At 67.4% G+C, this 81,209-nt stretch carries 70 protein-coding genes and 2 tRNA genes; 40 read left to right on the top strand and 32 right to left on the bottom strand.

What is annotated here, in order from left to right:
- Positions 1-103: 103 nt before the first annotated feature.
- The 6 genes from HMPREF3113_RS00930 (at position 104) to HMPREF3113_RS00905 (ending at position 7,672) form a co-directional block, all read left to right on the top strand.
- Entirely contained in the window at positions 104-1,582 is a 1,479-nt protein-coding gene (locus HMPREF3113_RS00930) for a bifunctional ADP-dependent NAD(P)H-hydrate dehydratase/NAD(P)H-hydrate epimerase (protein ID WP_070470212.1), read from the top strand.
- A 2-nt stretch (positions 1,583-1,584) separates the two neighbouring features.
- Complete coding sequence (tsaE, locus tag HMPREF3113_RS00925) at positions 1,585-2,067, top strand: tRNA (adenosine(37)-N6)-threonylcarbamoyltransferase complex ATPase subunit type 1 TsaE (protein WP_070470209.1); 483 nt, start codon at positions 1,585-1,587, stop codon at positions 2,065-2,067.
- Positions 2,068-2,155: 88 nt separating this feature from the next.
- Positions 2,156-3,766: an N-acetylmuramoyl-L-alanine amidase gene (locus HMPREF3113_RS00920; protein ID WP_102788042.1), complete on the top strand. Its 1,611-nt coding sequence runs from the start codon at positions 2,156-2,158 to the stop codon at positions 3,764-3,766.
- A gap of 105 nt (positions 3,767-3,871) precedes the next feature.
- On the top strand, positions 3,872-5,755 hold the full coding sequence (gene mutL / locus HMPREF3113_RS00915) for a DNA mismatch repair endonuclease MutL (protein WP_070470204.1): 1,884 nt from the start codon (positions 3,872-3,874) through the stop codon (positions 5,753-5,755).
- A gap of 10 nt (positions 5,756-5,765) precedes the next feature.
- A complete protein-coding gene (locus tag HMPREF3113_RS00910) occupies positions 5,766-6,707 on the top strand; it encodes a DUF1684 domain-containing protein (protein ID WP_070470202.1) in 942 nt (313 codons plus the stop codon).
- Positions 6,708-6,709: 2 nt separating this feature from the next.
- Positions 6,710-7,672, top strand: a complete 963-nt coding sequence (locus HMPREF3113_RS00905) for a TraB/GumN family protein (protein WP_070470200.1) — start codon at positions 6,710-6,712, stop codon at positions 7,670-7,672.
- A gap of 120 nt (positions 7,673-7,792) precedes the next feature.
- Here the strand turns inward: HMPREF3113_RS00905 and phaR are convergent, their stop codons facing one another.
- From phaR to gluQRS, 3 genes are all read right to left on the bottom strand, one after another.
- The gene (gene phaR / locus HMPREF3113_RS00900) at positions 7,793-8,332 is read right to left on the bottom strand and encodes a polyhydroxyalkanoate synthesis repressor PhaR (RefSeq protein WP_070470221.1); all 540 of its coding nucleotides are present in this window, start codon (positions 8,330-8,332) and stop codon (positions 7,793-7,795) included.
- Between the two features lie 121 nt (positions 8,333-8,453).
- Positions 8,454-9,194 (bottom strand): acetoacetyl-CoA reductase, encoded by a 741-nt coding sequence (phbB, locus tag HMPREF3113_RS00895; protein WP_070470196.1) that lies wholly within the window; start codon positions 9,192-9,194, stop codon positions 8,454-8,456.
- 53 nt (positions 9,195-9,247) lie between these two features.
- A complete protein-coding gene (gene gluQRS, locus HMPREF3113_RS00890) occupies positions 9,248-10,153 on the bottom strand; it encodes a tRNA glutamyl-Q(34) synthetase GluQRS (protein ID WP_070470193.1) in 906 nt (301 codons plus the stop codon).
- A 93-nt stretch (positions 10,154-10,246) separates the two neighbouring features.
- Between gluQRS and htpX the strand changes: the two genes are divergently transcribed.
- Positions 10,247-11,119, top strand: a complete 873-nt coding sequence (gene htpX, locus HMPREF3113_RS00885; RefSeq protein WP_070470190.1) for a protease HtpX — start codon at positions 10,247-10,249, stop codon at positions 11,117-11,119.
- A 113-nt stretch (positions 11,120-11,232) separates the two neighbouring features.
- On the opposite strand, the gene HMPREF3113_RS00880 is transcribed toward htpX, so the two are convergent.
- Positions 11,233-12,060, bottom strand: a complete 828-nt coding sequence (locus tag HMPREF3113_RS00880) for an inositol monophosphatase family protein (protein WP_019182815.1) — start codon at positions 12,058-12,060, stop codon at positions 11,233-11,235.
- Positions 12,061-12,179: 119 nt separating this feature from the next.
- Between HMPREF3113_RS00880 and HMPREF3113_RS00875 the strand changes: the two genes are divergently transcribed.
- The 3 genes from HMPREF3113_RS00875 to HMPREF3113_RS00865 are packed head-to-tail and all read left to right on the top strand — an operon-like array spanning position 12,180 to position 16,061.
- Complete coding sequence (locus tag HMPREF3113_RS00875) at positions 12,180-12,953, top strand: RNA methyltransferase (protein WP_070470187.1); 774 nt, start codon at positions 12,180-12,182, stop codon at positions 12,951-12,953.
- Positions 12,954-13,005: 52 nt separating this feature from the next.
- Positions 13,006-13,938: a phosphate/phosphite/phosphonate ABC transporter substrate-binding protein gene (locus tag HMPREF3113_RS00870; RefSeq protein ID WP_139146270.1), complete on the top strand. Its 933-nt coding sequence runs from the start codon at positions 13,006-13,008 to the stop codon at positions 13,936-13,938.
- Positions 13,935-16,061: a putative bifunctional diguanylate cyclase/phosphodiesterase gene (locus HMPREF3113_RS00865; RefSeq protein WP_070425552.1), complete on the top strand. Its 2,127-nt coding sequence runs from the start codon at positions 13,935-13,937 to the stop codon at positions 16,059-16,061. The genes HMPREF3113_RS00870 and HMPREF3113_RS00865 overlap by 4 nt, the downstream gene beginning before the upstream one ends.
- Here the strand turns inward: HMPREF3113_RS00865 and epmB are convergent, their stop codons facing one another.
- On the bottom strand, positions 16,062-17,066 hold the full coding sequence (epmB, locus tag HMPREF3113_RS00860) for an EF-P beta-lysylation protein EpmB (RefSeq protein ID WP_019182819.1): 1,005 nt from the start codon (positions 17,064-17,066) through the stop codon (positions 16,062-16,064).
- Between the two features lie 126 nt (positions 17,067-17,192).
- Here epmB and efp point away from each other — a divergent pair, with 126 nt between their 5' ends.
- The 5 genes from efp to HMPREF3113_RS00835 all read left to right on the top strand — a co-directional run bounded on the left by efp (position 17,193) and on the right by HMPREF3113_RS00835 (position 21,492).
- On the top strand, positions 17,193-17,762 hold the full coding sequence (efp, locus tag HMPREF3113_RS00855) for an elongation factor P (RefSeq protein ID WP_019182820.1): 570 nt from the start codon (positions 17,193-17,195) through the stop codon (positions 17,760-17,762).
- Between the two features lie 236 nt (positions 17,763-17,998).
- Complete coding sequence (locus HMPREF3113_RS00850) at positions 17,999-19,342, top strand: TRZ/ATZ family hydrolase (protein ID WP_070470184.1); 1,344 nt, start codon at positions 17,999-18,001, stop codon at positions 19,340-19,342.
- Between the two features lie 16 nt (positions 19,343-19,358).
- Positions 19,359-20,090 carry a bifunctional 2-polyprenyl-6-hydroxyphenol methylase/3-demethylubiquinol 3-O-methyltransferase UbiG gene (ubiG, locus tag HMPREF3113_RS00845; protein WP_070470181.1) on the top strand — a complete coding sequence of 244 codons (732 nt, stop codon included), beginning with the start codon at positions 19,359-19,361 and terminating at the stop codon, positions 20,088-20,090.
- Positions 20,083-20,766: a phosphoglycolate phosphatase gene (locus tag HMPREF3113_RS00840; protein ID WP_070470178.1), complete on the top strand. Its 684-nt coding sequence runs from the start codon at positions 20,083-20,085 to the stop codon at positions 20,764-20,766. Before ubiG ends, HMPREF3113_RS00840 begins: the two co-directional genes overlap by 8 nt.
- An 18-nt stretch (positions 20,767-20,784) precedes the next feature.
- On the top strand, positions 20,785-21,492 hold the full coding sequence (locus tag HMPREF3113_RS00835; RefSeq protein ID WP_070470176.1) for a squalene/phytoene synthase family protein: 708 nt from the start codon (positions 20,785-20,787) through the stop codon (positions 21,490-21,492).
- A 77-nt stretch (positions 21,493-21,569) separates the two neighbouring features.
- Here the strand turns inward: HMPREF3113_RS00835 and HMPREF3113_RS00830 are convergent, their stop codons facing one another.
- Genes HMPREF3113_RS00830 through yidD form a run of 3 tightly spaced genes read right to left on the bottom strand, consistent with a single transcriptional unit; the run spans position 21,570 to position 24,016 of the window.
- A complete protein-coding gene (locus tag HMPREF3113_RS00830) occupies positions 21,570-22,412 on the bottom strand; it encodes a M23 family metallopeptidase (RefSeq protein WP_070470173.1) in 843 nt (280 codons plus the stop codon).
- Positions 22,412-23,758, bottom strand: coding sequence for a dihydroorotase (locus tag HMPREF3113_RS00825; RefSeq protein ID WP_046273205.1), 1,347 nt, complete (start codon positions 23,756-23,758; stop codon positions 22,412-22,414). Before HMPREF3113_RS00825 ends, HMPREF3113_RS00830 begins: the two co-directional genes overlap by 1 nt.
- Positions 23,759-24,016, bottom strand: a complete 258-nt coding sequence (yidD, locus tag HMPREF3113_RS00820; RefSeq protein ID WP_019182827.1) for a membrane protein insertion efficiency factor YidD — start codon at positions 24,014-24,016, stop codon at positions 23,759-23,761.
- A gap of 272 nt (positions 24,017-24,288) precedes the next feature.
- Here yidD and dksA point away from each other — a divergent pair, with 272 nt between their 5' ends.
- Positions 24,289-25,560, top strand: a complete 1,272-nt coding sequence (gene dksA / locus HMPREF3113_RS00815; RefSeq protein WP_070470170.1) for an RNA polymerase-binding protein DksA — start codon at positions 24,289-24,291, stop codon at positions 25,558-25,560.
- Positions 25,561-25,626: 66 nt separating this feature from the next.
- Here the strand turns inward: dksA and HMPREF3113_RS00810 are convergent, their stop codons facing one another.
- The 3 genes from HMPREF3113_RS00810 to cysS form a co-directional block, all read right to left on the bottom strand.
- The gene (locus tag HMPREF3113_RS00810) at positions 25,627-26,880 is read right to left on the bottom strand and encodes an MFS transporter (RefSeq protein WP_070470167.1); all 1,254 of its coding nucleotides are present in this window, start codon (positions 26,878-26,880) and stop codon (positions 25,627-25,629) included.
- Complete coding sequence (locus HMPREF3113_RS00805; protein ID WP_070470164.1) at positions 26,877-27,317, bottom strand: SufE family protein; 441 nt, start codon at positions 27,315-27,317, stop codon at positions 26,877-26,879. The genes HMPREF3113_RS00810 and HMPREF3113_RS00805 overlap by 4 nt, the downstream gene beginning before the upstream one ends.
- 149 nt (positions 27,318-27,466) lie before the next feature.
- A complete protein-coding gene (cysS, locus tag HMPREF3113_RS00800) occupies positions 27,467-28,834 on the bottom strand; it encodes a cysteine--tRNA ligase (RefSeq protein ID WP_070470161.1) in 1,368 nt (455 codons plus the stop codon).
- Between the two features lie 255 nt (positions 28,835-29,089).
- On the opposite strand from cysS, the gene HMPREF3113_RS00795 reads away from it, so the two are divergent.
- The 11 genes from HMPREF3113_RS00795 to HMPREF3113_RS00745 all read left to right on the top strand — a co-directional run bounded on the left by HMPREF3113_RS00795 (position 29,090) and on the right by HMPREF3113_RS00745 (position 40,795).
- Positions 29,090-29,662, top strand: a complete 573-nt coding sequence (locus tag HMPREF3113_RS00795) for a hypothetical protein (RefSeq protein WP_070425542.1) — start codon at positions 29,090-29,092, stop codon at positions 29,660-29,662.
- Positions 29,663-30,022: 360 nt separating this feature from the next.
- Positions 30,023-31,033: an N-acetylornithine carbamoyltransferase gene (locus HMPREF3113_RS00790; RefSeq protein ID WP_019182833.1), complete on the top strand. Its 1,011-nt coding sequence runs from the start codon at positions 30,023-30,025 to the stop codon at positions 31,031-31,033.
- Positions 31,034-31,164: 131 nt separating this feature from the next.
- Positions 31,165-32,358: an argininosuccinate synthase gene (locus HMPREF3113_RS00785; RefSeq protein WP_019182834.1), complete on the top strand. Its 1,194-nt coding sequence runs from the start codon at positions 31,165-31,167 to the stop codon at positions 32,356-32,358.
- A 154-nt stretch (positions 32,359-32,512) separates the two neighbouring features.
- Positions 32,513-33,601, top strand: coding sequence for an acetylornithine deacetylase (locus tag HMPREF3113_RS00780; protein WP_070470158.1), 1,089 nt, complete (start codon positions 32,513-32,515; stop codon positions 33,599-33,601).
- A gap of 73 nt (positions 33,602-33,674) precedes the next feature.
- Positions 33,675-35,000, top strand: coding sequence for an acetylglutamate kinase (locus tag HMPREF3113_RS00775; RefSeq protein WP_070470155.1), 1,326 nt, complete (start codon positions 33,675-33,677; stop codon positions 34,998-35,000).
- Between the two features lie 5 nt (positions 35,001-35,005).
- A complete protein-coding gene (locus HMPREF3113_RS00770; protein WP_019182837.1) occupies positions 35,006-35,605 on the top strand; it encodes a GNAT family N-acetyltransferase in 600 nt (199 codons plus the stop codon).
- Positions 35,602-36,555, top strand: a complete 954-nt coding sequence (gene argC / locus HMPREF3113_RS00765; protein WP_019182838.1) for an N-acetyl-gamma-glutamyl-phosphate reductase — start codon at positions 35,602-35,604, stop codon at positions 36,553-36,555. Before HMPREF3113_RS00770 ends, argC begins: the two co-directional genes overlap by 4 nt.
- A gap of 74 nt (positions 36,556-36,629) precedes the next feature.
- Positions 36,630-37,925, top strand: coding sequence for an argininosuccinate lyase (gene argH / locus HMPREF3113_RS00760; protein ID WP_070470152.1), 1,296 nt, complete (start codon positions 36,630-36,632; stop codon positions 37,923-37,925).
- Positions 37,926-37,994: 69 nt separating this feature from the next.
- Positions 37,995-38,255, top strand: coding sequence for a YciI family protein (locus HMPREF3113_RS00755; protein WP_019182840.1), 261 nt, complete (start codon positions 37,995-37,997; stop codon positions 38,253-38,255).
- A 13-nt stretch (positions 38,256-38,268) separates the two neighbouring features.
- On the top strand, positions 38,269-39,417 hold the full coding sequence (gene proB, locus HMPREF3113_RS00750) for a glutamate 5-kinase (RefSeq protein WP_070470151.1): 1,149 nt from the start codon (positions 38,269-38,271) through the stop codon (positions 39,415-39,417).
- Positions 39,418-39,532: 115 nt separating this feature from the next.
- Complete coding sequence (locus HMPREF3113_RS00745) at positions 39,533-40,795, top strand: glutamate-5-semialdehyde dehydrogenase (RefSeq protein WP_070470147.1); 1,263 nt, start codon at positions 39,533-39,535, stop codon at positions 40,793-40,795.
- Between the two features lie 96 nt (positions 40,796-40,891).
- Here the strand turns inward: HMPREF3113_RS00745 and pgaD are convergent, their stop codons facing one another.
- From pgaD to HMPREF3113_RS00720, 5 genes are all read right to left on the bottom strand, one after another.
- Positions 40,892-41,377, bottom strand: a complete 486-nt coding sequence (gene pgaD, locus HMPREF3113_RS00740; protein WP_019182843.1) for a poly-beta-1,6-N-acetyl-D-glucosamine biosynthesis protein PgaD — start codon at positions 41,375-41,377, stop codon at positions 40,892-40,894.
- Entirely contained in the window at positions 41,374-42,621 is a 1,248-nt protein-coding gene (pgaC, locus tag HMPREF3113_RS00735; RefSeq protein WP_019182844.1) for a poly-beta-1,6-N-acetyl-D-glucosamine synthase, read from the bottom strand. Before pgaC ends, pgaD begins: the two co-directional genes overlap by 4 nt.
- Positions 42,622-42,628: 7 nt before the next feature.
- Positions 42,629-44,524 carry a poly-beta-1,6-N-acetyl-D-glucosamine N-deacetylase PgaB gene (gene pgaB / locus HMPREF3113_RS00730; RefSeq protein ID WP_070470145.1) on the bottom strand — a complete coding sequence of 632 codons (1,896 nt, stop codon included), beginning with the start codon at positions 44,522-44,524 and terminating at the stop codon, positions 42,629-42,631.
- A gap of 10 nt (positions 44,525-44,534) precedes the next feature.
- Positions 44,535-46,568, bottom strand: a complete 2,034-nt coding sequence (gene pgaA, locus HMPREF3113_RS00725) for a poly-beta-1,6 N-acetyl-D-glucosamine export porin PgaA (protein WP_070470143.1) — start codon at positions 46,566-46,568, stop codon at positions 44,535-44,537.
- Positions 46,569-46,913: 345 nt separating this feature from the next.
- The gene (locus HMPREF3113_RS00720; RefSeq protein WP_070470219.1) at positions 46,914-48,125 is read right to left on the bottom strand and encodes a CynX/NimT family MFS transporter; all 1,212 of its coding nucleotides are present in this window, start codon (positions 48,123-48,125) and stop codon (positions 46,914-46,916) included.
- Between the two features lie 474 nt (positions 48,126-48,599).
- Between HMPREF3113_RS00720 and HMPREF3113_RS00715 the strand changes: the two genes are divergently transcribed.
- Genes HMPREF3113_RS00715 through HMPREF3113_RS00690 form a run of 7 tightly spaced genes read left to right on the top strand, consistent with a single transcriptional unit; the run spans position 48,600 to position 61,506 of the window.
- Positions 48,600-50,348 (top strand): ShlB/FhaC/HecB family hemolysin secretion/activation protein, encoded by a 1,749-nt coding sequence (locus tag HMPREF3113_RS00715; RefSeq protein ID WP_254665219.1) that lies wholly within the window; start codon positions 48,600-48,602, stop codon positions 50,346-50,348.
- Positions 50,349-50,403: 55 nt separating this feature from the next.
- Positions 50,404-59,259, top strand: coding sequence for a two-partner secretion domain-containing protein (locus HMPREF3113_RS18515; protein ID WP_070470140.1), 8,856 nt, complete (start codon positions 50,404-50,406; stop codon positions 59,257-59,259).
- The gene (locus HMPREF3113_RS00705) at positions 59,256-59,663 is read left to right on the top strand and encodes a hypothetical protein (RefSeq protein WP_019182850.1); all 408 of its coding nucleotides are present in this window, start codon (positions 59,256-59,258) and stop codon (positions 59,661-59,663) included. Before HMPREF3113_RS18515 ends, HMPREF3113_RS00705 begins: the two co-directional genes overlap by 4 nt.
- A 14-nt stretch (positions 59,664-59,677) precedes the next feature.
- Entirely contained in the window at positions 59,678-60,115 is a 438-nt protein-coding gene (locus tag HMPREF3113_RS00700; RefSeq protein WP_070470138.1) for a hypothetical protein, read from the top strand.
- Positions 60,108-60,539 carry a hypothetical protein gene (locus HMPREF3113_RS18510; RefSeq protein WP_139146268.1) on the top strand — a complete coding sequence of 144 codons (432 nt, stop codon included), beginning with the start codon at positions 60,108-60,110 and terminating at the stop codon, positions 60,537-60,539. Before HMPREF3113_RS00700 ends, HMPREF3113_RS18510 begins: the two co-directional genes overlap by 8 nt.
- 60 nt (positions 60,540-60,599) lie before the next feature.
- Entirely contained in the window at positions 60,600-61,118 is a 519-nt protein-coding gene (locus HMPREF3113_RS18505; RefSeq protein ID WP_139146267.1) for a hypothetical protein, read from the top strand.
- The gene (locus HMPREF3113_RS00690; protein WP_070470133.1) at positions 61,111-61,506 is read left to right on the top strand and encodes a hypothetical protein; all 396 of its coding nucleotides are present in this window, start codon (positions 61,111-61,113) and stop codon (positions 61,504-61,506) included. The genes HMPREF3113_RS18505 and HMPREF3113_RS00690 overlap by 8 nt, the downstream gene beginning before the upstream one ends.
- 30 nt (positions 61,507-61,536) lie before the next feature.
- Here the strand turns inward: HMPREF3113_RS00690 and HMPREF3113_RS00685 are convergent.
- The 5 genes from HMPREF3113_RS00685 to HMPREF3113_RS00665 all read right to left on the bottom strand — a co-directional run bounded on the left by HMPREF3113_RS00685 (position 61,537) and on the right by HMPREF3113_RS00665 (position 64,781).
- Positions 61,537-61,613: transfer RNA gene (locus HMPREF3113_RS00685), tRNA-Pro, on the bottom strand.
- A gap of 139 nt (positions 61,614-61,752) precedes the next feature.
- Positions 61,753-61,829 (bottom strand) — tRNA-Pro (locus tag HMPREF3113_RS00680).
- Between the two features lie 48 nt (positions 61,830-61,877).
- A complete protein-coding gene (gene cydX / locus HMPREF3113_RS00675; protein WP_019182852.1) occupies positions 61,878-61,991 on the bottom strand; it encodes a cytochrome bd-I oxidase subunit CydX in 114 nt (37 codons plus the stop codon).
- 30 nt (positions 61,992-62,021) lie between these two features.
- Positions 62,022-63,176 carry a cytochrome d ubiquinol oxidase subunit II gene (cydB, locus tag HMPREF3113_RS00670; RefSeq protein ID WP_019182853.1) on the bottom strand — a complete coding sequence of 385 codons (1,155 nt, stop codon included), beginning with the start codon at positions 63,174-63,176 and terminating at the stop codon, positions 62,022-62,024.
- Between the two features lie 15 nt (positions 63,177-63,191).
- Positions 63,192-64,781: a cytochrome ubiquinol oxidase subunit I gene (locus tag HMPREF3113_RS00665; RefSeq protein ID WP_019182854.1), complete on the bottom strand. Its 1,590-nt coding sequence runs from the start codon at positions 64,779-64,781 to the stop codon at positions 63,192-63,194.
- A gap of 227 nt (positions 64,782-65,008) precedes the next feature.
- On the opposite strand from HMPREF3113_RS00665, the gene cydD reads away from it, so the two are divergent.
- The 3 genes from cydD to HMPREF3113_RS00650 all read left to right on the top strand — a co-directional run bounded on the left by cydD (position 65,009) and on the right by HMPREF3113_RS00650 (position 69,848).
- Positions 65,009-66,739, top strand: a complete 1,731-nt coding sequence (cydD, locus tag HMPREF3113_RS00660; RefSeq protein ID WP_070470130.1) for a thiol reductant ABC exporter subunit CydD — start codon at positions 65,009-65,011, stop codon at positions 66,737-66,739.
- A complete protein-coding gene (cydC, locus tag HMPREF3113_RS00655; protein ID WP_070470127.1) occupies positions 66,736-68,406 on the top strand; it encodes a thiol reductant ABC exporter subunit CydC in 1,671 nt (556 codons plus the stop codon). The genes cydD and cydC overlap by 4 nt, the downstream gene beginning before the upstream one ends.
- 107 nt (positions 68,407-68,513) lie before the next feature.
- Positions 68,514-69,848, top strand: a complete 1,335-nt coding sequence (locus HMPREF3113_RS00650) for a S41 family peptidase (RefSeq protein ID WP_070470124.1) — start codon at positions 68,514-68,516, stop codon at positions 69,846-69,848.
- 31 nt (positions 69,849-69,879) lie between these two features.
- On the opposite strand, the gene HMPREF3113_RS00645 is transcribed toward HMPREF3113_RS00650, so the two are convergent.
- The 11 genes from HMPREF3113_RS00645 to ccmA all read right to left on the bottom strand — a co-directional run bounded on the left by HMPREF3113_RS00645 (position 69,880) and on the right by ccmA (position 78,258).
- Positions 69,880-70,164, bottom strand: a complete 285-nt coding sequence (locus HMPREF3113_RS00645; protein WP_046273308.1) for a DUF1294 domain-containing protein — start codon at positions 70,162-70,164, stop codon at positions 69,880-69,882.
- Between the two features lie 50 nt (positions 70,165-70,214).
- Positions 70,215-71,327, bottom strand: coding sequence for a homoserine O-acetyltransferase MetX (locus HMPREF3113_RS00640; protein WP_070470121.1), 1,113 nt, complete (start codon positions 71,325-71,327; stop codon positions 70,215-70,217).
- 73 nt (positions 71,328-71,400) lie between these two features.
- Complete coding sequence (locus HMPREF3113_RS00635; protein WP_070470215.1) at positions 71,401-72,429, bottom strand: tetratricopeptide repeat protein; 1,029 nt, start codon at positions 72,427-72,429, stop codon at positions 71,401-71,403.
- Entirely contained in the window at positions 72,423-72,809 is a 387-nt protein-coding gene (locus HMPREF3113_RS00630; RefSeq protein ID WP_046273306.1) for a cytochrome c-type biogenesis protein, read from the bottom strand. Before HMPREF3113_RS00630 ends, HMPREF3113_RS00635 begins: the two co-directional genes overlap by 7 nt.
- Positions 72,810-72,873: 64 nt before the next feature.
- Positions 72,874-73,485 carry a DsbE family thiol:disulfide interchange protein gene (locus HMPREF3113_RS00625; RefSeq protein WP_070425522.1) on the bottom strand — a complete coding sequence of 204 codons (612 nt, stop codon included), beginning with the start codon at positions 73,483-73,485 and terminating at the stop codon, positions 72,874-72,876.
- 9 nt (positions 73,486-73,494) lie between these two features.
- Complete coding sequence (locus tag HMPREF3113_RS00620; RefSeq protein ID WP_070470118.1) at positions 73,495-75,408, bottom strand: heme lyase CcmF/NrfE family subunit; 1,914 nt, start codon at positions 75,406-75,408, stop codon at positions 73,495-73,497.
- Positions 75,409-75,870 carry a cytochrome c maturation protein CcmE gene (gene ccmE, locus HMPREF3113_RS00615; protein ID WP_019182864.1) on the bottom strand — a complete coding sequence of 154 codons (462 nt, stop codon included), beginning with the start codon at positions 75,868-75,870 and terminating at the stop codon, positions 75,409-75,411.
- On the bottom strand, positions 75,867-76,052 hold the full coding sequence (gene ccmD, locus HMPREF3113_RS00610) for a heme exporter protein CcmD (protein ID WP_019182865.1): 186 nt from the start codon (positions 76,050-76,052) through the stop codon (positions 75,867-75,869). The genes ccmE and ccmD overlap by 4 nt, the downstream gene beginning before the upstream one ends.
- Positions 76,049-76,813 (bottom strand): heme ABC transporter permease CcmC, encoded by a 765-nt coding sequence (gene ccmC, locus HMPREF3113_RS00605; RefSeq protein WP_019182866.1) that lies wholly within the window; start codon positions 76,811-76,813, stop codon positions 76,049-76,051. Before ccmC ends, ccmD begins: the two co-directional genes overlap by 4 nt.
- Positions 76,814-76,936: 123 nt before the next feature.
- Positions 76,937-77,632, bottom strand: coding sequence for a heme exporter protein CcmB (ccmB, locus tag HMPREF3113_RS00600; protein ID WP_019182867.1), 696 nt, complete (start codon positions 77,630-77,632; stop codon positions 76,937-76,939).
- Positions 77,629-78,258 carry a heme ABC exporter ATP-binding protein CcmA gene (ccmA, locus tag HMPREF3113_RS00595; protein ID WP_070425518.1) on the bottom strand — a complete coding sequence of 210 codons (630 nt, stop codon included), beginning with the start codon at positions 78,256-78,258 and terminating at the stop codon, positions 77,629-77,631. Before ccmA ends, ccmB begins: the two co-directional genes overlap by 4 nt.
- A gap of 102 nt (positions 78,259-78,360) precedes the next feature.
- Here ccmA and HMPREF3113_RS00590 point away from each other — a divergent pair, with 102 nt between their 5' ends.
- The 3 genes from HMPREF3113_RS00590 (at position 78,361) to HMPREF3113_RS00580 (ending at position 80,951) form a co-directional block, all read left to right on the top strand.
- On the top strand, positions 78,361-79,509 hold the full coding sequence (locus tag HMPREF3113_RS00590) for a pyridoxal phosphate-dependent aminotransferase (protein ID WP_070425517.1): 1,149 nt from the start codon (positions 78,361-78,363) through the stop codon (positions 79,507-79,509).
- Entirely contained in the window at positions 79,509-80,333 is an 825-nt protein-coding gene (locus HMPREF3113_RS00585) for an amidohydrolase (protein WP_070470115.1), read from the top strand. The genes HMPREF3113_RS00590 and HMPREF3113_RS00585 overlap by 1 nt, the downstream gene beginning before the upstream one ends.
- Positions 80,334-80,516: 183 nt before the next feature.
- On the top strand, positions 80,517-80,951 hold the full coding sequence (locus tag HMPREF3113_RS00580) for a hypothetical protein (RefSeq protein ID WP_019182871.1): 435 nt from the start codon (positions 80,517-80,519) through the stop codon (positions 80,949-80,951).
- Positions 80,952-81,209 lie beyond the last annotated feature (258 nt).

Genomic DNA, 81,209 nt, shown 5'->3' with positions numbered 1-81,209 from the left:
GGAGGGGGACGGGGAGGGGGACGGCGGACATGGCCTGGGCGGAAACGGAGCCTGGGAAGGGCGCGGCAAGGCTGCGCCTGGGCGACAAGTATAGAATCCCGGCATGCCCGAGCTTGCTGAACTGTTCGATATCGCCGCCGCGCGCCGCCTGGATGCGCAGGCCAGCGCCCTGCTGGGCGATGGGGGAGCCTCGCTGATGCAACAGGCCGGCTTGGCCGCCTGGCACTGCCTGCTGGAGCGCTGGCCACAGGCGCAGCGCATCGGCGTGGTGGTGGGGGCCGGCAACAACGGCGGCGATGGCTATGTGCTGGCCGGTCTGGCCCGTGCAGCCGGCCGCCAGGTGACGGTGCTGCGGCTGGCGACCGATGCCCCGGCCACGACGTTGTCGCAGCAGGCCGAGCAGGCGTTCATCGCCGCCGGCGGTGCGGTAGCGCATTTCGATGGCGGCCTGCCGCCGGTGGACCTGCTCGTGGACGCGCTGTTCGGCATCGGCCTTAACCGCGCGCCAGCCGGTGGGGCGGCCGATCTGATCAACGCGATCACTGCCTCGGGCCTGCCGGTACTGTCGCTGGACGTGCCCAGCGGCGTGGATGCGCAGACCGGTAACGTGCCGGGCGTCGCCATCCGCGCCACGGTCACGCTGCAGTTCATCGTGCGCCACCAGGGGCTGTATACCGGCGCGGCGCTGGAGCATGTCGGCGGGCGTCGGCTGGCCGCGCTGGAACTGCCTGCCGACGGCGACCAGGGCGTGCAGCACAGCGCCGAGTGCTGGCAGCAACCACGCCTGCGCGCACAATTGCCGGCCCGCCGCGCCAACACCCACAAGGGCGAATCCGGCCACGTGCTGTGCGTGGGCGGCAATCTCGGCAGCGGCGGCGCGGTGATGCTGGCCAGTGAATCGGCATTGCGCGCGGGCGCAGGGCTGGTGAGCGTAGCGACCCAGGCAGCGCATGTCGCACCACTGCTGGCCCGCCTGCCCGAAGCGATGGTGCATGGCGTGCAGGACGCGCAGGAGCTGCAGGCCCTGCTGCCACGCGCCGGGGTGATCGCGATCGGGCCGGGCCTGGGCCAGGACGACTGGGCACGCGAACTGTGGCGGCAGGTGCTGGCCAGCGGGAAGCCGCTGGTGATCGATGCCGATGCCCTGAACCTGTTGGCCAAGGCACCGCAGCCGCCCGGTGATGCGATCCTGACCCCGCACCCGGGCGAGGCCGCGCGCCTGCTCGGGTTGAGCGCGGCGCAGGTGCAGGCGGACCGCTTCACTGCCGCCAAAGCGCTGGCCGACCGGTTCCACGCGGTGGTGGTGCTCAAGGGCGCCGGCAGCGTGGTCGCCGCGCCCGACTCGGTGCCGCGGGTGATCGCCGCCGGCAACCCCGGCATGGCCGTGGGTGGCATGGGCGACCTGCTCACCGGCATCATTGCCGCCCTGCGCGTGCAGGGCCTGGGCGCGTTCGATGCGGCCAGTACCGGCGCATTGCTGCACAGCCTGGCCGGCGATGCCGCCGCCAGTGACGGCCAGCGGGGCCTGCTTCCCACCGATCTGCTGGCTCCGCTGCGCCGGCTGGTCAATCCGGACGTTTGAACATGATCGAGTTTTTCCTCGCGCAGACCCAGGACACCGACCTGCTCGGGCAATGGCTGGCCGCGACCCGTCCGCCGCAGGCGGTGATGCAGCTGCAGGGCGACCTGGGGGCTGGCAAGTCGACCCTGGCCCGCGCCCTGCTGCGCGCGCTGGGCGTGCAGGGCGCGATCCGCAGCCCGACCTACACCCTGGTGGAACGCTACCCGCTGGCCGACGGGCACGAAGCCTGGCATCTGGACCTGTACCGGATCGGCAATGCGCAGGAGCTGGATTTCCTGGGGCTGGACGAGGGCAGCGCCTCGCTGTGGCTGGTCGAATGGCCCGAGCGCGGCGCCGGTGCGCTGCCGCCGACCGATCTGGACGTCGCACTGGAGATCCATGGCCAGGGGCGGCGCGCCCGGCTCACGGCGACCAGTCCTGCCGGTCGCGAATGGCTCGAACGGCTCCCCCAAGGGGGTGACTTGCAGGCCCTTTCTGTCGGCTGACACTAGGAACCACCGGCAGGTTACGGATTATTAAGGGAAAAGGAGTTGCATTTCATTCAGCGCGGTGATTGAATCCAGACCCATGCCAATGGGGAAATCACTCACCGCCATCTGCACTGCCGTCGGACTCTGTCTGGCGAGCGCGCTGTCGTGGGCGGGCGAAGTCCGCCAGGTGGCCGTGGAGACCGGTGCGACCGGTACCCGTGCGGAGATTTCGCTGGCCGGCAGCGGGGGTTACAAGACCCTGTCCCTGGCCGGTCCGAACCGCCTGGTGGTCGATTTCCCGGACTCGAGCGCGATCCGCAACCTCAAACTGCCGGCGCCCAAGGGTGTGGTCACGGCGGTCCGAACCGGGCAGCCGGTGCCGGGCACGTTCCGCGTGGTGTTCGACCTGGCCGAATCGGTCGCGCCGTTCCGCCCGCAGATGATCAAGCAGGGGGATCAATCGCGGCTGGTGATCGAGTGGCCGGGCGATGCGCCAACGTCCACCCGCGTGGCCAGCGCGCCGACACCGACACCTGCTGCTGCGTCTTCGCCGACGCCTGCGCCACCGGCTTCCACGCCGGCCGCAGCCACTCCGACGCCCGCGCAGGCCGCTGCCCAATCCGCACAGGCGCGCAGCGATGCCGCGCGCGCCACCGCCTTGCTGACCGCCTCGGTGCGCCAGCAGGCCAGCGCCACCGTCGCCACCTCGGCACCGGCGCCGGGCCCGGCGGCGACCACCGCCACCACCGTCAACGTGGCCGCTGCCGGCACCGCCAATGCCGCCAGCAACAGCGCTTCACCGGCCGCCATCCTCGCCGGTCAGTCGACCACGGCCGTGGTCGCCAGTGCGCCGGTGCCCACCCCGGCGCCGACGCCCACCCCGGTGACGCCGCAGGAGAACCCGCGTCCAGCGATGCCCAGCGACGCCTCGCGGGTGAAGATGCGTGCCGGCATGCGCCCGCTGGTGATCGCGATCGACCCGGGCCACGGCGGCCAGGATCCCGGCGCGGTCGGCCCGACCGGCAAGCGCGAAAAAGACATCACCCTGGCAGTGGCGCGTGAACTGGCCCGCCAGGTCAACGCAACGCCCGGCCTGAAGGCTTATCTGACCCGCGACAGCGACGTGTTCATCCCGCTGCCGATGCGCGCGCAGAAGGCGCGCGCCGCCAAGGCCGACATGTTCATCTCGATCCACGCCGATGCCGCCGAGAACCGCGCGGCCACCGGTTCGTCGGTCTACGTGCTCTCGACCAAGGGCGCGTCCTCGCAGCGTGCGCGCTGGCTGGCCGACAAGGAAAACGCCGCCGATCTGGTCGGTGGCGTGCGCCTGCAGCAGACCGAAGGCACCCTGGCCAACGTGCTGCTGGATCTGGCCCAGAGCGGTTACATGAAGGCCTCCGAAGACGCCGCCGGGCATGTGCTGGGCGGCCTGAAGCGGATCGGCAAGAACCACAAGCCCAACATCGAACGGGCTAACTTCGCGGTGCTGCGCACCTCGGACATGCCGGCGATGCTGGTCGAAACCGCGTTCATCTCCAACCCGGATGAAGAGCGCCGCCTGATCGATCCGGCCTACCAGCGCCAGATCGCCGGGGCCGTGCTCGATGGCGTGCATACCTTCTTCAGCCGCCAGCCGCCGCCGGGCACCCTGTACGCTGCGCGCGCCCAGGCCGAGATCGACGCCGCCGGTACCGTGGCGGGCGGCAGCAAGTAAGCCCGCCACGGTACCGCCCGGCGCACGCTATCATCACGGGATGACGTCTGTTTCCCGAATCCCCCTCGCCGCTGCGCCTCTCACCTCCGTCAGCTGGAGGTGCGCATGAGCATCCGCCAGCTTCCCGAGATCCTGATCAACCAGATCGCCGCTGGCGAAGTGGTCGAGCGGCCCGCGTCCGTGGTCAAGGAACTGGTCGAGAACGCGCTGGACGCCGGCGCCACGCGGGTTGATATCGACCTGGAAGAGGGCGGCGTGCGGCTGATCCGCATCCGCGATGACGGCGGTGGCATTGCACCGGAAGAGCTGCCGCTGGCGGTGTCGCGCCATGCGACCAGCAAGATCGCCAGCCTGGATGATCTGGAGTCGGTGGCCACGCTCGGCTTCCGCGGCGAAGCGTTGCCGTCGATCGCCTCGGTCAGCCGCTTCACCCTGAGCTCGCGCCGTGCCATCGACGAGCACGGCTCGGCGTTGCAGATCGAAGGCGGCCGGCTTGGCGAGGTGACCCCGCGCGCGCATGCGCCGGGCACCACGGTGGAAGTGCGCGAGCTGTTCTACAACGTGCCGGCCCGCCGCAAGTTCCTGCGCGCCGAGCGCACCGAGCTGGGCCATATCGAAGAGTGGCTGCGCTCGCTCGCGCTGGCGCGGCCGGATGTCGAGCTGCGCGTGTCGCACAACGGCAAACCTTCGCGCCGCTACAAGCCCGGCGATCTGTACTCGGACGCGCGCCTGGGCGAGACGCTGGGCGAAGACTTCGCCAACCAGGCGCTGCGCGTGGACCACAGCGGTGCCGGCCTGCGCCTGCACGGCTGGATCGCGCAGCCCCATTACTCGCGGGCCAGCACCGATCAGCAGTACCTGTACGTCAACGGCCGCTCGGTGCGTGACCGCAGCGTCGCCCACGCGGTGAAGATGGCCTACGGCGACGTGCTGTTCCATGGTCGCCAGCCGGCGTATGTGCTGTTCCTGGAGCTGGACCCGACCCGTGTCGACGTCAACGTGCATCCGGCCAAGCATGAAGTGCGCTTCCGCGATTCGCGCCTGATCCACGATTTTGTGTACCGCACGCTCAAGGAAGCGCTGGCGGAAACGCGCGCCGGCATGACCGCTGCCGGCACGCAGGTGCACGCCACGGAGAGTGCCGCGACCGCGGCGCCGGCCTACGGTCTGCCTTCGTCAGGCAATGGGGGCTATGCACTCGCCGGCAGTGCAGCCGGTGGTGGCGGTGGGGGTGGCATGGGCGGCGACTGGCGCCCGCAGCAATCGCCACTGGGCCTGCGCGTGGCCGATGCCCCTTCCGCCTATGCGGCGCTGTATGGCGCGCCCGGTGGCACCGCCGCCGGCGGCAGCCTGCCGCCGATGCCAACCGAAAGTGGTTTGCCGGTCACGGCGGCCGACAGTGGCGTACCCCCGCTGGGCTATGCGATCGCGCAGCTGCATGGCATCTACATTCTCGCCGAGAATGCCGAAGGCCTGATCGTGGTGGACATGCATGCCGCGCACGAACGCATCGGCTATGAGCGCCTGAAAACCGCACACGACGGCATGGGCCTGCATGCGCAGCCGCTGCTGGTGCCGATCACCCTGGCGGTCGGCGAGCGCGACGCCGACACCGCCGAACGCGAAGCGGAGACCTTGACCTCGCTGGGCTTTGAAATCACCCGCGCCGGCCCCGGCTCGCTGCACGTGCGCAGCATTCCCGCCCTGCTGGCCAATGCCGAGCCGGAGGCGCTGCTGCGCGATGTGCTGACCGACCTGCGCGAGCATGGCCAGAGCCGGCGCATCGCCAGCGCCCGCGACGAACTGCTGTCGACCATGGCCTGCCATGGCGCGGTGCGCGCGAACCGGCGCCTGACCGTGCCGGAAATGAACGGCCTGCTGCGCGACATGGAAATCACCGAACGCTCGGGTCAGTGCAATCACGGCCGGCCGACCTGGGCCCGTTTTTCGCTGGCGGAAATCGACCGCTGGTTCCTGCGCGGACGTTGAGAGGGCGGTCATGGGCAAGCACTGGGGAGTGTGGGCCGCCGCGCTGCTGCTGGCAGTGAGCGTGGCGGGGTGTGGCGAGAAAGCGCTGGATGCCCCTGCGAAGGTGGCGATCGATCCAGCCTTCGAGGCCGAACAGCAGCAGTGGCGCCAACAGCGCTACGAGGAACTGCATGCCGCCGACGGCTGGACCAGCCTGGTCGGCCTGCATTGGCTGGAATACAAAGCGCATTACATCGGTCGCGGCCCGGGCAGCGGCATCCGCCTGGCCGTCGGCCCGGACAAGCTGGGCATGGTCGCGCGCGAGGGTGACATCGTCTGGTTCACGCCCGAGCGTGGGGTGGCGATGCAGGTGGATGGCAAGCCGGTTACTGGCCGCATCCGCTTCTTCAGCGATCGCGATCCGACCCCGACCATCGTCGCCTTCGACGACGGCAAGGGCCGGCTCAGCCTGATCCATCGCGGCGAGCGGTTCGCGCTGCGGGTCAAGCATGCCGACGCGCCTTCGCGGACGAACTTCACCGGCTTGACGTACTGGCCGGGCGGCGCGTCGTGGCGCGTCACGGCGCGCTTCGTGCCGCACCCGGCCGGCAAGACGCTGCCGATCGTGGACATCACCGGCCTGACCACGAACATGCCCAATGCGGGCGCCCTGGAGTTCGAGCGCGACGGCCGCACCTGGCGGCTGGAAGCCATCGGCGAGCCGGGCCGCGCGCTGTTCGTGATCTTTGGTGACCGTACCAGTGGTCACGGCAGTTATCCGGCCGGCCGTTATCTGGATCTGCCTGCGCCGGATGACCAGGGCCGCGTGGTGATCGATTTCAACCAGGCCTACAACCCACCGTGCGCGTTCACGCCGTTCGCCACGTGTCCGCTGACGCCCCCTGAAAACCGCCTCGACCTGCGCGTGGACGCCGGTGAGCAGGCATACCACGCCCCCGAAGGAGAGGCTTGACCATGTCGATGTTGTCGCGTCTGTTGTCCCCGTTGCTGATTGCTGCGGGTCTGTTGGCCGGCACGGTCAGCGCCGACGCGCGCCCGGTCGCGCCGCGTGCACCCGCAACCGCCAAGACCAGCCCGCCGGTTCCACTGCTGTGGAAGGTCACCGGTCCGGGCGACAGCCGCGTGTACCTGCTGGGCTCGTTCCATCTGCTGCAGCCCACGGACTACCCGCTGTCGGCGGATGTCGACCAGGCCTTCGCCGCCTCGCAGCGGGTGGTGTTCGAACTCTCGCCGCAGGACATGGAGTCGCCCGAACTGGCGCAGAAGATGGTGCAGGCGGCGATGCGCACCGATGGCTCGGAGCTGAAGCGCGACCTCGATGCGGCCACCTGGACCCGGCTTCAGGCCTATGCGCAGGAAAACAAGCTGCCGCTGGCCCAGTTGCAGGGCATGAAACCGTGGTTCGTCGGCCTGACCATCACCCTGAGCCAGTTCACCAAGATGGGCCTGGACCCGGCGCTGGGGCTGGACCGGCATTTCATGACGCGGGCTGCCAGCGCGGGCAAGGCGACTGCCGGGCTGGAGGATATCGACACGCAGATCGCGGTGCTGTCGGGCATGTCGGCCAAGGAACAGCAGCAGATGGTGGCCGAAGCGCTGGAGCAGGCCGGCAAGGGCGACGAGATGGGGCGCAAGCTGCATGACGCCTGGCGCCGCGGCGACGACAAGCTGCTGTGGACCTCGATGGCCACCGAAATGCGCGGCCAGTACCCGCAGCTTTACAAGCGCATCAACACCGACCGCAACGATGCCTGGGTGCCCAAGCTGCAGCAGCATCTGCAGGCCGGGCAGGGCGGCACGATGGTGGTGGTGGGCACGTTGCACCTGCTCGGCAACGACGGTGTGGTCGAAAAGCTGCGCGCCAAGGGCTACAAGGTGGAGCGCGTCTGCACCGGCTGCGCCAAGCCCAAGCGCTGATGCGCGCGGCTGGACGGCGATAGGGCCGACCGCACGGGTCGATGACGTCGCCGGACCTTGGAACGAGAAAAGGCGCGGCCCGAGGGCAGCGCCTTTTTCTTTATTGCGCCGAGCGTGGGCTCAGCGGCGGGTCTTGCCTGCGCCCGGTGGCGGCGTTTCCGGCTTCTTGCCGGTACCCGTGCCCGTGCCGGTACCCGTCCCGGTGCCACCCGGGCGGCCGCCGAAGCCGGCGCCCATGTTGCGCTGGAAGTCCTGCCACATCTCCATGTTGCGCTCGGTCAGCTGGTTCATCATCGCCCAGGGGGTCTGGCCGAGCAGATTGCCCATCTGCTGGCGGAACTGCTGCTGCTGGTCCAGGAAGACCTGCATGCTGCGCTCCAGATAGTTGCCCATGAAGCCCTGCAGCGAGTCGCCATAGAAGCGGATCAGCTGGCTGAGCAGCTGGGTGGACAGCATCGGTTCGCCGTCCTGCTCCTGGTCGGCGATGATCTGCAGCAGCACCGAGCGGGTCAGGTCATCGCCGCTCTTGGCGTCACGCACCTCGAAGTCCTCACCGTCCAGGATCAGCTGGCGCACATCCTCTATGGTGATGTAGCTGGAGATTTCCGTGTCGTAGAGCCGGCGGTTCGGGTACTTCTTGATAATGCGGGTCGCAGCCATGAAGCAGTCACTCATCACAGTAGGCGCGCAGCATGGCGCAGTGCAGCAGCCTATGCAACCGCCATAGGTAGCAAGGGGCCGCATTTATGTTGCGCAACATGGAGTGCAGCATTTTCGGCGCTTACCACCCCATGTGGTGGCCGCCGTTGATGTCCAGGTTGGAGCCGGTGATCCAGGACGCTTCCTCGTTGACCAGGAAGGCCACTGCGTAGGCGATCTCTTCCGGCTTGCCGAGGCGGCCGGTAGGAATGTCGGCGATGATCTTGGCGCGCACTTCGTCCGGCACGGCCATCACCATGTCCGTTGCCACGTAGCCCGGAGAGATGGTGTTCACGGTGATCCCGAAACCCGCGTTCTCACGGGCCAGGGAAATGGTGAAACCGTGCATGCCGGCCTTGGCCGCCGCGTAGTTGGCCTGGCCGTACTGGCCCTTCAGGCCGTTGATCGAGCTGATCTGGATGACCCGGCCCCAGCCGCGGCGGCGCATCCCCTCGATTACCGGGCGGGTGACGTTGAACACCGAGTTGAGGTTGGTGTTGATGACATCGTGCCACTGGTCTGCACGCATGCGATGGAACGTGGTGTCGCGGGTGATGCCGGCGTTGTTGATCAGGATCTCGACCGGGCCCAGCGCCGCTTCGACGGCCTGCACCATGCTTTCGGCCGTGTCCGGCTTGGATACATCGCCCGGAAAGATCGCCACATCGCAGCCGCGGGCCAGCATCTTCTCGCGCCAGGCCTTGGCCTTGGCTTCGTCACGGTAGTTGGTGGCGACCCGATGGCCCTGGTCGGCCAGGCGTTGGCAGATAGCAGTACCGATACCGCCGGTACCACCGGTGACCAGTGCGACGCGAGATGTCATGAGCAGCTACTCCGAAAGGCAGGGCCAACAAGGGGGAACAGGATTCTGCAACATCAGCGGGCAAAAGGGGCAGCCCCGTCAGCCGGTTGCCGCATGGGGATGTCGCCCGGTGGCAATCGCACCGGATCGAAGCAGGCCGCCGCCTGGTGCAGCCAACCTGAAACGTCCTCGACACCCGCGCCGATCGCCGGGTCCTGGCCGAGCTGCGCCCAGGCCCGGCGCAGGGCCGGCAGCGGGTCGGCAGGGTCGATCGGCAGAGCGGCCTCGGACTTGGAGAGCTTGCGCCCATCGGGACCCAGCAGCAGCGGCAGATGCAGGTAGCGCGCGGTCGGCAATCCCAGCGCCTGCTGCAACAGGATCTGGCGTGGAGTGGAATCGAGCAGGTCCGCGCCCCGGACCACGTCGGTCACGTGCTGCGCGCCATCGTCGACCACCACCGCCAGCTGATACGCCCAGTAACCGTCGGCCCGGCGCAGCACGAAGTCGCCGACCTCGGCGTGTACGTCCTGCACGATCCGGCCCTGCAGGCCGTCCTCGAACCCCACCACGCTGCCCGGCGGTACCCGCAGCCTCACCGCCGGCTGCGCACGCGCGGCGCGGGCCACGCAGTGGTGATGGATGCCGCCCTGCGTGGCCAGCTCGCTGCGGCTGCAATGGCAGGCGAACGCCTTGCCCTCGCGCAGCAGCCGGTCCAGCGCCGCCTGGTACAGCGCGCCGCGCTGGCTCTGATGAACGATCGGCCCGTCACTGCACAGCCCGAAGGCGGCCAGCGCGGCCAGTTGGCCGTTCACCGCACCGGGCACCGTTCGAGGAGGATCGACATCCTCCACCCGCACCAGCCAGCGGCCGCCGGCATGGCGCGCGAGCAGCCAGCTGCCCAGCGCCGCCAGCAATGAGCCGGGGTGCAGCGGGCCGGTGGGCGAGGGCGCGAAGCGCCCGCAATAGGAGGAATCGGACATGGACTATGAATCGTCGGTCAGTTTGCGACTTGAATTCAAGCTGAAGTCCCCGCAGATTTGCAGTCATCAACCTCCAACGAGCGTCCTTTTCCCATGTTCAGTCGCATTGCTCTCTTCCTGCTGACCAACTTTGCGGTGCTTATCCTGGCCGGCATCGTGATGTCGGTGCTGGGTGTCAATCCCAACCAGATGAGCGGTCTGCTGGTCTTTGCCGCCATCTTCGGCTTCGGCGGCTCGTTCATTTCCCTGCTGCTCTCCAAGTTCATGGCCAAGCGCTCCACCGGCGCGGTGGTGATCACCGAGCCGCGCAACCAGACCGAACGCTGGCTGCTGGCCACCGTCGAGCGGCAGGCCCGTGAAGCCGGCATCGGCATGCCCGAAGTGGCCGTGTACGAAGGGCCGGAAATCAATGCCTTCGCCACCGGCGCCAACCGCAACAAGGCGCTGGTCGCGGTTTCCACCGGCCTGCTGCACAACATGAGCGAAGACGAAGCCGAAGCGGTGCTCGGCCATGAAATCGCCCACGTCGCCAACGGCGACATGGTCACCATGGCCCTGCTGCAGGGCGTGCTCAATACCTTCGTGATCGTCCTGGCCCGCATCGTCGGTGGCTTCATCGACAGCGCCCTGTCCGGCAACCGCGAAGGCGGCGGCCGCGGCTTTGCCTACTACATCATCGTGTTCGTCCTGGAAATGGTGTTCGGCCTGTTCGCCACCATGATCTCCATGTGGTTCTCCCGTCACCGCGAGTTCCGCGCCGACGCCGGTGGCGCGCACCTGGCCGGCCGCCAGAAGATGATCGCCGCCCTGGAGCGCCTCAAGGTCAACCACGGCCAGAGCACCCTGCCGACCCAGATCGCCGCCTTCGGCATCGCTGGCGGCGCCGCCAGGAAGCTGTTCATGAGCCACCCCCCGCTGGACGAGCGCATCGCCGCCCTGCGCGCTGCCAACAACACCGTGGTGTGATCCGCACCGCGATGCGCTGACCAGAACGCCCGGCTTTCGCCGGGCGTTTTTGTTCCCACACACAACAACGGCGCCCGAAGGCGCCGTCGTCATGCAGATCACATCCAGCCCGATCAGAACTTCGCGTCGAACTCGGCCGCGTAGCCGGTATTGACCAGCACCTTCTGCAGCGCATCGCTGATCTTCACATTGCCGGCAACGATCTGCTGGGTTTCCGGACCACGGCTGTCCATGCGGGCCGGCGTGGCGCCCTTGAAGTCGCATACGCGGCCACCGGCTTCGCGGACCAGCAGCACACCGGCGGCGATATCCCAGGCCTTCACGCCGGCCTCGAAATACGCATCGGCACGGCCACAGGCCACGTAGGCCAGATCCAGCGCGGCCGAGCCCGTGCGCCGCACGTCTTCGGCCTGCACCAGCAGCGCGTCCACCGCCTTCAGCTGTGCACTCGTGCGCTGGCGCTCACGCGGCGCAAAACCGGTATGGATCATCGCGCCGCCCAGATCCTTGCGCTCGGCAATACGGATACGGCGGTCATTGAACACCGCGCCGGCACCCCGGCTGGCGGTGAACAGCTCATTGCGGAGCGGATCGAAGATCACCGCGTCGATCGGCTCACCGTTCTCGACCAGGGCGATGGACACGCAGTAATGGGGGAAGCCGCGCAGGTAGTTGCTGGTGCCGTCCAGCGGATCGATGACCCACATGTAACGGTTGACCGACTGCACGCCACCTTCCTCACCCATGATCCCGTACTCGGGATAGGCGCGCTTGAGTTCCTTGACGATGACCTTTTCCGCATCTGCATCGACTTCACTGGCATAGTCCATGCGGCCCTTCTGCACGACGTTCAACGCCTCGAGCTTGTTGATGTTGCGCAACAGGACGTTGCCGGCGAGGCGGGCGGCCTTGACCATGACGGTGACGGCGGGTTTCTGCATGGCGAAAAGCTCCCGTAAAGGCAGAGTAGGGGTTTGGCGGGGGAAAAGAGCGGTCCCGGCGCAGAGGCCGGTCGCACAGTTTACCATTTGTCGCTGTCCTGCTCGCATTTGGCCCGTTCATGTCCGTAGAAACCGCTCCCGCCCGCATCCGCTTCGTCCTGGTCGGCACCCAGCACCCCGGAAACATGGGGGCGGCCGCACGGGCCATGAAAACCATGGGGCTGGGCCGCCTGGTCCTGGTCGCGCCCGAGAAACCGCTGGATGAGGAGGCCTTCCGCCGCTCGGCCGGCGCCGAAGATGTCCTGGGCGATGCCCCGGTGGTGGCGACCCTGGCCGAAGCCGTGGCCGACTGCCGCTTCGTGCTGGGCTGCACCGCCCGCTCGCGCCGGGTCCAGCTGGAAGAACTGCTGCCGGCCGTGGCCGCCCAGCGCGTGCTGGCCAAGGCCGCCGAACCGGCCGAGGTGGCCTTCGTGTTCGGCCGCGAGCGCACCGGCCTGACCAACGAAGAGCTGCAGCTGTGCCATGCCGCCGTCCATATCCCGTCCAACCCTGAGTTCAGCTCCTTGAACCTGGCGGCCGCCGTCCAGGTCCTGGCCTACGAAGTGCGCATGGCGATCCTGGGCGCGGCCGATGCGCCGGTCGCCGCGCCGGTCGAGCCCGGCTTCGGCGAAGCCCCGGCCAGCCATGCGCAGGTCGAAGGCCTGTTCGGCCAGCTTGGCGACACCCTGGATGAGATCGACTTCCACAAGGGCCGTGCGCCTGAATCGGCGATGCGCAAGCTGCGCCGCCTGTTCCTGCGCACCGAACTGAGTGAACAGGAAGTGCGCCTGCTGCGCGGCATCCTGTCCGACGCACAGCGCATGGCGCGATTGGCGACCAACAAGCCTCTGTAAGCTGACGCAGTTCTCATTTTTTCGGGTAGTCTGTCTCGATTCCTTGGGGGGAGTGATGGGCTTGTCGGGACTGCGAAGGCTGCTGCAGAGCGTACTGCTGTGTCTGGCCATCGCCGCGATGACCGGTCCGGCGTTTGCCGGACCCGCCCATGTCCTGGTGCTGGGACGGATCAGCGACGACCCCAGGTCACACTATGCGCAGCTGCAGCCCCTGCTTGATTACGTGATTCCGCGCCTGCACGACGTCGGCATCACCGAAGGCCGGATCCTGATGGCGCGCGATACCCAGCAGATGGGCAGCTACCTGCGCCGCGGCCGCGTGGACTGGGTGACCGAGACCTCCGGCACCGCCGTCGCATTGGGGCTGCGCAGCGGTGCCAGGCCCTTGCTGCTGACCGAACGCAGCGGCGTGCGCGAGTACCACACCGTGTTCTTCGTGCGCCGCGACAGCCCCATCCAGACGCTGGAAGCATTGCGCGGGCACACCCTGGCCCTGCAGAACACGGCCTCCACCAGCGCCTACCTGGTGCCGGTGATGACCCTGTTGCAGCACGGCGAGACACCGGAGATTCTCTCCTCGCTGGGCGATGTCGCCGCCCCGGACACCGTCGGTTACGTCTTCGCGCGCTCGGAGGCGAACATCGCCACCTTCGTGCACAAGGGCCTGGTGGATGCCGGTGCGGTGAGCAGCGTGGACTGGTCTGATGGCAAGCGCATTCCGGCCAACTTCCTGCGTGATTTCCGGGTCATCCATCGCACCGAACCGTATCCGCGTGCGGTGGAAATGGTGCGCGAAGGGCTGGATCCGAAGGTGCGCGACCGGCTGCAGCAGGTGCTGCTGGATGCCGCATCCGATCCCCAGGCGCAGCCGGCATTGAAGACATTTTTTGGTACTTCCGGGTTCCACCGGGTGGATGCGCAGATGCAGCACCGGCTGGATGAATTGAAACAAGGCTTGACGCGCGTGCGGATGGAAGTGGAATGAGTCGCTTGGGTTCGGGAATGCAGGCCCGCTTCGTGCTGGCGATGGGCGGCGCGATGCTGGTCGTGGTGGCGATCGTGGCCGTGGTGCTGGGGCGCCAGGCGACGATGCAGGACGAGGTGCAGCATCTCAGCGGCACGGTCATCCATGACCTGTTCGACCGCAGTGTGCGCAGCCGCGGTGAAGCACTGGCCCGCGAGTTGTCCGATGCGCTGGCCAACCCGCTGTACTACAACGACCTGGAGCAGGTCGGGGCGCTGGTGCGCAATACCTCGCGGCAGCAGGTGGTGCGCTATGTGCTGGTGTTCGACGAGAACGGCAGGCTGATCCACGACGGCACGGTGGACGTGCTGGAGTTCGGCCAGCCGATGACCGACCCGCTCGCCGCCGGTGCCGCCGGCGCGCGCGAGCTGGTGGTCCAGCAGTCGCCCAAGGTGCTCGACAACGCGATGCCGATCATGATCGGCAACCAGCGGATCGGCGGGGTGCGCGTGGGCATGGCGCTGGACGATGTGCAGGCCATGGAGCAGCAGGCCAACCAGACCCTGGGCGACCGCCTGCAGCAGGTCGGCAAGCGCCACCTGGGCTGGCTGCTGCTGATGCTCGGGCTGCTGGTCGGGATTGGTGCGGTGGTGATCATCTACGTGCAGCGCACCCTGGTGACGCCGATCCGCTGGCTGGCCGGGGCGGCGCGCCAGATCGAGGCCGGTGACTACACCCTGCAGATGCCGGAGATCCGGCGCCAGGATGAAGTCGGTGAGCTGATGCGTGCATTCGGTCGGATGAGCCAGGCGATCGCCCGGCACGACCGCGAAGTGCGGCACATGGCCTATACCGATGCCCTGACCGGGCTGACCAACCGGCTGGCATTCCGCGAGGCGCTGGACCACCGGCTGATGGCCGCGCGGGCCTCCGGCCACCGGCTGGGCCTGCTGTTCGCGGACATGGACGACTTCAAGCGCGTCAACGACACGCTGGGCCACGAGGCCGGCGACGAGGCGCTGCTGCAGTTCGCCCAGCGCATCAGCGCGGCGGTGGCCCAGGCCGGTGGGGACGAGGCGCTGTTGGCGCGCTTTGGCGGCGATGAATTCGTGATCCTGATCGGGGAGGGCGATGTCGCTGCCGGCGCCCGCGAACTGGCCGAGATCCTGGTGCGCGAACTGGGCAAGCCGCTGGTGGTGCAGGGCCGGGAGCTGTTCCTGGGCTCTTCGATCGGCGTGACCCTGTTCCCCGATGACGCTGCCGACGCCACCACGCTGCTCAAGAACGGCGACATCGCGATGTACCAGGCCAAGATGGCCGGCAAGAACTGCTACCGCTACTACAGCCGGGCGATGGACCATGCGGTCGAGCGCCGCGTGCACATGGAGCAGGAGCTGCGCGGTGCCTGGGAACGGGGCGAGCTGCGGCTGGCCTACCAGCCGATCTTCCGCACCCGCGACCGCCGCATGGTCGGCGTGGAAGTGCTGCTGCGCTGGCAGCACCCGACCCTGGGCACGATCCCGCCGTCGGTCTTCATCGAAGTGGCCGAGCAGAGCGGGCTGATCGAAGTGATCGGCCCCAAGGTGCTGCGCGCGGCCTGCACCGAGGCGGTGCAGTGGCCGGTCGGCGGCGACGGGGAAGGGCTGTTCGTTTCGGTCAACGTCTCCCCGCGGCAGTTGCGCGGCGGCGAACTGCCCACGCTGGTCGCCGACTGCCTGCGCGACACCGGCCTGCCGGCCTCGCGGCTGCACCTGGAGCTGACCGAAACGGCGGTGATCGGCGATGAAATGCTGGCCGCCGCCCTGCTGGACAAGCTGCACCGGACCGGTGTGAAGGTGTGGCTGGACGATTTCGGGACCGGTTTCTCCGGCCTGAGCCATCTGCGCCAGGTGCCGGTGGACGGGGTCAAGATCGACAAGAGTTTCGTGGCCGACATGCAGCGCGATGCGGACGACCTGGCCCTGACCACGGCCATCATCGCCATGGCCCACGCCCTGGGGATCACCGTGGTGGCCGAGGGCATCGAGCAGGAAGTGCAGTTCGACCTGCTGGCCCAGCGCGGCTGCGACCTGGCCCAGGGTTACTGGCTCAGCCATCCGGTCAGCGCGACCGATGTGGTGCAGCTGCTCGAATCGGGCAGCTGATCAGACCGGGCGCTTGCTGCTGTCGCCGGAGATCTCGCGGACCAGCTTGGGCACCAGGTAGCCGGACAGGCGCGCGGTGAGCTGCGCATGCAGGTCCTTGGCGGTGTCGTCGGCCACTTCGAAATGGGCCACGCCCTCGACCCGGTCCACCTGGTAGAGGTAATAGGGCAGCACGCCGGCGGCGAAGCTGCGCTCGCTCAGTGCCTGCAGCGCCTGGATCGAATCGTTCACCCCGCGCAACAGCACCGCCTGGTTGAGCAGGGTGGCACCGGCCGCGCGCAGCCGCGCCATCGCGGCATCCACCGACGCATCGAACTCGTTGGCATGGTTGGCATGGATCACGAACGCCACCGGCCACGGCAGCGAGGCGATCCACTGCACCAGTTCGTCATCCACGCGTTCGGGCAGGACCACCGGCAGGCGGCTGTGGATGCGCAGCCGGCGCAGGTGCGGAATCTGCTTCAGCGCCGCGGTCAGCTCGACCAGTTTGTGCGTGGCCAGCGACAGCGGATCGCCCCCGGACAGGATGACCTCATCGATGTCCGGGTCCTGGGCGATCGCGTCCACCGCATCGCGCCAGCCCTCGCGGGCGGCGTTTTCGGTGCCGTAGTCGAAATGGCGGCGGAAGCAGTAGCGGCAGTTGATCGCGCAGCTGCCGGTGGTGACCAGCAGGGCACGGCCGCGGTACTTCTGGATGACCCCGGTGGCCTTCTTGGCCGCACCGTCGCCGACCGCATCCAGGCTGAAGCCGGGCACGACCTTCAGCTCGTCGGTGATCGGCAGGACCTGGCGCAGCAGGGGGTCATGGCGGTCGCCGTGGCGCATCCGGGCCGCGAAGCCCTGCGGTACGCGCACCGCGAACTGGCCGGCCGCCTCATCCGAGACCCCCAGCGCCACCGGATCCAGCCCCAGCTGCCGCAGCAGCTCGCGCGGGTCGCGGATCGCCTCGCGCCACCGTTGCTGCCAGCGGACGGGGGCGGCCAGGGGCGTGGCGGAAAGCTGCATGGAATGGGGGCCTGCGGTTATCATGTGGGTCAGAAATATCGAGTCACCCCACCGGTGTCGGTGGGATTTCCCATTCTATCCGGCTCGCCGCGCCTGCGCGGCGTTTGCCCATTCAGGAGTTTCAACATGGCCACTGTTGGCATGAACGACGTCAAGAACGGGATGAAGATCCTGGTCAACAATGAACCAGCGGTCATCACCGAGACCGAATACGTCAAGCCGGGCAAGGGCCAGGCCTTCACCCGCATGAAGTACCGCTTCATCAAGTCCGGCCGCGTGGTCGAAATGACGATGAAGGCGACCGATGACGTGGAGAAGGCCGACGTCGTGGATACCAACATGGACTTCATGTACAGCGACGGCGAGTTCTGGCACTTCATGGACCCGGAATCCTTCGAGCAGGTCCAGGCCACCAAGGCCGGCATGGGCGGCGCGGAGAAGTGGCTGAAGGGCGAAGAGTCCTGCATCGTCACCCTGTGGAACGGCGAGCCGATCTTCGTCCAGCCGCCGAACTTCGTCGAGCTGAAGATCACCGAGACCGATCCGGGCGTCCGTGGCGACACCTCGGGCGGCGGCGGCAAGCCGGCCACCCTGGAAACCGGCGCGGTGGTCCGCGTGCCGCTGTTCGTCAACCAGGATGAAATCATCAAGGTCGACACCCGTTCGGGCGAATACTCCGCACGCGCAGGCAAGTAATCCGGCAAAGCCGGATTACGGTAGAGCCGACCGTTGGTCGGCTGCGGGACCGGTAGAGCCGACCGTTGGTCGGCTGCAGTACCGACCGGCCACCGCACCGTGTAGAGCCGACCGTTGGTCGGCTGCGGTACCCACCGGCCACCGCACCCGGTAAAGCCGACCAACGGTCGGCTCTACCCCCCAAGCGTCCCGGTCGCCCACGCCTTCGGGTCGTCCGCCCAGCACAGTGAGCACGCATGACCGACACCGCCCGCATTCCCGAAGCCTGTGACCTGTTGATCGAAGCCGGTTACGTGGTCCCGATCGAACCGCATGCGGTGGTGCTGGAAGACCATGCCGTGGCCGTGCGTGGAAGCGAGATCATCGCGATCCTGCCGCGTGCCGAAGCACGCGAGCGCTTTGCGCCGAAGCAGACCGTCTCGCGCCCGGAGGCGGCGCTGATGCCGGGTCTGGTCAACGCACACACCCACAATCCCATGACCCTGCTGCGGGGCGTCGCCGACGACCTGCCGCTGATGGTCTGGCTGCAGCAGCACATCTGGCCGGTGGAAGCGGCGGTGATCGGACCGGAGTTCGTGGCCGACGGCACCACCCTGGCCATCGCCGAGATGCTGCGCGGCGGCACCACCTGCGCCAACGAAAACTACTTCTTCTCCGACGTCCAGGCCGCCGTCTACAAGCAGCACGGGTTCCGTGCGCTGGTCGGCGCGGTGATCATTGATTTCCCGACTGCCTGGGCCAAGACCGACGACGAGTACTTCGCCAAGGCCGGCGAACTGCACGACCAGTGGCGCAACGATCCGCTGATCGGCACCTCGTTCGCGCCGCACGCGCCGTATACCGTCAACGACGCCAATTTCGAGCGCGTGCGCATGCTGTCCGACCAACTGGACATGCAGGTTCACCTGCACACGCATGAAACCGCGCAGGAAATCAGCGACTCGCTCAAGCTGCACGGTCAACGCCCGCTGGCGCGCCTGGACCGGCTGGGCCTGGTCAACGACCGCCTGATCGCCGTGCACATGACCCAGCTGACCGAGGCCGAAATCCACCTGTGCGCCGAGCGCGGCGTGAGCGTGGTGCACTGCCCGGAATCCAACCTCAAGCTGGCCTCCGGCTTCTGCCCGGCCTGCGCGCTGCAGCGTGCTGGCGTGAACCTGGCGATCGGCACCGACGGCTGCGCCAGCAACAACGACCTGGACATGTTCAGCGAGAACCGCACTGCGGCGATCCTGGCCAAGGCCGTCGCCAATGACGCGACGGCGCTGGACGCGGCCACCACGCTGCGTGCGGCCACGCTCGGCGGCGCGCGCGCGCTGGGCTTCGGTGACCGCATCGGCTCGATCGAGGTCGGCAAGCAGGCCGATCTGGTCTGCGTAGATCTGTCCGCACTGGAAACCCAACCGCTGCACCATGTGCTCTCGCAGCTTGTGTATGCCGCCGGCCGCCATCAGGTCAGCGATGTCTGGATCGCCGGCCAGCCCAAGCTGGTCCAGCGCGAACTGGTCGGCATGGACACCGCGGCGATCGTCGCCAACGCGCGCCAGTGGCGCGAGCGTATCCGACACATCCGTGCTTGATGCACCAAGGATCCCCATGAACACCCCCCACGCGTCCACCAATTTCGATCAGGCCGAACTGGACAAGTTCGCCGCCCTCGCCAACCGCTGGTGGGACGTCGACGGCCCGCAGAAGCCGCTGCATGCCCTGAACCCGGTGCGGCTGCAGTACGTCGCCCGGCGCGTGACCCTGCGCGGCGCCCGCGTGCTCGATATCGGCTGCGGTGGCGGCCTGCTCAGCGAAGCGCTGGCCAAGGAAGGCGCGGACGTGACCGCGATCGACCTGGCCCCGGAGCTGGTCAAGGTCGCACGCCTGCACGGGTTGGAGACCGGCGTTACCGTCGACTACCGCGTGCAGGCCGCTGAAGACCTGGCCGCCGAACAGCCGGGCAGCTTCGACGTGGTCACCTGTATGGAAATGCTCGAGCACGTGCCGGACCCGGGCGCGATCATCGCCGCCTGCCACCGCCTGCTCAAGCCCGGCGGCCAGCTGTTCCTCTCCACCGTCAACCGCACCCCGGCCGCGTTCGCCGTGGCGATTGTCGGCGCCGAGTACGTGGCGCGGTTGCTGCCCAAGGGCACGCACCACTACCAGGATTTCATCAAGCCGGCCGAGCTGGGCAAGTGGCTGCGCGAGGCCGATTTCAACCTGCGCGATGTCAGCGGCATGGCCTATGAGCCGTGGCGCAACCGTGCCCGCCTGAGCACGCGCACCGACATCAATTACCTGGCCCACGCGGTCAAGCCGGACGACGCCACAGGTGTCTGAGTCCAGTTTCCCGCCGGCGGTGCTGTTCGATCTGGACGGCACCCTGCTGGACAGCGCACCGGACATGCTGGCCACCGCCAACGCGATGCTGGCCGCCCGCGCGCGCGCGCCGATCACCCTGGACGCACTGCGCCCGGTGGTCTCGAAAGGCTCGCGTGCGATGGTCTCGGTGGCGTTTCCCGAGCTGGACCAGGTCGAACGCGATGCGCTGGTTCCTGAGTTCCTGGAACGCTACGAAGGCCTGATCGGCCAGCACGCCGTGCTGTTCGATGGCATCGCCGGCATGCTCGACGCGCTCGATGCGGCCGGCTGTGTCTGGGGCATCGTCACCAACAAGCCCGAATACCTGGCCCGGCTGATCGTGCCGCAGCTGGGCTGGGAACAGCGCTGCAAGGTGCTGATCGGCGGCGATACCCTGGCCCAGCGCAAGCCGCATCCGCTGCCGCTGCTGATCGCCGCCGAACGCATGGGCATCGCCCCGGGCACCTGTGTCTATGTGGGCGATGACGAGCGCGACATCGTCGCCGCCAACGCCGCCGGCATGGCCTCGGTCGCCGCGTTGTGGGGCTACCGGCTGGACGCCGACGATCCGCTGGCGTGGGGTGCCGACACCCTCGTCGCACTGCCCGAACACCTGCAACATGCCAAGGCGTGGCCGCTTCCGCGCACGCTCTAGCCTTTCAAGGAATACATCGTGAGTACTTCCAGCGCCCTGGACAGTTTCCTGGACAAGTGGCGGACCCGCTGGCCCGAGTGGCAGGTGGCCGAACGCTTCGTTCCCGAGCGCCAGCGCACCCTGGTGGTGGCGTGGTTCTCGCTGCTGCAGGAGTTCGACGACATCCTCAATACCGCCGGCGACCCGATGCCGTCCGATGCCAAGCTGGCGTGGTGGGGTGAGGAGCTGCGCAGCTGGTCCGTGCAGCGCTCGCGCCATCCGCTGGGCCGGGTGCTCGAGCCGGTCCGTGCGCCGTGGGCACAACTGGCCGAGACCCTGCCGGATCTGATCGAGGCGCGAGCTGTGCCGGTCGATCCGGCGCAGGCGCTGCGTTCGCTGCAGGCCTATGCGGCCGCGGTGGCCGCGGTGGAAGCGGTGATGTTCCAGACGCCGGCGCGGGGCGATGTCGCCACCCCGGTGCTGGTGCAGACCCTGGCCCAGCGCCTGCACGAGAGTGGCGTCGCGGCCATTCCGCGTTCGCTGCTGGCCGAGGATGACAGCGCCGCGCCACGCCGGTGGGCGCAGCAGCTGCTGGCGAAGTGGCCGGCCCGGGTCGCAGGCCCGCGCCCGCGCCGTCTGTACGCCGCCCTGGCGCGCGCCCGGCAGAAGACCTGGGCGCAGGACCGCCAGTACCAGGCCACGCCGATGCGTACGCTGTGGCTGGCCTGGTGGGCGGCGCGCGGCTGACTGTTTCTGGTGGGTGCGGACCTTGGTCCGCACGCTCTGTGCGATCGTGCCGACCAGGATCGGCACCTACCACAGCGTTACTTCCTTTCCAGCACCAGCAGCGGATCGATGCGGGTATCGAACCAGTTCATGCCCCAATGCAGGTGCGGCCCGGTCGCGCGGCCGGTCGCGCCCACGGCGGCAATCACCTGACCCTGCTCAACCCGGTCGCCAACCTTCACGTCGATACGCGACAGGTGCAGGAAGTTCGAGCTGATCCCGAAACCGTGATCGAGCAGCAGCGTGCCACCGGTCAGATACAGGTCGGGGCCGGCGAAGGTGACCACGCCCGCCGCCGGTGCCTTCACCGGGGTGCCGGTCGGCACCGCGATGTCCATGCCCGAATGGCCTGAGCCGGGCTGCCCGTTGTAGACGCGCGCATTGCCGAAGCGGCCGCTGATCCGGCCCTGGACCGGCCAGATGAAGGCCTGTGCGAAGTCGGCGCGGTTGTCATCGCGGGCACGCGCGGCGGTGACCTGGGCCTGCTCACGCTTGATCCGCTCGGCGATCGCCGGGGGCGGATTGACCGTTTTCGGCGGCACGCCGTTGACCCGCTCGGTCGGCCAGTCGCGCGGGGTGACCGCAATGCTGACCGTCTCGCTGCCGCCGTCCGGGCGCTTCACCTGCACCTGCAGCGGGCCCTTCTCATCGCGGCCGATGCCGAACACCACGCTGCCGTACCCGCTCACGCGCAGGGTGCGGCCGCCGTACTGCACGACGCTGCCGGCCGGCACCTTGCCGATCACCATCGCGCCCTGCGAGGCACTGGCCGGGAACACCACGCGCGCCTCGGCCTGGGCCATGACGGGCGAGGGCAGCAGACTGCCCATCGCAGCGACGCCGGCGGCCGCCAGGGCCGCACTCAGCAACCGTGCCCGCATCAGCGGTCGAAGCTCATGCGCTGGCCATTCGGCGAGCCCACCAGCTTCTCGCCATCCCATGCCAACTGCCCGTTGACCCAGGTCGAGGCGATGCGCGAGCGGAAGGTGGTGCCCTCGAAGGGCGACCAGCCGCACTTGGAGAGCACGTCTTCACGCTTGACGGTGAAGGGCACGTCCTCGACCAGCACCAGATCGGCGAAGTAGCCCTCGCGCAGGTAACCGCGCTGGCTGACGTCGAACAGCTGCGCCGGGGCATGCGCGAACTTCTGCACGACCTGGGTGATCTCCAGCTTGCCTTCGTGCACCAGCTCCAGCGCGGCCACGAGCGCGTACTGCACCAGCGGCAGCCCGGACGGCGCCTGTGCGTAGGGCTTCTGCTTCTCTTCCCAGGTGTGCGGCGCATGATCGGTGGCGAGCACGTCGATCACGTCATCGGCCACGGCGCGGGTCAGCGCCTCGCGGTCGCTGGCTTCCTTGATCGCCGGGTTGCACTTGATCAGGTTGCCCAGCCGCGCGTAATCGCTGCGGTCAAAGCGCAGGAAATGGATGCAGGTTTCGGCGGTGATCTGCTTGCGGCTGCCATCGGCGCGGATCAGCGGGCCACGTTCGAACAGGGCCAGCTCATCGGCGGTGGAGATGTGCAGCACGTGCAGGCGGGTGCCATGCTTCTTCGCCAGCGACACGGCCAGCTCGGAGGACTTCAGGCAGGCCTCGCGCGAGCGGATGTCCGGGTGCTGCTCGGCACTGAGGGCATCACCGTACTTCTCGGCGTACTCCTTGGCCTTGGCGTCGATCATCGGCGTGTCTTCGCAGTGCGTGATGATCGGCGTGGGCGCATCGCGGAAGATCGCATCGAGCGTTTCCGGGTTGTCGACCAGCATGTTGCCGGTGGAGGCACCCATGAAGACCTTGATGCCCGGCGCCGTCTTGGGGTCCAGCGACTGGATGTGGGCCAGGTTGTCGTTGCTGGCGCCCATGTAGAACCCGTAGTTCGCGCGTGCACGGCCGGCGGCGGCATCGTACTTGGCCTGCAGGATCTCGGCATTGAGCGTGGGCGGGTTGGTGTTGGGCATGTCCATGAAGCTGGTCAGGCCCCCGGCGACGGCCGCGGCCGATTCGGTCGCGATGTCGCCCTTGTGGGTCAGGCCGGGCTCACGGAAATGGACCTGGTCGTCGATCATGCCCGGCAGCAGCCAGCGGCCGGCGGCATCGACCACGGTTTCGCCCGGACGGGCGTCCAGGCCGGGGCCGATCTGCGCGATGCGGCCATCTTCGATGCGCAGGTCGCCCTGGGTGATGGTGCCTTCGTTGACCAGGCGGGCGTTGACGATGAGCGTGGAGGACATTCAGTGTTTTCCTGTGCAGCGGCAGGCGGCGTCGTGCGCGGCGCGCGGCGGCACCTCGTCGATACCGCCGGGATGGAAGGGATGGCAGCGGCCCAGCCGGCGCGCGGCCAGCCAGCTGCCGCGCGCGGGGCCATGGGTGGCGATGGCTTGCATGGCGTATTCAGAACAGCTGGGCATGAAGCGGCAACGCGGCCCCAGCAGCGGGCTGATGAAGCGCTTGTAGAAGCGCAGCAGGGCGATGAGCAGGCGTGAGATCACCCCCCAATCTTATTCCAGTTGGCATGAAGGCCGCATTTGTCGCAGGATGGGGCGTTGGACCCGTCCGCACCCACGCGCGCGACGGGCCGCCCCGGCGGTATCGCCGGGTCAGGTACCGAACTGCGCACGTCGGCCCGCCAGCCAGGTGGACCGGTCGCACGCCTTGCGACTCCGGGGCTGAACGGAGTAGGCGGTGTGGTTGCTGCTGCTGGTCGGGTAGGCTATAAAGGCCCGCTTTCCCGGGCCCCGGGGAATCCAAGGAAGAGCGTTTCGTGGCTGCTAAAAAAACTGCAAAGAAGGCCGTCAAGGCCGCCAAGAAAACCGCCAAGCCTGTTGTAAAGAAGTTGGCGGCCAAGTCCGTTGCCAAGAAGCCGGCCGCCAAGCCGGTGGGCAAGCCTGCATCCAAACAACCGGCTGCCAGGACGGCACCCGTCAAGAAGGCGGCCAGCAAGTCGCCCGCCAAAGCCGTCAAGAAGGCGGTCGCCAAGAAGCCTGCTGCCAAGACGGTGGTGGCCAGGAAGACCGTCGCCAAGAAGGTCGTTGCCAAGAAGTCGACGGTCGCCAAGCCGGTTGCCACGCCCGCCAAGCGCGCGGCGGGCAAGCCAGTGAGCAAGGCGCCCGTCAAGAAAACCGCTGCCAGCAAGACGGCGGCCAAGAAGACCGTGACGCCTGCTGCCGCCAAACCGGCATCCAAGCCGGCACCGGCGAAGAAGACCGCGGTCAAGCAGGCACCGGCCACGCCGGTGAAGGCCAGCAAGACCGCCAGCAAGCCCGTGGCATCCAAGCCGGCCGCCAAGCCGGTTGCAGCACCCGTAGTGAAGTCCGCACCGAAGCCGGCATCGCCGGCCCCGGCCAAGTCTGTCCCGGCCAAGAGCGCGGCCAAACCTGTCACCCCTCCGGCCTCCGCGCCGGCGCCGGTCGCAGCCGCCCCCGCCTCCAAGGCCCCGCAAAACAAGAATCCCGTGCCCGTTTCGAAATCGCCTGCAAAAACCCCCGCCAAGTCCGAGTCCGCCCCCAAGCCCGTGTCCCGCCCGGTCGGCAAGGTCGCCGTTGCCGTGGCAGCGCGTTCGGCCGCCCCGGCCCCGCGCACCAAGGTGAAGGTGGTGGAATACAAGACTGACGAAGCCACCGGTCGTCCGATCCTGCCCGACGGTTACAAGCCGAGCGCGGAAGAGGAATACATGAGCCCGCTGCAGCTGGAGTACTTCCGCCAGCGCCTGCAGCACTGGCGCAATGATCTGGTCGAGGAATCCAAGCAGACCATCGCGAATCTGCAGGAAGAAGTGCGTGACATCGGCGATGAGGCCGAGCGCGCCACCCGCGAGACCGAGAACTCGCTGGAACTGCGTACCCGTGATCGTTACCGCAAGCTGATCGGCAAGATCAACAGCACGCTGAAGCGTCTGGAAGACGGTGACTACGGTTTCTGCGTGGATACCGGCGAAGAGATCGGTCTGGATCGTCTGGAAGCCCGTTTGACCGCTGAGCGCACGATCGATGCGCAGGAGCGTTGGGAGCACCTGCAGAAGCAGCAGGGCGACTGATCGCGCTGTTGGTTGTGCTGTTCTACGAAAAACCCGGCTTCGGCCGGGTTTTTTTTGGCCGTATCCTCAATGCAGATCGCGCAGATTCAACCGCCGCAGCGTCGGATTCTTCCAGGCCGTGATCCCGGCCACGCTCAACACCGCAAAGCCCCCCAGCACCACCGCCGGGACCAGCCCCAGCAGCTTCGCCATCGTGCCCGCATAGAACGCGCCCAACTCATTGGACGAACTGATGAAAATGCCATTGATCGACGACACCCGCCCGCGCATCTCCTCCGGCGTCGCCAACTGCAGAATCGTCGAACGTACCACCACCGAGACACCATCGAAGGCACCGTAGAACAGCAGGATCGCCGCCGACAACCAGAAATTCGACGACAACCCGAACCCGATCACGCACAGCCCGAAACCGGCCACCGCGAACAACAGCACGCGCCCCGCATTGCGCTGCAACGGGCGACGCGCCAGCCACAGGCCCACGCATACCGAACCCAGCGCCGGCGCCGCACGCAGCACGCCCAGGCCTTCCGGGCCGTGGTGGAGGATCTCGTGCAGGAACGCCGGCAGCATCGCCACCACCCCGCCGAGCAGCACCGAGAACATGTCCAGCGCCATCGCCCCGACCATGATCCGGTTGCCCAGCACGAAGCGGCCGCCCTCGGCGATGCTCTTGAAGATCGGCGCCGCCGGGCCCGTATGCACCGGCTCGGAGACACGCAGCGCCGCCAGGCAGCCCAGCGCGATCAGCGACACGCCGACCGCCACGCCGTAGGCCACCCCCTTGCCGCCCCAGGCCACGAGCACGCCGCCCAGCGCGGGGCCGGCCACCATGCCGGCCTGGAACACCACTGCGCCCAGGCCCGCGCCGCGCGCATACTGGGTGCGCTCCAGCACACGGGCGAACAGCGCGTTGTAGATCGGCGAGAGGAACGCGCGGACCATGCCGGTCAGTGCGATCGCCGCGTAGATCGGCCACACCCCGTGGAACGGCAGCCAACCCTGGGCCACCGCGGTCAGCACCAGCGCGGTCATCACCAGCCCGCTGCAGGCGACCATGCCCAGCCGGCGGCGGGGCAGGTGGTCGACCAGGTAGCCGGCAAATGGCGCCACGCAGAAGAATGGCAGTACCTCGGCCAGGCCGATCAGGCCCAGCGAGAACGGATTGCGGGTGACTTCGTAGATATGCCAACCGACCGTCACCGCGACGATCTGGTAGGAGAGCATCGCGAAGATGCGATACGCCAGCACCAGCGAAAAGCCCGGGCGGGCCAGCAGTTGCAGGGCGCTGTCGGGCTCCTGCGGATCGGCGGAGGGCGTCACGACTGCGCTTGCGCGGTGTCGCGGATGAAGGCCAGCATCGCCGCCACGCCGTTGCTGCGGGTCGGCGAGAGGTGACGCGACAGCCCGATGTCCTGGATGTAGCTTGGCTCGGTGGCCAGGATCTCGGCAGCGGAACGGCCCGAGTACACGCGCAGGGCCAGGTAGATCAGCCCGGAGACGATCGCCGAATCACTGATCGCGTGGAAGCGCAGGGCCTCGGCGTTGCCCTCCGGCACGATCCAGACCATGGACTGGCAACCGAGCAGGCGGTGCGCTTCGGTTTTCCATTCTTCCGGGAAGGTGGGCAGCTTGCGGCCCAGGTCGATCAGGTACTGGTAGCGCTCGGACCAGTCACCGAAGAACGCGAATTCCTCGGCGATGGCAGCCTGGGCTTCGGCGGCGGTGGGTTCGAGCGGGAACGGGGAGGTGGGGGTCATGGGGGCTCCGGGTCGGTGTTCGCCGTCCGTGGGTGACCGTGCGTTTGCGGGGGAAGCAGCCTGGCCGTCCGTGGCCGGGCCTGTGTCGTGGCGACGCCCGGCGGACCGGGCAGTGTCTGGCAGCGCCCGACGGTCAGCCGGGCGGCCGTTCAGCGTTTGCGCGACCAGCGCACGCCCTGGGCGGTGTCTTCCAGCACGATGCCTTCGGCGGCCAGCTGGTCACGGATCGCATCGGCGCGGGCGAAGTCACGCGCCTGCTTGGCGGCGGCGCGTTCGTCGATCAGGGCCTGGATGGCCGCATCGTCATCGGTACCGCCTGCAGTACCGAACCATGCGGCGGGATCCTGCTGCAGCAGGCCCAGTGCCAGACCGGCGCCGAGCAGGGCGGATTTCCAGTGCGCCTTGTCGGCGTCGCCGGCCCTGCGTGCCTCGCCGGCGATGCGGGCCAGCTCGGCCAGTGCCTGCGGCGTGTTGAGGTCGTCATCCAGCGCGGCCTCGATCTCGGCCGGAATCACCGCAGCAGCCTCCACGTCGACCAGGTCGCGCAGGGTGCCGTACAGGCGGTCCAGCGTACGCACAGACTGCTCGATCAGCGCGTCGGACCAGTCCAGCGGCTGGCGGTAGTGGGCCGACAGCAGCGCATAGCGCAGCGCCTCGGGGGCATGCTGGCGGACCAGGTCGTGCACGCGCTCGATGTTGCCGATCGACTTGCTCATCTTGGCGCCGCCGAAGTTGAGCATGCCGTTGTGCAGCCAGAACCGGGCGAACGTCTGCCCGCCGTGCGCGCACTCGCTCTGCGCGATCTCGTTTTCATGGTGCGGGAACTGCAGGTCCACGCCGCCGGCATGGATGTCGATGGTCGGCCCCAGATGCGCGGCAGCCATCGCCGAGCACTCGATGTGCCAGCCCGGGCGGCCACGGCCCCACGGCGATGCCCAGCCCGGCAGGTCGTCGCTGGACGGCTTCCACAGCACGAAGTCGCCCGGGTCGCGCTTGTACGGCGCCACGTCGACGCGCGCGCCGGCCAGCATCTCGTCCGGGTCGCGGCGCGAGAGCTTGCCGTAATCGGCGTAGGAGCTCACCGAGAACAGCACGTGCCCCTCGGCGGCATACGCATGCCCGTTGCCGATCAACTGCTCGATCATCGTGATGATGTGCGGGATATGCGCGGTGGCTTCCGGCTCGATGTCCGGCGGGACCACGCCCAGCGCGGCCATGTCCTCGCGGTAGGCGGCGGCGAAGCGGTCGGTGATGGTGCTGATCGGGACCTGCTGCTCGCGCGCGGCCGTGTTGATCTTGTCATCCACGTCGGTGATGTTGCGGGCATAGCGCAGGCCGCCGAAACGGCGCCGGAGCACGTCGGCCAGCACCCCGAACACCACCGGGCCACGGGCGTTGCCGATGTGGACGTAGTTGTAGACGGTGGGGCCGCACACATACAGGGTCGGACAGGTCGGATCGAGCGGGGTGAACGGTTCGAGCTGGCGTGTCAGGTTGTTGTGCAGGCGCAGGGTCATGAGGGTCGGGAGCGGGGGTAAGCGGTCGATTTTAGAACGTGTCGGGGCCTTTGGGGGGATGCGGGGCAGGGCATGCAGGCGTTCGCGTCACCACGGCCGCCGGCTGAAGGCTTCAGCCGATCGGCCCCGTGGAGGCGGCCCCGGGGCCGCGGCTGGGGCCCGACCTATGGGCATACGCGTCACGGAAGGGTAATGTTCAGCCCCTTGTGCCTGGCACTGCCTAAACTATCCCCCTTGTCCTTTTCCTTGTTGCCAATGAAATCCGCTTCGTTGTTGACGCTGGTCTGCCTGCTCGGAAGTGCCGCCTTCGGGGCGTGCGCCCAGGACGGTGAGGTGCGCAACCGGGTGGTGATCGTGGAGAACGTCAAGTTCGACTACGCCCAGGTGCTCAACGTGGAGCCGGTCTTCCAGACCCTGCGCGCCACGCGTACCGAGGAGCACTGCGAGCCGGTCTCCACCCGCACGCTGGCTCCGGTCAACGTCACCGGCGAAGAGCCGCAGGAAGACAAGGGTCGTTTCGGACGTTTCATGGATTCGGTGCGCTCGATCTTCCGCCGCGAAGATGGCAGCACCGATGAGAGTGGCTATTCGGAAACCGTCGTGGTGGAGGCCGCGCCGGCCAATACCGGTCCACTGCTGACCCGGGACTGCAAGATCATTCCGGTGGGCCGTGAGTTCCGCCGCCCGATCGCCTACGACGTGGACTACGTCTACAAGGGCACCAAGTACCGCTCGCGCCTGCCCGAAGACCCGGGCAACCGGCTCAAGATCCGGGTCTCGATCACCCCCTGGGTCGGCAATGAACAGGCCGGCGGCGCCAATCCGTGACCCCTTCCGTCGCCCCATCGGCGACACCTTCAAACTGAATTTCCATTCAGGCCTTGCACCCACCCCGGGTGCATGCAAAGATGGGCGGCCATGAAACTCACCGACTTCCAGCACGACACCAGCGCCGCCCGTATGGCTACGGGCATGACGTCGCGTGCCCGCCGACCGGAACCCCACATTTTCGCTGGGTAACCGGAGCTTCGTGCTGTCTGTTCGGAAAACCCAGCCCCCGCGCTGGGTTTTTTCGTTTCTGCGATCTGAAAAGTTTCATCTGTATGTGTTTTGTTGAGCCCTGACCGCGCCCCGGCGCCCCCAACCCCCGCCGGAAACGGTGGAAAACCAGCCGCAAAGGATCGATCGATGTCCCTGAAGCACTTCCTGAACACCCAGGACTGGAGCCGCACCGACCTGGATGCCCTGCTGACCCAGGCCGCGCTGTTCAAGCGCAACAAGCTGGGCGACGAGCTCAAGGGCAAGTCGATTGCCCTGGTGTTCTTCAACCCCTCCATGCGTACCCGCACCAGCTTCGAGCTGGGCGCGTTCCAGCTGGGCGGCCACGCGATCGTGCTGCAGCCGGGCAAGGATGCCTGGCCGATCGAGTTCAACCTGGGCACGGTGATGGACGGGGATACCGAAGAGCACATCGCCGAAGTGGCCAGGGTGCTGGGCCGCTACGTCGACCTGATCGGCGTGCGCGCGTTCCCGAAGTTCATCGACTGGACCAAGGACCGCGAAGACGAAGTGCTCAAGAGCTTCGCCAAGTACTCGCCGGTGCCGGTGATCAACATGGAAACCATCACCCACCCGTGCCAGGAACTGGCCCATGTGATGGCGCTGCAGGAACACTTCGGCACCCAGGACCTGCGCGGCAAGAAGTACGTGCTGACCTGGACCTACCACCCCAAGCCGCTGAACACCGCCGTGGCCAACTCGGCGCTGACCATCGCCACCCGCATGGGCATGGACGTGACCCTGCTGTGCCCGACCCCGGATTACATCCTGGATGAGCGCTACATGGGCTGGGCCGAGCAGAACGTGGCCGAGAGCGGTGGTTCGCTGCAGGTGAGCCATGACATCGCCAGCGCCTACGCCGGCGCCGATGTCGTCTACGCCAAGAGCTGGGGCGCGCTGCCGTTCTTCGGCAACTGGGAGCCGGAGAAGCCGATCCGCGACCAGTACAAGCACTTCATCGTGGACGAAGCCAAGATGGCGCTGACCAACAACGGCGTGTTCAGCCACTGCCTGCCGCTGCGTCGCAACGTGAAGGCCACCGACGGCGTGATGGACTCGGCGCAGTGCATCGCGATCAACGAGGCTGAAAACCGCCTGCATGTGCAGAAGGCGATCATGTCGGCGCTGGCAGGACGATAAGCAGCACGGCGGCCGTAGAGCCACGCCATGCGTGGCTTCGCGGCGCCCAACGAATAGCAGCCACGCATGGCGTGGCTCTACCGCCTCGAAAAACGCATTCCACATTGCATTCCCACTTGGACCTGACCCCCATGAGCAAGAAAGACATCGTCCTGGCCTTCTCCGGCGGACTCGACACCAGCTTCTGCGTGCCCTACCTGCAGGAGCGCGGCTACAACGTGCATACCGTGTTCGCCGACACCGGCGGCGTGGATGACGAGGAGCGCGATTTCATCGAGAAGCGTGCGGCCGAACTGGGCGTCACCAGCCACGTCACCGTCGACGGCGGTCCGGCCATCTGGAGCGGTTTCGTCAAGCCGTTCGTGTGGGCCGGTGAGGGCTACCAGGGCCAGTACCCGCTGCTGGTCTCGGATCGTTACCTGATCGTGGACGCCGCGCTCAAGCGCGCCGCCGAACTGGGCACCAACATCATCGCCCACGGCTGCACCGGCATGGGCAACGACCAGGTCCGCTTCGACCTGGCCGTGAAGGCACTGGGCGACTACCAGATCGTCGCCCCGATCCGCGAGATCCAGAAAGAACACACCCAGACCCGCGCCTACGAGCAGAAGTACCTGGAAGAGCGCGGTTTCGGCGTGCGGGCCAAGCAGCAGGCCTACACCATCAACGAGAACCTGCTCGGCCTGACCATGTCCGGCGGCGAGATCGACCGTTGGGAAGCCCCGGGCGAGGGTGCCCGCGGCTGGTGCGCACCGCGCAGCGAATGGCCGGAACAGGCCCTGACGGTCACCCTGAAGTTCGTCGAAGGCGAAGCGGTCGAGCTGGACGGCAAGGCGCTGCCGGGTGAGCAGATCCTGGCCAAGCTCAACAAGCTGTTCGCCCCGTACGGCGTGGGCCGTGGCGTGTACACCGGCGACACCGTGATCGGCCTGAAGGGCCGCATCGTGTTCGAAGCGCCGGGCCTGGTTTCGCTGCTGGCCGCGCACCGCGCGCTGGAAGATGCGGTGCTGACCAAGCAGCAGAACCGCTTCAAGCCGGACGTGGCGCGCAAGTGGGTGGAGCTGGTGTACGAAGGCTTCTACCACGACCCGCTCAAGACCGATATCGAGGCCTTCCTGAAGTCCTCCCAGGCCAAGGTCAACGGCGAAGTGGTGCTGGAAACCCGTGGTGGCCGTGTGGACGCCGTTGCGGTGAAGTCGCCGCACCTGCTCAACACCAAGGGCGCCACGTATGCACAGTCGGCCGACTGGGGCGTGGAAGAGGCGGAAGGCTTCATCAAGCTGTTCGGCATGAGCTCCACCCTGTACGCGCAGGTGAACCGCTAAGGCGATGCACCGGGGTGCCGGCCCCTGGCCGGCGCCTCGCAACGGCGATGGATGGTAGTGCCGGCCGCTGGCCGGCGCGTGGCACGGCTGGATCATTGCAGAGCCGGCCAGCGGCTGGCACTACCGATGTTGAACCCTACGGATACTCAGACACATGCTTGAACAGACACTCGATCACCTGCAGCAGCTCGTGTCCTTCGACACGCGCAACCCGCCGCGTGCGATCACCACTGGCGGCATCTTCGATTACCTGCGCGCGAACCTGCCCGGGTTCCACGTGGAGGTGCTCGACCATGGCGACGGTGCGGTCAGCCTGTATGCGGTGCGTGGCACGCCGAAATATCTGTTCAATGTGCACCTGGATACCGTGCCGGACTCGCCGCATTGGACGGCCGACCCGCACGTGATGCGGCGAGCGGACGATCGCGTGATCGGGCTGGGCGTGTGCGACATCAAGGGCGCTGCGGCGGCCCTGGTGGCCGCGGCCAACGCCAGCGATGGCGATGCCGCGTTCCTGTTCTCCAGCGACGAGGAGGCCAACGACCCGCGTTGCATCGCCGCCTTCCTCGCCCGGGGCATTCCGTACGAAGCGGTGCTGGTCGCCGAGCCCACGATGAGCGAAGCGGTGCTCGCGCACCGTGGCATCAGTTCGGTGCTGATGCAGTTCACCGGCCGGGCCGGGCATGCCTCGGGCAAGCAGGGTGCGGCCGCCAGCGCATTGCACCAGGCGATGCGCTGGGGCAACCGCGCGCTGGACCATGTCGAGTCGCTGTCGCACGCGCGCTTTGGCGGGCTGACCGGCCTGCGCTTCAACATCGGGCGCGTGGAAGGCGGCATCAAGGCCAACATGATCGCACCCGCGGCCGAAGTGCGTTTCGGCTTCCGCCCGCTGCCGTCGATGGATATCGATGCGCTGCTGGCCACCTTTGCCGGTTTTGCCGAACCGGAGGCCGCGGTGTTCACCGAGACCTTCCGCGGGCCCAGCTTCCCGGCCGGCGATATTGCCGAAGCAGAAAACCGCCGTCTGGCCGCGCGTGACGTGGCCGATGCCTTGGATATCCCGATCGGCAACGCGGTGGATTTCTGGACCGAGGCCTCGCTGTTTTCGGCCGGCGGTTACACCACGCTGGTGTACGGCCCGGGCGACATCGCCCAGGCCCACACCGCCGATGAGTTCGTGACGCTGGAGCAGCTGCAGCGTTACACCGAGTCCGTGCACCGCATCATCGCGCACGGCGCCTGATCGAATGACGCCGTCGTGGTCCCCCACTGACGGAACTCCCATCGCGGCTGCGGCCGCCTGCGACGATATCGAAATGCCTTCTTCCCAGCCCCACCGCCAGACCCGTCAGACCATCGTGCGCCTGCTCTCGAGCATGGCCAGCGCGAAGGAGATCAGCCAGTACCTCAAGCGTTTCTCGCAGCTGGACGCCAAACGCTTCGCCGTGGTCAAGGTCGGCGGCGCGGTGCTGCGCGATGACCTGGACGCGCTGACCTCCTCGCTGTCGTTCCTGCAGGAAGTCGGCCTGACCCCGATCGTGCTGCATGGTGCCGGCCCGCAGCTGGACGCCGAGCTCTCGGCGGCCGGCATCGAGAAGCAGACCGTGAACGGCCTGCGCGTGACCTCGGCCGAAGGCCTGGCGATCGTGCGTCGGGTGTTCCAGGCCTCCAACCTGCAGCTGGTTGAAGCGCTGCAGCAGAATGGCGCGCGCGCGACTTCGATCACCGGGGGCGTGTTCGAAGCCGAGTACCTGGACCAGGACACCTACGGCCTGGTCGGTGAGGTCAAGAAGGTCAACCTGGCCCCGATCGAGGCCAGCCTGCGCGCCGGCTCGATCCCGGTGATCACCAGCCTGGGCGAGACCCGCTGCGGGCAGATCCTCAACGTCAACGCTGATTTCGCCGCCAACGAGCTGGTGCAGGAACTGCAGCCGTACAAGATCATCTTCCTCACCGGCACCGGCGGCCTGCTGGATGAAGAGGGCAAGGTGATCGACTCGATCAACCTCTCCACCGAGTACGACCAGCTGATGCAGCAGCCGTGGATCCATGGCGGCATGCGGGTCAAGATCGAACAGATCAAGGACCTGCTGGATCGGCTGCCGCTGGAATCCTCGGTCTCCATCACCCGCCCGGCGGACCTGGCCAAGGAACTGTTCACCCACAAGGGCTCGGGCACGCTGGTGCGCAAGGGCGAGAAAGTGCTGCGCGCCACCCGCTGGGACGAACTCGATCTGCCGCGCCTCAAGCAGCTGATCGAATCCAGCTTCGGCCGCACCCTGGTGGCGGATTATTTCCAGAAGACCAAGCTGCTGCGTGCCTACGTCAGCGAGAACTACCGCACCGCGGTGATCCTCACCGATGAAGCGGAAGGGGTCTACCTGGACAAGTTCGCCGTGCTGGATGACGCGCAGGGCGAAGGCCTTGGCCGCGCGGTCTGGAATGTCATGCTGGACGAAACCCCGCAGCTGTTCTGGCGCTCGCGCAACGGCAACCCGATCAATCACTTCTATTACGCCGAATCCGATGGCTGCTACAAGCAGGGCCACTGGAAGGTGTTCTGGTTCGGCGCCGATGGCTTCGACCGCATCAAAGCGTACGTCGAGCATTGCGCCGCACGCACCCCCAGCCTGGAGGGCTGAACCCGATGAATCTTGCCGATTGGACCAAGGTCCCCACGCTGGCCGGCACCCATGCCCGGCTGGAGCCGCTGCAGATGGCGCATATCGATGGCCTGCGCGGCGCACTGGGGGATGGCACCTTGTCCAAGCTCTGGTACACCCAGGTGCCGAGTGCGAAGACCATGACCGCCTATGTCCAGGCCGCGCTGCAGGCGCAGGCCGAGGGCAAGGTGTTGCCGTTCGTGGTCCTCAACGATGCCGATGAAGTGGTCGGCACCACCCGCTACTACGATCTGGACGCCGAGGTGCCGCGCCTGAGCATCGGCTACACCTGGTATGGCGAAGCCGCCCAGCGCACCGGCATCAACACCGAAACCAAACTGATGCTGCTCACCCATGCCTTCGAGCGGCTGGAATGCCTGAGCGTGGTGTTCGAGACCAGCTGGTTCAACGTCACCTCGCGCACCGCGATCGCGCGGCTGGGCGCCAAGCAGGACGGCGTGCTGCGCAACCACAAGCGCCACCCGGACGGCACCCCGCGCGACACCGTCATCTTCTCCATCATCGATGCGGAATGGCAGGGGGTGAAACGCCACCTGCAGCACCGCCTGGACGCACACGCATGAGTACCAAGATCTTCACCGTCGGCATCGTCGGCGCACGTGGCCACACCGGCGCCGAGCTGATCAAGCTGATCGCCGCCCACCCGAGCCTGCAGCTGGGCTTCGTCTCCTCGCGCGAGCTGGCCGGCCAGCGCGTGAGCGATCACCACGGCGACTGGCAGGGTGAGCTGCAGTTCGAAAACCTGGATGCAGATGCCGTCGCTGCAAAGGGCATGGACGCGGTGATCCTGGCGCTGCCCAATGGCCTGGCCGCACCGTTCGTCGCCGCGCTGGATGCGGCCAGGCCGGACACGGTGATCGTCGATCTGTCGGCCGATCACCGCTTCGAGCCGAGCTGGTATTACGGCCTGCCGGAGCTGACCCGGGGCGACTACCTGGGCCAGAAGCACATCAGCAATCCGGGCTGCTACGCCACCGCGATGCAGCTGGCGATCAGCCCGCTGCTGCAGCAGCTGGCCGGCCCGCCGCAGTGTTTTGGTGTGTCCGGCTACTCCGGCGCGGGCACCACGCCCTCGGACAAGAACAATCCGGAACTGCTGCGTGACAACCTCATGCCGTATGCGCTGACCAACCATGTGCACGAGCGCGAAGTCACTGCGCACCTGCGCGTGCCGGTCGAGTTCATGCCGCACGTGGCGCCGCATTTCCGTGGCATCACCATGACGGTGAACCTGTGGCTCAACACGGTAGTCAAGCGCGAGGATGTGATCGCGCTCTACCAGAAGTATTACGCCGATGAGGCGCTGATCGAGGTGCTCGACGAAGCGCCGTGGGTCAGCCAGATCGCCGGCCGGCATGGCGTGCAGATCGGCGGCTTCGACGTGGCCCCGGGCGGCAAGCGCGTGGTGGTGGTGGCGACCCTGGACAACCTGCTCAAGGGCGCGGCCACCCAGGCCATGCAGAACCTCAACCTGGCGCTGGGTCTGGACGAACTGGCCTCGATCCCGCACTGATTCCCACGGCGCTGCGCGGCCCCCTGCGCGCGCCCTGACAACCCGGCGGAGCGACTCCGCCTATGGAGCAAGACATGGCAGACCTTCTGTGGCAGAAGCCCGGCGTGGCGGTAGACGCCAAGATCCAGACCTTCCTGGCCGGCGATGATGTGATCCTGGACCGCGAGTTCTTCCTCTACGACGTGGCGGCCAGCAAGGCGCACGCGCAGGGCCTGGAGAACATCGGCATCCTCGGCAATGACGAGCGCATCGGCCTGCAGCGCGAGCTGGACGTGCTGGCCGAGGATTTCCGCAGTGGCGCGTTCGTGCTGGATGAGCGCTTCGAGGATTGCCACTCGGCGATCGAAGCGCGCCTGACCGAGCGCCTCGGCGATGCCGGCCGCAAGATCCACACCGGCCGCAGCCGCAACGACCAGATCCTGGTCGCCACCCGGCTGTGGCTGAAGGACAAGCTGCTGCGCGTGGCCGAACTGAGCCGCGAGATCGCCAAGGTCTCGCTGGATCGCGCCGAGGCCGAGAAAGACCTGCCCGTGCCCGGCTACACCCACATCCAGCGCGCCGTGGTGTCCTCGGCGGGCATGTGGTGGGCCGGCTGGGCCGAGGCCTTCATCGACAACGCGATCCGCGCGCACGACACGTTCAACCTGGTCGATGCCAATCCGCTCGGCACGGCCGCCGGCTACGGCGTGAATCTGCCGCTGGACCGCGCGCATACCACTGAAGCGCTTGGCTTTGCGCGCATGCAGATCTCGCCGATCTACGCGCAGCTTTCTCGCGGCAAGTTCGAACTGGCGGCGCTGGAAGCACTCGGCGGCGCCACCCTGGACCTGCGCCGCATCGCATGGGACCTGTCGCTGTTCACCAGCGGCGAGTTCGGCTTCGTGGCGTTGCCGGCGCAGTACACCACCGGCAGCTCGATCATGCCGAACAAGCGCAACCCGGACGTGATCGAACTGATGCGCGCCACCCATGCCAGCGTGGCCGCGGCCCGCACCGAGATCGAGCAGCTGCTGTCGCTGCCCTCGGGCTACCACCGCGATCTGCAGAGCAGCAAGGGCGCGATCTTCCACGGCTTCGGCCGCGGCCTGGCCGCGCTGGAACTGCTGCCGGCGCTGCTGGCCAACCTGGAATGGCGCGACGACAAGCTGTGCGCGGCGATCGACTCGGGCATGTACGCCACCGATGTCGCGGTGGAGGCAGCCGTGGCCGGTGTGCCGTTCCGCGAGGCCTACAAGGCTGCCGCCGCGGCGGCGGACACGGCAGGGCAGGGGCGAACCCCCGAAGGCAGCCTGGCCGCGCGCGTATCGCCCGGCGCGGCGGCCGACCTGCGGCTGGATGAACTGCGCGCCCGCTGGGCGGCACTGGTGTGATCACGACGGCGGCCGCAAGGTCGCCGTTTTTGTAACGTCTTGCCGGGTGCTGCCCGGGAAAGGATCTCTATGAAAACCTGTTACCTGGTGATGGTCACCCGTACGCCGGACTTCCGCGATGAGGTCGGTGCCGAACACGCGCGTTTTCTCGATGAGGTGCGTGCCCGCGGGCAGCTGCTGCTGACCGGTGGCTTCACCGACAAGAGCGGCGGCGCTTACGTGCTGCAGGACATCGCTGACCTGACCGCTGCGCAGGCGCTGGTCGACAGCGATCCGCTGCTGGTGCACGGCAGCGCCACCGCCCGTATCCACGAATGGAGCACGCGCTGAGCGCGCCGACCACATGAACCAGCCCGTGCCTTCGCCGTTTACCGAACAATCCGTCCCGCAGTGGAAACGCGCCGTACTCAAAGTGGGCAGCAGCCTGCTGGCCGCTGACGGCGGCGGCCTCTCGCCACGCCACGCGCTGGGCCTGGCCCAGTTCGTCTCGGCCAACGTATTGGCTGGGCGCGAGGTGGTGATCGTATCCTCCGGCGCGGTTGCGGCCGGCCGGGCAATCGTGCCGCGCGCGCTGGAAGCCGGCGCGGCGATGGCAGCGCGGCAGGCGCTCGCCGCGCTGGGCCAGGCACAGCTGATCGGGCTCTGGCAGCGCTTTTTCGAACGCCCGGTGGCGCAGGTGCTGCTGACCCATGATGACCTGCGCAATCGCCGCCGTTACCTCAACGCCCGCGCCACGCTCAACGAGCTGTTGCGGTTGGGCGCGCTGCCGGTGGTCAACGAGAACGACACCGTCTCGGTGGATGAGCTCAAGCTCGGCGACAACGACAACCTCGCTGCGACCGTAGCCGCGTTGATCGACGCCGATGTGCTGTTCATCGCCACCGATATCGACGGCCTGTACAGCGCCGACCCGCGTCGCGATCCGCAGGCACGGCCGATCCATGACGTGCCCGAGTTGACCGTGGAGGTCCTGGCGATGGCCGGCGGCGCCGGCAGTGGCGCCGGTACCGGTGGCATGCATACCAAGCTGGAAGCCGCGGCCAAGGCCGGGCGGGTGGGCATCGAGACCTGCCTGTTCAACGGGCGCAGTGCCGAGGTGGTGCGTGCGCTCAGCCAGGGGCGGTTGTTCGGCACCCGCATCCATGCCGCGCAGACCCGGGTGGCCGCGCGCAAGTACTGGCTGCGGCACGCGCCGCTGGAGCCGGGCGCGATCCTGGTCGATGCCGGCGCAGCCGATGCCCTGCGTGGCAAGGGTGCCTCGCTGTTGCCTGGCGGGGTGCTGGGCGCCGAGGGCGACTTCCGCCGCGGCGACATGGTCGAGATCCGGCAACGCAGCGAGTCCGGCGAGGTCTGCCTGGCCCGCGGCGTCAGCCAGTATTCGGCCAGCGACATCCGCCGCGTCGCCGGGCGCCACTCGCGCGACATCGAGAGCGTGCTGGGCTACAACTACGGTGGCAACGTCATCCACCGCGACGATCTGGTGTTGCTGTAAAGCGTAAGAACATCCACGGTAGAGCCACGCCATGCGTGGCTGCGCAACCTGGGTCCGTTCGACATCCCCCGGCCACGCATGGCGTGGCCCTACCGTTTTTTCCGAGGATATTGAGATGGTCGCCAGCTCCACCACCGACATCCGCAGCCAGGCGCTGGCCTGCCGGGACGCTGCCCGGCAGCTGGCGCAGTTGTCTGCGTCGGCCAAGGCCGATCTGCTCGACGCGATGGCCGCCGCGCTGGAAGCCGATACCGATGCGATTCTCGCGGCCAACGCCCGCGATCTTGCGGCGGCGACGGAAAAGGGCATCGGCACCGCGATGCTGGACCGCCTGGCACTGAACCCGCAGCGTCTGGCCGGTATCGCCGCCGCGCTGCGCGAGGTCGCTGCGTTGCCCGATCCGGTCGGGCAGGTGACCCGCGATGACGTGCGTCCCAATGGCATCCGGGTGCAGAAAGTGCGCGTGCCGCTGGGCGTCATCGCGATGATCTACGAAGCGCGCCCGAACGTGACCGCCGACGCTGCCGCGCTGTGCATCAAGGCCGGCAACGGCGTGATCCTGCGCGGTGGCTCGGAGGCGATCTACTCCAACACTGCCATTGCCGCCTCGCTCAAGCGCGCGCTGCGCGAGGCGGGCGTCGCCGATGCCGCATTGACCCTGGTGGAGGATCTGCGCCGCGAGACCATGCTTGCCCTGCTACAGCTCAACGATGTGATCGATCTGGCGATTCCGCGTGGTGGGGAAGGGTTGATCCGCTTCGTGGCCGAGCATGCCCGTGTGCCGGTGATCAAGCACTACAAGGGTGTCTGCCATCTGTACGTGGACCGCGCCGCCGACCCCGCGCTTGCGCTGCGCCTGCTGGTGGATGGCAAATGCAGCCGACCCTCGGCCTGCAACTCGCTGGAGACGCTTCTGGTCCATGCCGACCTCGCGCCGAGCTTCCTGCCGTTGGCCGCGCATGCACTGGCCGAGCGCGGCGTGCGGGTGCGCGCCGACGCGGTGGCGCGGCAGTGGCTGCCCGATGCCGAGCCGGCCAGCGAGGAGGATTACGCCGCCGAGTATCTGGATCTGATCATCGCCGTGCGCGTGGTCGATGACCTCGAACAGGCACTGATGCATATCCAGCAGTACAGCTCGGACCATACCGAAGTGATTGCCACGGAAGACGCCGCGGCAGCCGAGCACTTCGTGCATGCGCTGCGCTCGGCGGTGGTGATGGTCAACGCCTCCTCGCGCTTCTCCGACGGGGGCGAGCTCGGTCTGGGTGCGGAGATCGGCATCTCCACCACCCGCCTGCACGCCTATGGCCCGATGGGGCTGGAGGCGCTCACCGTCGAACGCTTCGTCGTCCGCGGCGAAGGCCAGACGCGCGCGTGACCCGGTAGAGCCGGCCGCTGGCCGGCTCCTTCGCATCCTGGCAATCCGTGGCGCCGGCCAGCGGCCGGCACTACCGGTCTGCCAACCCCCGCGCGATTACCGGTATGCGACCGCCAATGCCCCCGCGGTGACCCGTACCGGCCGCGCGTGCTCGTCCATGTGCAGCGTCACCGACTTGCCATCGGCCAGCGACGCGGCCACGGCCACGCTCGCGCCGAGGTCATGCGCCATCTCCTCGCGGGTCACATCGTCATGCGGCAGCCGGCGCTCCTTGCCGGTGAACCGCATGCGGTTGTACTCGGCCCAGGCGATCAGCAGCGCCGCGCAGCACACCAGCATCACCGGCAGCGCGATCACCACGAACGGATCGACCGTCTGCTTCTGTTCGTACAGCTGCGCCCACGCCATCCGCCCGCCGAGCAGCCACGAGATCAGCGTTACCAGCGGTGCCCACAGGTAGAAGTAGAACGCCCAGAAGGCGATGGTCACAAAACCCCAGGCGGTGCGCTGCAGGCGCGGTTGCTGGCGCGGTTTCTGGATCAGCCGCGAATCGAAGCGGCGGGTGGATTTGACGGTGTTCATCGGATACCCCGGTCAGGACTGACCCAGACCGCGCGCTTGCCACGACGTTTGAACAACGTCTTGGGGAACGCCACCAGGGTCGTGAACAGACTGATGAGCCAGTACGCCATCGGGTACCAGATCACCCAGAAGTAGTTACGTCCAATATGCGTTTCGTAACGGCGGTCGATGATCAGGCTGCTGGCGAACTGCATCAGGCAGACCAGGGCCAGGATCACGCCATGCCACTGCGGCAGCAGCGTGGCGATGTACAGCTCCGGCGGCAGCACCATGAACTTGCCCACCGCCCACAACACGATGATCGCCAGCATCGTGTAGGCCCACAGCACGCTGAGGATGTACTCCAGCAGCACGCCCCACATGCGGCGCTTGCGCCAGTGGAACAGCGAGCCGCCATGCCGCAGCAGCACTTCCACACCGCCCTGGGCCCAGCGCAGGCGCTGCCGCCACAGCCCCTTCAAGGTTTCCGGCATCAGGATGAAGCACAGCGCATTGGGCTCGTAACGGATGTCCCAATGGTCCAGCTGCAGGCGCCAGCTGATGTCGATGTCCTCGGTCACCATGTCATCGGACCAGTAACCGATCCGGTGAAGGGCCGTGCGACGGAACGCGGCGATCACCCCGGAGATGGTGAAGATGCGCCCGTACACTCGCTGCGCCCGCTTGATCATGCCGATGATCGAGGAGAACTCGGCCACCTGCAGCCGGCCCAGCAGGGTGGAGCGGTTGCGGATGCGCGGGTTGCCGGTGACCGCGCCCACGCGCGGGCCCGAGGTCAGGTGCCACACCATCCAGTGCGTGGCGTACTCCTCCAGCATCGCATCGCCATCGATGCATACCAGGAACTCCGAACGTGCCGCCAGCGCGCCCATGCGCAGCGCATTGGCCTTGCCCAGGTTGCGGTCCAGGTGCACCACCCGCAGCCGCGGGTGCAGGGCGGCCAGGGCATCCAGCCGCGCGCCGGTATCGTCGCTGCTGCCATCGTTGATGGCGATGACTTCGAAATCCGGGTAATTCTGCTTGAGCGCCGAGCCAATCGTGTCGTCCAGATTCTCCGCTTCGTTGTGGCAGGGGATCAGGATCGAGGCGAACGGATAGACATCCATCGGCGGCGGGTCATCACGGTCACGGGCCTTTCGCTCGCGCCGGAAGAAGTAATACAGGCCGCCGGACATCCAGAAGAACGCCATCACCATCGGGTAGAAGAAGGCGAACTGGAACAGCGCGTAGAGAAGAGGATGCATGGCGACCTCACTTTTCCTCGTACGGGAAGCTGCGGGCCGACATGGCCGCGCGGGCGTCATACGTGGAGGGACGTCCGGCGATGAAATCATCCGGATACCAGGCGAAATGACGCACGCCCTGCGCCTGTAGACGACGGATCTGCGCGCGCAGGCGGTCGCCGGGGATCGGCTTGCTGGTGCGCCAGTCCAGCGTCTGCAGCTCGAACATCGTCTGCGACAACTGCGGATCGTGCTGCTTCACCGCCACCACCAGCCGGTCCAGCCAGCGTTCCGGGCTGCGGCTGCCTTCCATCCACGGCATCGCCATCAGGGCGGTGTGGTCGTAGGCCTTGTTGAACAGGTCCAGGCGCTGGGCGAACCAGCTGGCGCTCTGCGGTTCCAGAACGGGCTGGGCATACAGGTTGCGCACGGTCCCCAGTTTCGGCCGCCAGCGTTGCGCGGCGTTGCGCAGCTCCAGGGTGAAGTCGATCAGCGCCTGTGTACGTGCGCCATCCTCGCCTTCGGGCGGCAACTGGGTCAGCTCGGTGTCGCGCAGGTAGGCGTCATCGTGGAAGAGCAGGCCCTCGAAGTACGAGTTGATCGCCAGGTCTTCGTAGATGTCATCGATGATCCTGCGGACCTGCGGCCGGGTGAAGTCCAGCCGGAAGATGCCGTCGCTTTCCGGGCTCTCGATGGCCAGGGCTTTGCGGATGGCCGGGTCCTTGAGCTCGTAACCCAGCACCGGCAGCCACGCGAACACCTTCACCCCGGCGCGGGTCTTGAGCTGCCACGCCACGCGGTTGAACAGGTCCGCACGCACCGGCAGATGCCGGTTGGGGAAGTACAGCGCATCAGCCGAGCCATTGCCGTCCGGATCGGCGAAGGCCTGCAGGAACACGTGGGTCGGGCCGATCTTCTTGACCCGGTCGATCAGCGCATCCAGGTTCTTGCCCTGTTGCACCGGGTCGGCATCGTAGACGGCATCCAGGTCGATCTGCAGCGCACGCATGCCATCGCGTTCCACATCCCGGCGCAGTTCGTAGGCCAACTGCACCACGGTCGGGTTGTTGGTCACCAGCAGGCGCGCCAGGCCATGCAGATCGGCTTTGACCGGCGTACTGCGCCCTTCCAGGTCGAACGACACCGGCATGCCCAACTGCTCGGCGATATCGTTGCTCAACGCGTTGTAGGCGGCGTACGGCCATACGATCGCCTTCGGGGTGACCCCGACATTGCGCTCGATGCGCTCCACGCTGCGGCCCAGGTCGGCGCGCAGGCGGGCTTCGTACTCGGCCGCGGTTTCATAGGCTTTGCGGGTCGGGTCGTAGATGCGCGTGATCACCGCCGGCGTGGAGTTGCCCTGCGGGTTGGACTGCACGCCATGGTGCAGATTGTCGGTGTGGCTGGCCAGTTCGATCAGCCCGCTCTTCTGCATCTCGCGCAGCTGCGCCCAGGTCAGGAAATCATCGCGGGTGAACGGGCGGTAGCCGTAATCGATCTGGCGCCCGGCCGGCATGTCCACGTAATCGGTGATCACGGCGACCAGCGCCGGATAGTTGTAGGCGCGCAGCAACGGGAAGACCTTGCTGTACACGCTGCGCAGCCCGTCATCGAAGGTCAGCAGCACCGGCTTGGGCGGCAGCGGGGTGCCACCCTGCGAGGCAGTGATCAACTGCGACAGCGACACCGGGTGGTAGCCATGCGCGGACAACCAGTCCAGGTGCGCAGCAAAGTTCTGCGTGCTGACGGCATACGCATCCGGGTCGCCGCGCTCGGCCACCTCGTCACGGATGTCGTGGTAGCTGAGCACCAGCAGGCCGTTGTCGGCGGCATCGAGTGCGGCCGGCGGCTGCTGTGCCTGTGCCGGCAGCACCACGGTGAGCAGGGCCAGCAACAGCCAGTGGGTCCAACGCTTCAAGTCCATGTGCCGCATGTCATTCTCCCCACCGCAGGCCGGCATCCAGGCCGATATGTCGTTCACGCTGTCCGTCATAGACCGGTCGCGACCAGCGGATGCCGTACTCGAAAATGCGGCCTTCGCCGAGCTGCCACTCGTGGCGGTACTCGGCCGAAGGCACGATCGCGCTGCCATAGCCCTGCTGCCAGTACTGCCCCACCGAGACCGTCAGGCGATGGCGGAAGTGGCGTTCGTAGTGACGCCACAGTTGTTGGTCCACGCGCAGCCCGATCTCCACCGAGTGGTCCTCGGATGGGTTGAAGTAGGGCACGTCGTCGCGGCTGCCGCGGCTGGCGTACAGGCTGCCCAGGCCATCCACGAACACGGTCGGCCGGGTCATCAGGCGTTGTTCGATGGCGGTGCTGACGGTATCGCGGCGATTACCGTCGTCGTAGCGGAACTGACTGGCGCCCAGGCTCCAGTGAGTACGTTCATCGCGGCGATAGTCGGCTGCCAGCGCAATGCTGTCGGCGGTGATGCCTGAGACGCGCGCCTGCATCGAGGCATCCGGATCATTGCGTGCGGCGGTGATGCCGGCATGCCATTGATCGCTGAACTGCCAGCCGAACCCGGCACTGAGGCCGGTATCGCCGATGTGGTCGTTGGCGCGGTTGACGAAGGCTTCGGCATCGGCACGCCCGTAGCGGTAACGGGTGCCCACGCCGATCCGCAGCGGGTCGATGGTCTGGTCCTGGAAATCCACACTGCGCCGATCGGCGAACGCGACCAGGCGCCAGCGGTCGTCCAGCACCGGCGACTGCACTTCAACGCCGTAGCGGCCGTCATCGTTGCCCAGCGGTGACGCACCGCCACCGCCGGAGCTGCGCCCGCCTTCGGCGTAGGCATGCCACTGCCAGCCACGGTGCGCGCGCCAGCTGCGGTCCATGCGCTGCACGGAGGGCTGGTTGGGGTAGGCAGCGAGCAGCGTGTCGTGGATGGGGCGCGCGAGGTCATCGCGCTGCACCTGCACGTAGGCGTCGTACTGGCCCAGCCGCGCCGGTACGTCGCGCGGGTCCAGCGTGTTGGCCATGCTGTAGCGCTCCAGCGCCCGCCGTGGCCAGCCACGCATCAGGTAGATGTTGCCCAGCGAGGATTGCGAGCCGGTATTGCCTGGCCCGATCTCGACCATCTTCTCCAGATCGCGCTGCGCAGTGGGCAGGTCGCCACTGTAGGCACGCACCATGGCCAGGTTGAGGTCGGCCTCGTAGCGCGGCCAGTTCGCATGCGGCGCTTTGGCACCGTTTGCCCAGCGCCAGGCCGGCTCATCGGCCTGCCACTTCTTCAGCAGGGCGATGGCGGTATCAGCCTGCTCGTCCTCCAGATACGCATAGGCCAGTTCCGAACGCGCCTGCGGCAGCGACGGGTCAGCCTTGAGTGCGGCTTCCAGCACCGGGATCGCCTCGGCCGGATGCTGCGTGGCCATCAGCGAATCGCCGACGGCGGCCAGCAGATAGTTCGGCACCGGGTGGCCCTCGGCGAGCAGCGTGCGGTACTCCTCGCGAACCTGCGCATGGCGGCCCAGCCGGTTGAGCAGGATCAGCCGGTCATGGCGGATCCGCAGCGGCGCCTGCTGCACGGTGGTGCCATCGCGCTCGAGGTACTGCTGCATCTGCACCAGGGCCGCATCGGCTTCATCCAGGCGGGTGTCCTCGCTGGGGCCGTAGGCCAGGCTCCAGCCCACGAGTTTGGCCAGGTAATTGCCTTCCAGCCGTTCTTTCTGGGCGGCATCGAACAGGTCCGGTCGCGCCAGGTACAGCTGCCAGGCGCGGTGCGCGTTGCCGATGTCCGCCAGGGTCAGCACCTGCAGGCGATACAGCAATGCGTCGTCGGGCGACTGCACCCGTGCCCGCTCGATCGCCGCCAGTGCATCCAGCCATTGGGCATGGTCCCGGAACTGGCCGATCTCGGCCAATGCGTTGTCCCGCGCAGTGGCTGCAGCCGCCGGAGCGGAAAAAGCGAGTGTCGCGCATGCCAGGCCGACGCAGAGCGCCAGCGGCCGATGGTCGTACATGGAACCCCCCTTGGAGCATCCTTTCAAAGGTGTGTTGCGTCAAAAGTGTGACGCACATCACATGCCAATCGTGCCTGACTGCGCAGTTGTTGCCAAATCGTTAAGACGCGGGTACGACCCATCAGCCCCCGGGTGGAACCCGGAGGGGAGGGGCAAGTGATTGAATCGCTGCAGATTCAGGCCATGTCGCAACCAAGGACGGCGCACTCCATCGCGATGAAGCTGTTCAGCCGGCTGGCGACGCCAGAGACTCCGAACGCTGCCCGGTGCAGCCCACCGGGTCAGTTAGCGACACGCTACGTCAGCAGTTGCGCACAACGCGTGTAGATGGACGCGCCGGGGCGCTTACCACTGGTCTTCGAGCTTCTGCGGTTTGCAGGCGACCCAGGAGGCGCACAACAGCACCACCGCGCACAGGACCAGGAAGCCGAACGGCAGGTGCCAGCCGCCGCTGACCGCGTGCAGCCAGCCGAACAGGAACGGGCCCAGGCAGCTGAAGGCATAGCCCACGCCCTGCATGAAGCCGGACAACGCGGCCGAACCGGCGGGGGTGCGGGTCCGCAGGTTGATCAGGGTCAGGGCCAGCGGGAAGGTGGACGGCCCGATGCCGAGCAGCACCGCCCACAGCCACGGGGCCTTCATCGGGGCGAACAACAGGCCGGCGAAGGCGATCAGGAACGCGCTGAAGCCGATCAGCACCAGCCCGAAGGGATTGCGCAGGCGCACGGCCAGGGCCGGCATGGTCAGCGATGGCAGCAGGCCGCAGGCCGCGAAGATCGCCACCATGATGCCGCCGAACGCCGGTGTTGCACCGGCCTCGACCACGATCCGCGGCAGCCAGGTGAACATCGAATAGGTCATCAACGAGGTCATGCCGAACATCAGGGTCATGCCCCACGCCAGCGGGGTTTTCCAGACCTTGCCGTGCGGCGCGCTGGACGGATCGTTGGCCGCGCTGATCGTGTCCGGGTGCGGCCGTGCACGCGAGAGCATCAGCCACGGCAGCGCCGCGGCCAGCGACATCAGCGCCCAGATGCCCAGCGACACACGCCAGCCCGCCTGCTGCGCGACCGGGACCGCCAGCAGGGCCGGCATCATCGTGCCGATCTGCAACACGGTGATGTAGAGCGTGCTCATGGTGCCCACGCGGTTGGCGAAGTAGCGCTTCACCAGCGGCGGTACCACCACGTTGCCGATGCCCATGCCGGCCAGCGCCACCACCGAGCCGAACAGCAGGCTGCCCACGCCGCCGGCCATCGACCGCAGCAGCAGCCCTACGGTGGCCAGGCTCATGGCCAGCAGGGCGGTCCGTTCCAGGCCCAGGCGACGCGCCACTGCCGGGGTGGTCACGCCGAACAGGGCGAACGCTGCGGTCGGCAGCATGCCAAGCACGCCGGTCATGGTGGTGCCGAAGCCGAAGGTCTGGCCGAGCACATCCAGCAGCGGGGTCAGTGAGGTGACCGCGGTGCGCAGGTTCAACGCGGCCAGCAGGATCGCGGCGAATGCAAGAAGGCGCCCGTGCAGCAGGGACTGGGACGGTGGGGTGGGGTGAGTCATCAGCATGTTTCCTGACAGGTGGCGCACCGCGGCCATGCCGGCGCGCGGGTGCAACGGCAGAGACCGGCCAGTGGCCGGCAGCTGCGGGGTAGGGGACTGGGCCGTTGCCGTAAGCAGGGCCAGGACTGGGCATTGTACGGGTTCGATCCCGACAGGTCGCGCAGGGTGGGGCGAGGTGATGCCGTGCCGACGCGACAGGCCCGGCCGCGGGCACGATGCCGCGCCGCGCGCAGTGCGGGGCGCTACGTGTGAAAACGCCTTCACAACAAGGGCCACGCGGTCCCCTTCCATGTGCGATGCGTCAAAAAAATGACTATTTAGGAAAATCCCTACAAGCGAGCGGGTAGTTCTCTTACGGGGTGGGTGGGGTTTTTGACGGTTCTCATGTCGCGAATAGCTCTTAAATTGGCGGGCCTCCATAGGGGCGGTCTATAGCGAACGATGGTTCGTGCCAGCCCACGTTCGAGATCCTGCATGCCAAACACCGTACTACCCACCCCGGCTCGCGCCGGTTCCCATGGCGCTTCCCGGCGCACCCTCCTTCTGGCCCCGCTGGCGGCCGCGCTGGCCCTGGTCTATCTGCCGGCCAGTGCCCAGCAGCTGCCCGCCCCCGATCAGGAGCTGCTTCGCCAGCAGGAGCGCGAACGCGCCCTGCGCGAGCAGCTTGAAACCCGGCCCGATGCACGTCTTCAGGACGCACCGGTGGCCGCACCGGAGCGGCTGCCCCAGGACGAAGCACCCTGCTTCGTGATCAACCGGATCACCCTGGAAGGCGAGCAGGCCGACCGTTTCCAGTGGGCGTTGCCCGCAGCCAACGTCAAAGGCGATCCGGCGCTCGGCCGCTGCCTGGGCACCGCCGGCATCAACGTGGTGATGTCGCGGGTACAGAACGCGATCGTCGAGCGCGGCTACGTCACCACGCGCGTGTTGGCCCAGCCGCAGGACCTCACCACCGGCACGCTGGCACTGACCGCGGTGCCCGGCACGCTCCGCCAGATCCGTTTCGCAGAGGGCACCCATCGCGACGCCACCCTGTGGAACGCGATCCCGGCACGCAGTGGCGACCTGCTCAACCTGCGCGATATCGAACAGGGGCTGGAGAATTTCAAGCGCGTGCCGACCGCCGAGGCCGACATCCAGATCAGCCCGGCCGAAGGCGCCGACGCCGCACCTGGCCAGAGCGACCTGGTGGTGCAGTGGTCGCAGCAACGGCTGGTCCGCTTCAACCTCAGCCTGGACGATTCCGGCAGCAAGGCCACCGGCAAGACCCAGGCCGGTGCGACGATGTCGCTGGACCACGCGCTGCGCCAGAACGACCTGTTCTACGTCAACCTGAACCATGACGTGTTCAGCGGCGGCAAGCGCGGCACCAAGGGCTTCACCTTTCACTACTCCGTGCCGGTCGGCTACTGGCTGTTCGGCGCCACGCGCAGCGGCTACGAGTACGAGCAGACCGTGGCCGGCAACCAGCAGTCGTATCTCTACAGCGGCGAGAGCTACAACGCCGAAGTGCGGGCTACGCGCCTGCTGTTCCGCAACGCGAGCAGCAAGACCAGCATGTACCTGCGTGCCTGGGAGCGCGACTCGCGCAACTTCATCGACGACACCGAAATCCTGGTCCAGCGCCGGCGCATGGGCGGCTGGGAGCTCGGCCTGAACCACCGTCACTTCATCGGCCAGGCCACGCTCGATGGCACTGTCGGCTTCCGCCGTGGCACCGGGGCCTTCGGCTCGATCGCAGCGCCCGAGGAGCTGTTCGGTGAAGCCACCTCGCACCCGAAGATCTACTTCGCCGACGCACAGCTCAGCCTCCCGTTCCAGCTCGGCCAGCAGCGCCTGCGCTACACCGGCAGCTGGCGAGCGCAATGGAACCGTGGCGGGCTGGTGCCGCAGGACCGCTTCGCGATCGGCGGCCGCTACACCGTGCGCGGCTTCGATGGCGAGATGTCGCTGATGGGCGAGCGCGGCTGGTTGATCCGCAACGACATCGGCCTGGCCCTGGGCGGCGGGCAGGAATTCTACGTCGGCGCCGATTACGGCCATGTCGGCGGCAGCGCCACGCAATGGCAGGTAGGCAATGACCTGGCGGGCAGCGTGATCGGCCTGCGTGGGTCGTATCGCGGCCTGTACTGGGACGGCTTCGTCGGCGCCCCGCTGAACAAGCCCTCTGGTTTCCAGAACGCCTACACCGTCACCGGATTCACCCTGAGCTGGTCGTTCTGATTTCAGTGCGGGCGCGTTCGCGCCGCACCGACCGCACGCATACAAAGGAATTGTCATGAACAAGCATCTGTACCGCCTCGTGTTCAACCACGCCCTCATGCTCTGGCAGGTCGCTGCGGAGATCACCCCGCGCCCCGGCGGCGCCGGTACCGGGCAGGATGGCGATCGCACGGCGGCACTGCGCCCGATGGCGTTCGCGCTGTGGGTGATGCTGGGCTGGGTAGGCGTAACCGGCCTGGCGGCGGCGCAGGTGGTCGCGGACCCGAATGCCCCCGGGAACCAGCGCCCGACCGTGCTGGAAACCGCCAACGGCACGCCGCAGATCAATATCCAGACGCCGAGTGCTGCCGGTGTTTCGCGCAACACCTACCAGCGCTTCGATGTCGACCAGCAGGGCGCCATCCTCAACAACTCACGCGGCAATACCCAGTCGCAGCTCGGTGGCTGGGTGCAGGGCAATCCGTGGTTGGCCGGCGGCACCGCACGGGTGATCCTCAACGAGGTCAATGGCGCCAACCCGAGCCAGCTGCGCGGCTATGTGGAAGTGGCCGGCGACCGCGCGCAGGTGGTGATCGCCAACCCGGCCGGCATCGATTGCGATGGCTGCGGCTTCATCAACGCCAACCGCATCACCCTCACCACCGGCACCCCGATGTTCAATGGCGGCGCGCTGGAGGGATACCGCGTGCAGGGCGGAGCGATCCACATCTTCGGTGCCGGCATGGATGCCAGCCGGGTCGACTACACCGATCTGATCGCACGCTCGGTGCAGCTCAATGCGGGCCTGTGGGCGCAGCAGCTGCAGGTCACCACCGGCGCGAACACGGTGAGCGCCGATCTGGGCCGCGTGCAGGCGCAGGCCGCCGAAGGCAATGCGCCGCAGTACGCGCTCGATGTGGCCCAGCTGGGCGGCATGTACGCCAACAAGATCCTGCTGATGGGCACCGAGCACGGCGTGGGCGTGCGCAACGCGGGCAACCTCGGGGCGCAGACCGGCGAACTGGTCGTGACTGTCGATGGCCGGCTGGAAAACACCGGCAAACTGCAGGCGCGCGACGATACGCGTATCGCTGCCAGCGGCGGTGTGCGCAACGAAGGGCTGGTCAGTGCCGGGCGTGAACTGAACCTGCGCACCGGTCAGGATCTGGACAACACGGGTGGCCAGCTCAATGGTACCCGTCTGGACCTGGAGGCGGCGTCGCTGGTCAACCGCGGCGGCAGCATCGAACAGGCTGGCGTGCAGGCCCTGGCGGTGCAGAGCGGGCGCCTGCAGAACCGTGACAAGGGCAGCATCGGCGCACTGGCCCGGCAGGACGGTACGACGCCGACCTCACCGGGCGATGGCGACGGCACGGGCAGCCCGGGCACGGGAACCGGCAACGGAAACGGTGGCACCGATGGCAGCACCCCGGGCTCGACACCGCCGGCCACCGCGCCGCTCGCACAGGGCCGCGTGATGATTGCCGGCGTGCTCGACAACGATGCCGGCGCGGTCCTTGCCGGGGGTGATATCGATCTGCGCGCGGGCCACGTGGACAACGACGGCGGTCGCCTCGGGGTGCGCGATCTGGCCGTGGAGGGGGGCGGCCTGTCCAACCGGCAGGGCGAGCTGACCACGGGGCGCGACCTGCTTGTGCAGGGCCAGGCGCTGAACAACGACGCCGGCGTCATGAACGTCGGCGGCGCGCTGGATGCGCGCACCGCGCAGCTGTCCAACCGCAGCGGCACGATCGCTCACAGCGGCAGCGCACCTGCGCAGCTGCAGGTGGCGGGCACGTTCGACAACACCGGCGGCAGTCTCGCCAGCAACGCTGCCTCGCTGGCACTGACCAGCGCGGTGCTGGTGAACACCGATGGCAAGCTGATGCACGCCGGCAGCGACGGCCTGCAGCTCACCACCGGTATGCTGGACGGCCAGCGCGGCGAGATCGCCACGGCCGGCACGCTCACCCTGCGCGCAGGGACGGTCGATCACCGCCAGGCGGAACTGCAGGCCGGCACGCTCGACGTCCAGGTCGATACGCTCGACAACCGTGGCGGCCAGCTGCTGGCAACGGGCAGCGAGGGCAACCGTATCGGGGCGACGAGTGCACTGGACAACGACGGCGGCACGCTCGCCAGCAACGGCGATCTGGCCATCGATACCGCCTTGCTGCGCAACGCGGGCGGCCAGGTGCAGCAGGCCGGCGGCGGCCGTTTGGATATCAACGCCACAACGCTGGCCGGAGCGGGCGGCAAACTGCTGAGCAATGGCGCGCTGCAACTGCAGGGGCTGGGGATTGATGTCTCCGATGGCATCACCTCGGCGGTGCGCATGGCGATCGATGCCGGGCAGCTGGACAACCGTCGTGGCGAACTGATCGCCACCGGCACCGACGCGCTGGCCCTGCGGGTGACCAACGCGCTGCTCAACGACAACGGCCAGATCATCGGTAACGGTGCGCTCGCCGTACAGGCCGGGAGCCTGGCCAACCGCGACGGCAAACTGCTGGCGGCAGGTGAGGCGGCCTCCACGCTGCAGGTGAGCGGCGCGATCGACAACCAGCGCGGGACGCTGGCCAGCGCCGGTGATCTGAGCCTTCGGGCTGGCCAGCTGGACAACCAGGCCGGCACGGTCCAGGCGGCCGGCGACCGTGCATTGCAGCTGGGCGTGGACGGCCTGCTCGACAATCGCCAGGGCGGCCTGGTCGCCTCCGGCGGTGCGCAGCAGCTGCGCGCCGGCAGCCTCGACAACCGCGGCGGCACCGTCAACGCGGGCGATACGCTGGACGTGGCGGTCGCCCACACCCTCGACAACAGCGCCGGCATCCTCGCCGCCAAGGAAACGCTGCAGGTGCAGGCCGGCCGCATCGTCAACCGTGACGCCGGCACGCTGGCGTCCATCGAGGGCGATGTCACGCTCGACAGCGCGAGCGATATCGACAACACCGCCGGTGTGATCCAGGCCGAACGTGCGCTTTCGGTCGCCAGCCAGGGACTGGCCAACGTGCGCGGCACCCTGGCCGGTGCATCCCTTGCACTGGACACCGGCCTTGGCAGCGTGGACAACAGTGAGGGCATCATCGCCGCCACCGCCGGCACGCTGGATGCCCGCAGTGGTGCGCTGGAGAACCGCGCTGGCCTGCTGCAGTCCAGTGCGGCGATGCGCATCGATACCCACGGCCAGCAGCTGGGCAATACCGACGCGGGCGCGCGCGGTGGCATCGTCAGCGGTGCCGGGCTGACCCTGCGTGCCGGTGAGCTGGACAATCGTGCCGGCCTTGTCCAGGCGCAGACGGCGCTGGACGCGCGGCTGGCCACGCTGGACAACCGCAGCGGCGGGCAGGTCGGCAGCGGGGCCTCACTGCTGCTGCAGGCGCAGCGCGTGGATAACAGCGGCGGCCGCCTGCAGGCGAGCGAGAATCTGACGCTGGATTTGAGCGGTGAGCTGGTCAACCAGGCCGGCCTGGCCGTGGCCGGTGGCGATCTGGTCGCCCATGCCGCGCGCATCGACAACCGCGCCACCGCTGGCGGCAGCACTGCACTCGGCCTGCAGGGCGGCAGCGTGGATCTCGCCGCCGCGCAGATCGACAACAGCACCGGCATGATCGCCGCCGACCAGCGCATCGCGCTGCAGGCCGGCGATGCACTGTTCAACCAGCAGGGGCTGGTGTCCTCGGCGGGCAGTCTGGACGTGCGCGCCGGCCAGGTCGGCAACGCCGATGGCACGCTGCTGTCGGCGGGCAACCAGGCGCTGCATGCCAACGCACTCAATGGCACCGGCCGGGTGTTGTCGCAGGGCGATCTGGTGCTGGCCTTGCAGCAGGATTACCGCAACGATGGCCAGATCACCGCCAATGGCAAGGCCACGGTCTCCACGCAGGGGCTGTGGACCAACGCGGGCAAGGTGCAGGCCGGTGATCTGGCGCTGCACGCACGCCAGATCGACAACCTCGCCAGCGGCGAGATCAGCGGCATCCGCACCCAGGTGCGCGCCGATGGCGTGCTCGGCAACCGCGGGCTCATCGACGGTGTGGATACCCGCATCGATGCCGATGTGATCCTCAACGTTGGCACCGGCCGCATCTATGGCGACCGCCTGTCGATCGGTGCCACGACCTTGGTCAACAGTGATGAAACGCTGGAGGGCGTCACCCGCGCAGCCACCATTGCTGCGCGTGAGCGCCTGGACATCGGCGCCGGCACCGTGGTCAACCGCGAGCAGGCGCTGATCTTCAGTGCCGGCGGTGGCGACAATGCACTCAACATCGGCGGTGCGCTGGATGCGCAGGGCCATGCAGTCGGTCGCGCCGGCTCGGTGCACAACGCCAGCGCGACCATCGAGTCGCTGGGTGGCTTGAGTATCGATGCCACGCGCCTGCTCAACAGCAACGAGCATTTCGCCACCACTGAAGTGATGGTGGTGGGCCCGACCAAGAAGCTGTACATCCAGCCCAAGGGCACGCCCGGCATGCATGATGCCAGCGAGTTCACCTGGTCCAGCTGGAGCCGTGCCGGCAAGTACTGGTGGAAGAACGGCAACGGCGACGTCAAGGACTGGACCCAGTACGACGTCACCCACACCGAGTACGAAACCCAGGTCACCTCCAGCGCGCCGGGTCGCATCATTTCCGGCGGCAACATGACGCTGCGTGGCGATGAGCTGATCAACGACAAGAGCCAGATCCTGGCCGGCGGCGCATTGCTGGGCGATCTTGGCAACCTCCGCAACATCGACGCATTCGGCGAGTACCGGGTGCACGAGGAAGGCACCAGCCAATACACCTACAGTCGCTGGCGCGGTGGTTTCAAGCGCTATCACGAGCGCAAGTGGGACCGGAAGATCGCCTATCGCCCGGCCGATGAAGTGCGCACCATCAATCTGGGCGTGACCCGGACGGCCGAGCACACCCGCGACGGTGGCAGCGGCTACCAGGTGGGCGGGGTCAGCACCGGTTCCGTCGGTGGGCAGGTCGGGGGTGCGGCCGGTGCCGGTGCCGTGGGTGGGCAGCGCCAGGTGACCGAAGTCAGCGCCAGCGTGGCCTCGCTGGCCGGTCCCGGCAGCACGGCGGGCACCGGTGCGCAGGGCGCGGCGGGCAACCAGCCGACCGTGATCCGCACCATCGGCGTGGAGGCCGAACTGCCGCAGAGCAGCCTGTTCCAGAGCGGGCCGAATGCCGGCCAATACCTGGTCGAAACCGATCCGCGTTTTGCCGATTACCGCAACTGGCTCGGTTCGGAGTACCTGCTGCAGAAGATGGGCGTGGACCCGGCCAACGTGCAGAAGCGGTTGGGCGATGGGTTCTACGAACAGAAGCTGGTCCGCGATCAGGTCGCCCAGCTCACCGGCCGCCGCTTCCTGGATGGCTATGCCGACGATGAAGCGCAATACCGCGCGCTGCTCGACAATGCGGCCACCATCGCCGACGCATGGGGCCTGCGCCCCGGCGTGGCGCTGACCCCGGCACAGATGGCCCAGCTCACCAGCGACATCGTCTGGCTGGTCGAGCAGCGCGTCACCCTGGCCGATGGCAGCACCACCACCGCGCTGGTCCCGCAGGTGTATGTTCGCGTGCGACCCGGCGATATCGACGGCACCGGCACGCTGCTGGCCGGCCGCTCGGTGGAGCTGAACCTGCGCGGCGATCTGGTCAACAGTGGCACCATCGCTGGCCGCACCGCGGTGAAGATCGACGCGCAGAACCTGCGCAACCTGGACGGCCGCATCAGCGGTGACACGGTCAGTGCCAACGCGCGTACCGATCTGGACAACCTAGGCGGCCTGATCGATGCGCGCAGCGTGCTGGTCGCCAGCGCCGGCCGTGATCTGAACCTGGTCACCACCACCCGCAGCGGTCAGAACACCGCGGGGTTGAGCGACTTCAGCAGGACCAACATCGACCGCGTGGCCGGGTTGTTCGTGAGTGAGGCTGGTGGCACGCTGCTGGCGAGCGCGGTGCGTGATGTTCGTCTTGACGGAGCCGAGATCGTCAACGCGGGCTCCGGTGGGCAAACGGTGATCGCCGCCGGTCGCGACCTGTCACTGGGCACCGTACGGGAGGCGCGGCAGGAGAACAACGTGCGCAATGCCGACAATTATCTGCGCAGCGGGTACAGCCGTGGCGTTGGTACCAATGTCCGGACTGTCGGCGATGTCCAGCTGCAGGCAGGTCGGGACATGGAGTTGCAGGCAGCGACGGTCAACAGCGCCGAGGGTGCCCTGGTCGCGGTGGCGAGCGGCAACCTCAACATCGGGGTGTCCGAAGACAGTTACAACTGGAGCGAGGGTCGAAAGCACCGGCATAGCGGCCTGCTCAACACCACGACCCGCACCACCCGCGACAGCCTCGATGAAACCGTTGCCCAGGGCAGCACGGTTGGCGGGAACACAGTGGCCATCCAAGGACGCAACGTCACCATCACCGGCAGCGATGTGATCTCCGATGTCGGCACCACGATTGCCGCCGACCAGGATCTGGTGATCCAGGCCGCTCGCGAATCGGCGACGGAAAGCCACTTCAAGAAGAAGGAGCAGAGTGGCCTGATCTACAACGGTGGCGCTGCGATCACGGCCGGCACGCAGATGCAGAGCGACGACAACAAGGCCACGCGCAACACCGCGGCGGGGTCGACCGTCGGCTCGCTCGCAGGCGATGTCGTGCTGCTGGCGGGCGGGGCGTATCGCCAGATTGGCAGTGACGTCCTCGCGCCGGAGGGCGATGTGGACATCCACGCGCGTGAGGTCGCGATTCTGGAGGCCCGCGAAACGCAGACGACGGCGCAGGAGAGCAAGTTCAGGCAGGCCGGTCTCACTGTTGCGGTCACTGCGCCGGTGATCACTGCACTGCAGACCGCCGGCAACATGGCAAGTGCGACCAGCAAGACCTCTGACTGGCGTAAGCAGGCGATGGGTGCTGCGACAGCAGCGGGTGCGGTGAAGGAAGGCGTCGATGCGGTCGGCGCGGATCCAGGCGCGGCTGGCGGGTTGAACATTTCCATCACCGTGGGGGCCAGCAAGAGCGACGGCCGGACGACAACGCAGAGCGACACGGCGGCAGCGTCATCGATCCGGGCCGGCGGCGACGTCCGGATCAGTGCCACGGGCGCTGGCAACGCGTCGGATATCACGATTCAGGGCAGTGACGTAACGGCAGACGGCAACATCCGCCTCAAGGCGGACGGAGACGTCGCGCTTCTTGCGTCCCGTGACGTGATCGAAATGGAGCGCAAGAGCAGCAGCGCCAGTGGCGGCGTAGGCGTGGCCATCGCTGTGGGCTCGGGCGGTGCCAGCGCCGGCATCACGGCCAATGCCAGTGCTTCGCGGGGCAGCGGCAAGGGCGAGGACGTCTACTGGAACACGACGCACCTGACTGCAGGAGAGTCGTTGGTCGTCGAATCGGGCGGCGACACCACGCTGCGTGGCGCGGTAGTTTCAGGTGAGCAGGTGGCAATGAACGTCGGTGGCAACCTGGCGGTGGAGAGTCTGCAGGATACCCACAGCTTCCACAGCAAGGACAGAACCGTCGGGGGCAGCGTCACTTTCGGTGCGGGTTTCAGTGGCAGTGCCTACATGCTCAACCAGAAGAGCGACAGTGAATTTGCCAGTGTCACCGAGCAGTCGGCCATTCGTGCGGGTGACGGCGGCTTCCAGATCAATGTGGATGGGACGACACAGCTTGTCGGTGGTGCAATCAGCTCCAGCGATGCAGCAATTGATGCCGGCAGGAATCGACTTCAGACAGCTGCACTGGTTGTCAGCGACATAGAGAACACTTCGAGCGCGAAGGCCAGTAGCGGCGGAATCGGTGTCACCGATGAAACCTTCTCCGGCTTGTACGGCGCCACCAAGACGATCATCGGCAACAAGCTGATCCATGGCGACGCCAGTGACGGCTCGCAGGGGACAACCCGTGCGGCGATCAGCGATGGCGCTGTATTGATCACGGATGATGAGCTCCAGCGCGCGCTGACTGGCAAGGGGGCAGAACAACAGGTGGCCGGGCTGAATCGCGACACGCTGAATGCCCATCAATCTGCCGCGCTGATCGATCTTGAGCGTCTCGAAGAGCGTGCCGCTGCGGAGCACGCGATCACCGGCGAAGCCTTCCGCCAAGGCACTGCCTGGACGACGGATCTGGTGCATAAAGCAGCGACGGAGCAAAGTCGCATTGTCCTGCAGACCTGTGAAGCGGGCGGGACCAACTGCCGTCAGACCGAACTGGCGTTGGAGGATGTCCAGGCCATTGACGGCAAGCTGTACATCTTCAACAACGGCATTTTCAACGCTGAGCCCTACGCGCTTGCCACAGGCGCGAAGCAGAACACCAATGAAGCCAACGCGTCCGGGGTGTATTACATCCTGAACCCTTACACCGGCAACAAGGTGGCCGAAGGGCTGTATGCGATGTACGACAAAGCCAATGGCATCCTGGGCAGCCTTACGGGCGTCATGCTGCCTGTGACGGCCGCATCGCAGACCAACATTGCGCTGCTGGAGCGTGCCAGGGAGGAGGGATGGGAGTTCAATGCCGTCAATCACAGCCGCGGCAGCATGACCTTCACCAATGCGATGTTGCAGCTTCGAGGCGACGACCAGAAGATGTTCCCCATCGGCTACATCCTCTACAACGGGGCTGCAGCCAATGCACAGCAAGCGCTGGGGTTGGTCGGGTTGATTGGTGACGCCAGGGGAGAGGTATGGCAGAACACCCATCCGACGGACATCGTCGGCAGCTGGCGCGTCATTCTTGGCGGAAACCCGGCGACTTCCGAGAAGAACGAGGGCAGCTTCCCGGGGTCGCACAGTGCCTACGTGGGTTACCTGCCCGCGGACGGTACGGAGCTGCGGTCCATCACGGACAAGGTGTGGGGCATCGGTAAGATCAATCAACCTGTCAGGCAGGTCCCCAAACGTGAGGCTGAAAAACGATGATCAGGAAGTACACCTCGATGCTGGCGGCGGCCGCGCTTATCACGGTTGCCGGATGTGCCACGGCACCTGCGGCGCCGGGCCGGGTGGCCACAACGGACATTGGACCCGTTCCGGCCGGTTCCGTTCGCGTCATGCCCACCAAACAGCATTGGCGTAAGGCAGGTGCCAGCAAAGCCGACGCGGACCAGGCTCGGCAGCAATGCAGTCAGGAATTGCGGAACAATGAAGAGTACGCCGGGCTGCTGAAGGAGAGCTCGGTGATTACCAAGATCTGGCACGCTGATCGTACCGCTGCGCAGAAAAAGCGGCGCAAGGAAATTGGTACGCGGCTGAGTCAGCTGAGTGATGCGTGCATGACCGGGAAAGGATTCGAGTTCGTGCCTGGTGGGTTCCCGGTGGACTGAGTGCGGTGACCAGGATGCTGCTTTACCCCAGGCTGTTCATCTCCCGCGATCATTTCGCGTTGCGCATTTGTCGCACAATGACCGTGCTGGCCGTGCTGGCCGTGCTGTCGGGCGTGACCGCTTGCGGCGCAGGCGGGTTGTGGATGAACGGCAATCCCGCTGCGACCCGGCACCTCAGCCCGCCGGGCCACGAGTGGACCCGGCCGGATGCGAGCGTCCTGGTACGCGACCTGGATTGGCAGGCGTGCGGTGGCCAACGAAGTGGGAACATTTCGGCAGACCGGCGAGGGGCTACTCCTCAAGAGGATGCCGAGCTTTCGCGCGAGAAACTCTACGCTGCGCAACGTTGCATGTTGGGAAAGGAGTATCACTACATCGGTTCCTGCGAAGGCGATATTCCGGGCCGCTATCCCGCCTGCCAGTCCGGTTCGGGGAGATTGCTGCATGATTGAGCCGTCTGCGCAACGACAGATCAGAGCGGCTGGAGCTGCATTGGCAGTCGCGTTGCTGTCCGGTTGCGTGATTGGCAATGGCCGCATCTGTGGGCCGCAGACACCGATGATCTACTGCGATAAAGCGGCGTATGAGCGGCTGGCCAACCCACCTTCATTGATGGAAAGCTGGCAGCACCCGTCCAATACACCTGAAGCGCGTCAGCTCGACTGGGTGTCCTGCGGGGGTACGGAGAAGGGGAACTATGCGGTGTTGCCAGGCACTACAGGTGCTGAGACGGCCGCGCGCTCCGGTGCGACATTCGATCAGATTCAACGTTGCATGATGGGTAAACAGTATCAGTACACCGGTACCTGCCAGGGTGAGATTCCCAGTCGTTTCCCTGCATGCCAGCGTGCGGAGGGGTCCGTGTCGCAGCGCTGATGCGCCGAGGCGTATGCGGTCCTCCATCCAGTGCATATCACTATCCTTGGGAGCCAGAACATGCAGTCATTCTTTCGTCCACTATCTGGATCGTCTGCCCGCCTCGCGCTTGGTTTGACTCTCCTGGGCATCGCCGGCGCAGCGTGCGCTGATCCTGAGCTGCTCGAATCGCCGCAGTCGGCACAAGCGGTGCGATGCGCGGCCTTCTACATTGATGTTCCCTCGGCAGGCAATCCCGTGGCCAACCTCATGCTGGGCTCGGTGGTGAGCAAGGCTGCATGGATGGATCAGTTGAAGGCGCTCATGGCCCGTGGTGCCGAGCCACCGATGACCCGCCTGGTCGTCGCCGGTGAGAGCGAAGATGTCACACGAAAAGCAGTCCAGTCGGCGCTAGGCAGCTTCAAGCAGCAGCGCCTTTCCTATCTGACCCTCACGGTCGCAGGCCAGTCGCCGAAGATGCAAGGGCTGCAACGCAGCGCCGAGCAGCTTGGCATCACTTTCCGCGCGGCGACCCCTGAACGCTCGGCCGCATCACCCGAGGCACGGGCGGATGCGTATCTTCGGAGCGTGTGTGATTGAGCTGCACCCACGCGCCGTCACCGCCCTGTGCCTGGCCCTCAGCCTCAGCGCCTGCGGCATCGGCGGCATGTGGATGAATGGCGATCCATCGGCCAGCCGTACCCTCGTGCCGCCACGCGACACCTGGCAGAAGATGGGCAATGACGGCGCGGCCCGCGATGCCGACTGGCGCGAATGTGGTGGGGCCGCCAATGGTGGTTACCACGTCTCCACGCCGGAGAAGTCCAGCGCGGCGGTGATCCAGCAGGCCCTGGGCCGCACGTTCGATGATCTGCAGCACTGCATGATGCGCAGCGGGTACCGCTACACCGGCAGCTGCGAAGGGGAAATCCGCAGCCGCTACCCGGCCTGCCAATCGCCAGGCACAAAAAAACCCGGAGGACAGTGATGTCTTCCAGGCTTGATTGTGACCATCAGATGGTCGGGGAGACAGGATTCGAACCTGCGACCTCTACGTCCCGAACGTAGCGCTCTACCAGACTGAGCTACACCCCGTAAGGAGCCGCCTATTGTATCGATCCCGCCGGTCGGCGGCAAGGGGGGATCGCGTTTTTCACCTTCGGTGCCGTGTTGCCACGGCCCTTGATAAAGAAGCCTGGAAACGTGTTCCCAGGCTTCAATACGACCACCGAAGTGGTCGGGGAGACAGGATTCGAACCTGCGACCTCTACGTCCCGAACGTAGCGCTCTACCAGACTGAGCTACACCCCGAAGGAGCCGACAAGGATACGGTGTGAAGACCCGATCGGCAACCTTTTTTTAGCCTTCTTCGTGATCCGTACGGCTCTGCTCGCGGGCTTCGAACCACATGCCGTTGAGAATGGCCACTACCGAGGCCAGCCCTGCACCCAGAATCCAAGCGAAGTACCACATGGTAAGTCTCCTATGGCGCCGTGGGGCGCATCAGTAAGCGTTGGGGTTGTCGCTCATGTCTTCGGCCGTGGTCTTGCCCTTCATCACGCGGTAGACCCAGGAGGTGTAGGCGATGATGATCGGCAGGAAGATGGCCGTGGCGATGAGCATGATCCCCAGGGTCAGGTGGCTGGAGGAGCTGTCCCAGACGGTCAGGCTGGAGCCCGGCTGGCTGGAGGAGGGCAGCAGGAACGGGAAGATTGCAAAGCCGACGGTCAGGATGATGCCGGTGATCGAGGCCCCCGAGGCCACGAAGGCCAGGCCGCCACGGCGGGCCCGCAGCAGTACCGCGCTGGCCAGCGCACCCACTAGCCCGAGGATCGGGGCCAGCAGGGTCAGCGGCATGCTCTGGTAGTTGCGCAGCCAGCCACCGGCCACCGCACCGACGGCAGCGGTCTTGAGCAGCGGGTTGGTCGGGCCATCGGTGACCACCTGCGAGGTGATCTGGTAGCCCGGCAGGCCGAAGGCCACCCAGACGCCGGCCAGGGCGAACAGCACGAAGGTCAGCACCGCCGCGACGCTGCCATAGCGGGCCGAGCGCTCGGCCACCGGGCCGTCGGTCTTGAGCACCAGCATCGCCGCACCATGCGAGACCACCATGGCCACGCTCACCAGGCCGGCCACCAGGGCGAACGGGTTGAGCAGGCCGATCAGGGTGCCGGTGTAGAAGATGCGCATGCTGTCATCGAAGTGGAACGGCACGCCGACCAGCACGTTGCCCACCGCCACGCCGGCGATCAGTGCCGGCAGCAGCCCGCCGACGAACAGCGCACGGTCCCAGTTCTCACGCCAGCGCTTGCTGGGCATCTTGCTGCGGTACTTGAAGGCGACCGGGCGGAGGATCAGCCCGAACAGCATCAGGAATACCGCCAGGTAGAAGCCGGAGAAACTGACCGCGTACAGCGGCGGCCAAGCGGCGAAGATCGCACCGCCACCCAGTACCAGCCACACCTGGTTGCCTTCCCACACCGGGCCGACGGTGTTGATAACCAGCCGGCGTTCGTCATCGGTCCGGGCCACGAACGGCAGCAATGTGCCCACGCCGAGGTCGAAACCGTCCATCACCGCCCAGGCGATCAGCAGGATGCCGAGCAGCAGCCACCAGATCACGCGGAGCGTGGTGTAATCGAGTCCAATGAATTCCATCTGGGTTCTCCTGCCTTACGCCCGACCGTGGGTCGGCGCAGCGGCATTGGGGGAAAGGGACGTGGCTGCAGCCTGCAGCGACGGCAGGATGTCGTCCGGGCCCTTGCGGATCGCCTTGAGCATCAGCTTGACTTCGATGACCAGCAGCACCGTGTACAGCCCGGTGAACACCGCCAGCGTGGTCAGGATTTCATGCAGGGCCAGGCCCGAGGCGGCGTAGAAGGTCGGCAGCACGCCGTCCACCGCCCACGGCTGGCGGCCGTACTCGGCCACGAACCAACCGCATTCGATCGCGATCCACGGTGCCGGCAGCGACCACAGGGCGAGCTTGAGGAACCAGCGCTTGTCCTGGAAGTTGTGGCGGCACGAGTAGTAGAAGGCCAGCGCGAAGAAGGCGATCAGATAGAAGCCCAGCCCGGCCATGATGCGGAAGGTCCAGAACAGCGGGGCGACCCGCGGCACGGTGTCCATCGCGGCCTTGGAGATTTCTTCCGGGGTGGCGTTGAGGATGTCCTCGCGGTAGCGCTTGAGCAGCAGGCCGTGGCCCAGATCCTGCCAATGACGGTCGAACATCTCACGCGCTTCGGCGTCGTTCTTGTCCTTGCGCACGCGTTCCAGCGCGCCGTAGGCCAGCTGGCCACCCCGCACGCGGTGCTCGGCACGTTCCACCAGCTCCAGGATGCCCGGGATCGGCTGGTTCAGCGAACGGGTGGCGATCAGGCCCATCAGGTAGGGGATCTTGATCGCGTAATCGTTCTGCTGGGTGGTCTGGTTCGGAATGCCGAAGGCGGTGAAGTCGGCCGGGGCACGCTCGGTTTCCCACATCGCTTCGATCGCGGCCAGCTTCATCTTCTGGTGTTCGCTGGCGGCATAGCCGCTTTCATCACCCAGCACCACCACCGACAGCGAGGAGAGCAGGCCGAAGGCGGCCGCCACCGCGAAGGAGCGACGGGCCATGTCCTTGTGCTTGTTGCGCAGCAGGAACAGGGCGCTGATCGACATCACGAACACCGCGCCGGTCACGTAGCCGGCGCTGACCGTATGCACGAACTTGGCCTGCGCCACCGGGTTGAACAGCACGGCGGCGAAATCCACCACCTCCATGCGCATCGTTTCCGGGTTGAAGATCGCGCCGGTCGGGTTCTGCATCCAGCCGTTGGCGATCAGGATCCACACCGCCGAGAGGTTGGTGCCCAGGGCCATCAGCCAGGTCACGGTGAGGTGCTTAACCGGGCTCAGGCGCTTCCAGCCGAAGAAGAACAGACCGATGAAGGTCGCTTCCAGGAAGAACGCCATCAGGCCTTCGATCGCCAGCGGGGCGCCGAAGATATCGCCGACGTAATGGCTGTAGTACGACCAGTTCATGCCGAACTGGAACTCCATCACGATGCCGGTGGCGACGCCGATGGCGAAGTTGATGCCGAACAGCGTGCCCCAGAACAGCGTCATCTGGCGCCAGACCTGTTTGCGGGTCATGACGTAGACGCTCTCCATGATGGCCACCATGAACGACAGGCCAAGCGTGAGGGGAACGAAAAGGAAGTGGTACATCGCGGTCAGAGCGAATTGCAGCCGCGACAGTTCTACGACTGTCTGATCAATCATGGCCTGGCTACCTCGTTGGGTTTTGCCGTTTCAGGTGGCGGGAAGGGGGGTCTACGGGGTGAATTCTGTGACCAGCAACTTCAAACAGCCTTGATTCAGATCAATGTACAAACGCACTCGCACGGGGATCGTATGCCATCCCGCCCCTGCGACCGCTGGCCGCACGGGGGCGGGGCCAGCACCTACTACAATCGACGGAACCTCCCTGTGGCCGCCAGTGACTTGTTTTGAGCATACCCCCCGACGCGTCGATTGTTGAGACAACCGCCCTGCGCCGGCAGCGCCTGCACTGGCTGGGCGGGCTGGCCGCCGCCGCGCGCGGCAAGCAACGCCTGGCGGCGATCTGCATCTGCCTGTCCGGCGCGCTGCTGATCGGCCAGGCGGCCGCCATTGCGTGGCTGATCCAGGCCGTGCTGGTCGATCACCGCCCGCTGGCCGAGGCAACGCCGGTCCTGCTGGGGCTGCTGGCGGTGCTCGGCATCCGCACCCTGTTGGGCAGCGCGACCCAGGCTGCCGCTGGCGATGTTGCCGATGCCGCGCGGCTGGCCCTGCGTGAACGGGTGTATCAACGGCTGCTTGGCCGCGGTCCGCTGTGGCTGCGCCAGCAGCGCACCGGTGAGCTGGGCGAACTGATGCTGGCTCACGCCGATGCGATCGAGAATTATTACGCCGGGTACCAGCCGGTCCGCATCGAAGTGGTGGTAGTGCCGCTGCTGATCGCGATCGCCGTGGCCTGGACCGATTGGGTGATCGCGCTGATCCTGCTGTTCACCGCGCCGCTGGTGCCGTTCTTCATGATGCTGGTCGGCTGGGGCGCTGAAGCGGCCGGGCGCGCGCAGTTGGGCGAACTGGCGCGGATGAGCGGCCACTTCGCCGATCGCATCAAGGGCCTCGGTCTGCTGCGCCTGTACGGGCGCGGCGAGGCCGAGCTGGACGGTGTGGCCAGCGCGGCCGAAGGGGTGCGCGAGCGCACCCTGAAAGTGCTGCGGATCGCTTTCCTCTCTTCGACGGTGCTGGAGTTCTTCGCCTCGGTGAGCGTCGCGATGGTCGCGCTGTACCTGGGCCTGAGCTACCTGGGCCTGATGTCGCTGCATGCGCAGGTGCCGACCCTGGGCGTGGGCATGTTCTGCCTGCTGCTGGCACCGGAGTTCTACGCGCCGCTGCGGCGATTGGCCGCGCACTATCACGACCGCGCCAATGCGCTCGCCGCCGCGGCGGAAGTGGAGCGCCTGCTCGGCGAGCTGCCTGCCGCAGCCGTTGTCGATGACGCACCGCCCGCCACCGCGCGCGCGCCGGAGCTGTTGGAACAGCACGCGCCCCCGGTGGTCGTACGCGACGTGAGCCTGCGCCCGCTCGGTGCGCACCACGATGTGGTGCAGCACCTTTCGTTCCAGATCGAACCGGGGCAACGCGTGGCGCTGGTCGGGCCCAGTGGCAGCGGCAAGAGCACGCTGCTGGAAGCGCTGGCCGGGTGGCTGCCACCGCGCGAGGGCAGCATCGTGCTGCGCCCCGGGCTGGACGTGGGCTATGCCGGTCAGCGCCCGTATCTGTTCCACGGCACCATCGCCGACAACCTGCGCCTGGCCGCGCCGGGGGCGACCGACGCGCATCTGCACGCGGTGGCCGAGGCGGCGCAGGTGATGCGCTTCGCCGCCGCGTTGCCGCTGGGGCTGGACACGGTGATCGGCGAGCGCGGCTTCGGCTTGTCCGGCGGCGAGGCGCGCCGGATCGGCCTGGCGCGGCTGTTGCTGCGCGATCCACACCTGCTGCTGCTTGACGAGCCGACCGCCTTCCTCGATCCGGAGACCGAAGCCGATCTGCTGCGCACCCTGGCTGCCTTCGCGCGTGGGCGCAGCGTGGTGATCGCCACGCACAGCGAAACCGCCATGCGGTGGGCCGACACCCGCCTGACATTGACCGCCGGCGGTGCACGCCTGGCCTCGGAGGTGTCGCCATGAAGGCTGCCCGGACCGATTCGCTGAAGGGGGTGTTCGCCCGGCATCGCGGCCGGTTGCTGCTGACCGTGCTGCTGCTGTGGACCACGATGCTGGCCGGTACCGCGTTGCTCGGGCTGTCCGGTGGGTTCCTGACCGCCGCCGCCTTGGCCGGGGCGGCCGGGCTCGGCAATGGCTTCAACTTCTTCTCGCCCTCGGCGGGCATCCGCGGGCTGACCATGGCGCGGATCGTGTCGCGCTACTTCGAAAAGCTGGTGGGCCACGATGTCACCCTGCGCATCGCCCGCGACCTGCGCGTGTGGTTCTTCCGTCGCGCGCTGCCGCTGGCGCCGGCCCGTCTGGCGGGGGTGCGCACCGGTGAACTGCTGGCGCGCCTGATGTCCGATATCGGCGAGGTCGACGGCCTGCTGGTGCGCGCGATCGGCCCGCTGCTGGCGCTCGGTGGCATCTCGCTGGTCGCGGTGGTGGCGGCCGGCATCATCTATCCGCCGGCGGCCGGCCTGCTGGCGCTGCTCGCAGTGCTGATCGGCGTCGGCGTGCCGTGGTTGACCGTGCGGGGCGCCGCGGACCAGGAGCGTGACCGCGCGCTGCACCGCGCGCAGCTGCGCACGCAGTCGTTCGAAGGCCTGGAAGGCGCGGCCGACCTCGCCGCGCTGCAGGCGCGCCAGCATTGGAACCAGCGCGTGCTGGTGGCCGCCAAACAGCTGAAGTCGCGCGACAAGCGTCGCCGCTGGCGGTTGATCAGTGGCAATGCGCTGCATGGCCTGTGTGGCGCGGGGGGGCTGGTGGCGATGCTGTGGCTGGCCCTGCACGCCTTCGAGCGTGGCAGCGTGGATGCCGCGCTGGCGGCCGCACTGGTGTTCCTGACCGTGGCACTGCTGGAGCTGTGGGCCGGCATCGGGTTGGCCTGGCAATCGTGGTTGTCCGGTCGCGTCGCCGCGGTGCGGCTGGAGGCCATCGTGGATCAGGCGCCGGGCGTGGTGGAAGCCGATGCGCCGGTGGCCGTGCCATCCGTACCCGCAACGCTGCGGTTCGAACAGGTGGTGTTCCGCTGGCCCGGCCAGGCGCGCGTGCTGCTGGACCATGTGCAGCTGGAGCTCGCGCCGGGCGAACGGATCGCGATCCGCGGTGACAGCGGCAGTGGCAAGACCACGCTGTCCTCGTTGTTGCTGCGGCTATGGGATCCCGAGGCGGGCAGCGTGCGTTACGGCGATGCCGATATCCGCGGATTCGCGCAGGCCGATTGGCATCGCCAGATTGCCTGGCTGCCGCAGAATGCGCCGGTGTTCGCCGGCACGGTGGCGGACAACCTGCGGCTGGGCGATGTAGCGGCCAGCGACGCGCGCCTGTGGCAGGTGTTGGCAGAGGTACGACTGCAGGCGTGGGCCGAACAGATCGGCGGGCTCTCGGCATGGGTGGGCGAGAACGGCGCAACCATGTCCGCCGGGCAGGCGCGGCGCCTGGCGCTGGCACGTGCGCTGCTGCGCGATGCGCCGATCCTGCTGCTGGACGAACCGACCGAAGGCCTGGACGTGGATACCGCGCATGCGCTGCTGCAGGACATGGTGGCGGCGCTGGGCAATCGCAGTCTGCTGATGATCACCCACGACGAACTGCCGGGCGGCATCGTGCATCGCAGTTATCGTTTGCGGGATGGAAAGCTGACATAAGCCTTCTTCCTGCAGGGACCGCAGGAAGCACAGTGCCTGCGAACTGTCTGGCCAATGCAATGCGCTTGACCTAGGATCGTGGTTCAACGTGAACAAGGATGTTGAGCATGAATCGCAGGGTCGCATTCGTCTTTTTGCTGGGTCTCTTCAGCGGTGGCGCTTCGGCGGACACCGTCTGGAAAGGCACCAGCGTGAATTCGATCACATCGGGCACGGGCGACATTCTGGAAACCCAGGGTGGGGCGCTCAGCGTGTCCGCCGAATCGACCGGCACGGAAAACTTCGTCGGCGCCATCACCGCGATGGATGCAGCTCCTTACCGGGGCCGGGAGGTGGTTCTGGCCGGCACCATGTCGGTCAAGGATGGCGCAGGCCGTGCCGCGCTGTGGATGCGTGCGGACGGGGCAAACGGCCGATTGGCGTTTGCAAGCTCGGCTGGCACGCCCGTGCGCGCCGGTGAGGGGCCACAGGCGAGAGAACTCCGGCTGTACATTCCGTCCGGAACGACCAGCCTCAAGCTCGGTGCAACACTGGACAGTGCCGGGCATGTCGTTGTCGAGAAGATGACGCTGACGGCGGAGGCGGCCACGTCGGGCGGAGTTTCCGCCTATGACATGGTGGAGTACGCCCTCGCTGCCATTCGCGACAATGCGTTGAACGCCGCGAACGTCGATTGGGAAGCCGAGCAGCAGACGCGTCTGACGCCGGCACTGAAACGCCTCCCCGCACAAGAGGCCTATGGCAGCATCAGAGCGGTTCTGGATCTGCTGGCAGATCGCCATAGCTTCCTGCAACACCCCAGGGAAGCCGCCGCCTACCGCCAGTCCGCTGTTGCATCGAGAGACATCGAGGCCAGACAGATGCAGGACATCGGCTACGTCCTGGTGCCGGGCCTGCGCGGGACCGAAGCCACTGCCGCTGAAGCGGTTACCACCGGGCTCTGTGAGCACATCGAACGATTGGCGCCGACGTCACCCAAGGGCTGGATCGTCGATCTTCGCCAGAACACGGGCGGCAACATGTGGCCGATGCTGAGCGGGCTGCACGCGTTGCTGGGCAACGGAAGCATCGGCGCATTCCGGGACCGGGAGGGCGTTGCCACCGCGTGGCGCCCACGCGCCGGCCGTGCCTGCTCAGTCGACCTTTCCAGCAGCCGCGTGGCCGTTCTCGTCGGCCCGAAGACGGCAAGCTCTGGAGAAGCGGTGGCCGTCGCCTTCCGGGCCCGCCCTGGCACCCGATTCTTCGGGCAGCCGACGGCCGGTCTCGCAACGGCCAACCGTTCCTATCCGCTGCCTGATGGTGGCGCGCTGCGGTTGACGAGGGCCGTGATGCTTGATCGCTCGGGTGAAGCCTATCTGGACGGGATAAAACCCGAGGAGCGCGTTTCAAGTGATCAGGACGCCATCGACATGGCGGCTGCGTGGCTTCGCTCGTCGCCATGAAGCAGCGCTGCGTGCACGCAATGTTCCAGGGTCATGCCCGCAGCAGCACCGCAAGCGCCGAGACGTTGGCCAGCACGCACAGGGCGAACACCCATTGGAAGGCGCTCTTGCGATGCTTGTGGCGGAACACCGACTGGCCCAGCAACGCGCCAGGCCAACCGCCCGCGAAGGCCAGCAGTTGCAGGGTGCGTTCGGGTGTGCGCCAGTTGCCCAGGCGTGCGGCACGTTTGTCATGCCCGTAGAGCGCAAAGGCGACAGCACTGGTGAGTGCGTACCATGCGGCCAGCCACTGCGGTAACAGCCCGGTCACCGCCATCGCGATCACCGCGCCGATCACCGCCAGCGCCAGATAGCGGCGCGCGCGCGTCACAGCCCGTGCAGGAAACCGCTGACCGCCGGCCCGAACCGGGCGAAGTCGACCAGGAACGCATCGTGGCCCTGCGGCGAATCCAGCCCGATGAACTGTGCGTCGGCACCACCGGCGCGCAGGCCATCGGCGATCTGCTGTTGCTGCTGTACCGGGAACAGGATGTCGGTGTTGGCGCCGATCGACAGCGCCTTGTCCACCTGGATCTTCGCCAGCCCGGCCATGACGTCGCCGTCGGCGTATTCGGCCAGGTCGAACCAGTCCATCGAGCGGCTCAGGTACAGATAGCAGTTGGGATCGAAGAAGCGCACGAAACGGCGTGCGTGTCCCTCCAGATAGCTTTCGACCTGGAACTCCAGGCCGAACGGATCGTCATCGGCCTGATCCGAATCCAGGCGCACGCGGCCGAAGCGGCCGTCCCATTCCAGGGCGGACCGGTACGTGATCACGCCGAGCTTGCGCGCCATGCGCATGCCCGATTCCGGATAGGCCTGATCCGTATAACGACCGCCATTCCACTGCGGATCGAGCCGGATCGCTTCGCGCTGCAGCGAGCGGATCGCGATCGAGAACGGCAGCGCCTGGGCACTGCCGGAAATGTTGATATGGCTGCGTGCGATGCCCGGATGCAGCAACAGCAGCGCCAGCGCGGTCATCCCGCCCATCGAGTTGCCGATCACGCAGGCCAGTTCGGTGACGCCCAATGCGCGCACCACCTCCACCGCCGCACGCGCGCCATCTTCGATCGACAGCTCAGGAAAGCGCAGGCCATACAGCTCGCCGGTGGCCGGATCGATGCTGGCAGGGCCGGTCGATCCCTTGCAGCTGCCCAGCGAGTTCACGCAGATCACGAACCAGCGATCCGTATCGATCGGCTTGCCAGGGCCGACCATCGCCTCCCACCAGCCGGCGGCCGGGTTGTCGGCGTTGGCCGCGGCATGCGCATCGGGCGAGAGCCCGGTGACGATCAATACCGCATTGCCGGCATCGGCAGCGAGCGTGCCCCAGGTTTCGTAGGCAACGTGCGCACCGCGCAGTTCACCGCCGCGCTTGAACGCGAACGGCGAGGGCAGGGCGTGATAACGGGTGCCGGGGGGAATGAATTCAGTCATGCACGCAGTTTAGCCGGGCGCCGCGATGGCGCCGTAGTGGTGAGCGGCACGCTGCGTCGCGGCCGCGCATCGGTCAGGGGCGATCAAACACCAGGGACACCGGCCCGGCGTGGGGCAGGCGCACCCGTACCGGCGCGGTTTCCACATCGTCCGGCTGGCGGTTGGCCTGGCCCGAGCGCGACAGCCGTGCCACTACCTCGACCTCCTGCAGCTGGGACAGCGTGCTGGTTGGCATCGGGCTGTCGCCATCGCCGAGCGTGACCAGCAACGGCAACCGGCTGGCCGGATGTTTCTGTACGGCGATAGGCATCGGCGGGCCGTCCGGCGCGCGCGCGATCACGAACACTGTGGCGTTGGCCAGCGCCGGATCCGGAGCGGTTTCCGACGCGAACCGCACCTGTACCGCGAGCGCGTGGTTCCCGGCCGCCGCAGGGGCCGCCGCAGGGGCCGGCGTCTCCGGCAGGGGCGGGAGGCCGGCATTGCCGCGCGCGATGGCGATCTGCTCGCGCAGCGCGCGCGCCGCGCCCGGCTCCAGCCGTGGCAGCAGCGCTTCCCAGGCGTTCGCTGCCTCGGCGTCCTGCCCGCGCTGGCGCAGGGCGATGCCGATCAGCCAGCCGGCGCGTTCGCTCTCCGGCGCGAGCGCGTTGGCGTGGCGCAGCCATTGCAGGGCCTGGTCATCGAATTGTTTGCCCGGCGCTGCCTGGGCCCGTGCCTGGGCCGCTTCGACCAGCACGCCAGGGTCGTCCGGCGCGAGCCGCACGGCCCGGTCGAACGCCGCCGTGGCCTCGTCCAGCTTGCCCAGCGCCAGCTGCGAGCGGCCGAGCAGTGCCCAGCCATCGGCGCGTTGCGGATCTTTCGCCAGCGCCTGCTCCAACGCCTGGATGCCATCTTCCAGCGTGGCGGGCTCGTCGTTGGCCGCGGTCCGCTCGGCGGCATCCGGCGTGCCGACCAGCAGGTACAGCGCGCCACCGGCCAACCCAAGGGCCAGCATCGCGATCACGAAGGGGCCGCGTTGGCCGCCTGCACGCAGCGGACGCAACACGAAAGCAGCGACGGCAGCGGCGACGACCGCAGCGCTCAGGGCCATCCAGAGACTCACCAGCGCTCCTCGCTCTTGTCCATCGGTTCGATCCCACGGCTGCGACGGCGCACCACCCAGATCAATACGCCGGCACCGATCAGCAATGCCACCGGCGGGCCGAACCAGAGCAGCGCATTGCGGGCCTCCATCGGCGGCCGGTACAGCACGAACTCGCCATAGCGGTCGACCAGGAACTGCTTGATCTGTGCATCGCTGTTGCCCTGCTGCATCAGCACCAGCACTTCCCGGCGCAGGTCGTGCGCGATCTGCGCATTGGAATCGGCCAATGACTGATTCTGGCACTGCACGCAGCGCAGCTCGGCAGCCAGCGCATGGAAACGGGCTTCCTCGGCGGCGTCGCGGTACTGCAACGGGGTCGGGTCGGAGACGGCCTGCGCCATCACCGGCAACGCCACGGCCAGCGTCAGCGCGATCAGCACGACGCTGGCCAGCCGGACAAGGCGGTTACGGCGAAGCGGGGAGCTGCGGCTGGGCATCGGCATGGGCACGCTCCACCTTTTCCAGTTCCGGGATCAGCTGGGTATCGATCACGCGCTGGCTGAGCGCGCCGCTGTACTTCCAGCGCACCACGCCGCTGGCGTCGACCAGGAAGGTCTCGGGCGCGGCGGTGACGCCCCAGTCGATCGCAGTGCGGCCTTCGATGTCGCTCAGCACCAGCACGAACGGATTGCCCAGCTGTTCCAGCCAGCGCAGCGCATCGGCCGGCTCGTCCTTCCAGTTGTAGCCGATCACGCGCACGCGCTTGGTTTCGGCGAATCGGGTCAGGATCGGATGTTCGTCACGGCAGGCCGCGCACCAGCTGCCCCAGACATTGAGCACATACGGGGCGCCGCGCAGCTCGGTGCTGCTGACCTTGATCTGTGGATCGTGCAGCACCGGCAGTTCGAAGGCCGGGGCGGGCTTGCCGATCAGCGCCGAGGGCAGCACGTCGCGGTCCGGTGCGCCGGATTTCATCACCCCGTAGATCATCAGCCCCAGCAGCCCGAAGAAGAACAGCACCCCGATGACGATGGCCACGGGCGGCAGCGGACGGGAGGCGGGGCGGGGATCGGACACGGGAAACTCCTAGGGACGACGGAAACGACGATCGGCAGCGGTGACGAAACCGCCCAGCGCCATCAGCAGCGCGCCCAGCCAGATCCAGCGGACGAACGGTTTGATGTGCACGCGCACGGCCCATGCATTGTTGCCCAGCGACTCGCCGAGTGCCACGTAAACATCGCCGTTGAGACGGGCGTGGATGCCGGCTTCGGTCATCACCTGCCCGCCACTGGCGTACAGGCGTTTTTCCGGATGCAGCAGGGCCAGCTGGCGGTCATGCTGGAACACGCGCAGGTGGCCGCGATCGGCCACGTAGTTCGGTCCCTGCTGGTGGTCTACGCCTTCAAAACGCACCTCGTACGTGCCCACCACGAGCGACTGGCCCGGGGCCAGCGCGACTTCGCGCTGCACGTTCAAGGCCTCCACCAGCAGCGCGCCGGCCAGGAACACGGCCACGCCACCGTGGGCAAGCAGCATGCCGACCATTTCGGCGGTGAACTTCCCATTGCCGCGCAGGCGGGTCCAGACGAAGCGCCCGGTACCCAACGCCACCCAGGCCGCACCGGTCACGCCGGCGGCGGTCTTCAACGCGCCCTGCGGCGCCATGAAGTAGGCGACCACGCCGAGCAGCACGGCCAGCCCGGCCCACGGGGCTAGCATCGCCAACCGGCGCGAGGCCTGGTCGCGCTGCCAGTTGACCAGCGGCCCGAACGGCAGCAGCGCCACCAGCGGCGCCATCAACACCACGAACAGCGTGCCGAAGTAGGGCGGCCCCACCGACACCTTGCCCAGACCCAGGGCATCGGCCAGCAACGGGTACAGCGTGCCGAGCAGGACCATGCCGCAGGCCGCGGCGAGCAGCAGGTTGTTGGCCAGCAGCAGGGTCTCGCGCGAGGTCGGCAGGAAGCCGCGGCGCGGGTCGTCACTGGTCAGCGCACCGGCGCGCAGCGCGTACAGCAGCAGCGCGCCGCCGATCACCAGCGCAAGGAAGATCAGGATGAAGGTGCCGCGCGAGGGATCGGCGGCGAACGAGTGCACGCTGGTCAGCACGCCCGAGCGCACCAGGAAGGTACCGAGCAGCGACAGTGCGAAGGCAGCGATCGCCAGCAGCAGCGTCCAGCTGGCGAAACTGCCGCGCTTTTCAGTGACGGCCTGCGAGTGGATCAGCGCCGCACCGGCCAGCCAGGGCATGAAGCTGGCGTTCTCGACCGGATCCCAGAACCACCAGCCGCCCCAGCCCAGTTCGTAATACGCCCACCAGCTGCCCAGTGCGATGCCGACGGTCAGAAAGCTCCAGGCCACGTTGGTCCACGGCCGCGTCCAGCGCAGCCAGCGCGCGTCCACGCGGCCTTCCAGCAGCGCGGCGATCGCGAATGCGAAGGGCACCGAGAAACCCACGTAGCCGATGTAGAGCATCGGCGGGTGGATGATCAGCCCGGGATCCTGCAGCAGCGGGTTGAGGTCACGTCCTTCCAGCGGCGCCGGAATGAGCCGCGCGAAGGGATTGGAGGTGAAGATCAGGAACGCGAGGAAGCCGATGCTGATGATGCCGAGTACCCCGAGCACGCGCGCGCAGACCTCGGCCGGCAGCCGCTTGGACCACAGCGCAACCGCGCCGCACCACAGCGCCAGCACCAGCGCCCACAGCAGCAGCGAGCCTTCATGCGCGCCCCAGACAGCCGAGTAACGGTAGGCCAGCGGCAGCAGCGAGTTGGAATTCTCGGCCACATAGCGCACCGAGAAATCCTGGGTGACGAAGGCTGCTGTCAGCACGCCGAACGCGCCCAGCAGCAGCGCCAGCTGGGCGTACGCCGCCGGTCGCGCCACCGCCATCCACGTGGCGCGGCCACGATGGGCGCCCCACAACGGCAGCACGGTCTGCAGCACGGCCATCAACAGCGCGGTGACCAGCAGGATCTGCCCCAGTTCCGGCAGCACTCAGTACGTCTCCGGTGCCGGCACGGGCACATCGTGTTTGGTGTGCGCCTGGCCCATTTTGTCGGCCACTTCCTTGGGCATGTAGGTTTCGTCGTGCTTGGCCAGCACTTCTTCGGCGACGAAGCGGCCGTCCTGCAGGCGCCCGGTGGCGACCACGGCGGTGCCCTCGGCGAACAGGTCCGGCAGGATCCGCGAGGTGACCACCGGCAGGGTGGCATCGCCATCGGTCACCACGAAGTGCGCATCCAGCGAGCCGGGCGCGCGCTGCAGCGAGCCTTTGACCACCATGCCGCCCAGGCGGAACCGGGCATGGTCGCCGGCATCACCGCGCAGCACTTCGGAGGGTGTGTAGAGGTAGGCGATATTGCGTTGCAGGGCCATCGCCACCAGCGCGGTCGCCAGACCGGAGGCCAGCACCAGCAGCATCACCCAGAGCAGGCGGCGACGCCGGACGGGATTCATCGGGTCAGCTCCGGCGCGAGCGGCGGTGCGCTGCCGGCGGCCGTGCGGGCCTGCTGGCGCTGCTGGCGGCGCGCGGCCAGGCGGCGCGCCCAGCGCAGGCGCAGCCAGGAACCGATGGCATCGCTGCCCAGGACCAGCACGAACACCGCATAGGCGGCGATCACATAGGGCAGGTGGGTCATGGGCGGGTGTCCTCCAACGGTGCACGGGTGCCGGCGGTGACCCAGGCCTTGCCGGCCTCGCGCAGCAGGTTGTCGGCGCGGGCCTTGGCCAGCAGCGAGCCGGCGAACCACAGCTTGGTGCCGATCACCATCAGCCACAGTGGCAGCGCCATGCTGGCATCCAGCGTGGACTCGCCGAACAGGCGGATGGTCTGGCCTTGGTGCAGGCTGCCCCACCATTCCACGGAATAGCGGATCACCGGCAGCAGGCTCACCCCGACGATGGACAGCAGGCCCGCCGCGCGCGCGGCGCTGCGACGGTCCTCGATGGCGTGGTAGAGGCCGATCACGCCCAGGTACAGGAACAGCAGGATCAGCTCGGTGGTCATGCGCGGGTCCCAGTCCCACCAGGTGCCCCAGGTCGGCTTGCCCCAGATGCTGCCGGTCAGCAGGGTGATCAGGGTGAAGCCGGCGCCGAGCGGGGCGCAGGCCATCGCCAGTACCTCGCAGGTCTTGATCCGCCAGATCAGCGCGATCGCCGCGTACAGCGCCATCAGCGCGAACACGAACAGGCTCATCCACGCGCTGGGGACGTGGATGTAAAGAATGCGGAAACTGTCCAGCTGCTTGGAATCAGCCGGCACGACGGCCAGCGCCTGCCAGATACCGACCAGCAGCACCGGTACCGCCGCCAGGTAGAACACCCGCGACCAGCGCGCGGCGAAGCGGTCGAAGGTGGGCGGGGAACCGAGTTGGTGGAACCAGCGGACGATCGGGTGCATGCGGCAGTGGCTATCCAACGAAAGGCGGCGATGAAACGGACGTGGAGTGGCTCGGCAACGGATGACGCGGAGGCAGGTGACGCTCACAACACAGCACACGCCACCGACAGTACGCCATACCGCTCAACTCAGCGAGATGCGGATCGCCGCGGCTGTCGCCAGCGGGGCCAGCACCAGCGCCACCACCAGCCCGGCGCCCAGCATCAGCAGGGCGCCGATCGGGTCCTGGCCGCGGGCGACCGCGGCCACGCTGCCCGCGCCGAACACCAGCACCGGCACATACAGCGGCAGGGCCAGCAGCGCCACGAGAATACCAGAGCGCCGGATGCCGACCGTCAGCGCGGCGACCACCCCGCCGATCAGGCTCAACAACGGCGTTCCCAGCAGCAACGATGCCAGCAACATCGGCAGCTGGTCATGCGGCAGATGCAGCATTTCCGCCAGCAGCGGCGACATCACGATCAACGGCAGGGCGGTGGTGACCCAGTGCACCAGCACCCGCACCAGGACCAGCCAGGCCAGCGGAACCGGGGCCAGCAGCCATTGCTCCAGCGAGCCATCTTCGGCATCGCTGCGGAACAGCGAGTCCAGCGCCAGCTGGCCGGCCAGCAGCACCGCCAGCCACATCACCGCCGCGGCCACGCGCGCCATCGCCTCCGGGTCGCGGCCCAGCGCCAGTGCGAACAGCACCACCACCAGCAGTGCGAACAGCAAGGGCTGCAGCGCATCGCCGCGGCGCCGCCAGAGCAGGCGCATGTCGCGGGCAATCAGGGCCCGCGCGGTCTGCCACAGACCCGGTTCGGTGCCTGGCGCGATCATGCCGCCGCTCCCAGGGTCAGCAGGCGCGTGCGCACCGGGGGGGCCGCGTAGGCGCCGTGGGTGGTGACCAGGGCGGCGCCGCCGCTGCGCAGGTGCGCGGAAATCATGCGGTTCACCAGGTTGATGCCGTCCAGGTCGAGATTGGCGTAGGGCTCATCGAGCAGCCACAGCGGCGCGGGCGAGAGCCAGATGCGGGCCAGCGCCAGGCGGCGCTTCTGGCCGGCCGAGAGCTGTCGCACCAGGGTGTCTTCATAGCCGGCCAGGCCGACGATCGCCAGCGCGTTGCCGGGCATCTGGCGGGCGCGGCGGCCGTGCAGTCCGCACAGGAAATGCAGGTTCTCCAGCGTGTCCAGGTCCGGCTTGAGTGCGGGCAGGTGGCTGAGATAGGCCACATAGTGGGCGCGCTCCTTGTGCCCGGCGCGCTTGCCATCGATCTCGACCTGGCCGCTGCCGGCGCGCAGCAGCCCGGCCAGCACCCGCAGCAGGGTGGTCTTGCCGGCACCATTGTCGCCCTGCACCAGCAGGGCTTCCCCGGCATCCACGTGCAGGTCCAGCGGGCCGAAGACGGGTTCGTCGTTGCGACTGAAGCCAAGGCCATGCGCGGCCAGCAACGGAGGGGCGTTCAAGGGGCGGGATCTTTGCACCGGAATGGGCCGCCATTGTATCGGGGGAACGGGTCGGATGATTTGCGTACACTGGGAGTTCCCCCGGTTCTTTCCCTGCTGCCGATGCAACCGCAAACCAAGCTGCCCAAGGTGGGCACCACCATCTTCACCGTGATGTCCCAGCTCGCCGCCGAACACGGCGCGGTCAACCTTGGTCAGGGCTTTCCGGATTTCTCCGCACCGCAGCGGCTGATCGATGAAACCATCGCCGCGATGCAGGGCGGGCTCAACCAGTACCCGCCGATGACCGGCGTGGCGCCGCTGCGCCAGGCCATCGCGCAGAAGTCGCTGGATCTGTACGGCGCGCAGGTTGATCCGGACACCGAGATCACCGTCACCAGCGGCGCCACCGAGGCGATCTTCAATGCCATCCACGCCGTGGTCCGCCCGGGCGAGGAAGTGATCGTGCTCGACCCGGCCTACGACTGCTACGAACCGGCGATCGACCTGGCCGGTGCGCGCGCCGTGCACGTACCGCTGGACCCGCAGACCTTCGCGGTGGACTGGGACCGCGTGCGTGCGGCGATCAGCCCGCGCACCCGGCTGCTGATGGTCAACACCCCGCACAACCCGTCCGGCGCGATGCTCACGGCCGATGACATGCAGGCCCTGGCCGATGTGCTGCGCGGCACCGACATCTACCTGATCTCCGATGAGGTGTACGAGCACATCATCTACGACGGTCGCCGCCACGAATCCTCGCTGCGTCATCCGGAACTGCGCGAGCGCGCGTTCGTGATTTCCAGCTTCGGCAAGACCTACCACTGCACCGGCTGGAAGATCGGCTATGCGATCGCGCCGCCGGCGATGACCGCCGAATTCCGCAAGGTGCATCAGTACAACACCTTCACCAGTTTCGGGCCGGCCCAGTACGGCTTCGCCGCGATGATCCGCGACGAGCCGCAGCATCATCTGGAACTGGGCGCGTTCTACCAGGCCAAGCGCGACCGCTTCCGCGAGCAGCTGGCCGGTACCCGGCTCAAGGCGCTGCCGGTGCCGGGCGGTTATTTCCAGCTGGTGGATTACTCGGCGATCAGCGATCTGCCCGACCACGAATTCGTGAAGTGGCTGACGATCGAGAAGGGCGTGGCGGCGATCCCGCTGTCGCCGTTCTATGAGACCGCGCCCGCCGGCCAGCGCCTGGTTCGCCTGTGCTTTGCCAAGAACGACGCCACGATGGACGCGGCGATCGAACGCCTGCGGGCCCTGTGATGAGCACAGTGACCGAGCTGCAGGACCTGCGCATTTCCCTGGTCCAGGGCGACACCCGCTGGCACGACCCGGCCGGCAACCGCGCCCATTACGGCGCGCTGCTGGCGCCGCTGGCCGGGCAGACCGATCTGGTGATCCTTCCGGAAACCTTCACCAGTGGCTTCTCCAACGACGCCATCGACAAGGCCGAAGGCATGGACGGCCCGACCGTGGCGTGGATCCGCGAGCAGGCCGTGCGGCTGGGCGCGGCGGTGACCGGCAGCGTGCAGCTGCGGGTAGGCGATGGTGTCTACAACCGTCTGCTGTGGGCCACGCCGGATGGCGAGCTGCAGTACTACGACAAGCGCCACCTGTTCCGTTACGGCGGCGAGCATGAGCGCTATGCCGCCGGCAGCCAGCGCCTGAGCGTGGAGTGGAAGGGCTGGCGGATCAATCCGCAGGTCTGCTATGACCTGCGTTTCCCGGTGTTCTGCCGCAACCGTTACAACGTAGAGCGCGCCGACCAGCTGGATTTCGATCTGCAGATTTTCGTGGCCAACTGGCCCTCGGCACGCGCCTACGCCTGGAAGACTCTGCTGCGCGCGCGCGCGATCGAGAACCTCTGCTACGTGGCGGCGGTCAACCGGATCGGCGTGGACGGCAACGATCTGCATTACGCCGGCGACAGTGCCGTGATCGATTTCCTGGGCCAGCCACAGGTGGAAGTGCGCGAACGCGAGCAGGTGGTCACCACCGCCATCTCGGCAGCGGCCCTGGCCGCGCACCGCGCGCGCTTCCCGGCGATGCTTGATGCGGACAGCTTCAGCCTGCAGGAACGCAGCTGAAACGGTAGTGCCGGCCGCTGGCCGGCTCTGTACGTTGCAGGATTGCCTGGAGCCGGCCAGCGGCCGGCATTACCCGGGCCGCACGGCTGAACAGACGCCCGATGCGCGCGATGTGCATCATCCGCGCCACACGCGCACGCTGCTAGATTCGGCGCGTTACCCCTTCAGTACGAGCGGACCCGCATGAAGAAGTTCTCCCTGGCATTGATCGCATTGGCCGGTATCTCGGCCGTCCCGGCTGCGCAGGCCGCCGGCAACATCGATTGCGAGCTGCACTACAACCTGGCCGGGTGGTCGGTGCTGTACAAGACCGCTTCCGGCACGGGCACCATCCAGTGCGACAACGGCGCGCGCATTCCGGTCAAGATCACCGCCAAGGGCGGCGGCCTCACCGTGGGCAAGTCCAAGATCGTCGATGGCAAGGGCAAGTTCTCCGGCGCCTACTCGGTCAACGACCTGATCGGCTCCTATGCCGCCGTTGAAGCGCACGCCGGCGCTGACAAATCCAGCAATGCCCAGGTCATGACCAAGGGCGATATCTCACTGGCCCTGGCGGGCACCGGCAAGGGCTGGGACCTGGGCGTGGGTGTAGGCCGCTTCACCATCGAGCGACGTTGAGGGGTAGAGCCACGCCACGCGTGGCTGCACCACCGTCTCGGGCATGACGCGCAGCCACCCATGGGGTGGCTCTACACGACCGGGTTGATCGCCGCCCGCGCGGACCCAACAAAAAACCCCGGCCGAAGCCGGGGTTTTTTTGTGTCACTGATCAGCCGCCGCGCGGGCCGCCACCACGGTGACCGCCGCCGCCCGGGCCACGGTTGCCGCCGGGACGACCGCCCGGGCCGCCCGGACCGCGACCACCCGGGCCACCCG

This window comes from Stenotrophomonas sp. HMSC10F06, from assembly GCF_001807865.1.
Classification (GTDB): Bacteria; Pseudomonadota; Gammaproteobacteria; order Xanthomonadales; family Xanthomonadaceae; genus Stenotrophomonas; species Stenotrophomonas bentonitica_A.
The sequence above is the reverse complement of the archived record's forward strand: the minus strand, read 5'-3'. Positions and strand labels throughout refer to the sequence as shown.

Excerpts from the sequence above, each read along its gene's own strand:
- HMPREF3113_RS00700 (WP_070470138.1), top strand. The coding sequence starts at position 59,678 with ATGCTGCTTTACCCCAGGCTGTTCATCTCCCGCGATCATTTCGCGTTG.
- HMPREF3113_RS00825 (WP_046273205.1), bottom strand. The coding sequence starts at position 23,758 with ATGTCCTCCACGCTCATCGTCAACGCCCGCCTGGTCAACGAAGGCACC.
- epmB (WP_019182819.1), bottom strand. The coding sequence starts at position 17,066 with ATGCAGCTTTCCGCCACGCCCCTGGCCGCCCCCGTCCGCTGGCAGCAA.
- HMPREF3113_RS00770 (WP_019182837.1), top strand. The coding sequence starts at position 35,006 with ATGAATCTTGCCGATTGGACCAAGGTCCCCACGCTGGCCGGCACCCAT.
- HMPREF3113_RS00755 (WP_019182840.1), top strand. The coding sequence starts at position 37,995 with ATGAAAACCTGTTACCTGGTGATGGTCACCCGTACGCCGGACTTCCGC.
- HMPREF3113_RS00590 (WP_070425517.1), top strand. The coding sequence starts at position 78,361 with ATGCAACCGCAAACCAAGCTGCCCAAGGTGGGCACCACCATCTTCACC.
- phaR (WP_070470221.1), bottom strand. The coding sequence starts at position 8,332 with ATGGCTGCGACCCGCATTATCAAGAAGTACCCGAACCGCCGGCTCTAC.
- proB (WP_070470151.1), top strand. The coding sequence starts at position 38,269 with ATGAACCAGCCCGTGCCTTCGCCGTTTACCGAACAATCCGTCCCGCAG.
- HMPREF3113_RS00850 (WP_070470184.1), top strand. The coding sequence starts at position 17,999 with ATGACCGACACCGCCCGCATTCCCGAAGCCTGTGACCTGTTGATCGAA.
- HMPREF3113_RS00650 (WP_070470124.1), top strand. The coding sequence starts at position 68,514 with ATGAATCGCAGGGTCGCATTCGTCTTTTTGCTGGGTCTCTTCAGCGGT.
- cydB (WP_019182853.1), bottom strand. The coding sequence starts at position 63,176 with ATGGAATTCATTGGACTCGATTACACCACGCTCCGCGTGATCTGGTGG.
- HMPREF3113_RS18505 (WP_139146267.1), top strand. The coding sequence starts at position 60,600 with ATGCAGTCATTCTTTCGTCCACTATCTGGATCGTCTGCCCGCCTCGCG.
- HMPREF3113_RS00790 (WP_019182833.1), top strand. The coding sequence starts at position 30,023 with ATGTCCCTGAAGCACTTCCTGAACACCCAGGACTGGAGCCGCACCGAC.
- ccmB (WP_019182867.1), bottom strand. The coding sequence starts at position 77,632 with ATGATCGCGCCAGGCACCGAACCGGGTCTGTGGCAGACCGCGCGGGCC.
- ccmC (WP_019182866.1), bottom strand. The coding sequence starts at position 76,813 with ATGCACCCGATCGTCCGCTGGTTCCACCAACTCGGTTCCCCGCCCACC.
- HMPREF3113_RS00785 (WP_019182834.1), top strand. The coding sequence starts at position 31,165 with ATGAGCAAGAAAGACATCGTCCTGGCCTTCTCCGGCGGACTCGACACC.
- HMPREF3113_RS00905 (WP_070470200.1), top strand. The coding sequence starts at position 6,710 with ATGTCGATGTTGTCGCGTCTGTTGTCCCCGTTGCTGATTGCTGCGGGT.
- HMPREF3113_RS00795 (WP_070425542.1), top strand. The coding sequence starts at position 29,090 with ATGAAATCCGCTTCGTTGTTGACGCTGGTCTGCCTGCTCGGAAGTGCC.
- cydX (WP_019182852.1), bottom strand. The coding sequence starts at position 61,991 with ATGTGGTACTTCGCTTGGATTCTGGGTGCAGGGCTGGCCTCGGTAGTG.
- efp (WP_019182820.1), top strand. The coding sequence starts at position 17,193 with ATGGCCACTGTTGGCATGAACGACGTCAAGAACGGGATGAAGATCCTG.
- HMPREF3113_RS00920 (WP_102788042.1), top strand. The coding sequence starts at position 2,156 with ATGGGGAAATCACTCACCGCCATCTGCACTGCCGTCGGACTCTGTCTG.
- HMPREF3113_RS00780 (WP_070470158.1), top strand. The coding sequence starts at position 32,513 with ATGCTTGAACAGACACTCGATCACCTGCAGCAGCTCGTGTCCTTCGAC.
- HMPREF3113_RS18510 (WP_139146268.1), top strand. The coding sequence starts at position 60,108 with ATGATTGAGCCGTCTGCGCAACGACAGATCAGAGCGGCTGGAGCTGCA.
- phbB (WP_070470196.1), bottom strand. The coding sequence starts at position 9,194 with ATGACATCTCGCGTCGCACTGGTCACCGGTGGTACCGGCGGTATCGGT.
- pgaA (WP_070470143.1), bottom strand. The coding sequence starts at position 46,568 with ATGTACGACCATCGGCCGCTGGCGCTCTGCGTCGGCCTGGCATGCGCG.
- HMPREF3113_RS00880 (WP_019182815.1), bottom strand. The coding sequence starts at position 12,060 with ATGCAGAAACCCGCCGTCACCGTCATGGTCAAGGCCGCCCGCCTCGCC.
- HMPREF3113_RS18515 (WP_070470140.1), top strand. The coding sequence starts at position 50,404 with ATGAACAAGCATCTGTACCGCCTCGTGTTCAACCACGCCCTCATGCTC.
- HMPREF3113_RS00875 (WP_070470187.1), top strand. The coding sequence starts at position 12,180 with ATGTCCGTAGAAACCGCTCCCGCCCGCATCCGCTTCGTCCTGGTCGGC.
- ccmE (WP_019182864.1), bottom strand. The coding sequence starts at position 75,870 with ATGAATCCCGTCCGGCGTCGCCGCCTGCTCTGGGTGATGCTGCTGGTG.
- HMPREF3113_RS00715 (WP_254665219.1), top strand. The coding sequence starts at position 48,600 with ATGCCAAACACCGTACTACCCACCCCGGCTCGCGCCGGTTCCCATGGC.
- cysS (WP_070470161.1), bottom strand. The coding sequence starts at position 28,834 with ATGACCCTGCGCCTGCACAACAACCTGACACGCCAGCTCGAACCGTTC.
- HMPREF3113_RS00630 (WP_046273306.1), bottom strand. The coding sequence starts at position 72,809 with ATGGCGCAGGCCGTCTCCGACCCGACCCCGTTGCAGTACCGCGACGCC.
- HMPREF3113_RS00930 (WP_070470212.1), top strand. The coding sequence starts at position 104 with ATGCCCGAGCTTGCTGAACTGTTCGATATCGCCGCCGCGCGCCGCCTG.
- htpX (WP_070470190.1), top strand. The coding sequence starts at position 10,247 with ATGTTCAGTCGCATTGCTCTCTTCCTGCTGACCAACTTTGCGGTGCTT.
- pgaD (WP_019182843.1), bottom strand. The coding sequence starts at position 41,377 with ATGAACACCGTCAAATCCACCCGCCGCTTCGATTCGCGGCTGATCCAG.
- HMPREF3113_RS00705 (WP_019182850.1), top strand. The coding sequence starts at position 59,256 with ATGATCAGGAAGTACACCTCGATGCTGGCGGCGGCCGCGCTTATCACG.
- HMPREF3113_RS00805 (WP_070470164.1), bottom strand. The coding sequence starts at position 27,317 with ATGACCCCCACCTCCCCGTTCCCGCTCGAACCCACCGCCGCCGAAGCC.
- HMPREF3113_RS00720 (WP_070470219.1), bottom strand. The coding sequence starts at position 48,125 with ATGACTCACCCCACCCCACCGTCCCAGTCCCTGCTGCACGGGCGCCTT.
- HMPREF3113_RS00665 (WP_019182854.1), bottom strand. The coding sequence starts at position 64,781 with ATGATTGATCAGACAGTCGTAGAACTGTCGCGGCTGCAATTCGCTCTG.
- HMPREF3113_RS00745 (WP_070470147.1), top strand. The coding sequence starts at position 39,533 with ATGGTCGCCAGCTCCACCACCGACATCCGCAGCCAGGCGCTGGCCTGC.
- HMPREF3113_RS00585 (WP_070470115.1), top strand. The coding sequence starts at position 79,509 with ATGAGCACAGTGACCGAGCTGCAGGACCTGCGCATTTCCCTGGTCCAG.
- ubiG (WP_070470181.1), top strand. The coding sequence starts at position 19,359 with ATGAACACCCCCCACGCGTCCACCAATTTCGATCAGGCCGAACTGGAC.
- pgaB (WP_070470145.1), bottom strand. The coding sequence starts at position 44,524 with ATGGACTTGAAGCGTTGGACCCACTGGCTGTTGCTGGCCCTGCTCACC.
- HMPREF3113_RS00830 (WP_070470173.1), bottom strand. The coding sequence starts at position 22,412 with ATGCGGGCACGGTTGCTGAGTGCGGCCCTGGCGGCCGCCGGCGTCGCT.
- HMPREF3113_RS00910 (WP_070470202.1), top strand. The coding sequence starts at position 5,766 with ATGGGCAAGCACTGGGGAGTGTGGGCCGCCGCGCTGCTGCTGGCAGTG.
- HMPREF3113_RS00865 (WP_070425552.1), top strand. The coding sequence starts at position 13,935 with ATGAGTCGCTTGGGTTCGGGAATGCAGGCCCGCTTCGTGCTGGCGATG.
- pgaC (WP_019182844.1), bottom strand. The coding sequence starts at position 42,621 with ATGCATCCTCTTCTCTACGCGCTGTTCCAGTTCGCCTTCTTCTACCCG.
- HMPREF3113_RS00645 (WP_046273308.1), bottom strand. The coding sequence starts at position 70,164 with ATGGCGGTGACCGGGCTGTTACCGCAGTGGCTGGCCGCATGGTACGCA.
- cydC (WP_070470127.1), top strand. The coding sequence starts at position 66,736 with ATGAAGGCTGCCCGGACCGATTCGCTGAAGGGGGTGTTCGCCCGGCAT.
- argC (WP_019182838.1), top strand. The coding sequence starts at position 35,602 with ATGAGTACCAAGATCTTCACCGTCGGCATCGTCGGCGCACGTGGCCAC.
- argH (WP_070470152.1), top strand. The coding sequence starts at position 36,630 with ATGGCAGACCTTCTGTGGCAGAAGCCCGGCGTGGCGGTAGACGCCAAG.
- HMPREF3113_RS00580 (WP_019182871.1), top strand. The coding sequence starts at position 80,517 with ATGAAGAAGTTCTCCCTGGCATTGATCGCATTGGCCGGTATCTCGGCC.
- HMPREF3113_RS00775 (WP_070470155.1), top strand. The coding sequence starts at position 33,675 with ATGCCTTCTTCCCAGCCCCACCGCCAGACCCGTCAGACCATCGTGCGC.
- mutL (WP_070470204.1), top strand. The coding sequence starts at position 3,872 with ATGAGCATCCGCCAGCTTCCCGAGATCCTGATCAACCAGATCGCCGCT.
- ccmD (WP_019182865.1), bottom strand. The coding sequence starts at position 76,052 with ATGACCCACCTGCCCTATGTGATCGCCGCCTATGCGGTGTTCGTGCTG.
- tsaE (WP_070470209.1), top strand. The coding sequence starts at position 1,585 with ATGATCGAGTTTTTCCTCGCGCAGACCCAGGACACCGACCTGCTCGGG.
- HMPREF3113_RS00640 (WP_070470121.1), bottom strand. The coding sequence starts at position 71,327 with ATGACTGAATTCATTCCCCCCGGCACCCGTTATCACGCCCTGCCCTCG.
- gluQRS (WP_070470193.1), bottom strand. The coding sequence starts at position 10,153 with ATGTCCGATTCCTCCTATTGCGGGCGCTTCGCGCCCTCGCCCACCGGC.